This is a genomic window from Pseudomonas piscis, from assembly GCF_009380155.1.
Classification (GTDB): domain Bacteria; phylum Pseudomonadota; class Gammaproteobacteria; order Pseudomonadales; family Pseudomonadaceae; genus Aquipseudomonas; species Aquipseudomonas piscis.
In genome coordinates this window covers 230349-345440 of the sequence record NZ_WHUV01000004.1, presented here as the reverse complement: position 1 = coordinate 345440, position 115092 = coordinate 230349, and the positions used below count along the sequence as shown (strand labels likewise).

At 64.1% G+C, this 115092-nt stretch carries 104 protein-coding genes and 1 tRNA gene (2 of these 105 running past the window's edge); 52 read left to right on the top strand and 53 right to left on the bottom strand.

The annotated features are described in order from the left end of the window. Positions 1 to 797: the 5' portion of a type IV pilus assembly protein PilM gene (gene pilM, locus GDH07_RS23475; RefSeq protein WP_343038322.1), read on the bottom strand. Its footprint begins 262 nt before the window's first position; the window shows 797 of its 1059 coding nt (coding positions 1–797); the start codon lies at positions 795 to 797; its stop codon lies beyond the left edge, outside the window. A 217-nt stretch (positions 798 to 1014) separates the two neighbouring features. Between pilM and GDH07_RS23470 the strand changes: the two genes are divergently transcribed. Beyond that, entirely contained in the window at positions 1015 to 3447 is a 2433-nt protein-coding gene (locus GDH07_RS23470) for a penicillin-binding protein 1A (protein ID WP_425502150.1), read from the top strand. A gap of 113 nt (positions 3448 to 3560) precedes the next feature. On the opposite strand, the gene GDH07_RS23465 is transcribed toward GDH07_RS23470, so the two are convergent. From GDH07_RS23465 to rpmE, 3 genes are all read right to left on the bottom strand, one after another. Beyond that, the gene (locus GDH07_RS23465) at positions 3561 to 4829 is read right to left on the bottom strand and encodes a malic enzyme-like NAD(P)-binding protein (RefSeq protein ID WP_022639732.1); all 1269 of its coding nucleotides are present in this window, start codon (positions 4827 to 4829) and stop codon (positions 3561 to 3563) included. Positions 4830 to 5016: 187 nt separating this feature from the next. Beyond that, on the bottom strand, positions 5017 to 5802 hold the full coding sequence (locus GDH07_RS23460) for a thermonuclease family protein (RefSeq protein ID WP_152899052.1): 786 nt from the start codon (positions 5800 to 5802) through the stop codon (positions 5017 to 5019). A 41-nt stretch (positions 5803 to 5843) separates the two neighbouring features. Continuing rightward, complete coding sequence (gene rpmE / locus GDH07_RS23455) at positions 5844 to 6065, bottom strand: 50S ribosomal protein L31 (RefSeq protein ID WP_011058815.1); 222 nt, start codon at positions 6063 to 6065, stop codon at positions 5844 to 5846. Positions 6066 to 6329: 264 nt separating this feature from the next. On the opposite strand from rpmE, the gene GDH07_RS23450 reads away from it, so the two are divergent. The 10 genes from GDH07_RS23450 (at position 6330) to GDH07_RS23405 (ending at position 19210) form a co-directional block, all read left to right on the top strand. Beyond that, positions 6330 to 8549 (top strand): primosomal protein N', encoded by a 2220-nt coding sequence (locus tag GDH07_RS23450; protein ID WP_053132480.1) that lies wholly within the window; start codon positions 6330 to 6332, stop codon positions 8547 to 8549. Between the two features lie 162 nt (positions 8550 to 8711). Further along, positions 8712 to 10448 carry an arginine--tRNA ligase gene (gene argS / locus GDH07_RS23445; protein WP_152899051.1) on the top strand — a complete coding sequence of 579 codons (1737 nt, stop codon included), beginning with the start codon at positions 8712 to 8714 and terminating at the stop codon, positions 10446 to 10448. Position 10449: 1 nt separating this feature from the next. Continuing rightward, on the top strand, positions 10450 to 11157 hold the full coding sequence (locus GDH07_RS23440) for an SPOR domain-containing protein (protein ID WP_152899050.1): 708 nt from the start codon (positions 10450 to 10452) through the stop codon (positions 11155 to 11157). A 188-nt stretch (positions 11158 to 11345) separates the two neighbouring features. Then, positions 11346 to 11876 carry an ATP-dependent protease subunit HslV gene (hslV, locus tag GDH07_RS23435; RefSeq protein WP_007968352.1) on the top strand — a complete coding sequence of 177 codons (531 nt, stop codon included), beginning with the start codon at positions 11346 to 11348 and terminating at the stop codon, positions 11874 to 11876. An 82-nt stretch (positions 11877 to 11958) separates the two neighbouring features. Continuing rightward, positions 11959 to 13302 carry an ATP-dependent protease ATPase subunit HslU gene (gene hslU / locus GDH07_RS23430; protein ID WP_022639725.1) on the top strand — a complete coding sequence of 448 codons (1344 nt, stop codon included), beginning with the start codon at positions 11959 to 11961 and terminating at the stop codon, positions 13300 to 13302. 139 nt (positions 13303 to 13441) lie between these two features. After that, positions 13442 to 13819 (top strand): gamma-butyrobetaine hydroxylase family protein, encoded by a 378-nt coding sequence (locus GDH07_RS23425; protein ID WP_053132484.1) that lies wholly within the window; start codon positions 13442 to 13444, stop codon positions 13817 to 13819. Between the two features lie 255 nt (positions 13820 to 14074). Then, positions 14075 to 15754, top strand: a complete 1680-nt coding sequence (phaC, locus tag GDH07_RS23420; RefSeq protein WP_022639723.1) for a class II poly(R)-hydroxyalkanoic acid synthase — start codon at positions 14075 to 14077, stop codon at positions 15752 to 15754. Between the two features lie 124 nt (positions 15755 to 15878). Further along, complete coding sequence (gene phaZ / locus GDH07_RS23415; RefSeq protein ID WP_022639722.1) at positions 15879 to 16739, top strand: poly(3-hydroxyalkanoate) depolymerase; 861 nt, start codon at positions 15879 to 15881, stop codon at positions 16737 to 16739. A 108-nt stretch (positions 16740 to 16847) separates the two neighbouring features. Continuing rightward, complete coding sequence (gene phaC / locus GDH07_RS23410; protein WP_022639721.1) at positions 16848 to 18530, top strand: class II poly(R)-hydroxyalkanoic acid synthase; 1683 nt, start codon at positions 16848 to 16850, stop codon at positions 18528 to 18530. A gap of 59 nt (positions 18531 to 18589) precedes the next feature. After that, entirely contained in the window at positions 18590 to 19210 is a 621-nt protein-coding gene (locus tag GDH07_RS23405; protein ID WP_022639720.1) for a TetR/AcrR family transcriptional regulator, read from the top strand. A 70-nt stretch (positions 19211 to 19280) separates the two neighbouring features. On the opposite strand, the gene GDH07_RS23400 is transcribed toward GDH07_RS23405, so the two are convergent. The 3 genes from GDH07_RS23400 to GDH07_RS23390 all read right to left on the bottom strand — a co-directional run bounded on the left by GDH07_RS23400 (position 19281) and on the right by GDH07_RS23390 (position 21058). After that, a complete protein-coding gene (locus tag GDH07_RS23400; RefSeq protein ID WP_152899196.1) occupies positions 19281 to 20135 on the bottom strand; it encodes a phasin family protein in 855 nt (284 codons plus the stop codon). A 10-nt stretch (positions 20136 to 20145) separates the two neighbouring features. Then, a complete protein-coding gene (locus tag GDH07_RS23395) occupies positions 20146 to 20568 on the bottom strand; it encodes a phasin family protein (protein ID WP_083456918.1) in 423 nt (140 codons plus the stop codon). Positions 20569 to 20782: 214 nt separating this feature from the next. Further along, positions 20783 to 21058 (bottom strand): polyhydroxyalkanoic acid system family protein, encoded by a 276-nt coding sequence (locus GDH07_RS23390; protein WP_022639553.1) that lies wholly within the window; start codon positions 21056 to 21058, stop codon positions 20783 to 20785. A 155-nt stretch (positions 21059 to 21213) separates the two neighbouring features. On the opposite strand from GDH07_RS23390, the gene ubiE reads away from it, so the two are divergent. From ubiE to GDH07_RS23340, 10 genes are all read left to right on the top strand, one after another. Continuing rightward, positions 21214 to 21984 (top strand): bifunctional demethylmenaquinone methyltransferase/2-methoxy-6-polyprenyl-1,4-benzoquinol methylase UbiE, encoded by a 771-nt coding sequence (ubiE, locus tag GDH07_RS23385; protein ID WP_022639552.1) that lies wholly within the window; start codon positions 21214 to 21216, stop codon positions 21982 to 21984. Beyond that, positions 21984 to 22607: a ubiquinone biosynthesis accessory factor UbiJ gene (locus GDH07_RS23380; RefSeq protein WP_022639551.1), complete on the top strand. Its 624-nt coding sequence runs from the start codon at positions 21984 to 21986 to the stop codon at positions 22605 to 22607. The genes ubiE and GDH07_RS23380 overlap by 1 nt, the downstream gene beginning before the upstream one ends. Further along, complete coding sequence (gene ubiB, locus GDH07_RS23375) at positions 22604 to 24208, top strand: ubiquinone biosynthesis regulatory protein kinase UbiB (protein ID WP_053132493.1); 1605 nt, start codon at positions 22604 to 22606, stop codon at positions 24206 to 24208. Before GDH07_RS23380 ends, ubiB begins: the two co-directional genes overlap by 4 nt. 80 nt (positions 24209 to 24288) lie before the next feature. After that, the gene (gene hisI, locus GDH07_RS23370) at positions 24289 to 24681 is read left to right on the top strand and encodes a phosphoribosyl-AMP cyclohydrolase (protein WP_152899049.1); all 393 of its coding nucleotides are present in this window, start codon (positions 24289 to 24291) and stop codon (positions 24679 to 24681) included. Position 24682: 1 nt separating this feature from the next. Continuing rightward, a complete protein-coding gene (locus GDH07_RS23365) occupies positions 24683 to 25015 on the top strand; it encodes a phosphoribosyl-ATP diphosphatase (protein WP_022639549.1) in 333 nt (110 codons plus the stop codon). A gap of 25 nt (positions 25016 to 25040) precedes the next feature. Then, on the top strand, positions 25041 to 25322 hold the full coding sequence (locus GDH07_RS23360; RefSeq protein WP_022639548.1) for a twin-arginine translocase TatA/TatE family subunit: 282 nt from the start codon (positions 25041 to 25043) through the stop codon (positions 25320 to 25322). 10 nt (positions 25323 to 25332) lie between these two features. Next, complete coding sequence (gene tatB / locus GDH07_RS23355) at positions 25333 to 25764, top strand: Sec-independent protein translocase protein TatB (RefSeq protein ID WP_085065968.1); 432 nt, start codon at positions 25333 to 25335, stop codon at positions 25762 to 25764. Continuing rightward, a complete protein-coding gene (gene tatC, locus GDH07_RS23350) occupies positions 25761 to 26555 on the top strand; it encodes a twin-arginine translocase subunit TatC (RefSeq protein ID WP_152899048.1) in 795 nt (264 codons plus the stop codon). The genes tatB and tatC overlap by 4 nt, the downstream gene beginning before the upstream one ends. Beyond that, positions 26552 to 27259 (top strand): 16S rRNA (uracil(1498)-N(3))-methyltransferase, encoded by a 708-nt coding sequence (locus GDH07_RS23345; protein WP_053132497.1) that lies wholly within the window; start codon positions 26552 to 26554, stop codon positions 27257 to 27259. The genes tatC and GDH07_RS23345 overlap by 4 nt, the downstream gene beginning before the upstream one ends. 126 nt (positions 27260 to 27385) lie before the next feature. Continuing rightward, complete coding sequence (locus GDH07_RS23340) at positions 27386 to 29302, top strand: methyl-accepting chemotaxis protein (RefSeq protein WP_152899047.1); 1917 nt, start codon at positions 27386 to 27388, stop codon at positions 29300 to 29302. Positions 29303 to 29392: 90 nt separating this feature from the next. Here GDH07_RS23340 and GDH07_RS23335 read toward each other — a convergent pair whose 3' ends face one another. The 19 genes from GDH07_RS23335 to hutC form a co-directional block, all read right to left on the bottom strand. After that, positions 29393 to 30127 carry an amino acid ABC transporter ATP-binding protein gene (locus GDH07_RS23335; protein WP_053132503.1) on the bottom strand — a complete coding sequence of 245 codons (735 nt, stop codon included), beginning with the start codon at positions 30125 to 30127 and terminating at the stop codon, positions 29393 to 29395. Further along, positions 30120 to 31079 (bottom strand): amino acid ABC transporter permease, encoded by a 960-nt coding sequence (locus GDH07_RS23330; RefSeq protein ID WP_152899045.1) that lies wholly within the window; start codon positions 31077 to 31079, stop codon positions 30120 to 30122. Before GDH07_RS23330 ends, GDH07_RS23335 begins: the two co-directional genes overlap by 8 nt. A 137-nt stretch (positions 31080 to 31216) precedes the next feature. Then, positions 31217 to 32014 carry a transporter substrate-binding domain-containing protein gene (locus tag GDH07_RS23325; RefSeq protein WP_022639542.1) on the bottom strand — a complete coding sequence of 266 codons (798 nt, stop codon included), beginning with the start codon at positions 32012 to 32014 and terminating at the stop codon, positions 31217 to 31219. Positions 32015 to 32241: 227 nt separating this feature from the next. Further along, positions 32242 to 34812: a glucans biosynthesis glucosyltransferase MdoH gene (mdoH, locus tag GDH07_RS23320; protein ID WP_031320101.1), complete on the bottom strand. Its 2571-nt coding sequence runs from the start codon at positions 34810 to 34812 to the stop codon at positions 32242 to 32244. Then, positions 34805 to 36655, bottom strand: coding sequence for a glucan biosynthesis protein G (locus tag GDH07_RS23315; protein WP_343038320.1), 1851 nt, complete (start codon positions 36653 to 36655; stop codon positions 34805 to 34807). The genes mdoH and GDH07_RS23315 overlap by 8 nt, the downstream gene beginning before the upstream one ends. A gap of 276 nt (positions 36656 to 36931) precedes the next feature. Continuing rightward, complete coding sequence (gene dtd, locus GDH07_RS23310) at positions 36932 to 37369, bottom strand: D-aminoacyl-tRNA deacylase (protein WP_022639539.1); 438 nt, start codon at positions 37367 to 37369, stop codon at positions 36932 to 36934. Then, positions 37366 to 38337 carry a prolyl aminopeptidase gene (gene pip, locus GDH07_RS23305; RefSeq protein ID WP_022639538.1) on the bottom strand — a complete coding sequence of 324 codons (972 nt, stop codon included), beginning with the start codon at positions 38335 to 38337 and terminating at the stop codon, positions 37366 to 37368. The genes dtd and pip overlap by 4 nt, the downstream gene beginning before the upstream one ends. Before the next feature lie 171 nt (positions 38338 to 38508). Further along, positions 38509 to 39312 (bottom strand): N-formylglutamate deformylase, encoded by an 804-nt coding sequence (gene hutG, locus GDH07_RS23300; protein WP_022639537.1) that lies wholly within the window; start codon positions 39310 to 39312, stop codon positions 38509 to 38511. Positions 39313 to 39322: 10 nt separating this feature from the next. Then, a complete protein-coding gene (gene hutI, locus GDH07_RS23295) occupies positions 39323 to 40528 on the bottom strand; it encodes an imidazolonepropionase (protein ID WP_053132508.1) in 1206 nt (401 codons plus the stop codon). A gap of 12 nt (positions 40529 to 40540) precedes the next feature. Beyond that, positions 40541 to 41953, bottom strand: a complete 1413-nt coding sequence (locus tag GDH07_RS23290; protein ID WP_152899043.1) for an amino acid permease — start codon at positions 41951 to 41953, stop codon at positions 40541 to 40543. A 111-nt stretch (positions 41954 to 42064) separates the two neighbouring features. Further along, complete coding sequence (gene hutH / locus GDH07_RS23285; RefSeq protein WP_152899042.1) at positions 42065 to 43603, bottom strand: histidine ammonia-lyase; 1539 nt, start codon at positions 43601 to 43603, stop codon at positions 42065 to 42067. A gap of 116 nt (positions 43604 to 43719) precedes the next feature. Then, the gene (locus tag GDH07_RS23280; protein ID WP_053132514.1) at positions 43720 to 45243 is read right to left on the bottom strand and encodes an HAL/PAL/TAL family ammonia-lyase; all 1524 of its coding nucleotides are present in this window, start codon (positions 45241 to 45243) and stop codon (positions 43720 to 43722) included. Between the two features lie 48 nt (positions 45244 to 45291). Further along, positions 45292 to 46119: a quaternary amine ABC transporter ATP-binding protein gene (locus GDH07_RS23275; protein ID WP_053132517.1), complete on the bottom strand. Its 828-nt coding sequence runs from the start codon at positions 46117 to 46119 to the stop codon at positions 45292 to 45294. Further along, positions 46116 to 46967, bottom strand: coding sequence for an ABC transporter permease (locus GDH07_RS23270; RefSeq protein ID WP_022639532.1), 852 nt, complete (start codon positions 46965 to 46967; stop codon positions 46116 to 46118). The genes GDH07_RS23275 and GDH07_RS23270 overlap by 4 nt, the downstream gene beginning before the upstream one ends. Before the next feature lie 71 nt (positions 46968 to 47038). Further along, on the bottom strand, positions 47039 to 48004 hold the full coding sequence (locus GDH07_RS23265) for an ABC transporter substrate-binding protein (RefSeq protein WP_022639531.1): 966 nt from the start codon (positions 48002 to 48004) through the stop codon (positions 47039 to 47041). Positions 48005 to 48078: 74 nt separating this feature from the next. Continuing rightward, positions 48079 to 49542: a purine-cytosine permease family protein gene (locus tag GDH07_RS23260; protein WP_053132520.1), complete on the bottom strand. Its 1464-nt coding sequence runs from the start codon at positions 49540 to 49542 to the stop codon at positions 48079 to 48081. A gap of 117 nt (positions 49543 to 49659) precedes the next feature. After that, positions 49660 to 51342, bottom strand: coding sequence for a urocanate hydratase (gene hutU / locus GDH07_RS23255; RefSeq protein ID WP_343038319.1), 1683 nt, complete (start codon positions 51340 to 51342; stop codon positions 49660 to 49662). Between the two features lie 411 nt (positions 51343 to 51753). Continuing rightward, on the bottom strand, positions 51754 to 52326 hold the full coding sequence (locus GDH07_RS23250) for a HutD/Ves family protein (RefSeq protein WP_152899041.1): 573 nt from the start codon (positions 52324 to 52326) through the stop codon (positions 51754 to 51756). Beyond that, positions 52323 to 52991 (bottom strand): histidine utilization transcriptional repressor HutC, encoded by a 669-nt coding sequence (gene hutC / locus GDH07_RS23245; protein WP_235777293.1) that lies wholly within the window; start codon positions 52989 to 52991, stop codon positions 52323 to 52325. Before hutC ends, GDH07_RS23250 begins: the two co-directional genes overlap by 4 nt. 219 nt (positions 52992 to 53210) lie before the next feature. On the opposite strand from hutC, the gene GDH07_RS23240 reads away from it, so the two are divergent. Continuing rightward, positions 53211 to 54575, top strand: coding sequence for a formimidoylglutamate deiminase (locus GDH07_RS23240; protein ID WP_152899039.1), 1365 nt, complete (start codon positions 53211 to 53213; stop codon positions 54573 to 54575). A 121-nt stretch (positions 54576 to 54696) separates the two neighbouring features. Here the strand turns inward: GDH07_RS23240 and GDH07_RS23235 are convergent, their stop codons facing one another. Both GDH07_RS23235 and GDH07_RS23230 read right to left on the bottom strand, forming a co-directional pair. Then, the gene (locus GDH07_RS23235; protein WP_031320095.1) at positions 54697 to 55266 is read right to left on the bottom strand and encodes a lipocalin family protein; all 570 of its coding nucleotides are present in this window, start codon (positions 55264 to 55266) and stop codon (positions 54697 to 54699) included. Positions 55267 to 55299: 33 nt separating this feature from the next. Then, positions 55300 to 55554, bottom strand: a complete 255-nt coding sequence (locus GDH07_RS23230) for a hypothetical protein (protein WP_022639525.1) — start codon at positions 55552 to 55554, stop codon at positions 55300 to 55302. Positions 55555 to 55834: 280 nt separating this feature from the next. On the opposite strand from GDH07_RS23230, the gene GDH07_RS23225 reads away from it, so the two are divergent. Continuing rightward, positions 55835 to 57727: a methyl-accepting chemotaxis protein gene (locus GDH07_RS23225; protein ID WP_218584748.1), complete on the top strand. Its 1893-nt coding sequence runs from the start codon at positions 55835 to 55837 to the stop codon at positions 57725 to 57727. 148 nt (positions 57728 to 57875) lie between these two features. Here GDH07_RS23225 and GDH07_RS23220 read toward each other — a convergent pair whose 3' ends face one another. The 5 genes from GDH07_RS23220 to GDH07_RS23200 form a co-directional block, all read right to left on the bottom strand. After that, on the bottom strand, positions 57876 to 58478 hold the full coding sequence (locus GDH07_RS23220; RefSeq protein ID WP_022639523.1) for a DUF924 family protein: 603 nt from the start codon (positions 58476 to 58478) through the stop codon (positions 57876 to 57878). Positions 58479 to 58482: 4 nt separating this feature from the next. After that, the gene (locus GDH07_RS23215; RefSeq protein WP_022639522.1) at positions 58483 to 59493 is read right to left on the bottom strand and encodes a class 1 fructose-bisphosphatase; all 1011 of its coding nucleotides are present in this window, start codon (positions 59491 to 59493) and stop codon (positions 58483 to 58485) included. A gap of 173 nt (positions 59494 to 59666) precedes the next feature. Next, positions 59667 to 61046 carry a DUF3999 domain-containing protein gene (locus GDH07_RS23210; protein WP_053132533.1) on the bottom strand — a complete coding sequence of 460 codons (1380 nt, stop codon included), beginning with the start codon at positions 61044 to 61046 and terminating at the stop codon, positions 59667 to 59669. After that, entirely contained in the window at positions 61043 to 64693 is a 3651-nt protein-coding gene (locus tag GDH07_RS23205; RefSeq protein ID WP_152899037.1) for a DUF2339 domain-containing protein, read from the bottom strand. The genes GDH07_RS23210 and GDH07_RS23205 overlap by 4 nt, the downstream gene beginning before the upstream one ends. A 215-nt stretch (positions 64694 to 64908) precedes the next feature. Continuing rightward, on the bottom strand, positions 64909 to 67359 hold the full coding sequence (locus tag GDH07_RS23200; RefSeq protein WP_031320094.1) for a glycogen/starch/alpha-glucan phosphorylase: 2451 nt from the start codon (positions 67357 to 67359) through the stop codon (positions 64909 to 64911). Between the two features lie 266 nt (positions 67360 to 67625). Between GDH07_RS23200 and GDH07_RS23195 the strand changes: the two genes are divergently transcribed. Next, positions 67626 to 68069 (top strand): YkgJ family cysteine cluster protein, encoded by a 444-nt coding sequence (locus GDH07_RS23195; protein WP_031320092.1) that lies wholly within the window; start codon positions 67626 to 67628, stop codon positions 68067 to 68069. A gap of 149 nt (positions 68070 to 68218) precedes the next feature. On the opposite strand, the gene typA is transcribed toward GDH07_RS23195, so the two are convergent. Both typA and thiI read right to left on the bottom strand, forming a co-directional pair. Further along, entirely contained in the window at positions 68219 to 70042 is a 1824-nt protein-coding gene (typA, locus tag GDH07_RS23190) for a translational GTPase TypA (RefSeq protein ID WP_022639515.1), read from the bottom strand. Positions 70043 to 70181: 139 nt separating this feature from the next. Next, complete coding sequence (gene thiI, locus GDH07_RS23185; RefSeq protein WP_053132543.1) at positions 70182 to 71636, bottom strand: tRNA uracil 4-sulfurtransferase ThiI; 1455 nt, start codon at positions 71634 to 71636, stop codon at positions 70182 to 70184. A gap of 332 nt (positions 71637 to 71968) precedes the next feature. Here thiI and glnA point away from each other — a divergent pair, with 332 nt between their 5' ends. From glnA to GDH07_RS23165, 3 genes are all read left to right on the top strand, one after another. Then, complete coding sequence (gene glnA, locus GDH07_RS23175) at positions 71969 to 73375, top strand: glutamate--ammonia ligase (RefSeq protein ID WP_053132545.1); 1407 nt, start codon at positions 71969 to 71971, stop codon at positions 73373 to 73375. A gap of 151 nt (positions 73376 to 73526) precedes the next feature. Continuing rightward, positions 73527 to 74081, top strand: a complete 555-nt coding sequence (locus GDH07_RS23170; protein ID WP_152899035.1) for a chorismate mutase — start codon at positions 73527 to 73529, stop codon at positions 74079 to 74081. A 60-nt stretch (positions 74082 to 74141) separates the two neighbouring features. Then, complete coding sequence (locus GDH07_RS23165) at positions 74142 to 74591, top strand: DUF4124 domain-containing protein (protein WP_178124109.1); 450 nt, start codon at positions 74142 to 74144, stop codon at positions 74589 to 74591. On the opposite strand, the gene GDH07_RS23160 is transcribed toward GDH07_RS23165, so the two are convergent. Then, positions 74560 to 75693: a bifunctional transcriptional activator/DNA repair enzyme AdaA gene (locus tag GDH07_RS23160; RefSeq protein ID WP_152899034.1), complete on the bottom strand. Its 1134-nt coding sequence runs from the start codon at positions 75691 to 75693 to the stop codon at positions 74560 to 74562. The two genes, GDH07_RS23165 and GDH07_RS23160, sit on opposite strands and share 32 nt — an antisense overlap. Before the next feature lie 359 nt (positions 75694 to 76052). On the opposite strand from GDH07_RS23160, the gene glnL reads away from it, so the two are divergent. Both glnL and ntrC read left to right on the top strand, forming a co-directional pair. After that, a complete protein-coding gene (gene glnL, locus GDH07_RS23155) occupies positions 76053 to 77138 on the top strand; it encodes a nitrogen regulation protein NR(II) (RefSeq protein ID WP_152899033.1) in 1086 nt (361 codons plus the stop codon). Next, a complete protein-coding gene (gene ntrC / locus GDH07_RS23150) occupies positions 77135 to 78571 on the top strand; it encodes a nitrogen regulation protein NR(I) (RefSeq protein ID WP_022639254.1) in 1437 nt (478 codons plus the stop codon). The genes glnL and ntrC overlap by 4 nt, the downstream gene beginning before the upstream one ends. Positions 78572 to 79080: 509 nt before the next feature. Here ntrC and GDH07_RS23145 read toward each other — a convergent pair. Further along, positions 79081 to 79521 carry a hypothetical protein gene (locus GDH07_RS23145; protein ID WP_053132554.1) on the bottom strand — a complete coding sequence of 147 codons (441 nt, stop codon included), beginning with the start codon at positions 79519 to 79521 and terminating at the stop codon, positions 79081 to 79083. Between GDH07_RS23145 and GDH07_RS23140 the strand changes: the two genes are divergently transcribed. Continuing rightward, positions 79520 to 79975 (top strand): tRNA (cytidine(34)-2'-O)-methyltransferase, encoded by a 456-nt coding sequence (locus tag GDH07_RS23140; protein ID WP_022639252.1) that lies wholly within the window; start codon positions 79520 to 79522, stop codon positions 79973 to 79975. The two genes, GDH07_RS23145 and GDH07_RS23140, sit on opposite strands and share 2 nt — an antisense overlap. A 167-nt stretch (positions 79976 to 80142) precedes the next feature. Here the strand turns inward: GDH07_RS23140 and secB are convergent, their stop codons facing one another. The 3 genes from secB to GDH07_RS23125 are packed head-to-tail and all read right to left on the bottom strand — an operon-like array spanning position 80143 to position 81329. Continuing rightward, a complete protein-coding gene (secB, locus tag GDH07_RS23135; RefSeq protein WP_022639251.1) occupies positions 80143 to 80622 on the bottom strand; it encodes a protein-export chaperone SecB in 480 nt (159 codons plus the stop codon). A 39-nt stretch (positions 80623 to 80661) separates the two neighbouring features. Continuing rightward, on the bottom strand, positions 80662 to 80916 hold the full coding sequence (grxC, locus tag GDH07_RS23130) for a glutaredoxin 3 (protein WP_022639250.1): 255 nt from the start codon (positions 80914 to 80916) through the stop codon (positions 80662 to 80664). Next, complete coding sequence (locus GDH07_RS23125; RefSeq protein WP_022639249.1) at positions 80916 to 81329, bottom strand: rhodanese-like domain-containing protein; 414 nt, start codon at positions 81327 to 81329, stop codon at positions 80916 to 80918. Before GDH07_RS23125 ends, grxC begins: the two co-directional genes overlap by 1 nt. Before the next feature lie 150 nt (positions 81330 to 81479). On the opposite strand from GDH07_RS23125, the gene gpmI reads away from it, so the two are divergent. The 4 genes from gpmI to GDH07_RS23105 all read left to right on the top strand — a co-directional run bounded on the left by gpmI (position 81480) and on the right by GDH07_RS23105 (position 86681). Beyond that, positions 81480 to 83009, top strand: coding sequence for a 2,3-bisphosphoglycerate-independent phosphoglycerate mutase (gene gpmI, locus GDH07_RS23120; protein ID WP_031319998.1), 1530 nt, complete (start codon positions 81480 to 81482; stop codon positions 83007 to 83009). Positions 83010 to 83144: 135 nt separating this feature from the next. Next, entirely contained in the window at positions 83145 to 84431 is a 1287-nt protein-coding gene (locus GDH07_RS23115) for a murein hydrolase activator EnvC family protein (RefSeq protein WP_152899032.1), read from the top strand. A gap of 31 nt (positions 84432 to 84462) precedes the next feature. Continuing rightward, positions 84463 to 85773 carry a S41 family peptidase gene (locus GDH07_RS23110; RefSeq protein WP_022639247.1) on the top strand — a complete coding sequence of 437 codons (1311 nt, stop codon included), beginning with the start codon at positions 84463 to 84465 and terminating at the stop codon, positions 85771 to 85773. 98 nt (positions 85774 to 85871) lie between these two features. Then, positions 85872 to 86681: a divergent polysaccharide deacetylase family protein gene (locus GDH07_RS23105; RefSeq protein ID WP_085595714.1), complete on the top strand. Its 810-nt coding sequence runs from the start codon at positions 85872 to 85874 to the stop codon at positions 86679 to 86681. A gap of 77 nt (positions 86682 to 86758) precedes the next feature. Here the strand turns inward: GDH07_RS23105 and GDH07_RS23100 are convergent, their stop codons facing one another. The 7 genes from GDH07_RS23100 to GDH07_RS23070 form a co-directional block, all read right to left on the bottom strand. Next, positions 86759 to 87514, bottom strand: coding sequence for a substrate-binding periplasmic protein (locus GDH07_RS23100; protein ID WP_152899031.1), 756 nt, complete (start codon positions 87512 to 87514; stop codon positions 86759 to 86761). 63 nt (positions 87515 to 87577) lie between these two features. Next, positions 87578 to 88348 (bottom strand): imidazole glycerol phosphate synthase subunit HisF, encoded by a 771-nt coding sequence (hisF, locus tag GDH07_RS23095; RefSeq protein WP_022639244.1) that lies wholly within the window; start codon positions 88346 to 88348, stop codon positions 87578 to 87580. Positions 88349 to 88435: 87 nt separating this feature from the next. After that, positions 88436 to 89173, bottom strand: coding sequence for a 1-(5-phosphoribosyl)-5-[(5-phosphoribosylamino)methylideneamino]imidazole-4-carboxamide isomerase (gene hisA / locus GDH07_RS23090; RefSeq protein ID WP_085595719.1), 738 nt, complete (start codon positions 89171 to 89173; stop codon positions 88436 to 88438). Positions 89174 to 89276: 103 nt separating this feature from the next. Next, complete coding sequence (locus GDH07_RS23085) at positions 89277 to 89537, bottom strand: DUF2164 domain-containing protein (protein ID WP_022639242.1); 261 nt, start codon at positions 89535 to 89537, stop codon at positions 89277 to 89279. Continuing rightward, positions 89538 to 90176 (bottom strand): imidazole glycerol phosphate synthase subunit HisH, encoded by a 639-nt coding sequence (gene hisH, locus GDH07_RS23080; RefSeq protein ID WP_022639241.1) that lies wholly within the window; start codon positions 90174 to 90176, stop codon positions 89538 to 89540. After that, positions 90176 to 90769, bottom strand: coding sequence for an imidazoleglycerol-phosphate dehydratase HisB (gene hisB / locus GDH07_RS23075; RefSeq protein ID WP_010453482.1), 594 nt, complete (start codon positions 90767 to 90769; stop codon positions 90176 to 90178). Before hisB ends, hisH begins: the two co-directional genes overlap by 1 nt. Positions 90770 to 90951: 182 nt before the next feature. Beyond that, a complete protein-coding gene (locus GDH07_RS23070) occupies positions 90952 to 92613 on the bottom strand; it encodes an OFA family MFS transporter (protein ID WP_031319992.1) in 1662 nt (553 codons plus the stop codon). 241 nt (positions 92614 to 92854) lie between these two features. Between GDH07_RS23070 and GDH07_RS23065 the strand changes: the two genes are divergently transcribed. From GDH07_RS23065 to GDH07_RS23045, 5 genes are all read left to right on the top strand, one after another. Then, on the top strand, positions 92855 to 93253 hold the full coding sequence (locus GDH07_RS23065) for an acetyl-CoA sensor PanZ family protein (protein WP_152899030.1): 399 nt from the start codon (positions 92855 to 92857) through the stop codon (positions 93251 to 93253). A gap of 81 nt (positions 93254 to 93334) precedes the next feature. After that, positions 93335 to 95554 (top strand): AsmA family protein, encoded by a 2220-nt coding sequence (locus GDH07_RS23060; protein WP_152899029.1) that lies wholly within the window; start codon positions 93335 to 93337, stop codon positions 95552 to 95554. Beyond that, a complete protein-coding gene (gene mutY, locus GDH07_RS23055) occupies positions 95551 to 96618 on the top strand; it encodes an A/G-specific adenine glycosylase (RefSeq protein WP_152899028.1) in 1068 nt (355 codons plus the stop codon). The genes GDH07_RS23060 and mutY overlap by 4 nt, the downstream gene beginning before the upstream one ends. Continuing rightward, complete coding sequence (locus GDH07_RS23050; RefSeq protein ID WP_022639236.1) at positions 96615 to 96887, top strand: oxidative damage protection protein; 273 nt, start codon at positions 96615 to 96617, stop codon at positions 96885 to 96887. Before mutY ends, GDH07_RS23050 begins: the two co-directional genes overlap by 4 nt. Positions 96888 to 96993: 106 nt before the next feature. Next, positions 96994 to 97069: transfer RNA gene (locus tag GDH07_RS23045), tRNA-Phe, on the top strand. Between the two features lie 202 nt (positions 97070 to 97271). Here GDH07_RS23045 and GDH07_RS23040 read toward each other — a convergent pair. From GDH07_RS23040 to GDH07_RS23025, 4 genes are all read right to left on the bottom strand, one after another. Beyond that, the gene (locus GDH07_RS23040; protein WP_152899027.1) at positions 97272 to 97796 is read right to left on the bottom strand and encodes a P-loop nucleotide/nucleoside kinase family protein; all 525 of its coding nucleotides are present in this window, start codon (positions 97794 to 97796) and stop codon (positions 97272 to 97274) included. A 34-nt stretch (positions 97797 to 97830) separates the two neighbouring features. Continuing rightward, complete coding sequence (locus GDH07_RS23035) at positions 97831 to 98850, bottom strand: MerR family transcriptional regulator (RefSeq protein ID WP_152899026.1); 1020 nt, start codon at positions 98848 to 98850, stop codon at positions 97831 to 97833. Positions 98851 to 98936: 86 nt separating this feature from the next. Continuing rightward, the gene (locus tag GDH07_RS23030; protein ID WP_152899025.1) at positions 98937 to 99392 is read right to left on the bottom strand and encodes a carboxypeptidase regulatory-like domain-containing protein; all 456 of its coding nucleotides are present in this window, start codon (positions 99390 to 99392) and stop codon (positions 98937 to 98939) included. A 231-nt stretch (positions 99393 to 99623) separates the two neighbouring features. After that, the gene (locus GDH07_RS23025) at positions 99624 to 100214 is read right to left on the bottom strand and encodes a hypothetical protein (protein ID WP_152899024.1); all 591 of its coding nucleotides are present in this window, start codon (positions 100212 to 100214) and stop codon (positions 99624 to 99626) included. A 124-nt stretch (positions 100215 to 100338) separates the two neighbouring features. Between GDH07_RS23025 and GDH07_RS23020 the strand changes: the two genes are divergently transcribed. From GDH07_RS23020 to GDH07_RS23010, 3 genes are all read left to right on the top strand, one after another. Continuing rightward, positions 100339 to 100668: a hypothetical protein gene (locus GDH07_RS23020; RefSeq protein ID WP_022639231.1), complete on the top strand. Its 330-nt coding sequence runs from the start codon at positions 100339 to 100341 to the stop codon at positions 100666 to 100668. Between the two features lie 38 nt (positions 100669 to 100706). Then, complete coding sequence (locus tag GDH07_RS23015) at positions 100707 to 101681, top strand: alpha/beta hydrolase family protein (protein ID WP_152899023.1); 975 nt, start codon at positions 100707 to 100709, stop codon at positions 101679 to 101681. A 134-nt stretch (positions 101682 to 101815) separates the two neighbouring features. Then, complete coding sequence (locus GDH07_RS23010; RefSeq protein WP_022639228.1) at positions 101816 to 102226, top strand: hypothetical protein; 411 nt, start codon at positions 101816 to 101818, stop codon at positions 102224 to 102226. 74 nt (positions 102227 to 102300) lie between these two features. On the opposite strand, the gene GDH07_RS23005 is transcribed toward GDH07_RS23010, so the two are convergent. Continuing rightward, complete coding sequence (locus GDH07_RS23005; protein ID WP_022639227.1) at positions 102301 to 102621, bottom strand: hypothetical protein; 321 nt, start codon at positions 102619 to 102621, stop codon at positions 102301 to 102303. 1016 nt (positions 102622 to 103637) lie between these two features. Between GDH07_RS23005 and GDH07_RS23000 the strand changes: the two genes are divergently transcribed. From GDH07_RS23000 to GDH07_RS22980, 5 genes are all read left to right on the top strand, one after another. Next, complete coding sequence (locus GDH07_RS23000) at positions 103638 to 104411, top strand: ABC transporter ATP-binding protein (protein WP_022639226.1); 774 nt, start codon at positions 103638 to 103640, stop codon at positions 104409 to 104411. 13 nt (positions 104412 to 104424) lie between these two features. Beyond that, the gene (locus GDH07_RS22995; RefSeq protein WP_022639225.1) at positions 104425 to 105186 is read left to right on the top strand and encodes an ABC transporter substrate-binding protein; all 762 of its coding nucleotides are present in this window, start codon (positions 104425 to 104427) and stop codon (positions 105184 to 105186) included. 73 nt (positions 105187 to 105259) lie between these two features. Next, positions 105260 to 105955: an ABC transporter permease gene (locus GDH07_RS22990; RefSeq protein ID WP_022639224.1), complete on the top strand. Its 696-nt coding sequence runs from the start codon at positions 105260 to 105262 to the stop codon at positions 105953 to 105955. After that, complete coding sequence (locus GDH07_RS22985; protein ID WP_022639223.1) at positions 105952 to 106641, top strand: ABC transporter permease; 690 nt, start codon at positions 105952 to 105954, stop codon at positions 106639 to 106641. The genes GDH07_RS22990 and GDH07_RS22985 overlap by 4 nt, the downstream gene beginning before the upstream one ends. A gap of 46 nt (positions 106642 to 106687) precedes the next feature. Next, positions 106688 to 107896 carry a methyltransferase gene (locus GDH07_RS22980; protein ID WP_152899022.1) on the top strand — a complete coding sequence of 403 codons (1209 nt, stop codon included), beginning with the start codon at positions 106688 to 106690 and terminating at the stop codon, positions 107894 to 107896. A gap of 259 nt (positions 107897 to 108155) precedes the next feature. On the opposite strand, the gene GDH07_RS22975 is transcribed toward GDH07_RS22980, so the two are convergent. Next, positions 108156 to 109739, bottom strand: coding sequence for a zinc-binding metallopeptidase family protein (locus GDH07_RS22975; protein WP_152899021.1), 1584 nt, complete (start codon positions 109737 to 109739; stop codon positions 108156 to 108158). A 302-nt stretch (positions 109740 to 110041) separates the two neighbouring features. On the opposite strand from GDH07_RS22975, the gene GDH07_RS22970 reads away from it, so the two are divergent. The 5 genes from GDH07_RS22970 to GDH07_RS22950 all read left to right on the top strand — a co-directional run. Next, complete coding sequence (locus GDH07_RS22970; RefSeq protein ID WP_152899020.1) at positions 110042 to 110959, top strand: LysR substrate-binding domain-containing protein; 918 nt, start codon at positions 110042 to 110044, stop codon at positions 110957 to 110959. 171 nt (positions 110960 to 111130) lie between these two features. Beyond that, positions 111131 to 112222: an ABC transporter ATP-binding protein gene (locus GDH07_RS22965; protein ID WP_343038318.1), complete on the top strand. Its 1092-nt coding sequence runs from the start codon at positions 111131 to 111133 to the stop codon at positions 112220 to 112222. Positions 112223 to 112431: 209 nt separating this feature from the next. After that, entirely contained in the window at positions 112432 to 113544 is a 1113-nt protein-coding gene (locus GDH07_RS22960; RefSeq protein WP_022639218.1) for an ABC transporter substrate-binding protein, read from the top strand. Between the two features lie 10 nt (positions 113545 to 113554). Continuing rightward, positions 113555 to 114391, top strand: a complete 837-nt coding sequence (locus tag GDH07_RS22955; protein ID WP_022639217.1) for an ABC transporter permease — start codon at positions 113555 to 113557, stop codon at positions 114389 to 114391. Positions 114392 to 114398: 7 nt separating this feature from the next. Then, positions 114399 to 115092, top strand: partial view of an ABC transporter permease gene (locus GDH07_RS22950; protein WP_152899019.1) — the 5' portion only. The gene runs 122 nt beyond the window's last position; the window shows 694 of its 816 coding nt (coding positions 1–694); its start codon is at positions 114399 to 114401; its stop codon lies beyond the right edge, outside the window.

The window sequence follows — 115092 nt, the reverse complement described above, 5'->3', positions numbered from 1 at the left end:
AGCTCCCCCTCGAAAGCACGCAGCACCTCGCCAATGCAGTCTTGGGGCAAACGCTCCTGGCGTTGGGCCAGCAATGCCTCGTCCAGCGTCAACCCATGCCCTTGCAGGTCATCCAACAGTTGTCGGCTACCGAACGGCTGCTCGTGGCCATGGATGACTCGTTGCCCTTGCATCACCTTGAAGGTGCTGCGATCCAGGCCGATATCGAACAGGGCCAGGGTCGCTTGGGGTGCAAGGGGTTGGCTGCTGCCCAGCAGCGCCAGGCAACGTTCCAGGGCCAGGGGCTGGGTTTCCACCACCTGGACCCTGAGATCAGCCAGGGCCAGTGCCGAGACCAGGGATTCGACATGCTCGTTGTGGCATGCCACCAGCAGCACCTGGTTGCGCGGTGAGTTGCCAGGCACAGGCCCTTGCACCTCGAAATCGATGGCTACGTCTTCCAGCGGGTAGGGGATGTACTGCTCGGCCTCCAGGGCGACCTGGCTTTCCAGCTCCTGCTCCGATAGCCCGGCCGGCATCTCGATCAGCTTGCTGATCACCACTTCACCAGGTAGCGCCACCGCGACGTTGCGCATGTCGGTAGCACTTGTTAGCCAAACACGGGACAGGGTCTCGGCCAGGGCCTCGGGGTCGACGATCAAGGGTTCCTGCACCACCCCAGGCGGCAGGGGTTCCCGGGCATAGGCCTCGACCCGGTAGCCCGGGCCCTGGCGACTCAAGGCCAGGAGCGTCACCGCCGTCGACTGGATATCGATTCCCACCAGGGAACCCGGCTTTCTGCTGAATAGTCCAAGCACGACCAATTCCTTATGACTATCCGTAACTTACGGATTCCTTGGGCCGCAGTGCGCTCGATCGTCGCATCTTGACAGACGGTCAAATGACGCTCTGGGCGGAAAATGCTTATAATGCCCGCGTTTTTTTCCGCGGTTACCCGCTGCGTAGGTCGGTCCTGATGACCGTAGATACCCCGACGCCTAATTCATTCCTTTCTCTGGAAATCCAAAAGCCTTGATTCGTCTGCTGAAGTTTTTCGGGTGGTCCATCGTAGCGGTATTCTGCGGGCTACTCCTCGCCCTCTCCGGTGCGTTTCTCTATCTTAGTCCTGGCTTGCCTTCGGTAGAGGCCCTGAGAAGCATCCAGTTGCAGATTCCCCTGCGGGTGTACAGCAGCGACGGCAAGTTGATCGCGGAATTCGGCGAGATGCGCCGTACTCCTATCCGTTTCGCCGAAATTCCGCCCAACTTCATCAATGCGTTACTAAGTGCTGAAGACGACAACTTCGCTAACCATTACGGAGTTGATCCCAGCAGCCTGATGCGGGCCGCGACCCAATTGGTCAAGAGCGGACATATCCAGTCCGGCGGCAGCACCATCACCATGCAGGTAGCGAAGAACTTCTTCCTCACCAGCGAACGCAGCTTCTCGCGCAAGACCACGGAAATCCTCCTGGCCTTGCAGATCGAGCGACAGTTGACCAAGGACGAGATCCTCGAGCTCTACGTCAACAAGATCTACCTGGGCAACCGCGCCTACGGCATCGAGGCGGCAGCCCAGGTGTACTACGGCAAATCCATCCGGGAAGTGAGCCTGGCGCAGATGGCGATGATCGCCGGCCTGCCCAAGGCGCCTTCACGCTTCAACCCCCTGGCCAACCCGGCGCGCAGCAAGGAACGCCGTGACTGGATCCTGGGGCGCATGTACAAGCTGGGCAAGATCAGCGAAGCGGACTACACCGAGGCGGTCAACGAACCGCTCAACGCCAGCTATCACGTTCCGACTCCGGAGGTTAACGCCCCATACATCGCGGAAATGGCCCGGGCCGAAATGGTCGGACGCTATGGCAGCGACGCCTATACCGAGGGTTTCCGGGTCACCACCACGGTGCCCAGCGACCTGCAGGAAATGGCCAACACCGCCGTTCATGAAGGGTTGATGACCTACGACCAGCGCCACGGCTACCGCGGACCGGAATCGCGCCTGCCCGGCAAGACCCAGGCCGCCTGGGCCAACGAGCTGACCAAGCAGCGAACCATCAGCGGCCTGGAGCCGGCGATCGTTATCCAGGTCGAGAAGAACGGCATCCAGGTGCTGACGCGCAACGGCCAAGAACATGTGGCTTGGGACACCATGAAATGGGCCCGGCCGTTCCTCAACACCAATAGCATGGGCGCCGTTCCTCGCCAGCCGGCGGACGTAGCCCAGGTCGGCGACCTGGTACGGGTACAGCGCCAGGCGGACGACTCGCTGAAGTTCAGCCAGATCCCGGTCGCCCAGGGCGCCCTGGTGACCCTGGACCCGCAGAACGGGGCGATCCGCGCCCTGGTCGGCGGCTTCGCCTTCGAGCAGAGCAACTACAACCGTGCGATGCAGGCCAAGCGCCAGCCCGGCTCCAGCTTCAAGCCTTTCATCTACAGCGCTGCCCTGGACAATGGCTACACCCCCGCCAGCCTGGTGAACGACGCACCGATCGTGTTCGTCGACGAGTACCTGGACAAGGTCTGGCGGCCGAAGAACGACACCAATACCTTCCTCGGCCCGATCCGCATGCGTGAGGCGCTGTACAAATCGCGCAACCTGGTGTCGATCCGCCTGCTGCAAAGCATGGGCGTGGACCGCACTATCGACTACATCAGCAAGTTCGGCTTCAACAAGCAGGACCTGCCGCGCAACCTGTCCCTGGCCCTGGGCACCGCGACCCTGACGCCGATGGAGATCGCTACCGGCTGGAGCACCTTTGCCAACGGCGGCTACAAGATCGCGCCCTATATCATCGACAAGATCGAAAGCCGCAACGGCGAGTTGCTGTTCAGCGCCAACCCGCCCAGCGTCCCCAATGGCGACTCCGCCAGCAGCGGCATCGCCGCGCCGGAGCACAACTTCACGATCAATACCGTGGCCGGCGAGAATCCACAGCAACCGACAGTGCAAGCCCCGGCCGTGGCCGAACGGGTGATCGACGGACGCACCGCCTACATCCTCAACAGCATGCTCGAGGACGTGATCAAGCTGGGCACCGGCCGCCGCGCCCTGGCCCTGGGCCGTTCGGACCTGGCCGGCAAGACCGGTACCACCAACGAATCCAAGGATGCCTGGTTCTCCGGCTACAACGCCGACTACGTGACCACCGTCTGGACCGGCTTCGATCAACCCGAGAGCCTGGGACGTCGCGAGTACGGCGGCACCGTGGCCCTGCCGATCTGGATGAACTTCATGGGCGCGGCCCTCAAGGGCAAGCCGCCGCATACCCTGGCCGAGCCGGAAGGCATCCTCAGCCTGCGGGTCGACCCGGTCAGCGGCCGTGCAGCCGCTCCGGGCACGCCGAACGCCTACTTCGAGCTGTTCAAGAGCGAGGACACCCCGCCCTCGGTCAACGAACTGGGCAATGGCGTCGCTCCTGGCAGCCCGTTGCCTGCGGACGAGGCGGCACCGATCGACCTGTTCTAGAACAGCAGCGCAAGCTACGAGCCTCAAGCGACAAGGAACCCTTGCAGCTTGAGGCTTGAAACTTCCCCATAAAAAAACCCGGCTCGATGGCCGGGTTTTTTTATGGGCTGCAATTAGCCGTTGAACACGTCGTTCACGCTTTTCAGCGGGTAGTTCTTCGGATATGGCAGGGTAGCTACGCCAGTCTCGATGGCGGCCTTGGCCACAGCATCGGAGATCACGGTGATCAGGCGGGCATCCATAGGCTTCGGAATGATGTATTCACGGCCGTATTCCAGCTTGATGCCGCCGTAGGCGTCGCAGACTTCCTGTGGCACCGGCAGCTTGGCCAGTTCGCGCAGGGCGTTGGCGGCGGCGATCTTCATCTCTTCGTTGATGCGCTTGGCGCGAACGTCCAGGGCGCCACGGAAGATGAACGGGAAGCCCAGTACGTTGTTCACCTGGTTCGGGTAGTCCGAGCGGCCGGTAGCCATGATCACGTCGTCACGGGTGGCATGGGCCAGTTCCGGGGCGATCTCTGGATCAGGGTTGGAGCAGGCGAACACGATCGGGTTCGGCGCCATGGACTTCAGGCCTTCAGGGCTCAGCAGGTTCGGGCCGGACAGGCCCACGAACACGTCGGCACCTTGCAGGGCGTCAGTCAGGGTGCGCTTGTCGGTAGCGTGGGCGAACACCGCCTTGTACTGGTTCAGATCGTCACGACCGGAGTGGATCACGCCGGTACGGTCGACCATGAAGATGTTCTCGATCTGCGCGCCCATGCTTACCAGCAGTTTCATGCAGGAGATGGCGGCAGCGCCGGCGCCCAGGCAGACGATCTTGGCTTCGGCCAGGGTCTTGCCGGCGATTTCCAGGGCATTGATCATGCCGGCCGCGGTCACGATGGCGGTACCGTGCTGGTCATCATGGAATACCGGGATATCGCACTGTTCGATCAGGGCGCGCTCGATCTCGAAGCACTCCGGCGCCTTGATGTCTTCCAGGTTGATACCGCCGAAGGTGATGGAGATGCGCTTGACGGTGTCGATGAAGGCTTGCGGGCTTTCGGCATCGACTTCGATGTCGAACACGTCGATGCCGGCGAAACGCTTGAACAGCACGCCCTTGCCTTCCATCACCGGCTTGGAGGCCAGCGGGCCGAGGTTACCCAGGCCGAGAATAGCGGTGCCATCGGAAATGACGGCAACCAGGTTGCCTTTGCCGGTGTACTTGTAGGCCAGTTCCGGATCGCGAGCGATCTCACGTACCGGTTCGGCTACGCCAGGGCTGTAGGCCAGCGCCAGGTCGCGAGCGGTAGCAGTGGCCTTGGTGAGCTCGACACTCAGCTTCCCTGGGCGAGGATTGGCATGATATTCGAGAGCGGCAGTTTTCAAATCAGACATGTGGGCATTCCGCTTTTACTGTTGGACAGACGGACCGCCGAGGATACCCGTGTCGCATAGTCCCCACAAGACTGCCCAGTCACCCCTGTCAAGGCCCGCAGCCTACGACTTTGGGCCAAGAACCGCAGCCCACAAGGCTTTCGACTGTTCACAATTCAATTGAAAAATGTCTACAATTCTTTCAGTTTCAGGGAATCCTGAGCATCGAGGAGTCCTTCAGCGAGATCATCCAGCGCGCGCCGACAGACCGGGAAGCGCCCTGGCGGCGCCGCTCCACCACCCAGCCACGAGCCTCGACCCGCCGTCCTGCAAGGTGCTTGAGCCGCCCGGGGGCGAAGCCGTCCCGGATATTGGGGGCAATGCGCAATACAACCGAGCCGTGCAATGTGATCCAAACCCCACTGCGATTGTGCTCGACCTTGCTCACCCGCCCAGAGAGCAAGGCAAACCCCGGGGCACGGATCTGCTCCGCTTTCAGTACAGGTGATTGCCGCCATAACCCAAGCCGGGTCCGGCGCGCGTGGTCTTCGGCGGCCTGCTGGCAGGCGACCAGTGCGACATTCGGCGCCAGGGCAATGCGATAGGCGAGCCCCTCGGCGATCAACCGGGACTCGAAATTGAGGCCGCTGGCTCCATAGACGTGAGCCAGGGTCCGGCCATAGCGATCATGCCGCTCGCGCCCGAGGACCAGGCCGACCCGACCACCGCTCTGCGCCACCAGTTGCTCCAGGCGCCTGCGCGCCGCTATCGCCAGCGGCTCGGCCTTGCGTCCGCCCCTGGCCAGTTCCGGCGCGTTGAGACCGATCATGCGTACGCTGCGGCCGTCCTTGAGGCGCAAGGTGTCGCCATCCACCACCCGCAGCACGCTCGCAGGAACCACGGTCGCCGGCACGGGTGCCGGGCAGAATGCCTGGGCAGCTGTCAGCCAAATCGCAGGCACAAAAAAGGCGCCCACCAGGGACGCCTTTTTCATCAGCGAGGAAAGTCGGTATCGGCTTTCCAGAACGATCAGCCTCAGGCCTTTTTCGTTGCGCCGAAAGCACCGAAGCGCGACTTGAACTTGTCGACACGACCGCCAACGTCCAGAGTCTTCTGCTTACCGGTGTAGAACGGGTGGCACTCGTTGCACACGTCCAGGCTCAGAGGCTTGGCCAGGGTGGAGCGAGTTTCGATGACGTTACCGCAGCTGCAAGTAGCGGTAATGGCTTCGTATACTGGATGGATATCGGCTTTCATGATGAATTCCTCAGGCTAGCGTGCCGCCACCCAACACTATTGTTGAATACCGCACGAATTAGGGCGCGGATTCTACCAGACCCAAGCAATCGCGCAAGGGATCCGCATAACCCCCCATCAGAAAAAATCCTCGTGAGCTTGACAGGCCAGCCCTCGCCCTGGCTGGCCCTCCACGGCCCGCCCATACGCTTGTGCAGGACACTCCACCGCTCGTCTGTTAGGCTCCGACCCCTATCCATCGCCTGTCCTGTGAGACTCCCCCGCGTGCCCGACGCCATCCTGCGCCTCGCCCTGCCCTCGCCCCTGCGCCGCCTGTTCGACTATCGTGCCCCGGCCGGCGTGCTGCGCGCACAACTGCAGCCGGGCATGCGCCTGCGGGTGCCGTTCGGCCGTCGCGAGATGATCGGCATCCTGGTCCAGGTGGCCGATCACAGTGAGGTGCCGGCGGACAAGCTCAAGCCGGCCCTGGCCCTGCTCGACCCCACTCCGCCGCTGCCGGCGGCCTTGTTCAAGCTGTGCCTGTGGACCGCCCAGTACTACCAGCACAGCCTGGGGGATACCCTGAGCTGGGCGCTGCCGGTGCTGCTGCGCCAGGGCGAACCGGCCGAGGCCCGCCAGGAGCGCTTCTGGTCGATAGCCCCCGGGGCCCGCCTTGACGATCCGCGCATCGCCCGTGCCCCACGCCAGCGCGACGCCCTGACGACCCTGGCCCAGCACCCTCACGGCGTCCCCCACGGGTTGCTGAGCAAGTTGATGTTGAGCAAGGACAGCCTGGACCTGCTGCTGGCCAAGGAGCTGGTCCAGGTGGAAGTGCGCAGGCATGCCCCCGGGGCCCGCCACGAACACTGGCTGGCCCAGCCGGAACTGCCACTCAACAGCGAACAACGTGCCGCCTACGAGGCCATCCGCGCCGGATTCGACAGCTACCATGCCTTTCTTCTGGCAGGGGTCACCGGCAGCGGCAAGACCGAGGTCTATCTGCAGCTGATCCGCGAAACCCTCGAAGCTGGCAAGCAGGCCCTGGTGCTGATCCCGGAGATCAACCTCGGCCCCCAGACCCTGGCGCGCTTCGAACAGCGTTTCAACGCGCGCATCGCCCTGCTGCACTCGGCGGTCAACGACCGCGAACGCCTGGACGCCTGGCTGGCCGCCCGGGACGGCGAGGCCGACATCATCATCGGCACCCGTTCCGCGCTGTTCACGCCGATGAAGAATCCCGGCCTGATCATCATCGACGAGGAGCACGACGGCTCCTATAAACAGCAGGAGGGCCTGCGCTACCACGCCCGGGACCTGGCCCTGGTCCGCGCCCGCCAGGAAGACATCCCGATCGTCCTGGGTTCGGCCACCCCTTCCCTGGAAAGCCTGCACAACGCCTACACCGGCCGCTATGGCCTGCTGCGCATGAACGAACGGGCCGGCGGCGCCAAGCCGCCGCGCTTCCTGCGCCTGGACGTCAAGAGCCGGCCGCTGGACAGCGGCATCTCCGGCCCCATGCAGCAGGCTATCGGCCAGACCCTGGCCGCCGGGCAACAGGTCCTGGTGTTCCTCAATCGCCGCGGCTTCGCCCCGACCCTGCTGTGCCATGACTGCGGCTGGATGTCCGAATGCGAGCGCTGCGACGCCCGCATGACGGTACACCAACGCTCGGGCGAGCTGCGCTGCCACCATTGCGGCCATGTGGAGCGAGTGCCGCGGCATTGCCCGCAGTGCGGCAAGGTCGATCTGCGGCCGGTGGGCGCCGGCACCGAACGGGCGGAAGAACGCCTGGGCATCCTGTTCCCCGACTACCCGGTCCTGCGGGTGGACCGCGACAGCACCTCGCGCAAGGACGCGATGAACCAGCTGTTCGCCACCATCCAGAAGGGCCAGCCGTGCATCCTGGTGGGCACGCAGATGCTCGCCAAGGGGCATCACTTCCCCAGGGTGACCCTGGTGGCGATCCTGGATGCCGACGGCGGCCTGTTTTCCGGGGACTTTCGCGCCAGCGAACGCATGGCGCAATTGATCGTCCAGGTGGCCGGCCGCGCAGGCCGCGCCGAGGAACCGGGCAAGGTGATCATCCAGACGCACCTGGCCGATCATCCGCTGCTGGTGCAGCTGACCGAGCAAGGCTACTTCGCCTTCGCCGAGCAAGCCCTGAGCGAACGCCGCGCCGCCGGCCTGCCGCCCTTCGCCCACTTGGCGCTGCTGCGGGCCGAAGCCCACAAGCCGGGCCAGGCCGAGGCCTTCCTCGACGAAGCTTGCAGCGAGGCCGAGCGCCTGCTGGCCGAACAGCAGTCGGCAGGGATCGAATTGCTCGGACCGGTACCCGCGCCCATGGAGCGCCGGGCCGGACGCTATCGAGCGCAATTGCTGCTGCAGGCCAATGCCCGGGCACCGCTGCACCGCCTGCTCAGCAGCTGGCTGCTGGTGCTGGAGCAGATGCCCGGCGGCCGGCAGGTTCGCTGGTCGCTGGATGTGGACCCGGTCGACCTGTACTGAGCCGCCGCCCCAGTTGCTCCAAGCTGTAATAAGCAGCCTGCGACCGGCTCGCTTGCCGCTCACCCCCCAAAGGTTGGCAACCTGCCCTTGGCAACGGATAATGCCCAGTTTTTCCACCTGCGCACCGAAGCGCCGCCGCGCCAGCGGTCGAAAGAGAAGACCATGAAAGACACCATTCGCCAGCTCATCCAGCAAGCCATCACCCAACTCGTCGCCGAAGGTGTGTTGCCAGAAGGCCTGGCGCCGGCGATCCAGGTCGAGAACACCCGCGACAAGACCCATGGCGACTTCGCCAGCAACATCGCCATGATGCTGGCCAAGCCGGCCGGCATGAAACCGCGCGACCTGGCGGAAAAGATCATCGCCGCCCTGCCGGCCGACGAGAACCTGAGCAAGGCGGAAATCGCCGGCCCGGGCTTCATCAACTTCTTCCAGAACACCCAGGCCCTGGCCGCGCGCCTGGACGCAGCGCTCGACGACGCCCACCTGAACGTGCGCAAGGCCGGCCCGGCGCAACGCACCGTGATCGACATGTCGGCGCCCAACCTGGCCAAGGAAATGCACGTTGGCCACCTGCGCTCCACCATCATCGGCGACGGCGTGGCGCGGGTCCTGGAGTTCCTCGGCGACACCGTGATCCGCCAGAACCACGTGGGCGACTGGGGTACCCAGTTCGGCATGCTGATGGCCTACCTGGAAGAGAACCCCATCACCAGCGACGAGCTGTCGGACCTGGAGAATTTCTACCGCGCCGCCAAGCAACGCTTCGACGAGTCCGAAGCCTTCGCCGACCGCGCCCGGAGCCTGGTGGTCAAGCTGCAGGCCGGCGACCCGGACTGCCTGGCCCTGTGGACCAAGTTCAAGGACATCTCCCTGTCCCACTGCCAGAAGATCTACGAGCTGCTCAACGTCAAGCTGACCATGGCCGACGTGATGGGCGAGAGCGCCTACAACGATGACCTGATCAACGTGGTCAACGACCTCAAGGCCCAGGGCATGCTGGTGGAGAGCAATGGCGCCCAGTGCGTGTTCCTCGACGAGTTCAAGAACGCCGAGGGCGAGCCGCTGCCAGTGATCATCGTCAAGGCCGGCGGCGGCTACCTGTACGCCACCACCGACCTGGCCGCCGTGCGCTACCGCAGCGGCAAGCTCAAGGCCGACCGCGCCCTGTACTTCGTCGACCAGCGCCAGGCCCTGCACTTCCAGCAAGTGTTCGCAGTGGCCCACAAGGCCGGCTTCGTCACCCATCCGATGGACATGGAGCACATGGGCTTCGGCACCATGAACGGCGCCGACGGCCGTCCGTTCAAGACCCGTGACGGCGGCACCGTGAAGCTGATCGACCTGCTGACCGAAGCCGAGGAGCGGGCCTACGCCCTGGTGAAGGAAAAGAACCCGCAGCTGCCGGAAGCCGACCTGCGGCGCATCGCCAAGGTGGTGGGCATCGACTCGGTGAAGTACGCCGACCTGTCCAAGCACCGCACCAGCGACTACAGCTTCAACTTCGACCTGATGCTCAACTTCGAAGGCAATACCGCGCCCTACCTGCTGTACGCCTACACCCGCGCTGCCGGCGTGTTCCGCAAGCTGGGCAAGGACTTCAGCCAGGTCCAGGGCAAGATCGAGCTGCACGCCGCCCAGGAGCTGGAGCTGGCAGCGCGCCTGGCGCAGTTTGGCGAGATCCTCAACAACGTTGCCGAAAAAGGCACCCCACACGTGCTGTGCAGCTACCTGTACGATGTGGCCGGGCTGTTCTCCAGCTTCTACGAAAACTGCCCGATCCTGGCAGCCGAGACTCCCGAGCAGATGAATAGCCGCCTGCGCCTGACCGAGCTGACCCGGCGTACCCTCAAGCAAGGTCTGGAACTGCTGGGCCTCGAAGTCCTGGAGCAAATGTAAGTTGGCTGCCAAGAAAAAACCTGCACCCAAGCGTGGCGCCAGTCGTTACCAGCCCCCGGCCAAGAAGCCGATCCCGGGCTGGTTGTGGCTGGCCATCGGCCTGACCATCGGCGCCTTCATCGTGTTCCTGATGAAGCTCGAGCCAGGCAAGGGCGGCGACAGCGTCAAGCGCGAGAAGATCGAGCAGCAGAAGGCCAGCAAGATCGCCGAGGCCAACAAGACCCCACCCAGCCCGCAGCAGCCGGTGAAGCCCAAGTACGACTTCTACACCCTGCTGCCGGAATCGGAGGTCATTGTGCCGCCGGAAGCCGTGCCGGAAAAAACCCTGCCCACGCCACAGGTACCGCCGGTGCCGACCACTCCGGTGACACCAGCGGAAGCTGCGAAGATCGACACCGCCCGGGCCCAGGCGGCCCTGGCCGGCATCACCCCGCCACCTGCGCCACCGGTGGCCAAGGCCGCGCCGGTGACCAAGTTCTTCCTCCAGGCCGGATCGTTCCGCAAGGAAGCCGATGCCGACAAGGTCCGTGCGCAGATCATCCTGCTGGGCCAGCCGGTGTCGGTCGAATCCGGCACGGTGAAGGACGAGACCTGGTACCGGGTACTGGTCGGCCCGTTCAGCAATCGCGAGCAACTGACCGTGGCTCAGAAACAGCTGGCTGGCGCCGGCTTCAGCAACCTGCTGTTGCAACAACGCCAGAACCGCTGACGCCCTCGCCCTGTCCGGGCAATCCTGCCCTCTTTTGTGCGCTTATCGCGCCAAAAGAGGGCGCGCCCTCCCACCCGCCGTCACCAAGCCACTCGTCTCTCTGCCATCCCGGCAGTTGAAAAAGCTCTCGCCACCCCCATATGAGTTTCCATCTGGGCACTTTCGCCCCGCTGCGTGGAGACTTTCCCTTGACCACCATCGTTTCAGTCCGCCGCCACGGCAAAGTCGTCATGGGCGGCGACGGCCAGGTTTCCCTTGGCAACACCGTGATGAAAGGCAATGCGAAAAAAGTTCGCCGCCTGTACCACGGCCAGGTCATTGCCGGCTTCGCCGGGGCCACCGCCGACGCCTTCACCCTGTTCGAACGCTTCGAAGGCCAGCTGGAAAAACACCAGGGCCACCTGATCCGCGCCGCCGTCGAGCTGGCCAAGGAGTGGCGTACCGATCGTTCCCTGAGCCGCCTGGAGGCCATGCTGGCCGTGGCCAACAAGGATGCCTCGCTGATCATCACCGGCAACGGCGACGTGGTCGAACCCGAGGACGGCCTGATCGCCATGGGTTCCGGTGGCGCCTACGCCCAGGCCGCGGCCAGCGCATTGCTGAAGAAGACCGACCTGTCGGCTCGCGAGATCGTCGAGACCGCCCTGGGCATCGCCGGCGATATCTGTGTATTCACCAACCACACTCAAACCATCGAGGAGCAGGATCTCGCGGAATAAGCCTGTTCCGGCCCGGACCTGCCGCCAGGCGGCAGGCTCCCCTGCCACGGCATTCATTCCTGCTTGAGAACCGCCAATTACTATGTCCATGACCCCCCGCGAAATCGTCCACGAACTCAATCGCCATATCATCGGCCAGGACGACGCCAAGCGCGCCGTGGCCATCGCCCTGCGCAACCGCTGGCGGCGCATGCAGCTGCCGGCCGAGCTGCGCGCCGAGGTCACGCCCAAGAACATCCTGATGATCGGCCCTACCGGCGTGGGCAAGACCGAGATCGCCCGGCGCCTGGCCAAGCTGGCCAACGCACCCTTCATCAAGGTCGAAGCGACCAAGTTCACCGAAGTCGGTTATGTCGGCCGCGACGTCGAGTCGATCATCCGCGACCTGGCCGACGCCGCGCTGAAGATGCTCCGCGAGCAGGAGATCGTCCGCGTGCGCCACCGCGCCGAAGACGCCGCCGAGGACCGCATCCTCGACGCCCTGCTGCCCCAGGCTCGGGTCAGCAGCTTCGCCGAGGAAGCCGCGCAGACCAGCAGCGACTCCAACACTCGCCAGCTGTTCCGCAAGCGCCTGCGCGAAGGCCAGCTGGACGACAAGGAAATCGAGATCGAAGTCGCCGAGAACATGGGCGTCGAGATCGCCGCGCCACCCGGCATGGAAGAGATGACCAACCAGCTGCAAAGCCTGTTCGCCAACATGGGCAAGGGCAAGCGCAAGACCCGCAAGCTCAAGGTCAAGGAAGCGCTGAAGATGGTTCGCGATGAAGAAGCGAGCCGCCTGGTCAACGAGGAAGAGCTCAAGGCCAAGGCCCTGGAAGCGGTAGAGCAGCACGGCATCGTGTTCATCGACGAGATCGACAAGGTGGCCAAACGTGGCAACGTCGGCGGTGCCGATGTCTCCCGCGAGGGCGTGCAGCGCGACCTGCTGCCGCTGATCGAAGGCTGCACCGTCAACACCAAGCTGGGCATGGTCAAGACCGACCACATCCTGTTCATCGCTTCCGGCGCGTTCCACCTGAGCAAGCCAAGCGACCTGGTGCCCGAGCTGCAAGGCCGGCTGCCGATCCGGGTCGAACTCAAGGCCCTGACTCCGGAAGACTTCGAGCGCATCCTCAAGGAGCCCCATGCCTCGCTGACCGAACAGTACTGCGCGCTGCTCAAGACCGAAGGCCTGGGCATCGAGTTCGCCGACGAGGGCATCAAGCGCCTGGCAGAGATCGCCTACCAGGTCAACGAGAAGACCGAGAACATCGGTGCCCGCCGCCTGCACACCCTGCTCGAGCGCCTGCTCGAAGAGGTGTCGTTCAGCGCCGGCGACCTGGCCAGCGCCCACAGCGAAGAGCCGATCCGCATCGACGCGGCCTACGTCAACAGCCACCTGGGCGAACTGGCGCAGAACGAAGACCTGTCGCGCTACATCCTGTAAGCGCCAGGCTGCGAGCTGCAAGCGACAGACCGATTCGCGTCGCTTGCAGCAACCCTTCCCTGCTGTTTTATCCGCGATGGCTTGAATCTCCCTTCTTGTAGCTTGAAGCTTATGGCTTGAAGCTCAAGAGAGAACGTCCATGGCCCGCCTGCCCACCGGCATCAACCTGCACAAAGCCTCCAAGACCCTGACCCTGACCTACGGGCCGGACGAGGTCTACCACCTGCCCGCGGAGTTCCTGCGGGTCCACTCCCCCTCCGCCGAGGTCCAGGGCCACGGCAACCCCATCCTGCAGTTCGGCAAGCTCGGCGTCGGCCTGGACAAGATCGAGCCCGCCGGCCAGTACGCACTGAAATTGACCTTCGACGACGGCCATGACAGCGGCTTGTTCACCTGGGACTACCTGTACCAGTTGGCGCTGCGCCAGGAAGAGTTGTGGAGCGACTATCTGCAGCAACTCGAGGCCGCCGGCAAATCCCGCGATCCGAGCGAGTCCGTGGTCAAGCTGATGCTCTAGCTCAAGGCTCCGGCTGTTTAGAGGGCATTTTCTAATTTCATCTGTTTGAATGCAGGGCTGCATGGCCAATGAATGGCCTGCTTGCGAAAAAAAATAAACTCGGGTAACCAATGGATCTGGCAAGTTCCCTGCAGAGTTCTGCAAAGTAACCGCAGCAGTGGCAATCAACGGTCACCCGAGTAGTAGTGCCTGGCCTCGTGCTGTGTAACTACACAGCAGGTCCGGTACTCGTCTCAGGACAATGGAGCGTCGTAGATGAGTAACAAGAACAACGATGACCTGAAACGCCAAGCCTCGGAGAACACCCTGGGGCTCAATCCAGTCATCGGCTTGCGTAGAAAGGATCTGCTTACCTCTGCTCGAATGGTGCTCGCCCAGGCCATCAAACAACCCATCCACAGCGTCAAGCACGTCGCGCACTTCGGCCTCGAACTGAAGAACGTGCTGCTCGGCAAGTCGCCCTTGCAGCCCGACGGCGACGACCGTCGCTTCATCGACCCGGCCTGGAGCCAGAACCCGCTCTACCGGCGCTACCTGCAAACCTACCTGGCGTGGCGCAAGGAGCTCCACGACTGGATCGGCAGCAGCAGCCTGTCCGAACAGGACATCAGCCGCGGGCATTTCGTGATCAACCTCCTGACCGAGGCCATGGCCCCGACCAACAGCGCGGCCAACCCCGCTGCGGTCAAGCGCTTCTTCGAGACCGGCGGCAAGAGCCTGCTGGACGGCTTGTCACACTTGGCCAAGGACCTGGTGCACAACGGCGGCATGCCCAGCCAGGTCAACATGGATGCCTTCGAAGTGGGCAAGAACCTGGGCACCAGCGAAGGTGCCGTGGTGTTTCGCAACGATGTGCTGGAGCTGATCCAGTACCGACCGATCACCGAGCAGGTGCATGAGCGACCACTGCTGGTGGTACCGCCGCAGATCAACAAGTTCTACGTCTTCGACCTCAGCCCGGACAAGAGCCTGGCGCGCTTCTGCCTGCGCAACAACGTGCAGACCTTCATCGTCAGCTGGCGCAACCCCACCAAGGCCCAGCGCGAATGGGGCCTGTCCACCTACATCGAGGCCTTGAAGGAAGCGGTCGACGTGGTCACCGCCATCACCGGCAGCGACGACGTGAACATGCTCGGCGCCTGTTCCGGCGGCATTACCTGCACCGCGCTGCTGGGGCACTACGCGGCCTTGGGGCAGAAGAAGGTCAACGCCCTGACCCTGCTGGTCAGCGTGCTCGATACCACCGTGGATACCCAGGTGGCGCTGTTCGTCGACGAGCAGACCCTGGAGGCGGCCAAGCGCCACTCCTATCAGGCCGGTGTCCTCGAAGGCCGGGACATGGCCAAGGTCTTCGCCTGGATGCGCCCCAACGACCTGATCTGGAACTACTGGGTCAACAACTACCTGCTGGGCAACGAACCACCGGTATTCGACATCCTGTTCTGGAACAACGACACCACGCGCCTGCCCGCCGCCTTCCATGGCGACCTGATCGAAATGTTCAAGAACAACCCACTGACCCGGGCCAATGCCCTGGAAGTGTGCGGCACGCCGATCGACTTGAAGCAGGTGACCGCCGACATCTTCTCCCTCGCCGGCACCAACGACCACATCACGCCCTGGAAGTCCTGCTACAAGTCGGCGCAACTGTTCGGCGGCCATGTGGAGTTCGTGCTGTCCAGCAGCGGCCATATCCAGAGCATCCTCAACCCGCCGGGCAACCCCAAGGCGCGCTACATGACCAGCTCCGAGATCCCGGAGTGTCCCGACCAGTGGCAGGAGAACTCGGTCAAGCACACCGATTCCTGGTGGCTGTACTGGCAGGCCTGGCAAGCAGAGCGCTCGGGGGAACTGAAGCCGGCGCCAAGCGGGCTGGGCAGCAAGAAATACGTGGCCGGCGAGGCCTCGCCGGGCACCTATGTGCACGAACGCTAAACAGGCATCAACGGCGGCTACCCAAGGTGCCGCCACGCCCTATTCTTGATACGAGGCCTGGCCTCAGGAAATCCGGAGGTGGCCGGACCGGCGCCTCCAAAGGTTCAACACACAGGGCTACGGCATGCCACATTCCTTCATCTTCCGCACCGTCGACCTGGATGGCCAGACCATCCGCACCGCGGTTCGCCCCGGCAAGCCGCACTTGACGCCGCTGCTGATCTTCAACGGCATCGGCGCCAACCTGGAGCTGGTGTTCCCCTTCGTCCAGGCCCTGGACCCGGATTTGGAGGTCATCGCCTTCGATGTCCCGGGCGTGGGCGGCTCATCGACCCCGAGCCGGCCCTACCGCTTTCCGGGGCTGGCCAAGCTCACCGCGCGGATGCTCGACTACCTCGACTATGGCCAGGTCAACGCCGTGGGCGTGTCCTGGGGCGGGGCCCTGGCCCAGCAGTTCGCCTACGACTATCCCGAGCGCTGCAAGAAGCTGGTGCTGGCCGCGACGGCCGCCGGTGCCTTCATGGTCCCCGGCAAGCCCAAGGTGTTGTGGATGATGGCCAGCCCACGACGCTACGTGCAGCCGTCCCACGTCATGCGGATCGCCCCGCTGATCTACGGCGGCGCCTTTCGCCGCGACCCGAACCTGGCGGCCGAGCACGCGGCGAAAGTGCGCTCGGCGGGCAAGCTGGGTTACTACTGGCAGTTGTTCGCCGGAGTGGGCTGGACCAGCATCCACTGGCTGCACAAGATCCACCAGCCGACCCTGGTCCTGGCCGGCGACGACGACCCGCTGATCCCCCTGATCAACATGCGCATGCTGGCCTGGCGCATCCCCAACGCCCAGCTGCACATCATCGATGACGGCCACCTGTTCCTCATCACCCGGGCCGAAGCCGTCGCCCCGATCATCATGAAGTTCCTCCAGGAGGAGCGGCAACGCGCCGTGATGCACCCGCATCCGCTACCCGCGCAGCCCACCAAGTAAAACATCCCCGTCGACAGGACCGTCGCGCGCAAGAAGGGCCAGGACCGACTAAGGTATCTGTCTTGAATTGGTCTGCTTGTTAGTGGTTTGACGAAGGAGTGTTGACTCATGCAAGACAAGCCTGCGCAGGGCTCGCTGCCCGCCCCTGCGACCTACATCACAGCGCAGAGCGCGATCACTGGCCTGCGGGGGCGGGACTTGCTCTCCACCCTGCGCAGCCTGGCCGCCCACAGCCTGCGCAACCCGCTGCACAGCGTTCGCCACACCCTGGCCCTGGGCAACCAGTTGGGCCGGGTGCTGCTGGGCGAGACACTGCACAAGCCCAACCCCAAGGACAACCGCTTCGCCGACCCGGCCTGGAGCCTCAATCCCTTCTACAAGCGAGGCCTGCAGGCCTACCTGAGCTGGCAGAAGCAGGTGCGGGACTGGATCGACGACAGCGGCATGGAGGACGACGACCGGGCCCGCGCGCACTTCGCCTTCTCCCTGCTCAACGACGCGGTGTCGCCGTCCAACACCCTGCTCAATCCGCTGGCGGTCAAGGAGCTCTTCAACACCGGCGGCAACAGCGTGGTGCGTGGCATCGGCAACCTGGTGGACGACCTGCTGCACAACAACGGCCTGCCCAGCCAGGTCACCAAGCATGCCTTCGAGGTCGGCCGGAACCTGGCCGTCACCCCGGGCTCGGTGGTGTTTCGCAACGAGCAGCTGGAGCTGATCCAGTACAGCCCCATGAGCGAGAAGCAGTACGCCAAGCCCCTGCTGATCGTGCCGCCCCAGGTCAACAAGTACTACATCTTCGATCTCAGCCCGGCCAACAGCTTCGTCCAGTACTGCCTGAAGAACGGCCTCCAGGTGTTCATGGTCAGCTGGCGCAATCCGGATGTGCGCCATCGCGAATGGGGTCTGTCGAGCTATGTCGAGGCCGTCGAAGAGGCCATGAACGTCACTCGCTCCATCACCGGCAGTCGTGATGTGAACCTGATGGGCGCCTGCGCTGGCGGCCTGACCATCGCCGCCCTGCAAGGCCATCTGCAAGCCAAGCGACAACTGCGCCGGGTCTCCAGTGCCACCTACCTGGTGAGCCTGCTGGATAGCCAACTGGATAGCCCGGCCACCCTGTTCGCCGACGAAAAGACCCTGGAAGCGGCCAAGCGCCGTTCCTACCAGCAAGGCGTGCTGGATGGTCGCGACATGGCCAGGGTGTTCGCCTGGATGCGGCCCAACGACCTGATCTGGAACTACTGGGTCAACAACTATCTGCTGGGCAAGGAGCCGCCGGTCTTCGACATTCTCTACTGGAACAACGACAGCACCCGGCTACCGGCGGCCCTGCACGGCGACCTGCTGGACTTCTTCAAGCACAACCCCATGAGCCACGTCGGTGGCCTGGAGATATGCGGCACGCCAATCGACCTGCAGAAGGTCACGGTGGACAGCTTCAGCGTGGCCGGGATCAACGACCACATCACCCCGTGGGACGCGGTGTACCGCTCGACCCTGCTGCTGGGTGGCGAGCGCCGCTTCGTGTTGTCCAACAGCGGGCATGTCCAGAGCATCCTCAACCCGCCAGGCAACCCCAAGGCGAACTACGTGGAGAACCCCAAGCTCAGCAGCGACCCCCGGGCCTGGTACTACGATGCCAAGCATGTCGATGGCAGTTGGTGGAGCCAGTGGCTGGCCTGGATCCAGGAACGCTCGGGAGCGCAACGGGACACCCTGGCCGCCCTCGGCAGCCAGAACTATCCACCGATGGAGGCCGCGCCAGGCACCTATGTGCGCGTGCGCTGAATACCCCTTGCCCCGCGGCGCTCATCGCCGCGCCCTCAATGGACCGACAAGAAGTCAGGATGAAGACCCGCGACCGGATACTCGAATGTGCCCTGCAGTTGTTCAACCAGAAGGGCGAGCCCAATGTCTCCACCATGGAGGTGGCCAATGAAATGGGGATCAGCCCCGGCAACCTCTATTACCATTTCCATGGCAAGGAACCGTTGGTCCTCGGTCTTTTCGAGCGCTTCCAGAACGAATTGACGCCGCTTTTGGACCCGCCCTCCGATGCCCAGCTGGCACCGGAAGACTATTGGCTGTTCCTGCACCTGATCGTCGAGCGCCTGGCCCACTACCGCTTCCTGTTCCAGGACCTGTCCAACCTGGCCGGCCGCCTGCCGAAGCTGGCCAAGGGCATTCGCAACCTGCTCAACGCCCTCAAGCGCACGCTCGCGGCGCTGCTGGCGCGACTCAAGACCATGGGGCAACTGGTCAGCGGCACCCAGGCCCTGGGGCAATTGGTGGAACAGATCACCATGACCTTGCTGTTCTCCCTGGATTACCAGCGGATTCTCGATCGTGAAGGGGAAGTGCGCCTGGTGGTCTACCAGATCATGATGCTGGTGGCACCGCACTTGCTGCCGCCCGCCAAGCTGGCCACCGAACAAATGGCCCTGCGCTACCTGGACGAACATCCGTAGCAGGGCTGCCGGACGCCCATGAAAAACGCCCGGTCTTCACAGGCCGGGCGTTTTCGTCTGCCTGATGGAATCAGGACTGGCTGCTTGGCGCCGCCGGGGTCGAGGTGGCGGCCGGGCTGGAAGCCGGAGCCGGCGCTGCGACGGAGTTCGCAGAGCTGGCCGGGGCTGCCGGGGCTGCGGTTGCAGGCTTGGCCGCGACGGCAGGTTTGGCTGCTGGCTTGGCTGCGGGCTTCTTGGCTGCTGGCTTCTTCGCCACGGCCGGCTTCGCAGCAGGCTTGGCGGCTGGCTTGGCCGCTGCGGTTTTCGCCGCAGGCTTGGCGGCCGGCTTGGCCGCGGGTTTGGCCGCGACTGGCTTGGCTGCCGGTTTGGCCGCAGGCTTGGCAGCTGCAGTCTTGGCAGCGGGCTTGGCGGCCGGTTTCGCAGCGGCCTTGGCTGCCGGCTTGGCGGCTGGCTTGGCCAGGGGCTTGGCCGCAGGCTTGGCGGCAGCGGTCTTGGCCGCGACCGGCGCAACCTTGGCACCAGTGAGTTTCTCGATCTGCTTGGTCAGGGTATCGACCTTGTCGTGCAGCGCCTTCACTTCATTGCGGCTCGGTACGCCCAGGCGCGAAATGGCGCTGTTCAGGCGCTTGTCGAAAGCCCCTTCCAGCTCGTCCCACTTGCCCAGCGCGCGGTCCTTGACGTCGCTGATGCGCGACTTGGCCGAGTTCGCGGAGTCTTTGGCTGCGTCGACTTTCTTACCGACCACATTCTTGGTCAGCTTCTCGGCTTTTTCGCCATCCTTGACCAAGGATTCGAAAAGCTTGCTGCCGTCAGAGTCGATTTTCGAGTACACGCCTAAACCAGCAAGCCAAATTTTACGGGAGTACTCTTCGACTTTCCCGATCCACGAGCTGCCTTCTTTTTCAGTATTCTTTTTACCAGCCATCCCGTTCTCCTTAATGTTTACGCGCGACACGTTCGAGCAGTGCGGTCAGCTCATCGAGCTTAGCAGAGAGTGTCTCAACGTCATGTTTAGACGGAATGCCGATACGATTCAAGGCACTGGCGACGCGCGTATCAAAAGCCTTCTCGACTTTATCCAGTTGCACTTCGACCCGACCTTTAAGAGTAGTGACATCCCCCTTGACGCTATCGATCTGACTGTTGGCCGCCTCAAGTTGTTCAGTCACAACTTTTTTGCCTTTCTTTTCAACGGATTGACCAGCCTTGATCAACTCCTGGAAGTAGTCGCTACCTTCCTGGCCGACTTTGGCATAGGCGCCCAGGCCAGCTAACCAGATCTTGCGAGCATAGGATTTGACTTCGCTCAGAGCAGTCGATTGAGCATCAACTTTTTTCTTCAGGATTACTTTGGCCATGGTGCACCTCATGCGCAGAAGGTTTGAGGAACTGTCCTCGGAAAGAGGACTTGAGGCACAACCTAGAGAGAAAAATTAGAATCGGCACCCTAACGAATGCAATAAAACAATGATCGCCCAGTTATGGGCCGACTTGCCGGTGATCGCTCTCGAGCACCCTTGCAGTGCCCCGCGACTCACCGGCAAAGCACGCCAGGCGGCGTGCCGTCCGGGATCAGGCCAGGGCCTTGTCCAGGGCCTTCTCGATCTCGGCCTTGATGGTGCCGCTCATGGCCGACATCAGCATGCCCAGCTCCACGTCGATGCGGATCGACGACTCGCCCACATGCACCGCGCCTTTGACCCCGGAGCGCTTGAGATTCAGGGTATCCCCCGCCCAGCGTGGCTCGAGGCCATATTGATCGGCGAGTTTCTGCGCCAGTTTGTCGGCCTTTTCACGGGCTGCCTGCTTACCCAGGCCATGGGCACGTTCAACACTAATACGGGCCATTGAAGGACTCCTGCTATTTCGGGACTCGCCAGAAACGCCTTGACCCTGAGTGCGTCAAATCGTCCCGGCGGATCGCTATCTTACATTCAGCCTTGCCAAGACAAAGACGGTCACCGGCATTAGAATGTCCCGCATTCTCTTTTGGTGACAGCGATATGACTGACCAGCGCAAAGGCAGCGATGCCGAACCCACCACTCACTTCGGCTTCAAGAACGTTCCCGAGAGCCAGAAAGCGGAAAAAGTCGCTGAGGTGTTCCACTCGGTAGCGGCCAAGTACGACCTGATGAACGACGTGCTGTCCGGCGGCATGCACCGCCTGTGGAAGCGCTTCACGATCGAGTTGTCGGGCGTGCGTCCAGGCAACCGCGTACTGGACATCGCTGGCGGCACTGGCGACCTGACCAAGCGGTTTTCCCACCTGGTGGGCCCTACCGGCCAAGTCGTCCTGGCGGACATCAACGAATCCATGCTCAAGGTCGGCCGTGACCGCCTGCTGGACCTGGGTGTGGCCGGCAATGTCGAGTTCGTCCAGGCCGACGCGGAAAAGCTGCCCTTCCCGGACAACCATTTCGACTGTGTGACCATCGCCTTCGGCCTGCGCAACGTGACCCACAAGGAAGACGCCCTGCGCTCGATGCTGCGGGTACTCAAGCCCGGTGGCCGGCTGCTGGTGCTGGAGTTCTCCAAGCCGACCAACACGCTGATGTCCAAGGTCTACGACGCCTATTCGTTCGCCTTCATGCCCCTGGCCGGCAAGCTGATCACCAACGACTCGGAAAGCTATCGCTACCTGGCCGAGTCGATCCGCATGCACCCGAACCAGGAAACCCTGAAGTCGATGATGGTCGAGGCCGGCTTCGACCGGGTGACCTACCACAACATGACCGCAGGCATCGTTGCCCTGCACCGCGGCATCAAGCCCTGATGTTGCTCAGCGGCCTGCTCGCCAGCGTCGAGACCGGCATCAATCGGGTGCTGCGCCTGGACAGCACGGCGTTGCCGCGCCTGCAGCACCTGAGCGGCAAGGTGATTGCCGTGGACTGCCAGGCTCCGGCGCTGCGGCTGTTCATCCTGCCCAGCGACGAAGGCCTGATGCTGGCCTCCCAGTGGGCCGCCGATCCTGACTGTACCCTGCGCGCACCGGCAGCGAGCCTGGTGCGCCTGGCCCTGAGCAAGGACAAGACCGGCGTCCTGCATGGCCCGCAAGTGGAACTCGAAGGCGACAGCGGCGTGCTGCTGGACCTGGCGGCGGTCCTCCAGGACCTGGAGCTGGACTGGGAGTACGAACTCTCGCGCTGGCTCGGCCCGGTGGCCACCCAGTTGTTCAGCGGCCACGTACGCAGCCGCGCACGCTGGTACCAGCAGGGATTCGCCAGCCTCAACCAGAGCCTGGCCGAGTTCCTCGCCGAAGAATCGCGGGCCCTGGTGGGCCAGCATGAAGCCGAGGCGCGCTTTCGCGAACTGGACCAGGCCAAACTCGACCTGGAACGTCTAGAGGCGCGTGTCGAGCGCCTTTCCCGATCCCCTGACCCAAGCGATAACGCATGAAGCTGCTTGCCGTCCGCCGTCTGTTGCGCATCCAGCGCGTCGTGATCCGCTACCGCCTCGATGACCTGCTGTTCGCCCTGCCCTTGCCCTGGTTTCTCCTGGCCTTGCGCTTCGCCCTGCCCTGGCGCTGGTTTCCGCGCAAGCCGCTGGACCTGAGCCGTGGCGCACGCCTGCGCCTGGCGTTGCAGGACCTGGGACCGATCTTCATCAAGTTCGGGCAGATATTGTCCACCCGCCGTGACCTGCTGCCGGAAGACATCGCCGACGAACTGATGCTGCTGCAGGACCGGGTGCCGCCGTTCGATTCGAAAAAATCCGTGGCCCTGATCGAAGAGCAGCTGGGCAAGAAGATCAGCGATGTGTTCAGCCGCTTCGACATCGAGCCCCTGGCCTCGGCCTCGGTGGCCCAGGTGCATGCCGCCAAGCTCAAGACCGGCGAGGAAGTGGTGGTCAAGGTGATCCGCCCGGGGCTCAAGCCGGTCATCGCCCAGGACCTGGCCTGGCTGTTCATCCTCGCCCGCGCTGCGGAGAAGGTCTCCGCCGACGCTCGCCTGCTGCACCCGGTGGATGTGGTCAGCGACTACGAGAAGACCATCTACGACGAGCTCGACCTGCTGCGCGAGGCGGCCAACGCCAGCCAGCTCAAGCGCAACTTCGAAGGCTCGCCGCTGCTCTACGTCCCCCAGGTCTACTGGGACTGGTGCCGGCCGAAGGTGCTGGTGATGGAGCGCATCTACGGGATCCAGGTCACTGACCTCGCGACCCTGGCCGACCAGCGCACCGACATGAAGATGCTCGCCGAACGGGGTGTGGAGATCTTCTTCACCCAGGTGTTCCGCGACAGTTTCTTCCACGCCGACATGCATCCGGGCAACATCTTCGTCAGCACCGTGCAGCCCTGGAGCCCGCAGTACATCGCCATCGACTGCGGCATCGTCGGCAGCCTCACCCCGCAAGACCAGGACTACCTGGCGCGCAACCTGTTCGCCTTCTTCAAGCGTGACTATCGCCGTGTAGCCCAACTGCACATCGACTCGGGCTGGGTCCCGGCGGAAACCAAGCTCAATGAGTTCGAAGCGGCGATTCGTACGGTCTGCGAACCGATCTTCGAAAAACCGTTGAAGGACATTTCCTTCGGCCAAGTACTGATGCGCCTGTTCCAGACCGCCCGGCGCTTCAACATGGAAGTCCAGCCGCAACTGGTGCTGCTGCAGAAAACCCTGCTCAACATCGAGGGCCTGGGGCGCCAGCTGTATCCGGAGCTGGACCTGTGGAACACCGCGCAACCCTTCCTCGAACGCTGGATGCGCGAGCGGGTCAGCCCCAAGGCAGTGCTGGGCAACATCCACAGCCAGATCGAACAGTTGCCGCACCTGGCCAACATGACCCGCGACCTGCTCGAGCGCATGTCGCAACCCCATGCCGCCGACCCTCCGGCCCCCTGGCAGCGGCGCAAGGACGACTGGTTCCTGCGCCTGCTGGGCACCGCCCACCTGGGCGGCGGCGCGATCCTGGCCGCCGGCGGCCCGCTGCAGGAACTGGGGCACTGGCCCGCCGGCATCATGATCGCGGTGGGTCTGTATCTGATCGTGCGCCGATAGCCAGTGGCGCGGCCTGCTGGCAAACTGTCGAAATCGCCGAGGCGTCACCAGCGGGTCGAGCCCGGTTGTCGGAGTCGAAAATGAAAGATTGGCTGGACCAGATCAAATGGGATGAGCACGGCCTGGTGCCGGCCATCGCCCAGGATCACAAGACCGGGCGCGTACTGATGATGGCCTGGATGAACCGCGAAGCACTGAGCCTGACCGCCGCCGAGCAGCGTGCCATCTACTGGTCACGTTCGCGTGGCAAGCTATGGCGCAAGGGCGAAGAGTCCGGGCATGTGCAGAAGCTCCATGAAATGCGCCTGGACTGCGACGCCGACGTGATCATCCTGATGGTCGAGCAGATCGGCGACATTGCCTGCCATACCGGCCGCCACAGCTGTTTCTACCGCATCTATGAAGATGGCGAGTGGAAAACCGTCGAACCGGTCCTCAAGGACCCGCACGCGATTTATTCTGCAGGACACTGACATGAGCGATACCCTCACCCGCCTGGCCCAAGTGCTGGAGGAGCGCAAGAACGCCGCTGCCGACAGTTCCTACGTGGCCAGCCTGTATCACAAGGGCCTGAACAAGATCCTGGAGAAAGTCGGCGAAGAATCGGTGGAAACCATCATCGCCGCCAAGGACGCCGCCGCCAGCGGCGACTGCAGCGATGTGATCTACGAAACCGCGGACCTGTGGTTCCATACCCTGGTCATGCTCGCGCAGCTGGGGCAGCATCCCCAGGCCGTGCTCGATGAGCTGGACCGCCGTTTCGGCCTGTCCGGACACGCCGAGAAAGCCTCGCGTCCGTCCGCCTGAACAATTTTCTAAGAGGAAACGCAGCATGGGCATTTTTGACTGGAAACACTGGATCGTCATCCTGGTGGTCGTGGTACTGGTATTCGGCACCAAGAAGCTCAAGAACCTGGGCACCGATGTCGGCGAATCGATCAAGGGCTTTCGCAAGGCCATGAACGACGACGAGAAGCCAGCCGAACCCGTGGTACCTCCTACCGCACAAGCTGCCCAGCCGGCCCAGCCACAACAGGGCGCGCCGCTGAACCAGCCGCACACCATCGATGTGCAGGCGCAGAAAGTCGAAGAGCCGACCCGCAAAGACTCGTGAGCACTGACTAATGTTTGGTATCAGCTTCTCTGAACTGCTGCTGGTGGGCCTGGTGGCCCTGCTGGTGCTCGGCCCCGAGCGCCTGCCCGGCGCTGCGCGCACCGCCGGTCTCTGGGTCGGGCGCCTCAAGCGCAGCTTCAATGCGATAAAACAGGAAGTTGAACGTGAGATCGGCGCCGACGAGATCCGTCGGCAGCTGCACAACGAGCACATCCTGTCGCTGGAACAGGAAGCGCGGAAAATCCTCGCCCCGACCCAGCAACAGCCTGCGCCCGTGGAGCCGGTAGCCGAACAGGTCGCAGCGACGCCTGCCACCACTGCAGGTGAAGCCGCTGCGCCGGCCGAAGTACCTGCGACGCCGACCGCAGAGCCTGCAACCCCAGCGGTAACGCCCGCACCCGAGGCTCCCCAAGACCCTACTTTGCCGCCGCGAGCACCATGAGCGATATTCCAGAGAACGACCAACACATGCCGCTGGTATCGCACCTCACCGAGCTGCGGACCCGCCTGCTGCGCTGCGTAGCGGCGATCTTCATCATCTTCGCCGGGTTGTTCGCCTTCACCCAGCAGATCTACACCATCGTCTCAACGCCGCTGCGCCAGTACCTGCCGGCCGGCGCGACGATGATCGCCACCGACGTCGCCTCGCCGTTCCTCACGCCATTGAAGCTGACCATGATGGTTTCGCTGTTCCTGGCGATCCCGGTGATCCTGCACCAGATCTGGGGGTTCATCGCCCCGGGCCTGTACAAGCATGAGAAGCGCATCGCCGTGCCGCTGCTGGTATCGAGCATCCTGCTGTTCTACGTGGGCATGACGTTCGCCTATTTCCTGGTGTTCCCGCTGATCTTCAAGTTCTTCGCCGCCGCCACCCCGGCCGGCGTGGAAATGATGACCGACATCACCAGCTACCTCGACTTCGTCATGACCCTGTTCTTCGCCTTCGGCGTGGCCTTCGAGATCCCGGTGGCCGTGGTGCTGCTGGTGTGGATCGGCGTGGTCAACGTGGAGTACCTGAAGAAGATCCGTCCCTACGTGATCATCGGTTGCTTCGTGGTGGGCATGATCCTCACCCCGCCGGACATCTTCTCCCAGACCTTGCTGGCCGTGCCCATGTGGCTGCTGTTCGAGATCGGCGTCCTGTTCGGCGGGCTGATCAGCAAGCGCGGCGAGCATCCGGACGACACCCCGGCCGACGACCACAACGACCAGCCGCCAGCGACCCAAGCGTGAACCTGCTGCTGCTCGAGGAGGCCGACTTCATCGCGGCCGACCGTGTTGTGCTGCGCGACCGGCGCCTGGTCCACATGCAGGAGGTGCACCGTGTGGCAGTGGGCGACAGCCTGCGGGTGGGCCGTATCGGCGGCTTGATGGGCAGCGCCCGGGTGCTGCGCCTGGAAGCCGCCGAAGCCGAGCTGCAAGTGACCCTGGAGCAAGCGCCGCCGGCCAAGCTGCCGCTGACCCTGGTCCTGGCCCTGCCGCGGCCGAAGATGCTGCGCCGGGTACTGCAGACCGTGGCCGCCATGGGCGTGCCCCGGCTGGTGCTGGTCAACAGCTACCGGGTGGAAAAAAGCTTCTGGCAAACGCCCTTCCTCGACCCCGAGGCCATCCGCGAACAGCTGGTGCTGGGGCTGGAGCAGGCCCGCGACAGCATCCTGCCCGAGGTAGTCATCGAGAAGCGCTTCAAGCCCTTCGTCGAAGACCGCCTGCCGGCCCTGAGCGAAGGCACCCTGGGCCTGGTAGGCCACCCCGGCCCGTATCCGCCCTGCCCGCGCAACCTGGACCAGCCAGTGACCCTGGCCATCGGCCCGGAAGGCGGCTGGATCCCCTACGAGATCGACCTGTTGGGCAAGGCCAGCCTGCAACCGGTGCAGCTGGGCGAGCGCATCCTGCGGGTCGAGACGGCCGTCACCGCACTGTTGTCCCGCCTGTTCTGAACCGCCAGGGTCCGGCCAGCCGGACTTTGCGGTCGTAGTGGCAACCCGCCAGTCAGCTGTAGTAAAACCCTGCTCCCGCCGATAGCCTATGGTTAAGCCCAAACCGCTAAAGAGGGAGTTCGCAGCATGTACCGTTGGCTAGCCAGAAACTTGGGGAATGTGAGTGTCAGCCGCAAGCTTGGCATCGGCTTCGGCCTGGTGCTGTTGCTGACCCTGCTGATCACCGCCACCGGCTGGAACGGCCTGTCCCGGGTGATCGATCGCGGCGACAAGCTAGGCAATATCTCCTTGCTCAATGCCATGACCAAGGACCTGCGCATCGCCCGCCTCAGCTACGAGATGAACCATGGCGAGCAAGGTCCCGCCGCGGTCAGCGACATGCTCAAGCAACTCGACGAAGGCCTGCGCGCGGTCCGCGGCAAGCTGCAGCAACCTGGAAGCATCGCCCTGGTGGACCAGCAGGTGGATGCCGTGGCCGAGTACCAGAAGGCCTTCACCGACATGACCCGCGCCACCGCCAGCCGCGAGACCGCCCGCTCCCAGCTCGGTGCCACCGCGGACAACGCCGTGGCCCGGGTGGCCGAGGTCGAGAAATCGCTGCTGCAAGGCGATAGCGTGGCCCAGTTCAATAGCGTCATCGACCTGTCCAAGCTGATCCAGCAGGCACGCTTCCAGGTGCGTGGCTACACCTACAGCGGCAAGGCCGACGCCCGGCAACCCGCCCTGGATGCCATCGACAATGCCCTCGGCAACCTGGCCAGCCTGCCGTCCCGGCTGCCGGAGCAGCACATCGCCAACCTGCAGCAGGCCAGCGACTCGCTCAAGGCCTATCGTGCCGCCGTCAGCGCCTTCAGCGACGCCGAGCAGGCCAGTGCCGATGCCCTCAAGCGCATGGCCGCCCAGGGCGATCGCCTGATGGACCTGAGCAAGCAACTGACCGTCGAACAGACCCACAAGCGTGACGCCGATGCCAGCCAGGCCCGCAGCACGCTGTTGATCGCCACGGTGCTGGCCCTGGTCTTCGGCCTGATCGCCGCCTGGGCCATCACCCGGCAGATCAACCTGCCTTTGCAACAGACCCTCAAAGCCGCCGAGCGCGTGGCCGCTGGCGACCTGAGCCAGAACCTGGCAGTGGACCGGCGCGACGAGCTGGGCCAGTTGCAGAAGGCCATGCAGCGCATGACCCAGGGCCTGCGGGAGTTGATCGGCGGCATCAGCGACGGCGTGACCCAGATCGCCAGCGCCGCCGAACAGCTATCGGCGGTTACCGAACAGACCAGCGCCGGGGTCAACAGCCAGAAGGTCGAGACCGACCAGGTGGCCACGGCCATGAACGAGATGGCCGCCACCGTGCAAGAGGTGGCGCGCAACGCCGAGGAAGCCTCCGAAGCGGCCGTGGCCGCCGACCAGCAGGCCCGCGAGGGCGACCGGGTGGTCAACGAGGCCATCGCCCAGATCGAGCGCCTGGCCAGTGAGGTGAGTCACTCCACCGAAGCCATGGGCCAGCTCAAGCAAGAGAGCGACAAGATCGGCAGCGTCCTGGACGTGATCAAGTCAGTGGCCCAACAGACCAACCTGCTGGCCCTCAACGCCGCCATCGAGGCCGCCCGGGCCGGCGAGGCAGGACGGGGCTTCGCCGTGGTGGCCGACGAAGTGCGTAGCCTGGCCCAGCGTACCCAGCAATCGACCGAGGAGATCGCCGAGCTGATCGTCAGCCTGCAGAACGGCACGCAGCAGGTGGCCAGCACCCTGGACACCAGCCGCAATCTCACCGACAGCAGCGTCGAGCTGACGCGCCGGGCTGGCGGCTCGCTGGACAACATCACCCGCACCGTCTCGGCGATCCAGGCGATGAACCAGCAGATCGCCGCAGCGGCGGAGCAACAGAGCGCGGTGGCCGAAGAGATCAATCGCAGCGTCTTGAATGTACGCGACGTCTCCGAGCAGACGTCGTCGGCCAGCGAGGAGACCGCCTCTTCGAGCGCCGAACTGGCGCGCCTGGGGATTCACCTGCAAAGCCTGGTGGGACGCTTCAAGGTCTGACCCGCGTGGCTGCCGCAGGCTGTTAAGGAGCCTGCGGGGCGGATCGTCCGTTGGAAGGCCCTGTGGGCCTTCCAGCGATTACAAGGCCGGCTACAGGACCTGGCGCAGGAAGGCCTGGGCCCGGGGGTCCCGGGGGGCGCTGAAGAACACCTCGGGCGCGGCATCTTCCAGCAGCTTGCCGTGATCGAAGAACAGCACCCGATCCGCCACTTCCCGGGCAAAGCCCATTTCATGGGTCACGCAGACCATGGTCATGCCTTCCACGGCCAGGGTCTTCATTACATCCAGCACCTCGCCGACCATCTCCGGGTCCAGGGCCGAGGTCGGCTCGTCGAACAGCATCACCTTGGGCTCCATGGCCAGGGCCCGGGCGATTGCCACCCGCTGTTGCTGGCCGCCGGACAATCGCGAGGGGAACTCGTGGGCCTTCTGCGCAATGCCGACCTTCTCCAGCAAGGCCAGGGCCTTGGCCTCGCGTTCCTGCTTGCCGCGCTTGCGCACCACCTTCTGCGCCAGGCAGAGGTTGTCCAGCACGGTCATGTGCGGGAACAGGTTGAAGTGCTGGAACACCATGCCCACCTCGCGGCGATAGGCGTTCACATCGGTCTTGGGATCGGCCAGTTGCAGGCCATCGATGCTCACCGAACCGGAGTCGAAGGTCTCCAGGCCGTTGAGGCAACGCAGGAAGGTCGACTTGCCGGAGCCGGACGGCCCGATCACCACCAGCACTTCACCCTTGGCCACCTGGGTGGTGACGTTATCCACCGCGCGCACCACTTGGCCACGGGTATCGAAGACTTTTACCAGATCGCGAACTTCAATCACTTTGCGCGAGCCTCCGCTCAAGCCGGCTGGCCATCTTCGACAGCGGCAGGTTGATCAACAGGTACAGGGCCGCCACGCAGAACAGGATCTCGAACGGCGAAAACGAAGTGGTGATGACTTCCCGGCCGCTCTTGAGCAACTCGGTGATGGCGATCACCGACACCAGCGAAGTGTCCTTGACCAGGCTGATGAACTGCCCGGCCAGCGGCGGTAACACTCGCTTGAAGGCCTGGGGCAGCACCACATGGCGCATCGACTGGCCGGCGCTCAGGCCCAGGGAGCGAGCCGCCTCGTTCTGCCCACGGGCAATGGACTGCACCCCGGCACGGACGATTTCCGCCACATAGGCCCCTGTGAACAGTGACAGCGCGGCGATCCCGGCGAACTCCCGGGACAGGTTGAGCACCGTACCGATGAAGAAATAGAAGATGAATATCTGTACCAGCAGCGGCGTGCCGCGCACCAACTCGACATAGAGGGTCGCCAGGTCACGCAGGGTCGGGTTGCTGGACAGCCGGCACAGGCCGGTGGCCAGGCCGATCATCAAGCCCAGCACGCCGGACACCACCGACAGCCACAGAGTGGTCCACAAGCCCCACAACAACGGCCCCGCCGCCCAATGCCGGGTCACCCCGACCACATCGCACTCGGCCACGTCGTCGCCGCTGGCCACCTGCAGGCTGCTCTCGTCGACGCTCAGGTGCTGCTCATTGCCAGAGTCGCCCTTGAGGGTGACTTCAGCCTTGCCGCCCTTGCGCACCACCTCGGCGACGGTGGAGATCTCGGCCGCGCGCTGGGACTCCTCGGCCTGGTAGGCGAAGTACTGCGGAACGCGGTTCCAGCGCCATTCATAGGACATCAGCGAGGTGGCGTAGTACAGGGCGCCAGCCAGGCCGACCAGCACCAGCACGGTCAACACGTGCCAGGGCCATTGGGCTTTGTTCTGTTTCATTGGGTTTGCGGATTCCGAATGCTGGGTCGCCAGGGACACCGCCTTCGCCGGCAAGCCTCGCTCCTACATGGATTGCGCAAACCTGTAGAAACGAGGCTTGCCCGCAAGCGGGGCAGCCCGGTCTGGGTGAGCGAGTGTTATTCCATGTCCTTGAGCCACTCGGAACTCTTGAACCACTTGTCGTGGATCCGATCGTAGGTCCCGTCTTCGTGGATCTGGTGCAGGAAGTTGTTGATGAAGTTGATGCTGTCGTAGTCGCCCTTCTTCAGGCCGAAGGCCAGCGGCTCGTAGGTGAACGGCTTGTCGAGGAATACCAGCTTGCCGTTGCCGACCTTGTTGACCGCCACCACGTTGTACGGGGCGTCATAGATGAAGGCGTCGGCCTTGCCATTGACCACGTCCAGCACCGCTTCCTGCTCGTTGTCGTAACCGTGGTACTTGGCCTTGGCGATCAGCTTCTTGGCGACCATTTCCCCGGTGGTGCCCAGCTTGGAGGTGATGCGGTAGTCGGCGCTGTTCAGGTCCTTGTAGGACTTGATGGTGCCTTCCAGGTCCTTGCGGATCAGCAGGGTCTGGCCGACCACGATGAAGGGCTCACTGAAGTTCAGGCGCAGGTTGCGCTCCTGGGTCAGGGTCATGCCGCTGCCGATCATGTCGAACTTGTCGGTGAGCAGGGCCGGGATGATGCCGTCGTAGCCGGTGGAGACCATCTCCAGCTTGACCCCCATGGACTTGGCCATGGCCTTGAGCAGATCGACTTCGAAACCGATGATCTCGCCGCGCTTGTTGGTCATCTGGAACGGCATGTAGGTCGGGTCCATGCCCACCTTCAGCGATCCACGCTTGACCGCGTCGTCGATGGCGCCGGCCTGGGCCGTGCTGACCGCCAGCATGGCTGCGGCCCCCGCCAGCAGCAGCGAAAAATACTTCTTCATCTCAAGTCCCCTGAAAGCCATTTTATTGTGGTGTCTGCGCGTCGCAGTCCATTGTTGGCGAACCTTCGGATACCAGGTCGTGGTCGATCACGCACAGAAATTTGCGGGTGCGATGCTAACGCACTCGGGTATTTGCACAAGGTTTTTATTGTCGGACGAAAGCGCCGGGGATGAGCGGGGGTGCAGAAAGCAAAACGCCCCCGGGCATGAACCCGGGGGCGTTGGCATCACGCCGGTTGTGGCGTCGCGGCTAGCGGCTGCAACGGCAACAGCGGGGCATGGGGATCGGCGCTCACCGACTCGCGCCAGGCACCCAGCCATTGGCTGTGGCCTTCGCTCCAGACCAGCTGGTGCAGGCGACCCAGGGCCACCGGATCGCTCAACAGCGCCAGGCGCTCGCTGTTGTTCAGGGCCGCAGGACCGACCTTGAGGGCATGGCGTACGCGCTCCTGGCGCAGCCACTCGATCGGCTCGGCCTGGGCATGGCGGGAAGTGGCCAGGGCACAAGCCAGGGCGTTCTGCTGCGGATCCACCACGGCCCGGATGAAGCCGTCGTTGAGCGCGTGCCAGCGGTTCTCGTGGGTGTACTGGTCCGTGGCCAGCAACGCCTGGGGCGGTGCATATTCCTCGGGGATCAGGAACAGGTTCTCGTCACGGGACTTCAGGCCCAGGCCGACGCGGCTGGAGATCACCGACACCGGGATCGACAGCATCAGCGAACCGACGATCGGCACCAGCCACCAGAGGAAGCTGGGGTTCAGCCAGATCACCAGCAGCGCCCAGCAGAAGCCCAGCAGGGTCTGCGGGCCATGGCGGCGCACCGCCTCGCTCCAGGGGGTGGAGTCGTCGTCACGCTGTGGCGAGTTCCAGGTCGCCGCCCAGCCGAGGAACGCGGCCAGCACGAAGCGGGTGTGGAAGATCATCCGCACCGGCGCCAGCAGCATGGAGAACAGCATCTCCAGGAGCATCGACAGGGTCACCTTGAACTTGCCACCGAACTCCTTGGCGCCCTTGGCCCAGATCAAAATGATGCTGAGCAGCTTGGGCAGGAACAACAGCACGATGGTGGTGGAGAACAGCGCGATGGCCTTGTCCGGATGCCACTGCGGCCACAGCGGATACAGCTGCCGCGGCTCGAGGAAGTACTGCGGCTCCATCAGCGTGTTGACCGCCAGCAGGGCCGTGGACAGCACCAGGAAGAAGAACCACAACGGCGCCGACAGGTACGACATCACCCCGGTGAGGAACACCGCGCGGTGCACCGGGTGCATGCCCTTGACCAGGAACAGGCGGAAGTTCATCAGGTTGCCGTGGCACCAGCGGCGGTCGCGCTTGAGCTCATCCAGCAGGTTCGGCGGCAGCTCTTCATAGCTGCCCGGCAGGTCGTAGGCGATCCACACGCCCCAGCCGGCACGGCGCATCAACGCGGCTTCGACGAAGTCGTGGGAGAGGATCGCACCGGCGAACGCGCCCTTGCCCGGCAACGGCGCCAGGGCGCAGTGCTCGATGAACGGCTTCATGCGGATGATCGCGTTATGGCCCCAGTAGTGGGACTCACCCAACTGCCAGAAGTGCAGGCCGGCGGTGAACAGCGGACCATAGACGCGGGTGGCGAACTGCTGCATGCGCGCATACAGGGTGTCCATCCCCGAGGCCTTGGGCGCGGTCTGGATGATCCCCGCGTCCGGCGTGGCTTCCATCAGGCGTACCAGGCTGGTCAGGCATTCGCCGCTCATCACGCTGTCGGCGTCCAGTACCACCATGTACTTGTAGTCGCCGCCCCAGCGACGGCAGAAGTCGTCGAGGTTGCCGCTCTTGCGCTTCACACGGCGGCGACGGCGACGGTAGAAGATCTTGCCGAAACCCTTGGTCTCGCGGCAGACATCCAGCCAGGCTTGTTGCTCGGCCACGCAGATATCGCTGTCGTTGCTGTCGCTGAGGACGAAGAAGTCGAAACGATCCAGGTCACCGGTGGCCGCCACCGACTCGAAGGTGGCGCGCAGGCCGGCGAATACCCGGGGCACGTCTTCGTTGCAGATCGGCATCACCAGTGCGGTGCGCGCATTCTCGGCGATCGGCTCGTTGCCGGCGCTGGCGCCGGAGATCCGGTACTTGTCGCGACCGGTCAGCAGTTCCAGGAAGCCCATCAGCGCGGTCCAGAAACCTGCCGAGACCCAGCAGAACAGGATGCCGAACAGAATCAGGATGCTGGTCTGCAGTGCGTAGGGCAGGACCTGCTGCGCGGTCTGCATCAGCGGCTGGTGCGCCACTTCTTCCAGGTCGACGAAGGCCCAGCCCTGGTACGGCATGATGCCTTTCATGTACCAGCCGGCGACGATGGTCTGGCCAAGCATCAGCACCAGCAGGATGTAGCGGCGGATCGAACCGACGGTGCGCCAGCGGGCAGCCGGCAGCACTCGCTCGTCCTTCGGCGGTGCCGGTGGGTTGGTGCGCCCGGTCAGGCGCCGCCAGCCACGCACCAGGATATTGGTGCGCCATGGCTCGGGCACTACCCGGGTGCGGCGGATCGGCGGCGCGGCCTTGAGGCAGATACGCCCCTCGGCGTCGACGGCGAGCATTTCGGCATCGTTCAGCTCGGCCGCGGTGCTGAGGGTCAGGCGCTCGCCCACCGAGGCCTGGGCGGCATCGGCGGACTCATCGAAGGCCTTGGACGACAGGCGCTGGTGCAGCTCGCTGAAGGACTGGCAGCTCGCGAGTTCCGCGCGCTGCTGGTCCGACATGGGCAGGTGGGCCAGGTACTCGGCAAGCGACTCTGGCTGTAGTTGAGAGTTACTCATCGGCAGGCAACTGGTAGCTCCAGGTCTCGGTCAGGACTTGCTCGGTCTTGGCCGGTTCCGGTGTGGCAGGGGCCGCTTCGGCAGCAGGCTGCTTGGCGTCTTTAGGATCCTTGTCCTTGGCGTCCTTGTCCTTGGCATGCTTGGCGTCCTTGGCCGGCTTGGCTTCAGGCTGCTTGGCTTCAGCTTGTTTGGCCGCCGCGGCAGCGGCTTCCTTCTCTTTCTTCTCCTGTTGCTTGGCGGCGACCTTGTCGGCCTTGGCCACGGAGGAGCTGGAGTTCGGAGTCGAGGCCTTGGCCGGCTCGGCTGCCGGGATGTCGCGCACCAGGGCGGCACGCAGCTCGGTGGCCTTGCTCGGGTCCTTGACCTTCAAGCGCAGGGTCAGGCGCCAGCCTTTGGTTTCCGGGTTGTAGCGAACGTTGTTTTCCACCAGCTCGGCGTTGTCGCCGACGCTGACCTGGCTACGCACTTCGGCGCTCCCAGGCAGGGCCGCCAGGGACGGACCTTCGAAATCCACCAGGTAGGCAACGCTGCCATCGGGCTGGCGAATCAGGTTGGACTGCTTGACGTCACCAGTGGAACGCAGGGTCTGCTCGACCCAGGCGCTGTCAGGAGAATGCAGGGACGCTTCGTCCATGGTCCAGTGCAGGCGGTAGGCGAAATCCAGCGGCTGGCCAGGCTCTGGCTGCTTCTCCGGGTTCCAGAACGCCACGATGTTGTCGTTGGTTTCGTCCGCAGTCGGAATTTCCACCAAGTCGACGGTGCCCTTGCCCCAGTCGCCCTTCGGCTCGATCCAGGCGCTTGGGCGCTTGTCGTAGCGGTCGTCGAGGTCTTCGTAGTGGCTGAAGTCGCGGCCACGCTGCAGCAGGCCGAAACCGCGCGGGTTCTCAACCGAGAAGTTGCTCACGGCCAGGTGCTTCGGGTTGTTCAGCGGACGCCAGATCCACTCGCCGTTGCCGGCATGGATCGACAGGCCGCTGGAGTCGTGCAGCTCGCGACGATAGTTGAGGACCTTCGACGGCTGGTTGGCGCCGAACAGGTACATGCTGGTCAGCGGAGCCAGGCCCAGCTTGCCCACCTTGTCACGCAGGAACACCCGGGCCTTGACGTCGACGATGGTGTCGGCGCCCGGCCGCAGGGTCAGGCGATAAGCGCCGGTGGCCCGCGGCGAATCCAGCAGGGCGTAGATCACCAGGTGCTTGTCGGTAGGCTTGGGTTGCTGGATCCAGAACTCGCTGAAGCGCGGGAATTCTTCACCGGACGGCAAGGCGGTATCGATCGCCAGGCCACGGGCGGACAGGCCATAGACGTGGCCCTTGCCGACGACGCGGAAATAGCTCGCGCCCAGCATGGTCATGATCTCGTCTTGCTTGTCGGCCTTGTTGATCGGGTACAGCACGCGGAAACCGGCATAACCCAGCTTCTCGGTGGCTTTTGGATCGAACGTCACGTCACCGAAGTCGAAACGGCTGGGATCGTACTTGATCTCGGAAACGCTGTTGGCGCTGATCTCGTTGATCTTCACCGGCGTGTCGAAGTGCATGCCCTGGTGGTAGAACGACAGCTTGAACGGGGTCTTCTGGTCGGCCCATTCGGCTTTTTCGGTGAGAAAGCGGATTTTCTGATAGTCCGCGAACTTCATGTCGCGGAACTCGGCTGGCAGGTTACTGCGCGGAGCCTCGTACTTCTGCCCGGCCAGGTCCTTGGCTTTGGTCGATACGTCATCCAGGTTGAATGCCATGAGTGGACCGGCGCCAAGCAGGCAGACCAGCGCAGAGCCCGTCACCAGTACGTTTCGTAACCTTTTGGCAAACAAGTTTGGTGCATTACAGGGACTAACAATCACGAGCAACCCTCGCCGAAAACAGATCAAAAAACCAACGGCCAGCTATCTACATGCCAGGTTGGCGAGCATTGTTCCGACTCCGATGGGGCTAAATGATTCCCCAAACGGCCGTGGACAAGTCTCTACTTAAGTCAAAATGGACCAACGAACGCTGATCCCCGTAGCGCGCGATTATCTAGTAGGCCGCGTTACAACGCATCAGGGGTAACAAAGTATTTATCGTGAAAAACAGCAGTTTCCGGCCGAAAACGGTAGAAAAAGATGTTTCGGACACCTTCAGGTGTGTAACAGGAAGGTCACTGGCCCATCGTTGACCAGATGTACCTGCATATCCGCACCAAAGCGTCCTGATGCCACTTTGCCATGCAACTGTTGCGCCTTCACTAACAAGTAGTCGAAAAGCTCCTCGCCAAGGGCCGGAGGCGCCGCCGTGGAAAAGCTCGGGCGCAACCCACTCTTGGTGTCCGCCGCCAGGGTGAACTGCGAGACTAGCAGCAGGCCGCCCTGCACATCGGCCAGGGACAGGTTCATCTTGCCCTCGGCATCACTGAACACCCGATAGTTAAGCAGCTTATGCAGGAGTTTGTCGGCGTTGGCCCGGGTATCCCCAGGCTCTACCGCCACCAGCACCAGCAGGCCCTGGTCTACCGCACCGACGATTTCACCGGCCACTTCCACGCGCGCGCCGGCCACGCGCTGCAACAGCCCCTTCATGCTTCTTCGGGCGGCAGGTCGAGCAAGCGCCGGGCCAGCTGGTCGGTGGCCCGCACCAGGGCGTCGGTGATACCCGGCTCGGAAGCGGCATGGCCGGCATCGCGAATCACCTGCAGCTCGCTGTTGGGCCAGGCCTGGTGCAGTTCCCAGGCGTTGTCCAGCGGGCAGATCACATCGTAGCGCCCATGGATGATGATCCCCGGCAGATGGGCGATCTTGCCCATGTCGCGAATCAGCTGGTCAGGTTCGAGGAAGGCGTTGTTGATGAAGTAGTGGCACTCGATCCGGGCAATCGACAAGGCGCGCTGCGGTTCGGAGAAGCGATCCACCACCAGCGGGTTGGGACGCAGGGTCGCGGTGCGCCCTTCCCAGCCGGACCAGGCCTTGGCCGCGTGCATCTGGGCGATCTGGTCGTTGCCGGTCAGGCGCTTGTGGAAGGCGCTGACCAGGTCGTGCCGCTCCTCCAGGGGAATTGGCGCCACGTAGTCTTGCCAGTAGTCGGGGAACAGGCGGCTGGCACCGCACTGGTAGTACCACTGGATCTCCTGGGGACGGGCCAGGAAGATCCCCCGCACGACCAGGCCAAGCACCCGATCGGGATGGGTCTGGGCATAGGCCAGGGCCAGGGTCGAGCCCCATGAGCCACCGAACAGTACCCACTTGTCGATGCCCAGGTGCTCGCGGATGCGCTCCAGGTCGGCCACCAGGTCCCAGGTGGTGTTGTTCTCCAGGCTGGCATGGGGACTGGAGCGTCCGCAGCCGCGCTGGTCGAAGGTGACGATGCGATACAGGGTCGGATCGAAGTAGCAGCGGCTCGCGCCGTCGCAGCCGGCCCCCGGGCCACCATGAAGGAACACCACCGGTAAGCCTTCCGGCGAACCGCTTTCGTCGACATACAGCACATGGGGTTCGTCGACGGCCAGATCGTGCCGGGCATAGGGTTTGATCTGTGGGTACAAAGTCTTCATTACGCGCTCCGTGGAGGTCGGGGTCATCCCTGAAGGGACTTCATTCATGCTGCCGTCCGGCATCATAAACCCGAATTACGCAATGAGCATGTCCTTGAGAAAAATGGGGTTGTTGGCCTCATCCACAGCTCGAGCCCGGCGCTTGGCCGGGCTCGCTTCTGCCCTGGCAGCTCAGCGACCGTAGCGCTCGCGGCCCCAGGCCAGCAGGCCTTGCAGCAGTTCCTTGAGCACCACCTGGGTCGGCGCCGCCAGGTCCTCGCGGTAACGGAAGGGTTCGAACTCTTCCATATAGGTGCTTTGCGCCAGCTCCAGCTGTACCGCATGCACATGCTCCGCCGGATCGCCGTAGTGACGGGTGATGTGCCCGCCCTTGAAGCGCCCGTTGAGCACATGGGTGTAGTCGCCATGGCCAGCGCAGATGCCCTCCAGGCGCCCGGCCAGTTGCGGATCGCAGCTGGCGCCGTTGAAGGTACCGAGGTTGAAGTCCGGCAGCTTGCCCTCGAACAGGTGCGGGATCAGCGAACGGATCGAGTGGGCATCGAACAGCATGGCATAGCCGAATTCGGCCTTGAGCCGCGCCAGCTCGTCTTGCAGGGTCCGATGGTATGGCCCCCAGATCTGCTCCAGGTACTCATCGCGCTCCGCCTTCGATGGAGCCTGGCCTTCGACGAACAGCGGCTCGCCGTCGAACAGGGTCGCCGGGTACAGGCCCGTGGTGGCGCCGACATACAGCGGCTTGTCGTCGGACGGCCGGTTCAGGTCGATGACAAAACGCGAGTACTCGGCCGCCAGGACGCTGGCCCCCAACTCCTGGGCGAACTCGTACAACCGCGGAATATGCCAGTCGGTGTCCGGCAGGCTCTGCGCCTGGGGTACCAGCCCGGCGGCCACCGCCGGGGTCAGGCGCGTACCGGCATGGGGCATGCTGATCAACAGTGGCACCCGACCTTGTTTGAAGCTCAGAACCTTTTCCACAAGCCTTCTCCTACACAGTCACTTCGACGCCGTGGCGCACCACGCGCTTTTCCAGGTCGCCGCCCAGCCAGTAGGCCAGGTCGGCGGGACGATCTATTTGCCAGGCGACGAAATCCGCCACCTTGCCCACCTCCAGCGAACCGTGGGTCTTGTCCATTCCCAGGGCCTTGGCCGCGTGCAGGGTGACTCCGGCCAGGGCTTCCTCGGGCGTCATGCGAAAACAGGTGCAGGCCATGTTCAGCATCAGGCGTACCGACAGCGCCGGCGAGGTCCCTGGGTTGAGGTCGCTAGCCAGGGCGATCTTCACCCCGTGCTTGCGCAGTGCTTCCATCGGTGGCAACTGGGTCTCGCGCAGGAAGTAGAACGCCCCCGGCAACAACACCGCCACGGTGCCCGAGGCGGCCATGGCGATGGCATCGTCCTCGGTCATGAACTCCAGGTGATCGGCGGACAGGGCCTGGTAGCGCGCCGCCAGGCTCGAACCATGCAGCGAGGACAATTGCTCGGCATGCAGCTTGACCGGCAGGCCGAGTTTTTGCGCGGCGATGAACACCCGCTCCACCTGGGCCGGGGAGAACGCCAGGTATTCGCAGAAGGCATCCACGGCGTCCACCAGCCCCTCGGCTGCCAGGGCCGGAAGCATCTCGCTGCAGATGTGCTCGATATAGTCGTCGGCACGCTCGGCGTATTCCGGCGGCAGGGCATGGGCCGCCAGGCAGGTGCTGCGCACGCTGACCGGCAGTTCCTCGCCGAGCCGGCGGATCACCCGCAGGATCTTGCGTTCGCTGGAAAGGTCCAGGCCATAACCGGACTTGATCTCGATGCTGGTGACGCCATCGCGCATCAGGCTCAGCAAGCGCTTGCGGGCACTGGCGAACAATTCGTCCTCGCTGGCCGCCCGGGTCGCGCGCACGGTGCTGGCGATCCCGCCACCGGCGGCGGCGATCTCGGCATAGCTCACCCCTTGCAGGCGCTGCTCGAACTCGCCGCTGCGATTGCCACCGAACACCGTATGGGTGTGGCAATCGATCAAGCCCGGGGTCACCCAGGCGCCCGCCAGGTCGTGGACCTGCTGGTAATCGCTGGCCGGCAGCTGTTCGCGCCGGCCGATCCACTCGATGTGCGCCCCTGACGTCACGATGGCCGCATCCTCGATGATCGAGTAGCTACCCAGGGCCATGCTGGCGACGTTGCAGTGTTGCCAAAGAGTCTTCATCCAAGGCCTCCGTCAATGATCAATAGTTAAAGAAGAGTGGCCGTCGCTGGAACGCGCCTGGCCAGCTACCGGCTTGACCCAGAGCTTGTAGGCCAGCACCAGCAGCACGATCCACACCACGCCCACCAGCAGCGCCGCCTGGGTCTTGGGGAAGTAGCCCAGGACAGCGAAGATGAACAGCATGAAGGCAATGGCCGCCGCCGGCGCCCAGGGCCAGAACGGTACCTTGAATTGCAGCCCCGCCACCTGCTCGGCGGTCATGGAGCGGCGCATGGCCACATGGGTCAGCAGGATCATCAGCCATACCCAGACCGTGGCGAAAGTGGCCAGGGAAGCGATCAAGAGGAAGATGTTCTCCGGAATCAGGTAGTTGAGCACCACGCCGATCAGCAGGGTCGCCGCCATCACCACCACGGTCATCCACGGCACCCCGTGCCTGGAGACCCGGGCAAAACCCTTGGGCGCCTGCCCCTGCTGGGCCAGGCCATACATCATGCGGCCGGCACCGAAGATATCGCTGTTGATGGCCGACACCGCCGCGGAGATCACCACGATATTGAGAATGGTCGCCGCCGAGCTGATCCCCAGGCTATCGAAGATCTGCACGAAAGGGCTGCCCTGGGTACCGATCTGCGGCCAGGGGAAGATCGCCATCAGCACCAGCAGCGTCAGCACGTAAAACAGCAGGATGCGTATGGGCACGGCATTGATGGCCTTGGGAATGACGCGCTGCGGGTCCTTGGCCTCGCCAGCGGTGACCCCGATGATCTCGATGCCGCCGAAGGCGAACATCACCACCGCGAAGGAGGCAATCACCCCGCTGATGCCATTGGGCATGAACCCGCCATGGCTCCAGAGGTTGCTGAGCCCTGTGGCCTGCTCCTGGCTCGCGCTGTCGATCCCGAACAGCATGATGCCGACGCCGCCGAGGATCATCGCCACGATGGCCCCGACCTTGAGCAACGACAGCCAGAACTCCATCTCACCGAAGACCTTGACGTTGCACAGGTTCAGCGCGCCGATGAACAGCACGATGGACAGCACCCAGATCCAGCGCTCCACCTCGGGAAACCAGAAGCCCATGTAGATGCCGAAGGCAGTCACGTCCGCCAGGCAGACGATCAGCATCTCGAAGGCATAGGTCCAGCCCAGGATGAACCCCGGCAATGGCCCCAGGTACTGGCTGGCGTAGTGGCCGAACGAGCCGGACACCGGGTTGTGCACCGCCATCTCTCCCAGGGCGCGCATCACCATGAATACCGCCGCGCCACCGATCAGGTAGGCGAGCAACACAGCCGGCCCGGCCATCTGGATGGCCGAGGCGGAACCGTAGAACAACCCGGTGCCGATGGCCGACCCCAAGGCCATGAAACGTATGTGGCGCGCCGTCAGACCGCGCCGTAATCCTGTTTCTTGCGATTGCATGTCTTCGTCCCTTTTATTGTTATTGGACAACCACCGCGCACGCCGGTGCACGGTGGCTGAAGCAGACGTTCCGCGTCTGGCTGGACAGCGGCCCAGGGCCGCTGGCCGAGGTTACAGGCTCGGCAGCAGGCCGGCCGGCAGCAAGCCGGTCAGGCAGCGTGAGGCCAGCAAGTCACTGGCGGCATTGATATCCGGCGCGAAGAAGCGGTCCTTCTCGTAGTAGGCCACCTGCTCGCGCAGGGTGGCGCGGGCCTGCTCCAGGGCCGGTGAGGACTTCAGGCCTTCGCGCAGGTCCAGGCCCTGGCAGGCCGCCAGCCATTCCACGGCGAGGATGCCGCGGGTGTTCTCGGCCATTTCCCACAGGCGCTTGCCCGCAGCCGGAGCCATGGACACGTGGTCTTCCTGGTTCGCCGAGGTCGGCAGGCTGTCCACCGAATGCGGGTGGGCCAGGGCCTTGTTCTCGCTGGCCAGGGCCGCGGCGGTGACCTGGGCGATCATGAAGCCGGAGTTGACCCCGCCATTGGCCACCAGGAACGGCGGCAACTGCGACATGTGCTTGTCCATCATCAGCGAGATGCGACGCTCGCTCAGGGACCCGATCTCGCTGATGGCCAGGGCCATGTTGTCGGCAGCCATCGCCACCGGCTCGGCGTGGAAGTTGCCACCGGAGATCACGTCGCCTTCGGCAGCGAACACCAACGGGTTGTCGGATACGGCGTTGGCTTCCACCACCAGCACCTCGGCGGCCTGGCGCAACTGGGTCAGGCAGGCGCCCATCACCTGGGGCTGGCAGCGCAGGGAATAAGGATCCTGGACCTTGTCGCAGTTCTGGTGCGAAGCGGATACCTCGCTGCGCTCGCCCAGCAACGCGCGATAGGCCGCAGCGCTATCGATCTGCCCACGCTGGCCCCGGGCGGCATGGATCCGTGCATCGAACGGCGAACGCGAACCCAGCACCGCTTCCACGGTCAGGCCACCGCAAACCAGGGCCCCGGCAAACAGGTCCTCGGCTTCGAACAGGCCACGCAGGGCGAAGGCGGTGGATACCTGGGTGCCGTTGAGCAACGCCAGGCCCTCCTTGGCCGCCAGGGTCAACGGTGCCAGGCCGGCGACTTTCAAGGCCGCCGGGGCGTCCAGCCACTCACCCTTGTAGCGGGCCTTGCCTTCGCCCAGCAGCACCAGGGACATGTGCGCCAACGGCGCCAGGTCGCCGGATGCGCCCACCGAACCCTTGAGCGGGATATGCGGGTAGACCTCGGCATTGATCAGCGCGATCAGGGCATCGATCACCTGGCGGCGGATGCCGGAAAAACCACGGCTCAGGCTGTTGACCTTGAGCACCATGATCAGGCGCACCAGATCGTCGCTGATGGGCCCGCCGACACCCGCGGCATGGGACAGCACCAGGGAACGCTGGAGGTTCTCCAGGTCGGCGCTGGCGATACGGGTCGACGCCAAGAGGCCAAAACCGGTGTTGATCCCATAGGCGGTGCGTTTCTCGGCGAGTATCTGCTCGACACAAGCCACGCTGGCGTCGATCTGCGCCGAGGCGCTGTCGTCCAGGGTCAGGCTCAGCGGCTGCTGGTAGACAGCCCGCAGTTGGGCCAGGCTCAGTTGACCGGGAATCAGGTTTAGCGCAGTCACATTCATGCTCCTTTTGAGAGTTTTGTAATAACTACCAGTCGCTCCGGAAACATCCGTTATCCGTCGTCACCCACCAAGTCGGGCAGGTGGCGCCTTGGCACGCTGGCTATGGGAAGAACCTTTTATTGCAACTTCGGAAAATGCCTGCCCAGCAGCGCCGGCTCCTTGAGCAGCGCCGCCGCACTGGCGATGTCGGGGGCCAGCCAGCGGTCCTGGTGATAGGCCGGGATCCGTTCGCGCAGCAGGCTCCAGGCAAGCCCGGTGCCGGCGCCGAAACGCTGTTCCTTGAGAAATTCGAAAGCCTGGGCCGCCAGCAGGTACTCGATGGCGAGGATCCGAGTGCAGTTCTCCAGTACCTGGTGCAGCTTCAGCGCGGCATTGGTGCCCAGGCTCAGGTGGTCTTCCTGCAGGCCTGAAGTCACGTAGTTGTCGAGCACCGCCGGCTGGGCCAACTGGCGGTTCTGCGCGCACAGCGAAGCGGCGACGTACTGCACGATCATCATTCCGGAATTGACCCCGGGCTCGCTCACCAGGAACGCCGGCAGGCCGCTGACATGGGGATTGATCAAGCGGTCCAGGCGCCGTTCGGCGATGGAGCCGATCTCGGCCATGGCGATGGCCAGCACGTCGGCCGCCATGGCCACCGACTGGCCATGGGGATTGGCCTGGGAGACCACCCGATAGTGTTCGGGAGTCCCCAGCAGCAGCGGGTTGTCGGTGGCCGATTCGAGTTCGGTCTGCACCTGCTTCGCGGCATGGGCCCACTGGTCCCGGGCAGCGCCATGGACCTGGGGAATGGAGCGGATGCTCAGGGCATCCTGGGTGCGCAGGCCCTTGCTGGCGGCGATCACCTCGCTGCGCTCGAGCAAGGCCAGCAGGTTGCCACCCACCCGCTGCATGCCGGGATGGGCCTTGAGGGCGATGATTTCCGGGTCGAAAGCGGCGATCTGGCCACGCTGGGCCTCGAAGCTCATGGCGCCGATCACGTCGGCCCATTGCAGCAAGCGCTCGGCATCGGCCAGGGCCAGGCAGGCAAGGCCGGTCATGCAGGGCGTGCCATTGACCAGGCACAGCCCGTCCTTGGCGCCCAGTTGCACCGGCTGCAGCCCCTCTTCGGCCAGGGCCTGCGCCGCGGCCATGATGCGCCCGCGATAGCTGACCAGGCCGACCCCGAGCAGGGCGATGCCGATATGAGCCATGTGCGTCAGGTAACCCACCGAGCCCTGGGACGGCACCTGCGGGGTGATGCCGCGGTTGAGCAGCGCCAGCAGGGCCTCGACCACCTGCCGGTGGATGCCGGACTTGCCATGGCTGTAGTTGATCACCGCCGCGCAGAGGATGGCCCGGGCCTGCTCGTCTGGCAGCGCCGGCCCCACGCCACAGGCGTGGCTGAGCAGGGTATTGCGCGACAACTGGCTGAGCTGTTCGCCGGCCAGCAGTACGTTGCACAGCGCCCCCAGGCCGGTACTGATGCCATAGGCCCGCTCACCGTTCTCCACCACCTGGCGAACGATGGCCTGGGCGTTGTCGATTCGCGCCCAGGCCTGGGGCGATAGCTCCAGCCGCGCCCCGTGGCGGGCGACAGCCACCACATCCTGCCAACCCACCGGGGCGTCGGCGACAACGATAGTTTCAGCCTGGGACATGTCCAACCTCGTACTGGGTGATCCCGTGGTGTATTGCGAGGCGGCCCGTCATGCGGTCGCCGCCCGGCGCTGGACGAAGCGGTCGACGTAGTCGTCGGCCGGCGCATGCAGGATCTCCTTCGGCGTTCCCACCTGGATCAGCCGGCCATCCTTGAGAATGGCGATGCGATTGCCGATGCGTACCGCCTCGTCCAGGTCATGGGTGATGAAGACGATGGTCTTGTGCAGGGTCTTTTGCAGCTCCAGCAACTGGTCCTGCATTTCGGCGCGGATCAACGGGTCGAGGGCGCTGAAGGCCTCGTCCATGAGGATGATGTCGGTGTCCGCGGCCAGCGCCCGGGCCAGGCCGACCCGCTGGCGCATGCCGCCGGACAGCTGGTGCGGGTATTTCTTCTCGTAGCCCTTGAGGCCCACGGTGTTGATCCAGTGCTGGGCCCGTTCGACGCACAGCTGCTTGCCCTCACCACGAACCTTCAGGCCATAGGCGACGTTGTCCAGCACATTGCGATGGGGCAACAGGCCGAAGCTCTGGAACACCATGCTGATCTTGCGCCGGCGGAAGTCGCGCAGGGCATCCATGTCGTACTGCAGGATGTCTTCGCCGTCCACCAGGATCTGCCCGCTGGTCGGGTCGATCAGGCGGTTGAAATGGCGCACCAGGGTCGACTTGCCAGAGCCGGACAAACCCATGATGACGAAGATCTCGCCGCTGCCGATGGACAGCGACAGGTCGTTGACCCCCACCACGCAGCCGGTCTCGGCCAGCACCTGCTCCTTGCTGCGTTGCTGCTGGATCAACCGCAGGGCGTCCTCGGCGCGGTTGCCGAAGATCTTGAAGACATTCTTCACCTCGATCTTGCTGACCTGCGCGCTCATTTGCTCACCTCATGCCGTGGCCGGCCGTAGGCCTGGGTAATGCGGTCGATCACCACCGCGAGAATCACGATCGCCAGACCCGCTTCCAGGCCACGGCCGACGTTGAGGGTCTGGATCCCCACCAGCACGTCCTCGCCCAGGCCACGGGCGCCGATCATCGAGGCGATCACCACCATCGACAGGGCCATCATGGTGGTCTGGTTGATCCCGGCCATGATGCTCGGCAGGGCCAGCGGCAGCTGCACGCCGAACAGTTGCTGCCAGCGGTTGGCGCCAAAGGCGTTGATCGCCTCCATCACCTCGCCGTCGACCTGGCGGATCCCCAAGTCGGTGAGACGGATCAGCGGCGGCGCGGCGTAGATCACCGTGGCGAAGATCGCCGGCACCTTGCCCAGGCCGAACAGCATCAGCACCGGGATCAGGTACACGAAGCTGGGCATGGTCTGCATGATGTCCAGCAACGGCATCAGCACCGAGCGCAGGCGGTCGCTGCGAGCCGAGAGGATCCCCAGGGGAATGCCGATCAGCACCGAGATCAGCGTGGCCACCAGCATCAGGGCCAGGGTCTGCATCAGCTTGTCCCACAGGCCGACGGCCCCCACCAGGAACAGCAGGCCGACGATCACCAGGGTGGTCAGCCACTTGCGGGTCGAATGCCAGGCCACGACGCCGACGATGCCCAGCATCAGCCACCAGGGCGCCATGCGCAGCAGGCCTTCGAGGTTGACGATGGCCCATAGCAGGGTATCGGAGATGTGCCGGAACACGTCGCCATAGTTGGTCACCAGCGAATCGACCCAGCCGTTGACCCAGTCGGCGATGGAAAACGTGAAGCTTTCTGGAAACATAGGAAACTCTCGATCAAAGGAGGTTGTAGTCCAGCTTCCGGCGACCTCCAGGGCCGCCGCAGAGGCCCGACCTACAGGGCCGCGTCGACCTTCCTGGCGGCCTCTTCGCTCACCCAGGCGTGCCAGACCTCAGGATGTTCCTTGAGAAAGGTTTTCGCCAGTTTCGGCGACTCGATGCGCTCCTTGGTCATGCGCGCCAGGTTCTGGTTGAGCAGGTCGATCGGCAGGTTGACCTTGGCCAGTACCTCCACCAGCTCCGGGGCTTCGTCGTGAAAGGTCCTGGACAGGCCGACCTTGATGCTCACGCTCTTGTCGACGCCGGGTTTCTCCTCCAGCTTGACCACGTCCACCTGGCCCATGAGCGGGGTTGGCGTCCAGTAGTAGAACAGGATCGGCTCGCCGCGCTTGTAGCTCGACAGCACTGCGGCATCCAGGGCCGGGCCGGTGCCGGGGCGGAAGTTGGTGTAGCTGTTTTCCAGGCCGTAGCCCTTGAGCATCTCGCTGTTGTCCAGCTCGCAGGTCCAGCCGGCCGGGCAGTTGTAGAAGCGGCCCTTGGCCGGCTCTTCCGGGTCCTTGAAGACACTGGCGTACTTGGCCAGGTCGGCGACGTTCTTCAGGTCCGGGGCCTTGGCCTCGAGCTTGCGCTTGGCATCGCCCTCGATCACATAGCGCGGCACGTACCAACCTTCGACGGCGCCCACCACCGGCGCGCCGACGCCGACCACCTTGCCGGCCTTCTCGGCCTTGTTCCAAACCTCGCTGCGCCCTACCCATTCTTCGGCGAAGACCTGGATGTCGTTGCTGCCCAGGGCGTTCTCCATGGTGATGGAGTTGCCCGGCAGGCTATCGGTCTTGCAGCCGTAGCCCTTCTCCAGGACGAACTGCAGGACATCGGTGAGCAGCATGCCGCTTTCCCAGTTCAAGCCAGCGAACTTCACCGGCTTGCCCGACTCGCACCAGCCAGCCGCCTGGGCGCCGGACGCAGCCAGAAGGCCCATGGACAACAACGTGGTCAGCAGGGTCTTGTGTTTTTTCATTATGTGGCGCTCCTAAACATGGGTTGGCTTACGGCAGTCAAGAGGCATCCAGCCCTGTCCACGTCCAATCGGACTCACACCGCAGCGGCGCGGCGGGTCCCAGCGACTTCTTGTTCATTGGCGGCGTCCTGCTCGGGCGGCAGGATCAGTTTTTCGGGCACCGCACCATGCCATTTCCTGGCACAGACGTAGTACAGCGCCGCCGGCACCACCAGGCCGATGATCCAGGAGATATCCACGCCACCCAGTACCTCCACCAGCGGCCCGGTATAGAACTTGGTGCTGATGAACGGCAGCTGTACCAGCACGCCGATCACATAGACGCTGATGCCCAGCATGTTCCACCGGCCATAGCGGCCATTGGGATCGGCCAGCGCCGGCACGTCGTAGTTCTCGCGGGTGATGCAGTAGTAGTCCACCAGGTTCACCGCGCTCCAGGGGGTGAAGAAAGCCAGCAGGAACAGGATGAAGGACTTGAATGCTCCCAGGAACGAATGCTGGCCGAGCAAGGCGATCAGGGTCGCGGCGCCGACGATGACCAGCACGAACACCAGGCGCTGCAGGCGCGTCACCTCCAGGTGGCCACGGAAACCGCTGATGATGGTGGCGATGCACATGAAGCTGCCGTAGGAGTTCAGCGTCGAGATGGTGATCTTGCCGAAGGCGATGCTGAAGTACAGCAGCGCTGCGGTGGCGCCACTGCCACTGAGGCCGACGATGTAGGCCACTTCACGCCCGGCGAACTGCCCGTTGGCCATGGCCGCGGCGAACACACCGAGGATCATCGCTACCTGGGCGCCGATCACCGAGCCGGCGCCCACGGCGAGGAAGGTCTTCACCGAGGACGTCTTGCTCGGCAGGTAGCGCGAATAGTCGGCCACGTAGGGGCCGAAGGCGATCTGCCAGGAAGCGGCGAGGGATACCGCCAGCAGGAAGCTTGCCCAGCTGAAGTGACGGATCTCCAGGAGCGCGCCGACATCGGTCTGGCCCATGAGGCGGCTGAACAGGTAGACGAAGGCAATGACGCCGATGACGCTGGCGACCCGGCCGATGAAATGGATGACCCGGTAGCCGAGCACGGTGACCAGGACGATGACGCTGGCGAAGATCAGGATGCCGAGGCTGTCGCTGACGCCGAACAGCTGGCCCAGGGCCTGGCCGGACAGCACCGTGCCGGTGGCGGTGAAGCCCAGGTACATCAGGCATACCAGCACGATCGGGATCGCCGCGCCGTAGACGCCGAACTGCACCCGGCTGGAGATCATCTGCGGCAGGCCGAGCTTGGGTCCTTGCGCGGCATGCAGGGCCATGACGCCGCCGCCCAGCAACTGGCCGACGAACAGGCCGATCAACGACCAGAACACGTCGCCGCCCAGCACCACGGCCAGGGCGCCGGTGACGATGGCGGTGATCTGCAGGTTGGCGCCCAGCCACAGGGTGAACTGGCTGTAGAGCTTGCCGTGGCGTTCGGCTTCGGGAATGTAGTTGATCGACCGCCGCTCGATCAGGGGTTTGGAGCTATCACTGGCCGTGGACATCGTTATTGTTCTCCCGGGGGATTCTTGTCATGTCAAAGCTCTGCTACATGGACCGAACCGCCGCACTGCGAGGTGCGGCGGCTCCTTCCCTGGTCCTGGCGGCGAACCGCCGGAGTGTCACTTGCCGGTGATCATCGGCAGGTTCAGGCCCTGCTCCCTGGCGCAGTCGATGGCGATCTGGTAACCGGCATCGGCATGGCGCATCACGCCGGTGCCCGGATCGTTGGTCAGGACGCGAGCGATACGCTCGGCGGCTTCATCGCTGCCGTCGCAGACGATGACCATGCCCGAGTGCTGGGAGAAGCCCATGCCGACGCCGCCGCCGTGATGCAGGGAAACCCAGGTCGCGCCACTGGCGGTATTGAGCAGGGCGTTGAGCAGCGGCCAGTCGGACACGGCATCGGAACCGTCCTGCATCGATTCGGTTTCACGGTTCGGGCTGGACACCGAACCGGAGTCCAGGTGGTCGCGGCCGATGACGATCGGTGCCGACAGCTCACCGCGCCGGACCATTTCGTTGAATGCCAGGCCCAGCTTGGCGCGCTGGCCCAGGCCGACCCAGCAGATACGCGCCGGCAGGCCCTGGAAGCTGATGCGCTCGCGAGCCATGTCCAGCCAGTTGTGCAGGTGGGCGTCGTCCGGGATCAGTTCCTTGACCTTGGCGTCGGTCTTGTAGATGTCCTGCGGATCGCCGGACAGCGCCGCCCAGCGGAACGGGCCGATGCCACGGCAGAACAGCGGGCGGATGTAGGCCGGGACGAAGCCCGGGAAGTCGAAGGCGTTGGCCACGCCCTCTTCCTTGGCCATCTGGCGGATGTTGTTGCCATAGTCGAAGGTCGGGATGCCCTGCTTCTGGAAGTCGAGCATGGCTTGCACGTGCACGGCCATCGATTGCTTGGCGGCTTTCACCACGGCAGCCGGTTCGGTCTGTGCGCGATCGCGGTACTGCTCCCAGCTCCAGCCAGCCGGCAGGTAACCGTTGAGCGGGTCGTGGGCGCTGGTCTGGTCGGTGACCATGTCCGGGCGCACGCCCCGCTTGACCAGTTCAGGCAGGATTTCGGCGGCGTTGCCCAGCAGGGCGATGGAGATCGCCTTGCCTTCGGCGGTGTACTTGGCGATACGCGCCAGGGCGTCGTCCAGGTCCTTGGCTTGCTCGTCGACATAACGGCTGCTCAGGCGGAAGTCGATGCGGCTCTGCTGGCATTCGATGTTCAACGAGCAGGCGCCGGCCAGGGTCGCGGCCAGTGGCTGGGCGCCACCCATGCCGCCCAGGCCCGCAGTCAGTACCCAGCGCCCCTTGAGGCTGCCGCCGTAGTGCTGGCGACCGGCTTCGACGAAGGTTTCGTAGGTGCCCTGGACGATGCCCTGGCTGCCGATGTAGATCCAGCTGCCGGCGGTCATCTGGCCGTACATGGCCAGGCCCTTGGCATCCAGTTCGTTGAAGTGTTCCCAGTTGGCCCAATGCGGCACCAGGTTGGAGTTGGCGATCAGCACGCGTGGGGCGTTGGCGTGGGTCTTGAACACGCCGACCGGCTTGCCGGACTGCACCAGCAGGGTCTCGTCGTCATTCAGGTGGGTGAGGCTCTCGACGATCCTGTCGTAGCACTCCCAGTTGCGCGCCGCGCGCCCAATGCCGCCGTAGACCACCAGCTCCTTGGGGTTCTCGGCGACTTCCGGATCGAGGTTGTTCATCAGCATGCGCAGCGGCGCTTCGGTCAGCCAGCTCTTGGCGGTCAGCTTGTTGCCACGCGGGGCACGGATTTCTACGTTCCGGTATTTGGTGAATTTGTTGTCAGCCACGGAAAACCTCCTCGACGATGAGCCCAAGGTGCGAAGAGGATGGCATCGACTCTTACGCACACATATTTACTTGTACATACAAGCATATGCAATCAAGCGGCCAACTCTGTCCAAGCCACCTGGAACAATCACCGAAAAAAGCCTGGAAACCTTCTAGATCGGGCTCCTCGGCCTTGAATGAATTTTCCCTCGGGTATCAATCGACGCTCCCGCTGGTTGTTACCAGAGGCAGGTTTTGCCCGCTGCTGGGGCATTCGGTAACAGATTGGTGCGCCGTCAGGAACAGGGACCGCCCCCGGGAACGGACAAGGGCCAGCCGCCTCGAGCAGGAGGCCGAAGCACGGATAGAAGAGTGATGGAGACCAGAAGGGAAGCTGGCAGGCCACGCCCTGGCCCGCCAGCAAGGATGACTCAGATACTGGTGAGCTCGATCACGCAGCAGCGCCCGTCGAGGGCGATTTCCAGCAGGCCGGCATTGTCGTCCAGGCGCAGGCAATCGTAGCGGCCCAGGGCCTGGACCGCAGCGCCGGCCACATCGACCCAGGCCTGTTCGGCGGCACTGAACACCAGCACCGTATGGGCCTGGCTGAAGAAGCGCTGCTGGCCATCGAACCACTGCAGCCGCGCCACATAGCGCTCGGGGCTGTAGATCAGGTTGAAGTCCCGGATGGCGCCGTCCAGCAGGGTGCAGTTGACCTGGCTGGCGCCACTGAAGGCAAAGGGGTCCAGGGGCAGCAACGGGCGCACATCCTGGCCATCCACGCAAAGCTGCATGCCAGCGCCCTGCAGCACGGTGATGACCCGCTGGTAGCCGGCGAAGCTGGAGAAACCGCCGGATTCACCGATGTCGGCGATCGACAGGCGCCAGCCGAAGCCTTCCAGGCCAGCCCCGCTGTCCCGGGTGATTTCCTCGGTACTGCCGCCGCCGCTCTTCCAGGGCATGCGTGGATAGTCGGCGGCGCGTAGCAGGCTAGACCGGATCATTTGTGAAAGCGTCCTTCGAGGCGATGACGGGAACCGGGGTGGATCAGCCGCGCGGCGGTCACCGGCTGGCGCCCGGACCAGGTGCGGCGGCGGATCAGCAGGCAGGGTTCGCCACGCTCGATCTGCAGCAACTTGCATTCTTCAGGTTCGGCGAGGATCGCCTCCACCACATGCTCGCCCTCGGTCAGGGGCGCGACCTGGGACAGGTAGGCATAGGGCGTTTGCAGGGTGAAGTCTTGCTTGAGGTATTCCGGCGCCACCAGGGCGTTGACGAAGCGATCCTCGATCTGCACCGGGATGTCGTTCTCGAAATGCACGATCAGCGAATGGAAGACCTTCTGCCCTTCGCGCATGTCCAGGGCCAGGGCCCGCTCGGAACCGGCGGCCTCCTCGCCCAGGGTGATGACCTGGCAGGTGTGGCGATGACCGCGGGAGGCGATCTCGTCGGCGATGTTGTGCACCTCGAACAATGCCGACTGGGTCTTGGGCTCGGCGACGAAGGTACCCACGCCCTGCATGCGCACCAGCATGCCTTCGGCGGTCATCTCGCGCAGCGCACGGTTGATGGTCATGCGGCTGAAGCCCAGCTGGCTGACCAGTTCGCTTTCCGAGGGCACGCGATAGTGCGGCGGCCAGTTTCCGCTCTCGATCTGCTGGGTGATCATCTGTTTGACGCGGGCATACAAGGGCGCCGGACTATCGCTCAGGTGGGCGGCCAGCGGCGAGTTGGCAGTCGGGGTCGGCACGGGAAATCCTTGAGGGTCGGTGAAAGTGGTCAGGGTCGGTCGACGCCTGGCGACGAAAGCCTAGCTTGCCGGAGTTTACCGGGCAGGCAAACGTCTGTATATGTATATACAAATAACACACAATGGGGTACTCGAACCATGTCCGCCTTCTTTGCCGAACGCGCGCTGCTGCCTGACGGATGGGCCAATGATGTACGTCTTGAAGTCGATGCCGACGGCCAGCTGAGCCACATCCAGGCCAACGCTGGCGCAGAGGGTGCGGAACGACTCAAGGGCCCACTGTTGCCGGGGATGCCCAACCTGCACTCCCATGCCTTCCAGCGGGCCATGGCCGGCCTGGCGGAAGTGGCCGGCAACCCCAATGACAGCTTCTGGACCTGGCGCGACCTGATGTACCGCCTGGTGGGCAGGATCAGCCCCGAGCAACTGGAAGTCATCGCCCGCCAGCTGTACATCGAAATGCTCAAGGCCGGCTACACCTCGGTGGCCGAATTCCACTACGTGCACCACGACACCGACGGCCAGGCCTACGCCGACCCTGCAGAGCTGTCGCGCCGGATCAGCCAGGCCGCCACCGACACCGGCATCGGCCTGACCCTGCTACCGGTGCTGTACAGCCATTCGGGCTTCGGTGGCCAGGCGCCCAACGACGGCCAGCGCCGCTTCATCAACAGCACCGAGCACTACCTCAAGCTGCAACAGCAGCTACGTCCCCTGCTGGCCGGACAAGCCAACCAGCACCTGGGCCTGTGCTTCCACTCGCTGCGCGCAGTCACGCCACAGCAGATCAGCGAAGTGCTGGCCGCCAGCGACCCGGACTGCCCGGTGCATATCCACATTGCCGAGCAACAGAAGGAAGTCGATGACTGCCTGGCCTGGAGTGGCCGCCGGCCCTTGCAGTGGCTATATGAAAACGTCGCGGTGGACCAGCGCTGGTGCCTGGTCCACGCCACCCATGCCAACCCCGAGGAAGTCAGCCTCATGGCCAGGAGCCGGGCCATCGCCGGCCTGTGCCTGACCACCGAGGCCAACCTGGGCGACGGTATCTTCCCCGCAGTGGATTTCCTGGCCCAGGGCGGCCGCCTGGGCATCGGTTCCGACAGCCATGTCTCGTTGAGCGTGGTGGAGGAATTGCGCTGGCTGGAATATGGCCAGCGCCTGCGGGATCAGCGCCGCAATCGCCTGTACCGGGCAGGCCAGCCCATGGTCGGCCGCACCCTCTACGACGCGGCCCTGGATGGTGGCGCCCAGGCCCTGGGGCAAGCGATCGGCACGCTGGCGGTGGGCAACCGCGCCGACTGGCTGGTGCTCGACGGCAACGACCCTTACCTGGCCACCGCCAATGCCGACGGGATTCTCAACCGCTGGTTGTTCGCCGGTGGCGATCGCCAGGTACGGGATGTGATGGTTGGCGGGCGCTGGGTGGTGCGCGACGGTCGACATGCCGCAGAGGAAACCAGCAGCCGGGCCTTCGCCCAGGTCCTGCGCGACTTGCTGGGCTGAGTCCCGGCGGCCCGGCCAACCACCAGGCCCGCCTTGCGGGCCATGAGCCAGGTTCCTGATCAGCACGGCATCTCGCCAACGGTGCTCTTGCCACAGCGGGCCCCGCCTCGATGAAACCGGACTACTTGGAAGTCTTGGCCATGGCCGAGTCCGAGACCCGCCAGATCAAGCGCGTGGTGTCGTAGCCCTGCTGGCGTGCCTTGCTCAGCAACTCCTCGCGTACCGTCTCGTTGACTTCCTTGGTCCGCGACAGCAGCCACAGGTAGCGCCGGTTAGGGTTGCCGACGATCGCCGTCTTGTAGTCATCGCTGACGTAAAGCACCCAGTACTCACCCTTGGCCACTCCCGGCAGCAAGCGCGTGAACCAGTTGTCGAAGCGCACCCAGAGCTTGTCGGTCTGGCCCGGCACCTGGGGCGTGGCGGTGCCTCGGGCTTCTTCCCACTTCCATTCCGGGGTCAGGCAGCGGTTGAGCACCGCCATCGTCGCATCCGGCAACAGGGTGTAGCGGGCTTCGGATTGCGCGCAATTGCGCTGGAAGTACATCGGCAGGCGCGCCAACTCGTACCAGGTCCCCTGGTAGCGCTTGAGTTCGACATGGCTAGCAGTCTTGGGCGCCAACGAATCGTCCCGGGACGTGGCGCAGCCGACCAAGAGCAGGCCGGCTAGAAGAGTGACAACGAAACGCATCATTATTTTTCTCCCGTGGGCCCCAGGCCCCGGTCTTTACTTCAGGCCTTGCCCGGAAAACATCAGGACCTTGTCACCGGCATACTGCACGCTGATAAAGCTGTTCTTGTCGCCCCAGGTGCAACTGGACATGCCCAGTGCGCCCGAGCAGTCGGTCGGCTTGCCCAGGAGCTGTTCGACATCGGCTTTGGGCATGCCCGTCGAGAGCTTGGAATAGTTTTCCTGATTGACCTTGCTGCATGCGGCCAACAGCACGCAGAACGACAACAGAGCGATGGAACGCAGGGACATGGTGAACTCCTGGACGAAAGGGGGAAGGCCTGTCAGCCAACCAGAAGCTTAGAAGAGAAAACCCCCTTCTGGTTCCCCGCCAGGCCGGGTATTTCTTGCCGATGAGCCAGGCATTTCCCACGCAAATCAACCACCTTCGATCAGCGCCTGGCTGTTCGTCGGTTTTGTGCCGGTCGGGCTCATTTTCACTGATGGCCAGTCGACATAACTGCAGCGCAAACACCACCACTGTGGCAAATTGACGCCCCTCGTTGACCACCCCCTCGCGGTAGTTCACTTAATGACCAGTAATATGAAGTTCAGCCACAAGATCCTGCTTGCCGCCGCCCTTGTGGTCGCCGTCGCGTTCGCCTGTTTCATTCTGTTCAACGACTACCGCCAGCGCGAAGCCTTGCGCAGCAGTACCGAATCCTCGATGCAGGAACTGGGCAGCCTGAGCACCAGCAACATCCAGACCTGGCTGGAAAGCCGCATCCAGCTCCTGCAGTCCCTGGCGCAGCAGATCGCCGTGGACGGCAGCGGCGCCGATAGCCTCAAGCGCAGCGTCGGCCTGCCCGCCTACACCGGCAACTTCCAGCTCACCTACTTCGGCGGCCAGGACGGCATGATGTTCTCGATCCCGGCCGGTAACCGCGCGGCCGACTACGACCCCCGCAGCCGTGGCTGGTACAAGGCGGCCAACACGGCGCAGCAGACCATCGTCACCGAGCCCTACGTCGCCGCCTCGTCGGGCAAGCTAGTGATCACCGTCGCCACTCCCGTGCAGCACCAGGGCCGGATGATCGGCGTCGCCGGTGCCGACATCGACCTGTCGAGCATCAGCGCCATCATCAACTCGCTGAACTTCGGCGGTCATGGCCACGCCTTCATCGTCGGCGCCGATGGCAAGATCCTGATCCACCCCGACAACAAGCTGGTGCTCAAGAACCTGGCCGAGGCCTATCCGGACGGCGCACCGCGGGTGAGCCCCGGGCTGCAGGAAGTACAGCTGAACGGCAAGACCCAGTTCATCTCCTTCACTCGCGTCAACGGCGTGAACTCGGCCAACTGGTACGTGGCCCTGGTCCTGGACCAGGACGCGGCCTTCGCCATGCTCGGTGAGTTCCGCACCTCGGCGCTGATCGCCATGGCGATCGCCGTGGTAATCATCATCGGCCTGCTGGGCATGCTGATCCGCTTGCTGCTGCAACCCCTGCACCTGATGGGCCGGGCCATGCACGATATCGCCGAAGGCGAAGGCGACCTGACACGGCGTCTGGAGATCCACAACCATGACGAATTCGGCACCCTGGGCGTTGCCTTCAACCGTTTCGTCGAACGCATCCACAGCTCCATCCGCGAAGTTTCCTCGGCCACCGGCCAGGTCAACGAAGTGGCCCTGCGTGTAGTCGCCGCCTCCAACTCGTCGATGCTCAACTCCGACCAGCAAGCCTCGCGCACCAACAGCGTGGCCGCAGCCATCAACCAGCTGGGCGCGGCCGCCCAGGAAATCGCCCAGAACGCCGCCCTGGCGTCGCAGCATTCCAGCGAGGCGCGCAACCTGGCACAAGATGGCCAGCAAGTAGTGGACCGGACCATCGACGCCATGCACCAGCTGTCGGCCAAGATCAGCAACTCCTGCGAGCACATCGAGACCCTCAACAGCAACACGGTGAACATCGGCCAGATCCTCGAAGTGATCACCGGTATCTCCCAGCAGACCAACCTGCTGGCGCTCAACGCTGCCATCGAAGCCGCCCGCGCCGGTGAGGCCGGACGTGGCTTCGCCGTGGTCGCCGACGAGGTGCGCAACCTCGCCCACCGCACCCAGGACTCGGCGCAGCAAGTGCAGAAGATGATCGAGGAGCTGCAAGTAGGCGCCCGCCAGGCAGTCGGGACAATGACCGAAAGCCAGCACGAGAGCGAAAGCAGCGTCGGCATCGCCAACCAGGCCGGCGAGCGCCTGGGCAGCGTGACCCAGCGCATCGGCGAGATCGATGGCATGAACCAGTCGGTGGCGACCGCGACGGAAGAACAGACCGCCGTGGTGGAGTCGATCAATGTCGACATCAACGAGATCAACACCCTCAACCAGGAAGGCGTGGAAAACCTGCAAGCCACCCTGCGCGCCTGCGCCGACCTGGAACAGCAGGCCCAGCGCCTGCAACACCTGGTGGGCAGCTTCCGGATCTGACGTCGGGCAACAGGGATAGCCTCGTGCATCCGCTACTAGAGGCGGTACACGGCCCGCAAGGACGCGGGAGTCGCATCGGCAAAAGCGCCGCAAGCCCTGGGGGCCTTGGCGCAGCCTCGCCCGCTCGGCAGCGGTTACAGGAAAAGGATTAGAAGCTTGAGCCAGGCTGGCTCAGGAAGGCCAGTTCCTCGGCGCTGGATTCACGTCCGAGAATGGCGTTGCGGTGGGGAAAGCGCCCGAAGCGAGCGATGATCTTCTGGTGCCGTTCGGCATAGTCCAATTGGCTGGCGAAGACCGGGCGGTCTTGCTCCGGCTGCTCGTCATGCAAGGCAGCCAAGCGCGATACGGCTTCATTCTGCACCGCCAGGTGTTCGCAATGCTCGAACACCAGGTAGATGAAGCAACGCTGCATGGGCGTCAGGCGCCGATCGAAGTCTGCGGCAATACCCTGGGCCACCAGGGCCTGAGCCCGGGCGTCGCCGGAGAATGCCCCGGGGGTATCGCGGTGGATCATGCGCGGCAGCTGGTCCAGCAACAGCACCAGGGCCAGCCAGCCTTGGGGACTTTGCGTCCACTCGACCAGGCCGCCGGCCAGGGCCTGCTCCACCAGGTCACCGAAACGCTCTTGCGCCTGGCGATCCTGGCTGTCGCGCTTGCCGAACCACAAGCCACCCTTGGCAGCGACGATCTGTGCCGGCGTCTCGGCGTCGCCGAACCACCAGTCGAGCAGGGGCTGCCAGGGTGCGCTCATGAACTTACTCCTGGTGGTAGGCGGTAACCCGGGCCACTTCTTCCTTCGAGCCGAGGAACACCGCTACGCGCTGGTGCAGGCCTTCAGGCTGGATGTCGAGGATGCGCTGGTGGCCGTTGGTCGACGCGCCGCCCGCCTGTTCCACCAGGAACGACATCGGGTTGGCTTCGTACATCAGGCGCAGCTTGCCGGGTTTTTCCGGCTCGCGGCTGTCGCGTGGGTACATGAACAGGCCACCACGGGTCAGGATGCGGTGCACGTCGGCCACCATCGCGGCGACCCAGCGCATGTTGTAGTTCTTCTGCAGCGGACCGGTATCGCCGGCCAGCAGCTCGTCCACGTAGCGCTTGACCGGTGCTTCCCAGTGACGCTCGTTGGACATGTTGATGGCGAATTCCTGGGTGCTTTCAGGAATGGTGATGTTCTCGTGGGTCAGGACGAAGCTGCCCATCTCGCGGTCCAGGGTGAAGCCCTTGACGCCGTCGCCCAGGGTCAGCACCAGCATGGTCTGCGGGCCGTAGATCGCATAGCCGGCGGCCACTTGCTTGGAACCAGGCTGCAGGAAGGCCTTTTCATTCAGCGCTTCGTTCTGGCTCAGGTACTCGTTGGGGCAACGCTGTACCGAGAAGATGGTGCCGACCGGGGCGTTGATGTCGATGTTCGACGAGCCATCCAGCGGGTCGAATACCAGCAGGTAGGCACCCTTGGGGTATTTGCCGGGGATCTGGTAGGCGTTGTCCATTTCTTCGGACGCCATGCCGGCCAGGTGGCCGCCCCACTCGTTGGCCTCGAGCAGGATCTCGTTGGAGATCACGTCGAGTTTCTTCTGCACTTCGCCCTGCACGTTTTCCGTGCCCATGCTGCCCAGCACGCCGCCCAGGGCGCCCTTGGAAACGGCATGGCTGATTTCCTTGCAAGCACGCGCCACCACTTCGATCAGGAAGCGCAGATCGGCAGGAGTGTTGTTGCTGCGGGTCTGCTCAATCAAATAGCGACTCAGGGTAACGCGGGACATGGAAGGCTCCGGAAGGATGGGGGGCTTGAAAAACCCGCGCAGTTTAACGCGAGTCGAGGCGCATTTCCTCCTCTGAGACAGGGAACGGACAGATAGAGTTCAGGCGCCGGGTTCAGCGTAGTCGCAAAACCACGGGCACGGGTGGCGAGGGAGCGAACCCCCTCGCGCCGGGCTCAAGCCTTGGCTTGAGGCTTGCGCAGGAGACTGAAGGCCATCGCGCCCAGGGCCAGCACGCCCAGCAGCAGTACCGCCCACAGGCCGATCTTCTTCCAGTCCGGCCCGGGGGCTGCGGGCGCCGCGGCATCGCCAGGAGCGGATGCGCTCAGTTGTACATCACCCTCGATCCGGGCCTGGCCCAACTGCTTGAGGCGCTGCGGGCTGTAGTCGGGAATCAGGGTGGACAACGGCAGGTTGGCCGCGCTCACCCCGGGGTTGCCCAGCGCCAGGGTGTAAGGCCCATCCCCACGCGCCAGGAACACCAGCTGCGCGCCACGCACGGCGAACTCCAGGGCCGGCGCAGCCGCTCCCAGGCCACCGCCACGCTCATCCACCACCAGCTTGAGTTGCTGTACGGTCTGTCCGGGCAATTGCAGTTCGTTCTGCTGCACGTCCTGGCCGTTCTGGGTCAGGCGATACAACAGGCCGTTGCCCAGCGGCTGCCAGGGCAGGCTGCTGTCGCGGCGCCCGTAGAGCCGGGCCGGGGCCAGGCTGTTGGCCTGCTTGAGTTCGACCCGTACCCGCTCGACGTTCAGGCCCATGGGCAATTGCCAGCTGTACTCGCCCGCCTTGGCCGCAGTGCCGGCCAGCGGCTGCGACCACACCAATGGCGATGGCTGGTTGCTGGTGGTGCTGCTCTGCAACTGCGCGGCAGTCAGCGCCGGCGCCACCTGCGCAGATTTCCACAACAAGCGCAGGTAACGCGCCGACTGCCCGGGCAACGCCACTTCATGCTGCTCGACCCGCTCGTCGGCGAACGACAAACGCGCGACCTGCCCTTCGCCCCAGGCCTGCCAGTGCCGCAGGTCGTCGCTGGCCTCGATGCTGAAACGCTGGAAACCGTCATGCTCGCTGCTCCAATCCAGGACCAGCTGCTGAAGCGGTGCCTTGATCGCGCTGGCATCGAGCAACCAGCCGCGCAGTACCTGCTGCTCCGCTTGCGCCCGCGCCTCGGGTTGCACCTCCACCAGGGTGCCGTTGGTGCCCGACTGCACCCGCACGCTGGCCGGGCTGTCGCCGGCCTGGGCGGAGCTGTACAGCGGGAACCACTTCACCGCGCTGAGGCTGCGTTGCTCGCTGGCCTGGGCCTGTTGGCGGGCCAGGGCATAAGCCTGGGGCTCGCCGGCGGCATTGAATACCCGGATGTCGCGCAGGTCGGTCTGGCTGGCGCGCATCTGCACCGCCAGGGGCAGCTCCAGGCGGTACCAGGGACCCTCGCCGCTCAGGCTCAACGGCACCCGGGACTTGAAGTCCCCCGGTTGTTCCTGGGCCACGGCGGACAGCGCCACACACAGGCCCATGGCCCCCCACCAGCGCAGGTTCAGCTTCTGACTCAAGGCGACACTCCTTCATTCAACGACTTGCCGGCCTCAGGCTCGGCCTCCTCCCGCTTGGGCGGCAATGGGGCGAAATAACCCACCACCAGCAGCAACGCCCCGACCCCGATGAACGAGACGATCCGCGCCAGGCCGCCACGGTTGCTCAGCTCCACCAGGAACAGCTTGGCCACCACCACCGCGATCAACGCCGCGCCGATCAGCCAGATCTCGCGGCGATGGCGCAGGTGACCGCCGATCATCAGGCCCAGGGCGATCAAGGTCCAGACGATGGACAGCCCGGCCTGGACCATCATCGAGGCCAGCAGGGCATCGGGATGGAACGGCACCCCGCTCCAGTGATGGGCAGCGCGCATCACCATTACGGTGAAGAAGGCGAACAGCGAGACCCCGGCCACCAACTGCGTGCCACGCTCGGCGTAGCCACTGCGAATCGCCAGCTCCAGCGCCGCGCTACGGGCCCAGACATAGACCCCGAACAGGGCGAACAGCAGCCCCAGCTCCAGCGGGTTGAGCAACGGCAGGTAGGGCAGCGGATCGGCGCGTCCGTCGCTGAACAGGTTGGCCAGCCAGAACCAGCCAAGCATCAGCGCCGCCAGGGGTAGCGCGGCATACAGGCGATACTCCCGGGAGTGGCCGGCCACCGGCCACGGCCAGTTGCGCGGCGCGGCCATCGCCACCAGGTACAGGCTCGGCAGGATCGCCCAACCCAGCCAGCGCCAAGCGTTGTACTGCTCGGACAACAGCAGCAGGCCATAACGCAACTGCAGCGCCAACACGCCAATCAACAACCAGCAACCCAGCACATGGGCGACGCTTGCCACCCGCGCCGGCAGCAGCGCAGCCAGGCGCCGCAGGCTGAAGAAATGCACGGCGAACAGCCCCGTCCAGGCCAGCCAGCCGAAATCTGCCGCCGGGTTGTAGCGGCTGGTCCAGCAAGCCATCAGCACCAGCCCGCCAGCCGGGATCAACAGGCTGCCCAGCAAGCCCAGGGACTTCCATTGCAAACGTACCGCCAGCAGTGTGGCGAGCAACACGCTGGCCGTAGCCAGCGCCAACAGCAGCGCCGGCTGCCAATGCACGGGAGCGAAACGCAATACTTCCTTGATCCAGGTGAACGCCCACCAACAGGCACCCCAGGCCAGCAGCAGATCGGCCAGGCGGCCCAGGGCCAGGGCGTCGAACGCCGAGCCATGGTTGCCCCGCTGCAGGCGCCAGGCCCCCACCAACGCCGCCAGGGCCAGCACCATCGGCGTCCAGAAGTCGCCATTGGCCAGGGGCCGCACGCCCTCGGCCAGCGCCGCGTAGAACCAGTCCGAACCGACCAGCAGGAAGGCGCTGCCGCCGATCACCTGCAACGCCAGGCCGAAGAAGAAACTCACCCGCTGCTGCAGGTACAGGCTCAACCAGATGATCAACAAGCCACTGGCAGCCCAGACGCCGCTGGCGGTGCGCCACGGCAGGACGAACAGCACCGCCAGGTTGATCAGCACCAACCCCGCCAGCAGCACCACCGACAGGCCACGCAGCAAACGCGGATCGTCGCGCACCATGGCATCGCGCGAGGCCACCAGCATGCCGCCGATCAGCGCCAGGCCGATCAGCGAGGCGCTCATCAACCCGCTCCAGCCACTGCTCAAGACCCCACCGGCATCGCCGTCCGCGCCCTTCAGGTGCAGCAGGAACAACGCGCCCCCGAGCAACTGGATGGCGAACGCACTGAACAGGAACGTCCGCGATTGCAGGCGCAAGCCGACGAACAGTGTCGCCAACCCTGCCAGGGCCCAGCTGATGGCCGTGCCCTGGGCGGCGAAGAACAGCGGCGCCAGCAGATACAGGAAGCCCAGGCCAGCCACCGCCAACAGTGGGCGGATGCCTTCTTTCAGCCAGTTCGGCAGTTGCTCCTGCGGCGTGCGCCGCAACTGGTCGAAGCTGAACAGCAGGGCGCCACCGAGCAGCAACGCCCCCAGGGGCGCACCGGACAGCAGGCTGGTACTGGCAAAGCGCAGTTCATTGAGGAAGGCCGCGGCAGAACCTGCCTGCAGCAGCAGGGCGAAGGCCTGGGCCAACGAGCGCCGCTGGCGCATGCCGAGCCAGAAGATCCCGGCGCCCTCCACCGCCCAGGCGGCGGTGGTCCAGCGTGCATCCAGACCCAGGGGAATGGCCAGGCTGGCGAAGATCACGCCCAGGGCCAGGCAGGTCTCGCCCAGCAGCAGGGCCCGGCCACCCATCAACAAGCGGGCCAGCAGCATGTACACCAGGCCCAGGGCCAGGGCGCTGAAGGACGCGGCCAGCTCCAGGTGCTGGACCAGCGCCAGTTGCAGGCCGAAGCCCACCAGCGGCGGACCGAAGAGCATGCTGCCGTCGACGTAGTCGCCCTTGCGCGCCGACCATTGCAACAGCGCCTGGCGGTCACCATCGGCGGGGGCATCGTTCAGGTCCAGCAGCTTGCGCCGGGTGAACAGCAGGCCGATGGCCAGGTACATGAGGAAGAACAGGACCAGGAACGGTTCGGTGCTCCACAACAGTTCAGGGGTGTAGGAACGCATGCCCCAGGCGAAACCGATGCCGAAGGTACCGACGAAACCGATCAGGTTGAGCAGGCGCCAGGCCTTGAACCAGGCAATGGCGAGGATGCCGGCGTTGAGCAGGGCGAAGTAGCTGAACAACGCCACGTGGCTGCCTGCGCCGGTGGAGGTGAGGATCGGCGCCGCGAACCCGCCTAGTGCCGCCGCGGCGGCCAGGCCCAGGGCATCCTGGGTGATGGCCAGGATCGCCGAGAACAGCGTCACCGCCACCAGCAGGCCCAGGGCCGCGGAAGGATCGAGCAGCGGGTGCAGACGCATGGCTGCGAACACGGTCAGGTACAGCACCGCGATCCCCGTGCCCTGGAGCATCAGCGCATAGGCACCGTTACGTCGGCGCAACCACCAGCCCAGGCCCAGCAGGCCCAGGGAACAGGCCGCGACCCCGGCATAGCGCAACTCGATGGGCACCACCACGCCTTCGGTGGCGTAGCGCAGGAGGAATGCCAAGCCGAGGAACAACAGCACCACCCCGACCCGCAGCACGGTGTTGCCACCGAACAGCCAATTGCGCGCACCGCTGATGGCGCGCTCGATCAGGTTCGGCTCGTACTCCACGGGTGCTGCCGGCGAAGGTGCCGGCTGCGGTTCGGCTTGCCGCTGCGGCTGCGAACGCCAGGCCGAGTCCGGCAGCGGCTCGCTGACGGCAGCCGGGGTGGCGGCGGGAGGCAGTTCCCAGACCAGGTCCGCGGTGGTGGGCGCCGGCTGCACGGGGAGGATCTCGTCGAGGACGAACTGCGGCGGTGCGGCCGGCTCGGGAACCGGAGCACTGGCGACCTGGACCTCGGGAGCCGGGGCGCTGCTGGCCTCGGGCTGGGCCACAGGTTCGGCCGACGAGCCGCTGCCGGCTTCCAGCAGTTCCAGACGCTGGCCCAGCCGGGACAAGTCCTGCCTGGCTTGCTGCAGCTCAAGCTGCTGGCCAGCCACCTGCTTGTGCAACAGGCCAAGACGAAAGGCCAGGCCAACCGCCAGGCCGAGGAAAGCGCCAATCAGTGCATCGCCCAAAGACTCATCGACGATCCACCCCAGCACCGCGCCCAGCAGCATGAACATCCATTGCATGTGTCGACATCCCTAAACAGTCCGGTAACGGACAGGTCCAGCTGTTGTTGTTTTACCGCTTCGGCCGCGGCCCTGCCTGTGCGGGGCCGCCATTGCCATTGGAAGCCGGGCACGAGCAACGAGGCACGGGCCGAGACAAAAACGCTGCCCAGTATATCGACAAGGCCCGGCGAACGCCGGGCCTTGCTCACAGTTCCAGCGCTTGGCCGGCGGGCTTACTCCAGGGCCTTCCAAATCTCCGTGGCGTACTCGCGAATGGTCCGGTCCGAAGAGAACCAGCCCATTCGCGCACTGTTGAGCACCGCCGAGCGCCACCATTCCTTGGAATCGTGCCAGCGCTCCTCGACCCGGGCCTGGGCATTCCAGTAGGCATCGAAGTCGGCGCAGACCAGGAACCGGTCATGGTCCACCAGCGAATCCACCAGGCCGGTGTAGCGCGACGGATCGTCCGGGGAGAACACCCCGCCACGGATCGCCTGCAGGACATCGTTGAGCCGGTGGGACGCGGCGATATCCGGCGCCGCGCTGAACTCGCCGTTGCGCTTGCGTGCCTCCACCTGCTGGGCGGTGAGGCCGAAGATGAACATGTGCTCGGCCCCGACCCGCTCGCACATCTCGACGTTGGCGCCGTCCAGGGTGCCGATGGTCAAGGCGCCGTTGAGGCCGAACTTCATGTTGCTGGTGCCCGAGGCCTCGAAACCGGCGGTGGAGATCTGCTCCGACAGGTCGGCGGCGGGAATGATGCTTTCCGCCAGGCTGACGTTGTAGTTGGGCAGGAACACCACCTTGAGCAAGCCACGCACCGTAGGGTCGTTGTTCACCGTGCGGGCGATATCGTTGGCCAGCTTGATGATCAGCTTGGCCTGGTGATAGCTGGCGGCGGCCTTGCCGGCGAAGATCTTCACCCGGGGCACCCAGTCGGTTTCCGGCTCGGCGCGGATCGCCTGGTAGAGCGCCACGGTATGCAGCAGGTTGAGCAACTGGCGCTTGTACTCGTGGATACGCTTGACCTGCACATCGAACATCGCCGCCGGGTTGACCGCGATCCCCAGGCGCTCATGGATGATTGCCGCCAGGGCCCGCTTGCTGTGCAGGCGCTGCTCGGCGAACTGCTTGCGAAACGCCGGCTTGTCGGCCAGGGGCTCGAGCGCCAGCAGCCGGTCCTCGGGGCTGTCGAGCAGCTCGGGGCCCAGGGCGTCCACCAGCATCTGGGTCAGTTGCGGGTTGGCCTGGTACAGCCAGCGGCGGAAGGTGATGCCGTTGGTCTTGTTGTTGATCCTTTCGGGGTACAGCTTGTGCAGTTCGGAGAACACCGTGCTGCGCATCAGCTGGGTATGCAGGCCGGAAACGCCATTGACGCTGTGGGAGCCGAGGAACGCCAGGTTGCCCATGCGTACCCGGCGGCCGTTGTCCTCTTCGATCAGCGATACCGCCCGCAGCACGTCGAAATCATGCAGGCCCTTGGCCCTGAGCGAATCGATGTGCTGGGCGTTGATCAGGTAGATGATCTGCATGTGCCGTGGCAGCAGGCGCTCCATCAGGCCCACCGGCCAGGTCTCCAGGGCCTCTGGCAGCAAGGTGTGGTTGGTGTAGGCCAGGGTTTCCACGGTGACCTGCCAGGCCGCATCCCAGGCGATGCCATGCAGGTCCACCAGTTGGCGCATCAGCTCGGCCACGGCGATCGACGGGTGGGTATCGTTGAGCTGGATGGCCGCATGCTCGCCGAGGCTGAGCACCGAATCGTGCATGTTCTTGTGCCGGCGCAGCAGATCCTGCAGGGACGCCGAGACGAAGAAGTATTCCTGGCGCAGGCGCAGCTCCTGGCCAGCCTCGGTGCTGTCGGCCGGGTACAGCACCCGCGAGATGCTCTCGGCCCGCGCCACTTCGGCCACGGCGCCCAAGTGGTCGCCGGCGTTGAAGCGCTCCAGGTGCAACTCCTCCATGGCCCGTGCCCGCCACAGCCGCAGGGTGTTGACGCTGGCACCGCGCCAACCCACCACCGGGGTGTCGTAGGCCACCGCCCGCACGGTTTCCGCCGGCCACCAGACCTGGCGGGTCGCGCCGCTCTCGTCGACCACGGTCTCGACACCGCCGCCGAAACCTATGGAGTAGATCACCTCGGGACGCTCGAACTCCCAGGGGTTGCCGAAGTCCAGCCAGTGCTCGGTCTGCTCCTGCTGCCAGCCGTCGACTATGGCCTGGCGGAACAACCCGTGTTCATAACGGATGCCATAGCCATGGCCGGCAATCCCCAGGGTCGACATGCTTTCCATGAAACAGGCCGCCAGGCGCCCGAGGCCGCCATTGCCCAGGGCTGCGTCGGGCTCCAGCAGGCGAATGCGCTCCAGGTCCACGCCCAGGTCCGACAGGGCTTCGCGAGCCACGTCCAGCAGCCCGAGGTTGCTCAGGCTGTCGATCAGCAAGCGGCCGATCAGGAACTCCAGGGACAGGTAGTACACCCGCTTCTGGCCCCGGCGATAGATCTGCCGGGTGTGATCCATCCAGTGATCGACCATGTGGTCCCGGGCCGCCAGGGCGATGGCTTCGAACCAGTCATGGTCGAAGGCGTGGTCCGGGTCCTTGCCGACCGCATAGGTGAGTTTGGTCAAGACGGCTTCACGAAAAGCCGCTACCTCCGTGTCGCGAACAGGGGATTCCTGAGTCATCGTTAAGACCTCTGACGAGATACACAGTGAGCATGGAATTGACTGAGCCTAGTCGGTCTGACACGAGGTGAAGGCTCTGGTTCGGCCTTGATTCAAATGACCGGGCAAAAAGCGCCGTCCCCAGCTCCAGCGGTGAAAAAGCAAGCAGAGGTCGTACCAGCACGAAATAACTGGCACATCAGTGCGAAAAATCCGACGCAAAGTTGTTCAAAAATCCAGCAGTCCCGGTATGATCGCGCGCCCCCGAAAACATGCCGGAACCCACCTTGATGAACTCCAACCTGATTGCCGCCGCGGAAATCGATCGCCTCGATACCTGGGCCAAGTACTCCGCGCCCATGTGCGGTTCCTGCATGTCCAGTTGCTGCACACTGCCAGTGGAAGTGAAGATCAAGGACCTGATCCGCATCGGCATCGTCGACGAGTTCGAGCGGGGCGAGCCGGCGAAGAACATCGCCAAGCGCCTGCAGAAGGAAGGCATCGTCGAGCGCTACAACCAGAAGTCGGAAATCTTCACCTTGCAGCGCATGAGCAACAACGACTGCCTGTATCTGGACCGCAAGAGCCGCCTGTGCACCATTTACGACAAGCGCCCCGATACCTGCCGCAACCACCCCAAGATCGGCCCGCGCCCAGGCTACTGCGCCTACAAGCCCAAGCCCCTGGAACGCCCGAGCAACACCAGCCGACGGACCCTGGAACGCTTCTGATCCCCGCCCGCCCTCTACAACTCTGCCGCCGCTGTCGTTGTAGGTACCGTCTTGGCCGGTAACGGGCAAGACGGTCCCTACTGGTTTTCTCCAGGCATAAAAAAACGCCCCCGGCCTTGCGACCGGGGGCGTTTTTCATTCAGCCAGTCTTAGTTGGACTTGGCTTTCTTGGCAGCGCGGGTACGCTCGCCTTCGTCGAGGATCTTCTTGCGCAGACGGATCGACTTAGGAGTCACTTCGCACAGCTCGTCGTCCTGGATGAATTCCAGGGCCTGCTCGAGGGTGTGGCGAACTGGTGGTACCAGGGCGATGGTCTCGTCCTTGCCGGAAGCACGCATGTTGTCGAGCTTCTTGCCTTTGGTCGGGTTCACGCCTAGGTCGTTGTCACGGCTGTTCAGGCCGATGATCTGACCGTTGTAGATCTCCTGGCCGTGCTCGACGAACAGCTTGCCGCGCGCCTGCAGGGTTTCCAGGGAGTAGGTCAGGGCCTTGCCGGTTTCAACCGATACCAGAACACCGTTCAGGCGGCCGGACATGTGGCCGGACTTCATGGTGTCGTAGCGATCGAAAATCGAGGTCAGGATGCCTGCACCGTTGGTCAGGGTCAGGAACTGGTTACGGAAACCGATCAGACCACGGGCTGGAATGTTGTATTCCAGGCGTACACGGCCCTTGCCATCCGGCGCCATGTTGGTCAGGTCGGCTTTACGCAGGCCCATCTCTTCCATGACCTTGCCCTGGGATTCTTCAGGGATGTCGATGGTCACGTTCTCGAACGGTTCCTGCTTGGTGCCGTTCACTTCGCGGATGATCACTTCCGGACGGCCTACAGCCATCTCGAAGCCTTCGCGACGCATGGTTTCGATCAGAACCGACAGGTGCAGCTCACCACGGCCGGAAACCTTGAACTTGTCGGCCGAGTCGCCTTCTTCAACGCGCAGGGCAACGTTGTACAGCAGTTCCTTGTCCAGACGCTCCTTGATGTTACGGGAGGTCACGAACTTGCCTTCTTTACCGCAGAACGGCGAATCGTTTACCTGGAAGGTCATGGAAACGGTCGGCTCGTCGACGGTCAGCGGCTTCATCGCTTCGACGTTGTTCATGTCGCACAGGGTGTCGGAGATGAACAGCTCCTCGAAACCGCTGATGCAGACGATGTCGCCGGCAGCGGCTTCTTCAACGTCCACGCGGTGCAGGCCGTGGTGACCCATCAGCTTGAGGATACGGCCGTTGCGCTTCTTGCCTTCGGTGTCGATGGCGACAACCGGGGTGTTCGGCTTGACGCGACCACGGGCGATACGGCCAACACCGATCACACCCAGGAAGCTGTTGTAGTCCAGGGCAGAGATCTGCATCTGGAACGGACCGTCACGGTCGACGCTTGGCGCAGGTACGTTGTCGACGATCGACTGGTACAGCGGGGTCATGTCTTCGGCCATGTCGGTGTGGTCCAGACCGGCGATGCCGTTCAGGGCCGAGGCGTAGACCACTTTGAAGTCCAGCTGTTCTTCGGTAGCGCCCAGGTTGTCGAACAGGTCGAAGATCTGGTCCAGAACCCAGTCAGGACGAGCGCCCGGACGGTCGACCTTGTTGATCACCACGATCGGACGCAGGCCGGCTTCGAAAGCCTTCTTGGTCACGAAACGGGTTTGCGGCATAGGGCCGTCTTGAGCGTCGACCAGCAGCAGCACGGAGTCGACCATGGACATTACGCGTTCAACTTCGCCGCCGAAGTCGGCGTGGCCGGGGGTGTCCACGATGTTGATGTGGTAGCCGTTCCAGTTGATGGCGGTGTTTTTGGCCAGGATGGTAATGCCGCGCTCTTTTTCCTGGTCGTTGGAGTCCATCACGCGCTCGTCGTTGAGCTCGTTGCGCTCCAGGGTGCCGGACTGGCGCAGGAGTTTGTCTACCAGGGTGGTCTTACCATGGTCAACGTGGGCGATGATGGCGATGTTGCGTAGATTTTCGATCACTTGTGTATCTCGATCAGAGGATTCGGTGTGCTGACCAGTGCGGGCAGCGATGGACAGTAGATTCAGGCCTTGCCGTTACAGCTTGACGGCGGCGTCGGGGGGCCGGTGACGCAAGCCACAGGCGAACAGCCCCGGGCATTTAGCTCGGTCTATAAACGCGCACATTGGCATGTCCCTCGCTGAGCAGATGGTGAGCATGCAGGCGACTCATGACGCCTTTGTCGCAATACAGCAGGTACTGGCGGTTGGGGTCCAGCTCCTTGAAACGAGCGTTCACCGCATAGAACGGCAGCGCTTGCACTTCGATCCCCGGCAGTTCCAGCGGATCGTCTTCCTGGGCATCCGGATGGCGGATGTCGATGACGATCTGGCCGGCCAGGGCTTCGTCGACTTCCTCGACCTTGAGGTCCTGGCCCAGCTCGTCGATCACGCGATCGATCGGCACCAGCTTGGCCCGCTCGATCGCTCGCTCGAGCACGGCCATGTCGAATTCTTTCTCTTCATGCTCGACGCGATGGCGCTTGGCATTGGTCTTGGGGTTCACCGAGATGACCCCGCAGTATTCCGGCATGTGCCTGGCGAAATCGGCGGTGCCGATCTGGTTGGCCAGGTCGATGATGTCCTGCTTGTGGCTGGCGATCAGCGGCCGCAGCACCAGCTTGTCGGTCACGCAGTCGATCACCGACAGGTTCGGCAGGGTCTGGCTGGAAACCTGGGAGATCGCCTCGCCGGTGACCAGCGCGTCGATGTGCAGGCGCTCGGCGATGCTCGAGGCGGCACGCAACATCATACGCTTCAAGATGACGCCCATATGACTGTCGTCGACCTTGCCGAGGATCTCGCCGAGCACTTCCTCGAACGGCACGCTGACGAACAGCACGCGCTGGGAGCTGCCGTACTTCTTCCAAATATAGTGCGCGACTTCCATCACGCCCAATTCGTGGGCACGACCGCCCAGGTTGAAGAAGCAGAAATGCCCCATCAGGCCGCGGCGCATGATCTGGTAGGCCGCCACGGTGGAGTCGAAGCCGCCGGACATCAGCACCAGGGTCTGTTCCAGGGCGCCCAGCGGGTAGCCACCGATGCCGTTGTGCTGGCTGTGGATCACGAACAACCGTTGGTCGCGAATTTCCATCCGCACTTCGATTTGCGGCTCTTTCAGGGAAATTCCCGCCGCACCGCACTGCCGGCGCAACTGGCTGCCGACGTACTTTTCCACATCCATGGAGCTGAATTCATGCTTGCCGGCACGCTTGCAGCGCACGGCGAAGATCTTCCCTTCCAGGGCGTGGCCGAAGTGCTGCTTGCACTTGGCGACGATGTCGTCGAAATCCCCCAGGGGGTATTCATCGACCTGCAGGAAATGCGCGATGCCAGGCATGCAGCGCAGGCGTTCGGTCATCTCCTTCAGGGCCTTGGGCTCGCTGACGGCGGTTTCCAGCTCGAGGTTGTCCCACACACCATTGACCACCACGGCCGGGTCCAGGTCGCGGAGCACGGCACGGATGTTCTTGGCCAGCTGACGGATGAAACGCGTCCGTACCGGGCGGCTCTTGATGGTGATTTCCGGGAAAACTTTAACGATTAGTTTCATGAAAACAGCGCGCGCTGGGCCAGCCGAAAAAGGGGGGCGCGGATTATAGCGGAAATTGCTCAAGGTTTAACCAGTTAATGTGCAGAAGGTTTTCAATGCACCAAAACGGGTCATTCGTTCGAATAAGCGCTACATTGCAGTGCGCAAAAAGCCGGCGTTCGTTGCCATGGGTCGCACAAAGCGTGGTTTTGGAGCACAAAACCCATCCCAGGGCACTGGCATGCAATTTGCTCCCTTGTGAGGCAGGTTGCCATGGCAGAGTATTCGCGCCGGCATCACCCACATTCTAAGGGCACTCCAACATCAAGCCCGAAGCCACCCCGGAGGACACTATGTCGAAGTCGGTTCAACTCATCAAAGATCATGACGTCAAGTGGATTGATCTGCGCTTCACGGACACCAAGGGCACTCAACATCACGTGACCATGCCGGCTCGTGATGCGCTGGATGAGGACTTCTTCGAAGCGGGCAAGATGTTCGATGGTTCCTCCATCGCTGGCTGGAAAGGCATCGAAGCCTCCGACATGATCCTGATGCCGGACGACGAGACCGCCGTGCTCGACCCGTTCACCGAAGAGCCGACCCTGATCCTGGTGTGCGACATCATCGAGCCTTCGAGCATGCAGGGCTACGACCGTGACCCACGGGCGATCGCCAAGCGCGCCGAAGAGCACCTGAAGGCCACCGGTATCGGCGACACCGTATTCGCAGGTCCAGAGCCTGAGTTCTTCATCTTCGACCAGGTGAAGTTCAAGTCCGACATCTCCGGCTCGATGTTCAAGATCTACTCCGAACAAGGCTCGTGGATGTCCGACCAGGACGTGGAAGGCGGCAACAAGGGCCACCGTCCAGGCATCAAGGGCGGCTACTTCCCCGTGCCACCGTTCGACCATGACCACGAAATCCGTACCTCCATGTGCAACGCACTGGAAGAAATGGGCCTGACCGTCGAAGTCCACCACCACGAAGTGGCGACTGCCGGCCAGAACGAAATCGGCGTCAAGTTCAACACCCTGGTGAAGAAGGCCGACGAAACCCAGACCCTGAAGTACGTGGTGCACAACGTGGCCGACGCCTATGGCCGCACCGCCACCTTCATGCCAAAACCGCTGTACGGCGACAACGGCTCGGGCATGCACGTACACATGTCGATCTGGAAAGACGGCAAGAACACCTTCGCTGGTGAAGGTTATGCCGGCCTGTCCGATACCGCCCTGTACTTCATCGGCGGCATCATCAAGCACGGCAAGGCCCTGAACGGCTTCACCAACCCGGCCACCAACTCCTACAAGCGCCTGGTGCCAGGCTTCGAAGCTCCAGTGATGCTGGCCTACTCGGCCCGTAACCGCTCCGCTTCGATCCGCATCCCTTACGTGTCGAGCCCCAAGGCCCGCCGTATCGAAGCACGCTTCCCGGACCCGGCTGCCAACCCGTACCTGTGCTTCGCCGCACTGCTGATGGCCGGCCTGGACGGTATCCAGAACAAGATCCACCCAGGCGATGCCGCGGACAAGAACCTGTACGACCTGCCGCCTGAAGAGGCCAAAGAGATCCCGCAAGTTTGCGGCAGCCTGAAGGAAGCCCTGGAAGAGCTGGACAAGGGCCGTGCGTTCCTGACCAAAGGCGGCGTTTTCAGCGACGACTTCATCGACGCCTACATCGCCCTGAAAAGCGAAGAAGAGATCAAGGTCCGCACCTTCGTGCACCCACTGGAATACGAGCTGTACTACAGCTGCTGATCCGGTAGCGCTCGCGCAAGCGGCGTGATCGAAAGGCCTCCTTCGGGAGGCCTTTTTCATTCCCGGCACAAACGCCCCGGGGATTTTCCGTGGGCGTCCCGCCAGCTTGCAGGCATCATGGCCAACCCATTACCCACCCGGAAGCCCGCCGATGAAATCTTCCCTGAGCCTGTTTCTCGCCCTGGCCTGCGCCCTGTCCGCCAGCCTGGCCCGGGCCGATGACAGCCCGGCCAGCCTCGCCCCACTACTGGGCAGCATCGCTGAACGCCTGACGCTCGCCGAGCAGGTGGCCTTGAGCAAATGGGACAGCCACAAGGCCGTGGAAGACCGGCCCCGGGAGCAACAGGTGATCGCCGCAGCCACGGCCCAGGCTGCCAGCCATGGCCTGGATGAAGCCATGGTGGAGCAGTTCTTCGCCGCGCAGATCGAGGCCAACAAGCTGGTGCAATACGCCAGGCTCTCGGCCTGGAACCTGCAAGGCCGGGCTCCGGACACTCCCCGCCAGGACCTGGCCGGACAGATCCGCCCGCAACTGGACCAGCTGCAAAAGCGACTGCTGCAACAACTGGCCAGCTTCGCTCCCCAGCGCAGCGACTCGCACTGCCCGCAGTGGCTGGCCCAGGCCAACCAGGCCAGCGCCGGCGAACCGCTGCGCCAGCTAGCGATGATCCGGGCCACCGCCGAATTATGTGTATTCAAAGGTTAACCACGCCCGCCCCTGCCCGGTGCGCCCCTATGCTGAGGGCTCACCAGGAGGATCCGGACCATGCGTATCGCTGCTTTATGGCTGCTGTGGATAACCCTGCTGCCGGCTGATGCGGCCCTCTATCACCCCACCGCCGGCCATTGCACCGGCAGCGACCGAGGACCCAGCGACTGGCCGCCTTCGAACAGGGCACCGGCCGCCTGCCAGACCAGCCAAAGGCAGGCCTACCGCCGCCTGCAGCTCAACGGAGTGCAGGAGCAGGGCGCGCTGCGGGCCAACAACGGCAGCTTCAGCGTCCAGGTAGACCTGCACCCGCCGCTACAGCCGTCCCATCGCCTGCGCCTGCTGCTGGATGGCGAGCCTCACGGCGCCCCTGGCCGTGGCCCGCAGTTGCATTTGTCGAACCTCGACCGCGGCCTTCATCGCCTGGCGGTGCAAGTCCTTGAGGGCGAACAAGTCCTGCAGCAAAGCGCGGAAATCAGTTTCTTCCTGCTGCGCGCCCACCGCTGAACGACTCCTGGGCCTGCACCGGTTGTTCCCGTCCGGCCAGGTGCATGCGTCGCTCATGCTCCAACAGCCAGCGTTTGCGCCATAGGCCACCGCCATAACCGGTGAGCGAGCCATCGGCGCCGATCACCCGATGGCAGGCGATGACGATGGCGATCTGGTTGGCGCCATTGGCCCGGGCCACGGCGCGCACCGCCGTCGGCGAGCCGATATCCCGCGCCAACCCGGCGTAACTGCAGGTGCTGCCCAGGGGAATGGCCCGCAGCGCCTGCCATACCGTACGGGTGAAGGCCGAGGCCTGCATCGCCAACGGTGTCTGGAAAGACACCGGCTCACCGACGAAATAACGGCGCAGTTCGGCCTCGATCTGGTCGATGGGGGCAAAACGCCCGAAGCCGATGATCGAACCACTGCTGTCCTGCAACTTGCGCAGCTCCCCCGCCAGGGCCGGGCGGTCGAAGAACTCCAGCAGATGCAGGACCTGGGCATCGGCCACGGCCAGCATCACGCCGATGGGGGTCTGCAACCAATCCACCTTGAGCAGCTCGCGCCCCCGCAAGTTCGAGGGTGGCTGGCCGACCAGCCGGCCGAAGGCCTTGCGAAAGCCGCTGTCGGAGTCGAAGCCGGCACTGATCTGGGCCTCGATCACCGGCTCACCCGATGCCAGTTGCTGCATGCCCCGGCCCATGCGCCGCAAGCGGACCATCTCCAGGAAGGTCACGCCGAAGTAGCGCTTGAAGGCACGCCGCACGGTGGACGGGTCCAAACCCAGGCGCACCAGGTCATCCTCGTACCAGCGGCGCTCGGCATCCGCGTGCAGTTGCTCGAGCAAGACCTTGACCCAGGGCTCCTGGACTCCCGCCTCGGCCAGTGGGCGGCAACGCAGGCAGGGGCGAAAACCCGCTTCGACACACCCCTTGATCGAGCCGAAGAACACCGTGTTATGGCGCTTGGGCTTGCGGGCGGCACAGGTCAGGCGGCAGAACACTCCGGTGCTTTTCACCCCGACATAGGCAAAACCTTCATAGGCCGGATCGCGATCCAGCAGTGCCTGGTACAGGGTGTCGTCGTCGGGGAGGCGAAACAGCAGGGGGGCGTGGTCCATGGTGCATCCTGGATCTTCGAGCATCGGGTCCGGCACTCTAAACCCGCGCCCGGATGGTTGCCGCTGAAAAACGGGCGTCGATTCACCATCCAGCCGAAGGATCATGCACGGACACAGATCATGCACTATATTGGTGCACAACCTTGCACCCATGGCTCATCGACCACCCATTTTGGGTCGAAAACCTTCGCCAGGGCTGGCAGCCCGCCAGGCAAGCGTCGTTCAAACGCCTGTTTCAGGGGCTCGGACGCTTCTTTTCGGAGCCTTGGTTTGGTTTTTGCATTTTCCCCATGACAGTGCTTCAACCCGTGCACGATCCGCGACCGGCCGCAGATCGCCCTGCTCCAAAAGAGGTCCGAATGACCATCAGCGACCCACTGCATCGCCTGTTACTGGACAACCTGACCACCGCCACCATCCTGCTCAACGCCGACCTGCGCCTTGAGTACATGAACCCGGCGGCGGAAATGCTCCTGGCCATCAGCGGCCAGCGCAGCCATGGGCAGTTCATCAGCGAGCTGTTCACCGAGTCGGCCGAAGCCTTGAGCTCCCTGCGCCAGGCGGTGGAGCAGGCCCACCCCTTCACCAAGCGCGAGGCGATGCTCACCGCCCTGACCGGCCAGACCCTGACCGTGGACTATGCAGTGACGCCGATCCTCAGCAACGGCGACACCTTGCTGCTGCTGGAAGTCCATCCCCGGGATCGCTTGCTGCGCATCACCAAGGAAGAGGCCCAGCTGTCCAAACAGGAAACCAGCAAGATGCTGGTGCGCGGCCTGGCCCACGAAATCAAGAATCCCCTGGGGGGAATCCGTGGCGCGGCCCAGTTGCTGGCGCGCCAGCTGCCTGAAGAAGGCCTCAGGGACTACACCAACGTCATCATCGAAGAGGCCGATCGCCTGCGGAACCTGGTGGACCGCATGCTCGGCTCGAACAAGCTGCCGGTCCTGGCGCCGACCAATATCCACGAGGTGCTGGAGCGGGTCTGCAGCCTGGTGGAGGCCGAGAGCCAGGGCTGCATCACCCTGGTCCGGGACTACGACCCGAGCATTCCCGACGTGCTGGTCGACCGCGAGCAGATGATCCAGGCAGTCCTGAACATCGTGCGCAACGCCATGCAGGCCATCAGCACCCAGAACGAATTGCGCCTGGGCCGCATCACCTTGCGCAGCCGCACCATGCGCCAGTTCACCATCGGCCACGTACGCCACCGCCTGGTGACCAAGATCGAGATCATCGACAACGGCCCGGGGATTCCCACCGAACTGCAGGACACCCTCTTCTTCCCCATGGTCAGCGGTCGTCCGGATGGTACCGGGCTGGGCCTGGCCATCACCCAGAACATCATCAGCCAGCACCAGGGCTTGATCGAGTGCGACAGCCACCCAGGCCACACCACGTTCTCGATCTTTCTGCCACTGGAACAAGGAGCCCCATCGACATGAGCCGAAGTGAAACCGTGTGGATCGTCGATGACGACCGTTCAATCCGCTGGGTCCTGGAAAAAGCCTTGCAGCAGGAAGGGATGACCACCCAGAGCTTCGACAGCGCCGACGGGGTGATGAGCCGCCTGGCACGCCAGACCCCGGACGTGATCATCTCCGACATCCGCATGCCCGGGGCCAGCGGCCTCGACCTGCTGGCACGGATTCGCGAGCAGCACCCGCGCCTGCCGGTGATCATCATGACCGCCCACTCCGACCTGGACAGCGCCGTCGCCTCCTACCAGGGCGGCGCCTTCGAGTACCTGCCCAAGCCATTCGACGTCGACGAGGCGGTGTCCCTGGTCAAGCGTGCCAACCAGCACGCCCAGGAACAGCAAGGCCTGGAAGTGGCCCCGAGCCTGGCCCGCACCCCGGAGATCATCGGCGAGGCGCCGGCGATGCAGGAGGTATTCCGCGCCATCGGCCGGCTGAGCCACTCCAACATCACCGTGCTGATCAATGGCGAATCCGGCACCGGCAAGGAACTGGTGGCCCATGCCCTGCATCGCCACAGCCCCCGGGCGAGTTCGCCGTTCATCGCCTTGAACATGGCGGCCATCCCCAAGGACCTGATGGAGTCCGAGCTGTTCGGCCATGAAAAAGGCGCGTTCACCGGCGCGGCCAACCTGCGGCGCGGGCGCTTCGAGCAGGCCGACGGCGGCACCCTGTTCCTGGACGAGATCGGCGACATGCCGGCCGACACCCAGACCCGGCTGCTGCGGGTGCTGGCCGACGGCGAGTTCTACCGGGTCGGAGGCCATACCCCGGTCAAGGTCGACGTGCGGATCATCGCCGCCACCCACCAGAACCTGGAAACCCTGGTCCATGCCGGCAAGTTTCGCGAAGACCTGTTCCACCGCCTCAACGTGATCCGCATCCACATTCCCCGCCTGTCGGATCGTCGCGAGGACATCCCGACCCTGGCCAGGCACTTCCTTGGCCGCGCGGCCCAGGAGCTGGCGGTGGAGCCCAAGCTGCTCAAGCACGAGACCGAGGAATACCTGAAGAACCTGCCCTGGCCGGGCAACGTGCGCCAGCTGGAGAACACCTGCCGCTGGATCACCGTGATGGCTTCCGGGCGCGAGGTGCATATCGGCGACCTGCCACCGGAACTGCTGAGCCTGCCCCAGGACTCGGCGCCGGTGACCAACTGGGAGCAGGCATTGCGCCAGTGGGCCGACCAGGCCCTGGCCCGCGGCCAGTCCAACCTGCTGGACAGCGCGGTACCGAGCTTCGAGCGGATCATGATCGAGACCGCCCTCAAGCACACCGCGGGCCGGCGCCGCGACGCCGCAGTCCTGCTGGGCTGGGGGCGCAATACCCTGACCCGCAAGATCAAGGAACTGGGTATGAAGGTCGACGGTGGCGACGAGGAGGACAGCGACGAGGCTTGAGCTGCTGTTCTGTAACCCCTATCGCGGGCAAGCCTCGCCCCTACGGATCTTGTTTCGTAGGAGCGAGGCTTGCCCGCGATGCTTTTCGTGCACCGAAATGGTGAGCCTGCACCAGCAAAAGGCTCAGCCAGACGCAGGATCCGCTTGCGAACGGCCGCACCAGGCCGGGCAAGAAAAACTCAACAAAACGGCGAAAGCCCCGAGAAACGGGGCCCTCAGCTTGAGCCTGCAATTAACTGAACCGTTTAATCCCGAATTGGCACGCCCCCTGCAATAACAAGATCACGAGCGCCACCGCTCACCCGTTTCGGGGACCTTGGTACAGGCAGGCCAGGACTCCCCTCTTTAACACCCGGTCCGCCCGCGCCAAGCGAGCAGGCCAGAGTTTTGGGGACCCTGGTACAGGCAGGCCGGGAATCCCCTTCTTTACACCAGGGCTCGTCGCCGACAAAACGACCAGCCCTTCCCTTTTGGGGGCCTTGGTACAGGCAGGCCGGGGTTTCCCTCTTTTATTGCTCGCGTAGGCGGACTTCCAGGCGCCAACGCCCGTCCACCTCGCTTGCGCTCCATTCGCCCCGCAGCGGGCGAGCAGCCACCAGGTTCAGCAACAAGCCCTGGTCCGCCAGGCGTATCCGCCAGTTCGCGGTCCGCTGGTTGACCTGCAATTGACCCTGTTGTGCCTGGCCCGTGGCATCGAACAGCAGCGCCACCGCCCCCTCGATATGCTCGCCATGGACCTTGGGCTCACGGTCGAACCACACCACCAGGCCCTCGGCCACGCCTTCGACCTTGAGCAACTGCACCGGCTCGGTCTGGGTCAGGCGCCCGATCATCAAGCCAACCATCAACCCAACTATGGCCAGGGAGCCGAACACCCGCAGCATTAGCTTCGGCCGCGGGTCTTCTTCAGGCGTAGAATGCTGCCTGTCTTTCTCTTCGGAGCCGTGCATGTTTCACGTCATCCTCTTCCAACCAGAAATTCCGCCGAATACCGGCAACGTTATCAGGCTATGCGCCAACAGCGGCTGCCACCTGCACTTGATCGAGCCGCTGGGTTTCGAAATGGACGACAAGCGCCTGCGTCGCGCCGGCCTCGACTATCACGAATACGCCACCCTGCAACGCCACCCCGACCTCGCCAGCTGCCTGCAGAGCCTCGGCCACCCGCGCCTGTTCGCCTTCACCACCAAGGGCTCGCGGCCTTTCCACGACGCCAGCTTCCAGGAAGGCGACGCCTTCTTGTTCGGCCCGGAAAGCCGTGGCTTGCCGGCCGAAGTGCTGGACGCCCTGCCCGGCGAACAGCGCCTGCGCCTGCCCATGCGCGAAGGCTGCCGCAGCCTGAACCTGTCCAACACCGTGGCGGTGGCGGTCTATGAAGGCTGGCGCCAACTGGGCTTCAAATAAGCGCCTGCTCGTGCCGGAGCCAAGCATGCCCGCGATGAACGGTAACGCGGTGCTCAGGCATTTCGCGTCGCCCTTGTCGCGGACAAGCCTCGCTCCTACCTGGAGGTTTCGCCAAGCCATGAAAAAAGCGCCGTCAAAGGCGCTTTTTTCATGGCTTGGCGAAGCTCTTATTGAACGGTGTTCTCGCCAGCCTGTATGCGTTGCAGCTCTTGGGCATACAGCGCGTCGAAGTTCACCGGAGCCAGCATCAGGGCCGGGAACGAACCACGGGTCACCAGGCTGTCCAGCGCTTCGCGAGCGTACGGGAACAGGATGTTCGGGCAGAAGGCACCCAGGGTGTGGCTCATGGAAGCCTCGTCCAGGTTCTTGATCAGGAAGATACCGGCCTGTTGCACTTCAGCGATGAAGGCCACTTCGTCGCCGTTCTTCACGGTCACGGACAAGGTCAGCACCACTTCGTGGAAGTCGGTTTCCAGGGCTTTCTGGCGAGTGTTCAGGTCCAGGGAGACGCTGGGTTCCCACTGCTGACGGAAGATCGCCGGGCTTTTCGGCGCTTCGAAGGACAAGTCACGCACGTAGATGCGCTGCAGGGAGAATTGCGGTGCGCTTTCGTCTTCGGCAGCAGCAGTGTTCTGTTGGTCAGTCATCTCAGATCCTTCTTGATCTCGGGGTCTATAAGGGAAGTTTCAGGCTGCCAGCAGCGCGTCGAGCTTGCCGGCGCGCTCCAGGGCAAACAAATCATCACAACCACCTACGTGGGTGGCACCGATCCAGATCTGCGGCACGGACGTACGCCCGGCCTTCTGGGTCATTTCGGCGCGCACCTGCGGCTTGCCATCGACCTTGATCTCTTCGAAGGCTACGCCTTTGCTTGCGAGCAGATGCTTGGCCCGCGAGCAATAAGGGCAGTAATCACTGGAGTAGACGATGACCTGGGACATTACTTCACCAATGGCAGGTTATCGGCCTTCCAGCTGGCGACACCGCCGGACAGCTTGGCCGCGGTGAAGCCGGACTTCATCAGCTCGCGGGCGTGGGTGCCGGCGTGCTGGCCCTGGGCATCCACCAGGATGATGGTCTTGGCCTTGTGCTTCTCCAGCTCGCCGATGCGAGCGGTGAGCTTGTCCTGGGGAATGTTCAGCGCGCCGACGATATGGCCCGCGGCGTATTCCTTGGATGGACGGATATCGATCACCACGCCCTGCTCGCTATTGACCAGCGCAGTCAGCTCACCGGTGCTGAGGCTGCGACCACCGCGGCTCAGTTCGTGAGCGATCAGCAGGGCCAGGAGAATGACGAAGGCGCCGACGAGCAAGTAGTGTTCAGTAGCGAATTGAATCAGGTGAGCAACCATCTAAGGAGGTTCCAGGGCGTGAAAATGCCGGCCAGTATACACAGCCCTCAAGGCCGGCCAAACCCCGCCCGGCGGTGACGCCGATGGAACTTGCCTTTAAACTGCCACTCCCTTTTTCAACACCTCCTTTTCCAGCCACGAGTGGACGCCATGACTACCACGCCTAAACCTTTGGTCCTGATGATTCTGGATGGCTTCGGTCACAGCGAGAGCCACGAATCCAACGCCGTCTATGCCGCCAACAAGCCTGTCCTGGATCGCCTGTGCGCCAGCGTGCCCAACGGCCTGATCTCGGGTTCGGGCATGGATGTCGGCCTGCCGGACGGCCAGATGGGCAACTCCGAGGTCGGCCACATGAACCTCGGGGCCGGCCGCGTGGTGTACCAGGACTTCACCCGGGTGACCAAGGCCATCCGCGACGGCGAATTCTTCGAGAATCCGACCATCTGCGCCGCCGTGGACAAGGCCGTGGCTGCCGGCAAGGCGGTCCATATCCTCGGCCTGCTGTCGGACGGCGGCGTGCACAGCCACCAGGACCACCTGGTGGCCATGGCCGAGCTGGCCTTCAAGCGTGGCGCCGAGAAAATCTACCTGCACGCCTTCCTCGACGGTCGCGACACCCCGCCCAAGAGCGCCCAGTCGTCCATCGAACTGCTGGACGAAACCTTCAAGACCCTGGGCAAGGGCCGTATCGCCAGCCTGATCGGCCGCTACTTCGCCATGGACCGCGACAACCGCTGGGACCGCGTGGCCCAGGCCTACAACCTGATCGTCGAGGGCCAGGGCCAGTTCAGCGCCGCCAGCGCCCAGGAAGGCCTGCAAGCGGCCTACGCGCGCGATGAGAGCGACGAATTCGTCAAGGCCACCACCATCGGCGAGCCGGTCAAGGTCGAGGACGGCGATGCCGTGGTGTTCATGAACTTCCGCGCCGACCGGGCCCGCGAGCTGAGCCGGGTCTTCGTCGAGGACGACTTCCAGGAGTTCGAGCGTGCGCGCCAGCCGAAACTGGCCGGTTTCGTCATGCTCACCCAATACGCGGCGAGCATCCCGGCCCCGGCGGCCTTCGCCCCCAGCAGCCTGGAAAACGTGCTGGGCGACTACCTGGCCAAGAACGGCAAGACCCAGCTGCGCATCGCCGAGACCGAGAAGTACGCCCACGTGACCTTCTTCTTCTCCGGCGGCCGCGAAGAGCCGTTCCCGGGTGAAGAACGCATCCTGATCCCGTCGCCGAAGGTCGCCACCTACGACCTGCAGCCGGAAATGAGCGCCCCGGAAGTCACCGACAAGATCGTCGACGCCATCGAGCACCAGCGCTATGACGTGATCATCGTCAACTACGCCAACGGCGACATGGTCGGCCATAGCGGTGTGTTCGACGCCGCAGTGAAAGCCGTCGAGTGCCTGGACCTGTGCGTCGGGCGCATCGTCGACGCCCTGGAGAAGGTCGGTGGCGAAGCGCTGATCACCGCCGACCACGGCAATGTCGAGCAGATGTCCGACGAAACCACCGGCCAGGCCCACACCGCCCACACCACCGAGCCGGTGCCCTTCATCTATGTCGGCAAGCGGCCGCTGAAGGTCCGTGAAGGCGGCGTCCTGGCGGATGTGGCGCCAACCATGCTCAAGCTGCTGGGCCTGCCGCAACCTGCGGAAATGACCGGTAAATCGATCCTGGTCTGATAGCAAATGGCCCAATAATTGGCCGCAAACGGCCTTTTATGACGAACGCCTCAAAGCAGTTGGCTTTGAGGCGTTTTTTTTGCGGCGATGGGCGGGCATACTAGGCCGTCCCTTTCCCTGGTGTCGCCCGCCTCTATGCTTCGCGCCTTGATTGCCCTTGCCCTGACCTGCCTGCTCCAACCGGCTTTCGCCGATGAGCGCGCGCAAACCCAACAACAGTTGGACGCCACGCGTCAGGACATTGCCGAGCTGAAGAAACTGCTGGGCAAGCTGCAGGAAGAAAAGTCCGGAGTACAGAAGGAGCTGCGCGGTACCGAGACCGAGATGGGCAAGCTGGAGAAGCAGGTCGAGGCCCTGCAGAAAGAGCTGAAGAAAAGCGAATCCGAGCTGCAGCGACTCGATGAGGAGAAAAAAAAACTCCAGAGCGCGCGCACTGAACAGCAGCGACTGATCGCCATCCAGGCCCGCGCGGCCTACCAGAACGGGCGCCAGGAATACCTCAAGCTGCTGCTGAACCAGCAGAATCCGGAAAAATTCGCCCGTACCCTCACCTATTACGACTACCTGAGCCAGGCCCGCCTGGAGCAGTTGAAGAACTTCAACGAGACCCTGCGCCAGCTGGCCAACGTGGAAAAGGAAATTTCCCTGCAGCAGGCCCAGTTGCTGGTGCAGAAAAGCAGCCTCGACACCCAGCGCGAAGAACTGGCCAAGGTCCGCAAGGAGCGCCAGCTGGCCCTGGCCAAGCTCAACGACGACGTCAAGGCCCGGGACCAGAAGCTGCAGCAGCGCGAACAGGACCAGGCCGACCTGGGCAAGGTTCTCAAGACCATCGAGGAAACCCTGGCACGCCAGGCTCGCGAGGCGGAAGAGGCGCGCCAGAAAGCGCTGATCGCCCAGCAGGAAGCCGAAAAAAAGCGCTTGCGTGAAGCCCAGGCCGACACCAGCGATGCGCCGCGCAAGCCGATCCACTCCACCCCTGGGGCACTGGTTTCCAGCGGTGGGCCGTCCTATGGCGGAGCATTCGCTTCGGCACGGGGCAAACTTCCATGGCCAGTCGATGGTCGATTGCTGGCACGCTTTGGTGAAACTCGTGGCGACGATGCCCGCTCCAAGTGGGACGGGGTGATGATCAGCGCTGCCGCCGGCAGCCAGGTCCATGCCGTGCATGGGGGCCGGGTGGTATTCGCCGACTGGCTGCGCGGTGCCGGGCTGCTGGTGATCCTCGACCATGGCAACGGCTACCTGAGCCTCTACGGACACAACCAGACGCTGCTCAAGGAAGCTGGCGACGTGGTCAAGGCCGGAGAGTCCATCTCCACAGTGGGTAATAGTGGCGGACAGGACACTCCTGCGCTGTACTTTGCAATTCGTCAGCAGGGCCGCCCCAGCGACCCGGCACAGTGGTGCCACGCGCAAGGATAAGCGCTGCATCTAAATTAGGAGTTCGTTCGACATGCTGCATTTGTCCCGCCTTACCTCGCTGGCCCTGACGATCGCCCTGGTGATCGGCGCGCCCCTGGCGTTCGCCGCCGAAACCGCCCAGGCGACCAGCGCCGCGACCACCAAGGCGCCCTTGCCGCTGGAAGAACTGCGCACCTTCGCCGAGGTGATGGACCGCATCAAGGCCGCGTATGTCGAACCTGTCGATGACAAGACCCTGCTGGAAAACGCCATCAAGGGCATGCTCAGCAACCTCGACCCGCACTCGTCCTACCTGGGGCCGGAAGACTTCGCCGAACTGCAGGAAAGCACCAGCGGCGAATTCGGCGGCCTGGGCATCGAGGTCGGCGCCGAAGACGGCTTCATCAAGGTGGTGTCGCCGATCGACGATACCCCGGCCTCCAAGGCCGGAATCCAGGCCGGTGACCTGATCGTCAAGATCAACGGCCAGCCGACCCGCGGCCAGACCATGACCGAGGCCGTGGACAAGATGCGCGGCAAGATCGGCCAGAAGATCACCCTGACCCTGGTCCGCGACGGTGGCACGCCATTCGACGTGACCCTGGCCCGCGCCACCATCCAGGTCAAGAGCGTGAAGAGCCAGTTGCTGGAGTCCGGCTATGGCTACATCCGCATCACCCAGTTCCAGGTCAAGACCGGCGAGGAAGTCTCCAAGGCCCTGGCCAAGCTGCGCAAGGACAACGGCAAGAAGCTCAACGGCATCATCCTCGACCTGCGCAACAACCCGGGCGGCGTGCTGCAGGCGGCGGTGGAAGTGGTCGACCACTTCATCACCAAGGGCCTGATCGTCTACACCAAGGGCCGGATCGCCAATTCCGAGCTGCGCTTCTCCGCCACCGGCAAGGACGAGAGCGAAGCCGTGCCCATGGTGGTACTGATCAACGGCGGCAGCGCCTCGGCCTCGGAGATCGTCGCCGGCGCCCTGCAGGACCAGAAGCGCGCCGTGCTGATGGGCACCACCAGCTTCGGCAAGGGTTCGGTACAGACCGTGCTGCCGCTGAACAACGATCGCGCCCTGAAGATCACCACCGCGCTGTACTTCACCCCCAATGGCCGCTCGATCCAGGCCCAGGGCATCGTCCCGGACATCGAGGTGCGCCGCGCCAAGATCACCAGCGAGTCCCAGGACGGCGAGTACTTCAAGGAAGCCGACCTCCAGGGCCACCTGGGCAACGGCAACGGCGGCGCCGACAAGCCAAGCGGCTCGAGCGGCAAGGCCAAGCCGATGCCGCAGGACGACGATTACCAGCTGGCCCAGGCCCTGAGCCTGCTCAAGGGCTTGAGCATCACCCGCGGAAAATGATTGAACCCTCGCCGGCCGGCCGACTCCCAAGCAGGGAGCCGGCTAGCCGGCGAAGCGTCCGCCAGGGCGTCCCACTGCCAAGGCCATTGCTGATTCCCATGCTGCACTTTCCTTCGACGCACAGCCGCCAGCCGCTCTCCAGGCTGCTCGGCGGTCTGCTGCTGGCCCTGCTCTGCTGCCTCCCGGCCCAGGCCGCCGCCCCACAGGCGCCCAAGGCCTACCTGAGCCTGATCATCGACGACCTGGGCCAGAACCTGCCCCGCGATCGCCGCGTGCTGGGACTACCCGGCCCGGTGACCACGGCGATCATGCCCGATACGCCCCACGCTGCCGAATTCGCCCGGGAAGCCCACCGCGCGGGCAAGATCGTCATCCTGCACATGCCCATGGACCCGGCCACAGGGCCCTTCGCCTGGCACCCGGAGCTGCCGCAGGAAGAACTGCAGAAGCGCCTGGAAGCGGCGTTCCAGGCCGTGCCCTACACCAGTGGTATCAACAACCACATGGGCAGCCGCATGACGTCCCAGCGACCGGCCATGGCCTGGCTCATGGGCGAGCTGCAACGGCGCAACAAGTTCTTCGTCGACAGCCGCACCAGCGCCCAGACCGTGGCCGCCGCCGAGGCGCAGAAGATCGGCCTGGCCAGCGTTTCCCGGGATGTGTTCCTCGACGATGAACGTACCGAGCCGGCGATTGCCCAGCAGTTGCAGACGGCAATCAAGCTGGCACACAAGCAGGGCTCGGCGGTGATGATCGGCCACCCGTATCCGCAGACCCTGGCGGTGCTGGAGCGCGAACTGCCCAAGCTCAAGGCCCAGGGCATCGAGTGGATCGATATCAAGTCGATGATCAGCCTGCGCAGCAACCAGGCCATGAGCGGGCATGGCAAGAACGGCAAGTACAGATAGGGCAGCGCTAAGCGGCAAGCCTCAAGCTACAAGCCAAAGCGCCACCGATCTGCTGTTACCTGTAGCCTGCCGCTGATCTAGAGGTAACGGCCCATGATCTCTTCCACCAGGCCTTCCTTGCGCATCTCGTCCAGGGCCGCCTGGAGCTTGGCTACCACCTCGTCGGATACGTCCTTGTTCAAGGCCAGGTACAGCTCGGCGCTGTTGAAGCGCAGCACCGTCTTGAGGCCGGTGATGCCTTCCTGCTTGGCCAGGTAGCGCCCGGCGGGATCACCGGTGGCCCAGAGATCGATCTGCCCCGCCACCAGCTTCCTGGCGTTGTCCTGGTCACGCAGTACCACTTGCGGGGCCAGGCCCTGCTTGGCCAGGGTCTCGGCGATGGCATCGCCCTTGTAGGCGCCGATCTTGTACTTGCGCGCCTGCTCCAGGGATTCGAGGGTGATCTTGCTGCCGGCCTTGGCCAACATGATCCAGTCGTCCGGGCCGATGGGGCCGACCCACTTGAACAACGGCTCGCGGTCCGGCAGCCGGGCCATGACGAACACGCCATAACCCGGCTGTTCCAGGGCCATCTTGTAGATGCGTTCCCAGGGAAAGCGCAGGGTCAGGCTGTAGTTGATGCCGGCGCGCCTGCACATCTCACGGACGATATCCACGGCGATACCGTTGATATTCTCGCCCTGGGCGAAGTTCTTGCCGTTGATGGCCATGTTGTAGGGAGGGAAGTTTTCCGTCAGCAACACCAGGGAGGTGTCGGCGGGTTCGGCGGCGCGGGCGAGGCCACCGAGCAGAAAACCGGCGCTGGCGACAACCACAAGAAGACGTTTGAGCATGACGGGTTACCGGGAACCATGGCGAACTCAAGAGTGCCGCGAGCCCGCCATGCTGTCCAGTGGCTATCGCACCACGATCCCGCGCTGGGCCATGTAGGCCTTGGCCTCGGGAACGGTGTACTCGCCGAAGTGGAAGATGCTGGCCGCCAGCACGGCGCTGGCGTGGCCCTCGATGATGCCATCGGCCAAATGCTGCAGGTTGCCGACACCGCCGGAGGCGATCACCGGGATACCCAGGGCATCGCTGATGGCTCGGGTGACGCCCAGGTCGAAGCCGTTCTTCATGCCGTCCTGGTCCATGCTGGTCAGCAGGATCTCGCCGGCCCCCAGGCCTTCCATCTTCTTCGCCCACTCCACCGCGTCCAGCCCGGTGGGTTTGCGCCCGCCATGGGTGAAGATTTCCCAGCGCGGCTCTTCGCCCGGGCCGGAAACCTTCTTGGCATCGATGGCGACCACGATGCACTGGGAACCGAAGTGCTGTGCAGCCTCGCCCACGAACTCCGGGTTGAACACCGCGGCGGTGTTGATCGAGACCTTGTCCGCACCGGCATTGAGCAGGTTGCGGATGTCTTGCACGGTACGCACGCCACCGCCCACGGTCAGCGGGATGAACACCTGGCTGGCCATGCGCTCGACGGTATGCAAGGTGGTATCACGGCCATCGACGCTGGCGGTGATGTCCAGGAAAGTGATCTCGTCGGCACCCTGTTCATCGTAGCGCCGGGCGATCTCCACCGGATCGCCGGCATCGCGGATGTTCTCGAACTTGACGCCCTTCACTACCCGGCCGTTGTCCACGTCCAGGCAAGGGATGATGCGCTTGGCTAGCGCCATAGACTTAATCTCCGATTAAGAAGCTTCAAGCTTCAAGCTGCAAGTAAGAGCAGGCCGAGGCCGCGCTTTTAACTTGCAGCTTGCAGCTTACGGCTTGTAGCTGTCGCAGAACGCCTGAGCCTCTGCCACATCCAGCGTGCCCTCGTAGATCGCCCGGCCCGTGATGGCACCGATGATTCCTGGCGCCTTGGCGTCCAGCAGGGCCTGGATGTCGCCCAGGTTGTGGATGCCGCCGGAGGCGATCACCGGGATCGAGGTGGCTTCGGCCAGGGCCTTGGTGAAGGGCACGTTGCAGCCCTGCATCATGCCGTCCTTGGCGATGTCGGTGTAGACGATCGCCGAGACGCCATCGGCCTCGAAACGCTTGGCCAGGTCGATGACCTGTACCGAGCTGACTTCGGCCCAGCCGTCGGTGGCGACGAAACCGTCCTTGGCGTCCAGGCCGACGATGACCTTGCCCGGGAAGGCGCGGCAGGCCTCGGCGACGAACTCCGGCTCCTTCACCGCCTTGGTGCCGATGATCACGTAGCTGACGCCAGCCTTGACGTAGTGCTCGATGGTTTCCAGCGAACGGATGCCACCGCCGATCTGGATCGGCAGGTTCGGGTAGCGCTTGGCGATGGCGGTAACCACCTCACCGTTGACCGGCTGGCCCTCGAAGGCACCGTTGAGGTCAACCAGGTGCAGGCGGCGGCAGCCACCCTCGACCCATTTGGCAGCCATGCTCACCGGGTCGTCGGAGAATACGGTGGAGTCTTCCATGCGACCCTGGCGCAGGCGCACGCAGGCGCCGTCTTTGAGGTCGATTGCGGGAATGATCAGCATGCTTTTTCCTTCGTCAAAAGAGCTGCAAGCTGCAAGCTGTTAGCTGCAAGCAGGCACGCATTGGTATTTCTTGCAGCTTGCAGCCTGGAAGCTGGCCGCTGCCTTAATTCTTCTCGAGCGCCCACAGGTCGCTTTCGATGCTCTCGAACCGCTCCTTGAGGTGCAGCTGAACATCGGCAATCGCCCTGTTGTAGTAGTGGGGGGCAATTTCCTTGCTGAACAACTCGAGGACCTCGGCCACCTCGAACGACCCCAGCTGCAGGTCGAAGCGGTCTTCGAGCAAGCGCTTGAGCTTGTCGAGCGCCTCGCGCTCCTGCTCGGGGGGCAGCGTCAGTATCGGCGCCTTGGTCCGCGACCTGTTCATTTACCAGCGACCGTCCCAGGCCGCGAAGTTCTGCAGCAGCTGCAGGCCATGGGTATGGCTCTTCTCCGGGTGGAACTGCACGGCAAAGCGCGAGCCCTCGGCCAGCGCCGCGGCGAAGTCCACGCCGTAGTGGCCGCTGCCCACCACCTGTCGGGCATTGCCGGCGGTGATGTAGTAGCTGTGCACGAAGTAGAAGCGGGCCAGGTCCGGGATGCTGTGCCACAGCGGATGGTCCACCGCCTGCTTCACTTCGTTCCAGCCCATGTGCGGCACCTTGAGGTGCTCGCCCTCTTCCACCAGGCCCTTGCCGAAGAATTTCACCTGGCCGGGAAACAGCCCGATGCAGTCCACGCCGTCGTTCTCTTCGCTGCGCTCCAGCAGGGCTTGCATGCCCACGCAGATCCCCAGGAACGGACGGTCCTGGCTGACTTCACGCACCAGGGTGTCGAAGCCCAGGCGGCGGATCTCGGCCATGCAGTCGCGGATTGCGCCCACACCGGGAAACACCACCCGATCGGCTTCGCGGATCACGCTGGCGTCGCTGGTGATCAGCACCTTGCCGGCGCCCACGTGCTCCAGGGCCTTGGCCACGGAGTGCAGGTTGCCCATGCCGTAGTCGATGACGGCTACCGTCTGCATTACAGCACGCCCTTGGTGGAAGGCATCTGCCCGGCCATGCGCTCGTCCAGCTCCACCGCCATGCGCAGCGCACGGCCGAAGGCCTTGAACACGGTCTCGATCTGGTGGTGGGTGTTGTGGCCGCGCAGGGTGTCGATGTGCAGGGTCACGTTGGCGTGGTTGACGAAGCCCTGGAAGAATTCCTGGAACAGGTCGACATCGAAGCCGCCGACGGTGGCACGGGTGAAGGGCACGTGCATCTGCAGGCCGGGACGGCCGGAGAAATCGATCACCACGCGGGACAGGGCTTCATCCAGCGGCACATAGGCATGGCCATAGCGGCGGATGCCTTTCTTGTCGCCGATGGCCTTGCTGAACGCCTGGCCCAGGGTAATGCCGACGTCTTCCACGGTGTGGTGGTCGTCGATATGCAGGTCGCCCTTGCTTTCGATATCCAGGTCGATCAGCCCATGCCGGGCGATCTGGTCCAGCATGTGCTCGAGGAAAGGTACGCCGATATCGAATCGGGCCTTTCCGGTGCCATCCAGGTTGATCGAGGCTTTGATCTGGGTTTCCAGAGTGTCGCGCTCGACAGATGCCTTACGTTCGGCCATCACCAGCTCCGCAAAATCATTGGGCGAAAAAGGCGAGCAGTATAGGCCCGGGGAGGGCCAAACAGGAACACGTCGAACGACATCCTGACGGGCGCGAACCAATGGCTGCGGGGTTGTACCTGTCATGACAAGCAACCCCGGGCGCGAAAGCGAGCGACCTCGCTCCCGCGCCAGGCAGGATTCTAGTGGAACAGCACTGCGGTCTTCTGCAGGGTTATCCACACGCCCCATGCCAGGGGAATGCCCACCACCAGCCAGGCGGCGATCACCAGCGGCTTGCTGCCAGGCGAAGCCTTCCACTCCAGGACGACGCTGCTGTCGGCGCCCTTGTCATGGCCCAGGGCCTGCTCGGCCGCCAGTTGCTCGTCGGTCATGAAGTACTTGTCGGCCACCGGGCGCACCATCAGGTTGCACAGGAAGCCCAGCACCAGCAGGCCCGCGAGGATGTACAGGGTGATGTCATAGGCCGCGGCGCGCTCGACGCCGATGCTCAGCTGGTATTCGCGCAGGTAGTTCACCAGCACCGGGCCCAGCACGCCGGCGGCCGCCCAGGCCGTCAGCAAGCGGCCGTGGATCGCGCCCACCATCTGGGTGCCGAACAGGTCCGCCAGGTAGGCCGGGACCGTGGCGAAACCGCCGCCGTACATCGACAGGATGATGCAGAACGCCGCCACGAACAGGGCGATGTTGCCCAGGTGGCCGAGGTTCGGGATCAGCGCATACAGGGCAAACCCGAGGGCGAAGAACACGAAGTAGGTGTTCTTGCGGCCCAGGTAGTCGGAGAACGACGCCCAGAAGAACCGGCCACCGATGTTGAACAGGCTCAGCAGGCCGGTGAAGCCGGCGGCGATGGCGGCGATCTGCGCCAGTTGCCCGGCGTCCAGCTGGCTGAAGCTCAGGCCGTTGCCCAGCAGTTTGCCGGCGAACACTTCCTGCAGCAGTGGCGAGGCCATGCCGAGGATGCCGATACCGGCCGACACGTTAAGGCACAGCACCAGCCACACCAGGCGGAACTGCGGGGTCTTCCAGGCCACGTTCACATGCACGTGGCGGTGGGTGATCATCGCGTTACCGGCTTTTTTCGCCGGCGCGTTCCAGCCCTCGGGCTTCCAACCGGTGGGCGGTACGCGATACGCCAGGGCGCCGCCGATCATGAACACGAAGTAGATCGCGGCCATCACCAGGAAGCTCTGCCAGACGCCGACGCTGGTGGGGGTAGCGAAGTGGCTCATCAACGCGGCCGCCAGGGGCGCACCGACCATCGCACCGCCGCCGAAGCCCATGATCGCCATGCCGGTGGCCATGCCGCGCTTGTCCGGGAACCACTTGATCAGGGTCGACACCGGGGAGATGTAGCCCAGGCCCAGGCCGATCCCGCCGATCACCCCGGAGCCGATCCACATCAGCCAGATCTGGTGGGTATAGACCCCCAGGGCGGAAATCAGCAGGCCGCCGCACCAGCACAGGGCGGAGACCACCCCAGCCTTGCGCGGACCGGCGTGCTCCAGCCAGCCGCCCCAGATCGCCGCCGAGCAGCCCAGGAAGATGAAGAACAGGGTGTAGATCCAGCCGAGCATGGAGATCGGCCAGTCACACTGGGACGAGAAGACCTGGGCGATGAAGCCCATGCCCGGCTCGCAAGCCACCGGCGCGCTGATACCCAGCGCCTTGGACAGCGGCAGCCAGAACACCGAGAAGCCATAGGCCATGCCGATGCACAGGTGGATGGCCAGGGCGGCCGGTGGTACCAGCCAGCGGTTGAAACCGGGCTTGGCGATGATGCGTTCTTTGGACAAGAACGCCGGCTGGGCGGGCACGCTGGCCGCCACGTTGCTAGAGCTCATGGATGTTCCCCCAATTATTAGAATTGTTCATCGGCCACTCCCCTGCGACGACCTTGGCACGAGGGCACGGTCGTTCTGATTGAGTAAAGCTTCCTTTGGGCAGGCGCGACATTAAGTCGCAGAAGGACGGACGAACCGCCAGAGGTTACCATTTGCAAAACATTAAGAAAGCAAACTGCTATCTCCTTTTTTACCGCGACTGCTCTGGTGGTCGCCGCCCACCCTCGCTCCAGGAACCCCAATGCCCATCGTTGTCCAAGCGCTGCACGACGCCAGCCCCCAGGACCAGCAGGACCTGCGCAAGATCTACCAGGACGCCCCGGACTGGCTGTTCGCCCCCCATGCCGATGCCCCGCAACTGATCGCCCATGCCTTGGGGGAGGCCAGCCTGCTGGTGGCGCGCTTCAACGACCGCCTGCTGGGAGCCGGATATCTGCAACGGCACTCGGAAGGCTGGTCCCTGTCCCACCTTTGTGTGCGCAAGATCACCCGGCGCCGCGGCGTGGCCGAACGCCTGGTGAGCCAGGCCCGGGAAATGGCCCGGACCGAGGGGGCGAACCTCTGCCTGCTGGCACCGGCCGGGCATCTCGAGGTCCAGGCCCTGGCGGCCAAGCTGCGACTGGAGCTCAAGTACCCGTAGACGGTTTGGGTCAACAGTCGCCAGGTCCGGGGCGTTATACTGCCCCGCTAAATTTTGAATTCGACATACAAGGACTCGCCCATGAAAGCGCTCGGCAAAATCCTGGGTCTGGTAATTCTCGGGCTGTTACTGATCATCGTGGCTCTGGGCTTCGCCCTGACCCACCTGTTCGACCCCAACGACTACAAAGACGAAATCCGCCAGATCGCCCGGGACAAGGCCCACATCGAGCTGACCCTCAATGGCGACATCGGCTGGAGCCTGTTCCCCTGGCTCGGCCTGGAACTGCACGACGCCGGGGTGGCTACCCTGGCCAACCCCACCCAGCCTTTCGCCGACCTGCAGATGCTGGGCCTGTCGGTTCGCGTGCTGCCATTGCTGCGCCGCGAAGTACAGATGAGCGACGTCCGGGTCGAGGGCCTGAACCTGCGCCTGAACCGCGACAAGGACGGTCACGGCAACTGGCAGGACATCGGCAAGGCTGCGCCGGCCGACCGCCAGGCCGAGACGCCTGCCACCAGCACCGGCGAAACCGGCGAGGCTGCGGCCAGCGCGGAAAAACCCGCGCAGCCGATCCGCCTGGATATCGACAGCCTGACGGTGAACAACGCCCGGGTCGAATACAACGACGAACAGACCGGCAAGCAGTTCACCGCCGAGAGCATCCAGCTCAGCACCGGGCCGATCCACGAAGCCACCAACACTCCGGTCAAGCTCACCGCCTTCCTGGCCAGCAGCCAACCGGCAGTGCGCGTGCGCACCGAGCTCAACGGCGAACTGCGCTTCGACCGCGCCCTGCAGCGCTACCAGTTCGAGGACATGCGCTTGTCCGGCGAGGCGGCCGGCGACCCGTTGCAAGGCAAGACCCTGACCTTCTCCGCCCAGGGCCAGCTGCTGCTGGACAAGGCCGCCAACGTCGGCCAGTGGACCGGGCTGAAGCTCTCCCTCAACCAGCTGCGGGCCCTGGGCGAACTCAAGGTCAATGACCTGGACAAGACGCCACAGATCAGCGGCGGGATCTCCATCGCCCAGTTCGACCTGGCGAAGTTCGTCGACAGCATCGGCCAGACCCTGCCGGCCATGGCCGAGGGCAGCCTGAGCAAGGTCGAGCTGGCCAGTCGCCTGCAAGGCACTCCCACCAGCCTGGCCCTGGAAGATCTCAATCTGAAGCTCGACGACAGCAGCTTCAGCGGCCGCCTGGCCATCGAGGACTTCGCCAAGCAAGCCCTGCGCGCCCAGCTCAAGGCCGACACCTTCAATGTCGACCGCTACCTGCCGCCCAAATCCGCAACAGCCAACAGCGCCGCCGCGGCCCGCAAGGCCGAAGTACAGGGTAGCGAGGCGGCTGCCGCGGGCGGCACCACGCCGCTGCCCGACGCACCGACCAAGGGCGCCTGGAGCACCGACCGCCTGTTGCCGGTGGAGCGCCTGGCCCAGCTCGATGTCGACGCCGACCTGAACTTCGGCCAACTGACCCTGGACAAGCTGCCGATCCAGAATGCCGCGCTCAAGGCCTCCGGCCAGGGCGGCCTGCTGAAACTCGCCGACCTGCGCGGCGAGCTGTTCAACGGCAGCTTCGAGGCCAACGGCACCCTGGACGTACGCCAGAACACCCCGAAACTGAACCTGCAGACCCGGATCAACCGGGTGCCGGTGGAACGCATCCTGGAAAACCAGGGCCAGAACCCTCCGGTCAAGGGCCTGGTCACCCTGAGCAGCAACCTCACTGGCAATGGCAACAGCCAGAAGGCGCTGATCGACAGCCTCAACGGCACCGCCAGCTTCGCCATCAACAACGGTGTACTGCTCAACGCCAGCATCGAGCAACAGCTGTGCCAGGGTATCGCCGTGCTCAACCGCAAGAACCTGACCAGTACCCCGCGCGGCAAGGACACCCCGTTCCAGGAGCTCAAGGGCAACCTGACCTTGCGTAATGGCGTGGCCAGCAACCCGGACCTGAAGGTGCGCATCCCCGGCATGACCGTCAACGGCAACGGCGACATCGACCTGCGCGTGCTGGGCCTGGATTATCGCGTGGGCATCATCGTCGAAGGCGACCTGAGCGATAACCCGGATCCGGCCTGCCAGGTGGGCGAGCGCTTCCGTGGCATCGAGCTGCCGCTGCGTTGCCGTGGCCCGCTGGAGCTGGGCGCCAAGGCCTGCCGCCTGGACAAGGACGGCCTGGGCCAAGTCGCAGCCAAGCTGGCCGGCGACCGACTCAAGGAAAAGATCGACGAGAAGCTCGGCGACAAGGTCAGCCCGGAACTGAAGAACGCGATCAAGGGGCTGTTCAAGCGATGAGAGCCGAGGCTTTTTCCAGCGCGGTGCTGGATTGGTATGACCGTCACGGGCGCCACGACCTGCCCTGGCAACAGGACATCAACCCGTATCGGGTCTGGGTCTCGGAGATCATGCTGCAGCAGACCCAGGTCAGTACCGTGCTCAACTACTTCGACCGCTTCATGGCCTCCCTGCCCACGGTGCAGGCCCTGGCCGAGGCACCGGAAGACGAAGTGCTGCACCTGTGGACCGGCCTGGGCTACTACACCCGCGCACGCAACCTGCAGAAGACCGCGAAGATCGTGATGGCCGAGCATGGCGGCGAGTTTCCCCGCGACGTGGAAAAACTCACCGAGCTGCCGGGTATCGGGCTCTCGACCGCCGGGGCCATCGCCAGCATCAGCATGGGCCTGCGGGCGCCGATCCTGGATGGCAACGTCAAGCGGGTCCTGGCGCGCTTCACCGCCCAGGAGGGCTACCCGGGGGAATCCAAGGTGGCCAAGCAGCTATGGGCGGCCGCCGAACGCTTCACGCCCCACTCGCGGGTCAACCACTACACCCAGGCGATGATGGACCTGGGGGCGACCCTGTGCACCCGTAGCAAGCCCAGCTGCCTGCTATGCCCCCTGGAGCGGCACTGCGAGGCGCACATGCTCGGCCTTGAGACCCGCTACCCGGTGCCCAAGCCACGCAAGGAGGTGCCACAGAAGCGCACCCTGATGCCCATGCTGGCCAACCGCGAAGGCGCCATCCTGCTTTACCGACGCCCCTCCAGCGGGCTCTGGGGCGGGCTCTGGAGCCTGCCGGAGCTCGATGGACTGGACGACATCCAGCACCTGGCCATGCAGCACTCCCTGGAGCTGGGTCAACAACAGCAGATGCCTGCTCTGGTACACACCTTCAGCCACTTCCAGCTGGCCATAGAGCCCTGGCTGATCCGGGTCGAAGAGTCGGCCCTGCACGTCGCCGAGGCCGACTGGCTCTGGTATAACCTCGCCACCCCGCCGCGCCTGGGCCTTGCCGCCCCGGTGAAGACACTGCTCAAACGCGCGGCTGAAGTATTGAATGCAGGAGAGTCGTCATGACCCGCACCGTAATGTGCCGCAAGTACCAAGAAGAACTGCCAGGCCTGGACCGTCCGCCGTACCCGGGCGCCAAGGGCCAGGATATCTACGAGCACGTCTCGGCCAAGGCCTGGGGCGACTGGCAGAAGCACCAGACCCTGCTGATCAACGAAAAGCGCCTGAACATGATGAACGCCGAGGATCGCAAGTTCATCCAGGCGGAAATGGACAAGTACTTCTCTGGCGAGGAATACGCCAAGGCCGAAGGTTACGTGCCGCCAGCGGAGTGAAACCGCTGCAAATCCGGGGGGCAGATCGTAAGCGGCGGTAATAATTAAACTTTTTTTCAAAACTTGCTTGACGCCCCCCTGAAAAACCCGTTTAATGCGCCCCGTTGCCCAGATAGCTCAGTCGGTAGAGCAGGGGATTGAAAATCCCCGTGTCGGCGGTTCGATTCCGTCTCTGGGCACCACCTTCAGTTTTCAGGTGGTGCCAAGCACACCTGAAGACACACAGAAAGCCCGCCTAGTGCGGGCTTTTTGCTTTCTACGGTTTACCAACCCTTCCCCGCCGATTCGGCCCGGAGCCCCGCCCGCAGCACGGTAGCGATGCCGTGATCAGCCAGCGCATCGCTCCATAGCCAGCCTCAGTGGATAACGCGCTACAACCTGCGCCTATTCACGATCGGTGAATACCATCCGCGCACCTGCCAGCTCCTCCGACTGCGGGGCTTCGAATACGCTTTCAGCGAAATCGAACATCTGCGGGGTGACCTCCATGGCGTACGTTTGCCCCCGCTGCTCATTGCGGCGCGCTACCCGATTGCGCCGAGCTTCCGCTTCCGCGGTGACGTAGTGGAGTACGGTCGGGCTGCCGTGCCGGGCGGCAAAGGCGTACGCCGTGTCGCGTCGCTGGCGACGAAGAAAGCCCAGGTCGAGGATGACGGAGCCGCCACAGCGCAACACTTCGGCAGCCATCGAGTAGATGACTGCCTCGCAACGATCCACCCGCTCGGCGAACCATGCCGGGTTCATTGTCTGGACAGTGGTGCCCGATGCGATGTCAGGCGCAAACAACTTGGCCATCCAGGCATCCATGGAGAAAACCACGGCGCTACCGCCGCTCGAGAGTTCATGGGCATAAGTGGACTTGCCCGCTCCCACGGGCCCGCAAACCAGGTGGACAGCGCTGTGTTCCATGATCGATTCCTTATTGAAAGTTCAGCGGCACGATTTAGATCAGCGCCAGGGCGCGGTTGATGAAATGCACCAGCGAGTCGTTCAGGCCGGTGTATGCACTCAAGCCAGGTTCTTGTGCGTAGGCATGGCGCACCTTGCGCTCAAGCTCCGGGTCGTCACCGTAATGGGAGGCACGAAACAACCCCTGCCACTGCCGAGCCAGCTCCTGCATACCAGGGGATGCGGCTTCGAGGCCGTTGCGCTGATGCTCGCGGGCCTTCGCGATCAAGGGCTGCCACTGCCAAAGATGCTCGAGTTGGCGCTGCGTCAGGTCTTGCTGCTCGGCGGGGGTCAGGTAGTTGACCATTAGCGCTGCTCGAGCATGGACGAATGCCACCATGACCCAATCCAGCATGGCGTCATGAATCCCGTTGAGCTGCTGCGCTCGCCGGGAGTTTCGCTGGAGCGCCGTCAGCTTGAAGGCCAGCTCGGCATCCTCGGCGACGGTCAAATGCACCAGACGCATCCAGCGCCAGGCCAATGCTTGTGCGTGCGGACTGTGCCCTGGCGTCTGCGCCGCGATGGCTGACTGGACGTCGGCCACCAGCAGTTCCCAGTCCCGCTCGACATCATCCAGCCGCTCTTCGACGGCCAGCAAGGCCGCGATATCGCTTGCGGACAAGACTTCCTCTTGCAGGGCCAGCATCTCCAGCATGTCGATCCAGTCAATGCCGAGAAGCACGGTGCCCTTGCCTATCTTCTGGTTCAGCCTCAGCAGGCGCACACGCAGCTTCTCGATATGGCGTTGCTGCGCAGCCAGGGATTCAAGTTGCCGGGAAATGAGCTCTGTGGGAGACAGGCTGTCCGCTCGCAGCATCTGCTTGATCTGCTCCAGCGAATGCCCGCCCTGCTTGAGCACCTGGATACGCCCCAAACGAGCGGCGTCGGCCTCTGAATACAGCCGATTGCCGCCATTGGAGCGTGTGGAGGGAGAAAGCAGTCCCAGCCCATCGTAATGATGCAAGGTGCGCACTGTAACGCCAGCCCTGAGAGCCAGTTCACCGATCTTCAACATTCCTCATCTGCCTCCCTACGCCGAGCAATGGTTGAAGACAGGATAAATCCTCACGCTACGTCAGGTTCAAGCCCCCAGGGCTGCGCTCAAAAGTTATCCCAATGGACGTTGAGATCGCGCCGGGCGCTAGCGGCGACATCGATAGTGCTACGCCGCTCCAGGCCCTTGCGGGTAGTCACGACCTGGAACTTGCCGGGGGGCAGTTGCACATAGACGATCGGCCCCACCCCGGCCAGGCTCAACAGGGAATGCCCCTGGGCATTCTCGATCGCCACGTCCACATCCGAGGTGTACTGGTTCTGCGGGCCGACGGAAAACGTCAGGTGCAGGTTGTAGCCCGTTACCTGCTGGATGGCCCGCGACTCATCCAGGCCGATCCCGCCGCTGAGGTAGGCGATTCCGTTTTGCTGCTGCGGCACTAACTGGACGCCGGCCGGATCGATCGGCTCATTGCTGGCGACGGCGCCCAGTACGCTGGGTGATGCCAGCGCAAGCAGCAGCACGGCGAGCGCCGACATGACACTGATGGAAGAGCATTTCATGATGACCACTCCCGGGTTCGTTTCGAACCCCTGCAATGGGGCGCCACCATCAAGCCTCCAGCCCCAGGATCGGTAGCGCCCGGGCCTCCCCTATTGCATCGCGAATGGCCAAGCCACGGCAGCCCTGCACAACTGGCCCGCCTCAAGCTCCCAAGCTTCAGTGTACGCCTCGATACCGGCGGTTTTAGACCGATTCGGCACCAGGGCTTGAGCGAAGGCGCCTAAGGCGCCTCAGTCCGCGCCGGCCTCCATCAGCCCCTCGAGCGCGGCGTCGGCCTCGGCCCGCTGCGCCGGGGTCGGCCCGGTGGCGAACCGGCTACGCCCCTGGTCCAGGGCCAGGTAGGCATTGTCGCCATCGCCCCAGATGTAGGAGTAGATGAACAGGAAGCTGTCGGAGTCGGGCTGGCAGAAGGCGGCGACACCGCGCAAGGGCGCCAGCAACTGGATCATCTCGCCGTAGTTGTCGGTGAACTCCAGCAAGGCGAGCTGCCAGCGACCAGCCTTGGGGTCATAACGTGAATACGCACCGGGGCCCATCCAGATCTCCACCGTTTCCTGCAGGCTGCGCGCCCCGGAATCGCGCAACGACTCGGCGTCCACCAGGCCCGGGCCGTACATCTGCTTGCTGTTGAACCATTGCTGCCAGTCGCCATAGGCCAGTGCCGGGCGCGGCGTCGCCGCCATGGCCTTGGCATAGTCTTCCGGCGTCATGTTGCAGCGCAGATAGACCGAAGACGGCTCGTTCGCCCGCACCTGTCCGCCAGCGGCCATGAGCACCGCCAGCACCAGCCCCTTCCATGAGCACCACCGCATCATCGTCATTCCCTATCCTTGCAAAAAAAGAGCGCCAGCATACCTTTGCGCCGCCAATGACAGGCCACGGCGTTATCACCAAGGGTCTCTCGCAGAGTAAAGTGACCATCGCCTCGCAAAGGAACGGCCCGCAGTGAACCAGAAACGAACCCGCATCCCCCTGCCCCACCCCAAGCCCGTCGACAACCGTAGCGGCGCCTGGCTGCTGCTGGTGGTCGGGACCGTGCTGCTGTTGCTCAGCGGGCTACTGGCCTGGACCCTGGCCGGCGCGCTGGTCGACGGGCAGATCGTCACCGGCAACCGCGCCGGCCCCAGGCACCTCTACAGCCTGGCGCTGCAGCCCACCCAGTTCTATGGCGAGCTGTTGTGGCAGGGCCTCACTACCCTGCTCCTGGGCGCACTGGCCGCTGCCGCCCTGTGGATCGGACGGTCATTGATGGTCGCCGATAGACCCCGCCGCTGAGCCAGGGCCCCACTTCAGCCATTCAGGAACACGTTCCCATGTCCCTGTTATCCCCTCCCGAACAGCCAGCCACCCGCCACGCCACCGTCGAACCGGCCAGTGGCCCCAGCGAAAGCTTCAAGGAGCCCGCGGCCGACGGCGTCATGCTCGGCGGCTTTGCCTGGCGCCATGCCCAGCCGGATCCACAACGCCCGGTGGTGATCATCAGCGCCGCCACCTCGGTGCGCTGCCGCTACTACTTTCGCTTCGCCGACTACCTGTTCGCCCACGGCTTGGATGTCATGACCTACGACTACCGTGGCATCGGCGAATCGCGGCCGGCATCCCTCAAGGGCTTCAAGGCCTCCTGGTCGGATTGGGGCGCCCTGGATTTCGAAGCGATGCTGCAACGCGCCCAGCGCGAATTCCCCGGCCAGCCGATCGACGTCGTCGGCCACAGCTTCGGCGGTTGCGCGGCAGGCCTGGGCAACTCGGCGGGGTTGATCCGGCGCATGGCGACCATGGGCGCGCAATTCGCCTACTGGCGTGACTACGCCCCGGCAGAACGCTGGCGGATGCTGGGCAAATGGCACCTGGCGATGCCCCTGCTGACCCGCCTCTATGGTTATTTCCCCGGCAAGCGCCTGGGATGGATGGAAGACACCCCGGCTGGGGTGGTCCGCGACTGGAGCACCCCGCACCCGCGCTACGAAGGGCGCCCCAGTGGCCGCAAGATCGCCACCGAGCGCAATGGCCAGCCTTTCGCCCATGTCACGGCACCGATCCTGGCCATCAGCCTCAGCGACGATCCGTTCGGCACCGTGGCCGCCATCGAACGCCTGCTGGGCTATTTCCACAACAGCCCGCGCACCCATTTGCGCATCCGTCCGCAGGACATCGGCGAGACCGCCGTCGGCCACTTCGCGTTCTTCCACAGCCGTTTCGAGACCCGGCTGTGGCCGATCATCCTCGGCTGGCTGCGCCACGGCGAACTGGATAGCCGCAGCCCGGGGCGCCTGATCCCCAGGAACTGAGCCGCGACCGACACCACCTCCCGGCCGAAGGCAGGTGCCCCACCATCGATTTACTGGCATCCTTGCCCGCCTCACCGGCCGCCCCTGCACGGCGGCCCATGCGATACATCTTCAGGCAACCAGGTAACACGCCCATGGCATCTGCGAACAAGCAACACAAAAGGGCCCAGCGGGCGAAAACCAAGGCCAAGCAAAACCGCGTCAAGCGCACTGCACCGACCTCGGAACTGGACCTGGACCCCAACGACAGCCGTATCGATTTCGAATCGGTGGACCTGACCGAGCTGTTCGTGAAAATGCGCGACGCCGAGAAAACCAGCCAGCAGGCCATGTGCGCGACGTTCCTGGCGGACCCGTTGCTGGAACTGGTGTATGAGCAGGAGGGCGAACAAGGCGCCACCGACTTCATCCTCGCGGCACTGATCGAATACCGTAACTGGTCCACCGAGGCCGACGAAGCCACGGCGCTGGCCTGGATCGAATCCGAGGCCTTCCAGGCCGACTACCTCGCCGCCTCCCAGGCCCTGTTCAGCACCGAAGGCTGAACGAGCGGCAAGAAAAAAGGGCGCATCCTGTGGATGCGCCCTTTTGCATTTCAGCTACTAGAGCCGCCCGATACTCAGGCCGCTTCCAGCCGCGGGATTTCCATGCCGATGCGCGAGCTGGCGAAGCTCAGGTCGCCGCTGGCGATGGACTGGGCCTTGAAGCCGGCGCCGATCAGGTCACGGACGAACAGCTTGTTGTAGATGAACATGAACACCAGGTTGCTCAGGCCGAAAGTGAACATGGACAGCAGGAACATGATGGCTGCCCATTTCCAGTCGGCGCGGAACAGAGCCGGGATGAAACCGAAGAAGAACACGGTCCAGGAGAAACCGACTGGCGCTTCCTTGATGGCCCCGGTGTTCGGGTTTTTGAAGATGATTTTGGTGAACGCCATGTGCGTCTCCTTGCCGCCCCGTTATGAGGAACCAATGACCGGGCGATCACCATTGGAACCAGTGCTAGGTTCTTCGGGCAGGGACCATCGACCACGCCTAGGGCGAGTGCAAACCGGTCAAGAGCTGGAAAGGCGAGGCGTTTCAAGGGAAAGCGGCGGATCCGCAGGTTCCGACAAGCGTTCAATCCCTTGTACAACAGCGCTATTCCATAGCTCCTCTCACGCTGGCACGCAAGAGCTCTTATCGAAGAGCGCGCAGGCTACTATTTCGCCTGCACGCTGTCCACGAAACCTCATGTAACAAGTCACAAATCCAATAAAAACGCCCTCTGTCTATGTCGGCAACGGTCTTTTTGAATTCCAGGCGATCAATTGATCCGCCCCACTCCCACACGCAAGCTCGACCGACATGTCCCCGGATACCGCCACAGCGGCGCCGGCAGCCCCACGCCGGATCAGAAGCTGGACACCCATGGCCTGCCGGAACAAAAAAAGACTAACTCCACCCGGCCCGGGTTCGTTCTCGCAAAAGGGCAGTCTCGCAGCACGCCTTGATCACCCAGGCCATGAAGGCAAGTACAGAGCCGCGTCCCGGGATTGCCGAACCTTTTTGATAAAGATCGGCAACTCATTGAACTCGATGGCTTTTTTCCAGGTCATTGCTCGGCATCGCCGCCATCAGACGACCTCGTCCGGCAAAAACACGGTCAAAAAGCGTGGGATACCCAATTAACCGACAGATCCATGACCTTTGGCCCGTTAACCCTTCCAACACCCGGCCAAAGCTGGCACCATCGCGCCTTTTTTTACGCGACACCCGCCGGATCCAGGGTTCAAACGGGCGTTCGGTTGTTGATGGGGCGACAGTCAGCTGTGCCGATGCGACAACCTGCCACACGTCGCTCGTTTACCTCCGGCAGCGCTGTTGGCTGCGATTCGAACCCTATGCTAGCTTGGCGCCTCGCCAGGAAGGCAGCCCAACAGCAGGAGCACATTGAACTCTATGAGGACCGCACATGGCTGAGGCCACGCCCGCGCTTGAAATCCGCAACTTGCACAAACGCTACGGCTCCCAGGAGGTACTCAAGGGTATCTCGCTGACCGCTCGCGACGGTGACGTGATATCGATCCTGGGTTCCTCCGGTTCAGGCAAGTCCACTTTCCTACGCTGCATCAACCTGCTGGAAAACCCGCACCAGGGCCAGATCCTGGTAGCCGGCGAAGAGCTCAAGCTCAAGGCCGCGAAGAACGGCGAGCTGATTGCCGCCGACAGCAAGCAGATCAACCGCCTGCGCAGCGAAATCGGTTTCGTATTCCAGAACTTCAATCTCTGGCCGCACATGAGCGTGCTCGACAACATCATCGAGGCACCGCGTCGCGTGCTGGGCCAGAGCAAGGCCGAGGCCATCGAGGTGGCCGAGGCCCTGCTGGCCAAGGTCGGCATCGCCGACAAGCGCCACGCCTACCCGGCCCAGCTCTCCGGCGGCCAGCAACAACGCGCCGCCATCGCCCGGACCCTGGCGATGCAACCCAAGGTCATCCTGTTCGACGAGCCGACCTCGGCCCTGGACCCGGAAATGGTCCAGGAAGTCCTCAACGTGATCCGCGCCCTGGCCGAAGAAGGCCGCACCATGTTGCTGGTCACCCATGAAATGAGTTTTGCCCGCCAGGTCTCCAGCGAAGTGGTGTTCCTGCACCAGGGTCTGGTAGAAGAGCAAGGTTCGCCCGAGCAGGTCTTCGAGAACCCGCTTTCGGCACGCTGCAAACAATTCATGTCCAGCAACCGCTAACGGAGCTAAACGCATGCAGAGCTATAAGAAAATCCTCCTGGCCGCTGCCGTCACCCTGGCCTTCAGTGCCAGCGCCGCCGCCGAGACCCTGAAGATGGGCATCGAGGCAGCCTACCCTCCCTTCAACAACAAGGACGCCAGTGGCCAGGTCGTCGGTTTCGACAAGGACATCGGCGACGCCCTGTGCGCCAAGCTGAAGGTCGAGAAGTGCGAAGTGGTCACCTCCGACTGGGACGGCATCATCCCGGCCCTGAACGCCAAGAAGTTCGACTTCCTGGTGTCCTCGCTGTCGATCACCGACGAGCGCAAGCAGGCAGTGGATTTCACCGATCCGTACTACTCCAACAAGCTGCAGTTCATCGCACCGAAGAAAGTCGATTTCAAGGTCGAGAAGTCCTACCTCAAGGGCAAGGTGATCGGTGCCCAGCGCGCGACCCTGGCCGGTACCTGGCTGGACGACCGCAACATGGAAGACGACTACGGCGTCAGCATCAAGCTCTACGACACCCAGGAAAACGCCTACCTGGACCTGCTCTCCGGTCGCCTGGACGGCATCCTGGCCGACAAGTACGTGCAGTACGAATGGCTCAAGAGCAAGGACGGCCAGAACTTCGAGTTCAAGGGCGAGCCCGTGGTCGAAAGCGACAAGATCGGCATCGCCGTGCGCAAGGGCGATCCGCTGCGTGAGCGCCTGAACAAGGCCCTGGCCGAGATCAAGGCCGACGGTACTTACAAGAAGATCAACGACAAGTACTTCCCTTTCAGCATCGAATGATCCTGCATTGCCCGGCCGGCGCACTCCCTTGAGTGCGCCGCTCTCCTGCAACGCCTTGCGATATGACTAGACCATGAATTTCGACCTATACGGATTCGGCCCGGCGCTCGCCGCCGGTGCGCTGATGACCGTCAAACTGGCCCTGGCCGCCCTATGCCTGGGGCTGGTGCTCGGCCTGGCCGGCGCACTGGCCAAGACTTCGCCCTACAAGCCCCTGCAATGGCTGGGCGGTGCCTATTCGACCGTGGTGCGCGGCGTTCCGGAATTGCTCTGGGTCCTGCTGATCTATTTCGGCACGGTGAACGGGATGCGTGCCCTGGGCGAGTTCCTCGGTTACCCCGAACTCGAACTCAACGCCTTCGCCGCCGGGGTCATCGCCCTTGGCCTGTGCTTCGGCGCCTATGCCACCGAAGTGTTCCGAGGAGCGCTGCTGGCGATTCCCAAGGGCCATCGTGAAGCCGGCATGGCCCTGGGCCTGTCCAAGCGGCGCATCTTCACCCGGCTGATCATGCCGCAGATGTGGCGCATCGCCCTGCCGGGCCTGGGCAACCTGTTCATGATCCTGATGAAGGACACCGCGCTGGTCTCGGTGATCGGCCTGGAAGAGATCATGCGTCACGCGCAGATCGGCGTGACCGTCACCAAGCAGCCCTTCACCTTCTTCATGGTCGCGGCCTTCATGTACCTGGGCCTGACCATCATTGCCATGACCGCCATGCACTTCCTGGAAAAACGCGCCGCTCGCGGCTTTGCGAGGAGCACGCAATGAACTGGGAAGTGATCATCAAATGGCTGCCGAAACTGGCCCAGGGCGCCACCCTGACCCTGGAACTGGTAGCCATCGCCGTCATCGCCGGCCTGCTGCTGGCCATCCCCCTGGGCATCGCCCGCTCGTCCCGCCTGTGGTACGTGCGCCTGCTGCCCTACTGCTACATCTTCTTCTTCCGCGGTACTCCGCTGCTGGTGCAGCTGTTCCTGGTCTACTACGGCCTGGCGCAGTTCGACAGCGTGCGTGAAAGCGCCCTGTGGCCCTACCTGCGCGATCCGTTCTGGTGCGCCACCGCCACCATGACCCTGCACACCGCGGCCTATATCGCCGAGATCCTGCGGGGCGCGATACAGGCCGTGCCGCCCGGTGAAATCGAAGCGGCGCGGGCCCTGGGCATGTCCAAGCCCAAGGCGCTGTTCTACATCATCCTGCCGCGCGCCGCGCGCATCGGCCTGCCGGCCTATAGCAACGAAGTGATCCTGATGCTCAAGGCCAGCGCCCTGGCCAGCACCGTGACCTTGCTGGAGCTGACAGGCATGGCCCGGACCATCATTGCCCGGACCTACCTGCCGGTGGAGATCTTCTTCGCCGCGGGGCTGTTCTACCTGCTGATGGCCTACATCCTGGTGCGCGGCTTCAAGCTGCTGGAGCGCTGGTTGCGGGTCGAGGCCTGCCAGGGCCGTTGAGCCCTCCCGCTCCCGCCAGGGAGCGGGCCAGCCGGACGCCACGCCCATGTCTTCGATCCTCCAAGGCCCTGCACTACTGAACCGCTTCCAGGCCTTGGATGCCTTTCTCCTGGAGCACCAGGGGCTCTGGCGCCCACGCCCGTTCCAGCATCTGCAACTGCCCTGGGAAGCCCGTTACCCCGAACTCGCCCAGTGGCTGCGCCAGCGCTCCCTGGCAGACGCCGAAACCGCCCACAATCACCCGGAACAACTGGACGCGCCCGCCCCCTTCGCCCAGTTGGCGGCCCAGTCGCGGGCCCTGGCCGAGCTGGCAGAACTGCCCGCCAATGACCTGCCGGCCATGCGAGCGCGGTTGAATGTCGATGTGCCCGGACGCAAATGGCAGCAGATCGAAGCCTTCGCCGCCCGCCTGCAATTCGACCAGGCTCCCGCCCACTGGCTCGACTGGTGTTCCGGCAAGGGCCACCTGGGACGGCGCCTGTTGCAACCGGGGCAATGCCTGACCTGCCTCGAATACGACCCGGCGCTGGTGGCCAGCGGCGAACAACTGAGCCGCCACCATGGCCTGGCCGCCAGCCATGTGCAGCAGGATGTACTGGCCGATACGGTCGCCGCGCAGCTGGCTGCCGGACACAGCCCGGTGGCGCTGCATGCCTGCGGCGACTTGCACGTGCGCCTGATGCAGCTCGCCAGCCAGGCCGGCTGCCGCCAGCTGGCCATCGCCCCGTGCTGCTACAACCGCACCAGCGCCAGCCAGTACCAGGGTTTATCCACAGCCGGCCAGGCATCCGTCCTGCAGCTGTCCCTGGACGACCTGGGCCTGCCCATGAGCGAGACCGTGACCGCCGGGGCCCGGGTCCGGCGCCAGCGCGACCAGTCCATGGCCTGGCGCCTGGGCTTCGACCTGCTGCAACGCCAGTTGCGAGGCGTCGACGACTACCTGCCCACGCCGTCGCTGCCCAGTCACTGGCTGGACAAGCCGTTCGCCGAATACTGCCGCGACCTGGCCGCCCTCAAGGAGCTACCCACAATCGGCGTGCAAGACTGGCCGGCACTGGAAGCCGCCGGCTGGCAACGCCTGGCCCAGGTGCGCAACCTGGAACTGCTGCGCGGTCTGTTCCGCCGGCCATTGGAACTGTGGCTGGTGCTGGACCGGGCATTGTTTCTGCAACAGCAGGGCTATCAGGTACGCCTGGGGACCTTCTGCCCTGCGCACCTGACCCCGCGCAATCTGCTGCTCCTGGCCCAGCGCTGAAGCCCTGCGACAGCCCGTCGCGACCTGTGGATAAGTCTGTTGATCAAATCCTGGCAAGTCCCGTGAAAACGGGGTATGGAGCCGCCACACGCAACTGGTCATTTTTTATTCACAAAAATAAACCATCGAAAAAACAGCCAGTTGCAAAAAGATGAGAATGGCTCCACAGATTCGTCATCTGCCCGGTCGAAAAACCCATCCATTGTGCATAAGCGCCTGAGCGAAGCGGTATAACGCCCCCTCGCCCAGGCTGCGGCGGCTACTCGTCGGCCCGCGCCGGAATCCACCATTCCTCGCCCCGCACCGTGCTGATGTATTCCGGCCAGCGGAAGTCGTGGGGCACCTGGAAGTCCTTGGGCAGCAGCGGTGCCTGCCAGTGACTGCCACCGATCCCGCCACCCGTGCGCTCGACGAACTCGGCCTTGGCCGCCGCCAGCAATGCCTCGTCGGTGAGCAAGTCCACCAGGGTCGCGGCGATAGTCTTGGCCGCCACCTCGATCATCGGGTCGATGGTCTGGCGAATCCCGCCCAGGGCGTTGGAGACCCAATCCGGATAGACCACTCCCGGTGGCGCGCTGAGCATCGGCCGGGCCACCAGCAAGCGTACGGTCGGGCAGTGCCAGGTGTATTCCGGGTAGTCGTCGGAGGTCAGGTAGTTCTGCCAGGCCGGCATTTGCAGGCGCAGCTGGCGCTCGCATTCCTGGGGTTCGATCAGCGCCTCGGTGGCCGGCAGGAAGGGCCGTTCCATGGCCTCAAGGCCCAGATTGCGCTGGATCTGGCGGGCGATCTCCCGGGCTTCTTCGTCCCACTGCGGGGCGCCCACCGCCGCCAGGTTGGCGTAGGTGGCCTGGGCCATGACATGGTTGGGCAGGCCACCGCGAGACTTGCACACCCAGGTCTTCTTCCAGCGACAGCCGGTGACCATGGCCGCCGCGGCGGCGTTGTTGTCCATCACCTGGGAAATGGTCTCGGCCTGCTCGATGGAATCGCAGCGCAGCAGGTACTGGATCTGCGACAAATGCGGCGGCAGGTTGTCGGCCGTGGCTTGGCCTGCAGTGAGGATCGCCTCGTTGTAGCTCCACAACCCGGTGAACGGCAGGGTCGAGCGGCGCAGGCTTTCGTTCAAGGTATAGAAATGCACCAGGGCATCGTTGGCCCCCGGGGCCCGGGCCGCCAGGTGGTTCTGCGGGATCGGGCTGTAGCGATCGGCGGCGATCCAGTTCTCCGGGTCTTCGCAGGTGAAGCTGTAGATGTAGGCGTAGGCGATGCCGCAGTGGGTATCCCAGGTGGTGGTGTTGTTCAGTGGCAGCATGTAGGTGGGGTGGAAGCTGATGGCCGCATCCAGGTCGTCGTAGTAACCCTTGGCCGCGTGTACCGGCTTGGAGGCGCGGAGTTTTTCCGCCGGCTCGCCGAAGAAGCGGATGCTGCCCTGCAAGCCGAATTCCTGCATGGTCGCCTTGGCCGCCAGGGCCCCGCCCAGGGCACTGATGCCCAGGGCCGAGTGTGGATCGGTATGCCCCGGGGCGAAGCGCGACAGGCCATCGCGGGGCTGCTTGCAGGTGGTGGCGGCCTGGCAGTTGCCCGGTACCGCATCGTACTCGCCATAGGTGGCCAGCAACGGCCCCTGACCCTGGCTGAAAGTGGCACAGAAGGCGGTGGGCATGCCGCCGCTGCCGCGCTCGACGGTGAAGCCTTCGGCCTCCAGCAACTCCATGTACCAGGCACTGGACTTGTACTCGCGAAACGCCGGCTCGGCGTAGTGCCAGATCAGCTGGTGCCAGTCCGACAATTGCTGGCGGTGGCGTTCGACCCAATCCAGCGCGAATTCTTTGTAGCGCGACATCCTCGGCACTCCTGGTTATCCAGGTCCCGGCCAGTCACGAACTGGGCACATCGGCATCCACCCGGGTCGGCCGGACCTGTTGTTGTTATGGGAATGGTCCGGTTGGCTCAGCCCGGATCGAGGGCCAGTATTGGTGAAGCGCTGGCTACATCAATCAAATTATTTCGCCAGCAATGGGCAAAAAAACTAACCAATTCCACGCTGCCGCGACCCATACTTCGGCGCGACCTGCTGCGTCGCAAGTTCCTGGACGCACCAGGCCGGACGCATTCGAAAACCCGTTCCCCCGACCCGGAGGTTGTATGCGTTTTCCCACGATCAGCGCCTTGCGCGCCCTCGACGCGGTCGCCCGGCTGGGCAGCGTGACCGCCGCCGCCCAGCAGTTGAGCCTGACCCGCAGCGCCATCAGCCACCAGATCATCAGCCTGGAACAGAGCCTGGGGTTCGCCCTGACCGAACGGGTCGGGCGCGGCATCGGCCTGACTCACCAGGGCCAGTGCTATGCCCGCGAGGTACGGCGCATCCTCGCCGATATCCAGGACGCCGGCCGGCTGTTCGATGGGCCGACGGTATCCGGCAAGTTGCGCATCAGTTGCAACCCGGGGTTCACCAGCTTCTGGCTGTGCAACCACATCAACAGCTTCCAGCGCCAATACCCCGAGGTACGGCTGCATGTGGTCAACCCGCGCTCCTGGGACGATACCAGCGATCCCGAGGCCGACCTGTTCATTACCTACGGCATCGGCGACTGGCCCGGGCTCCTGGTGGAGCCGATCTTCACCCTGCATTTCTCGCCGGTGTGCAGCCCGCGTCTGGTCAACGCCATCGGCGGCTTGAAAACGCCACAGGACCTGGCCGGCCTGCCCCTGATCCACATGAACGACACCAGCGACTGGCGCGCCTGGCTGGCCGCTGCCGGGGTCGACCAGGTCGATGCGGACAGTGGCATCACCTTCTCCGACGCCCACTGCGCGCAGTCGGCGTGCATCGCCGCCCAGGGCGTGGCCATCGGCGACAGCCTGCTCAGCGGCAACGCCCTGGCCCGGGGACTGCTGGTGCGGCCGTTCAATATCGCCATCAGCGCCCGGCGCGGCTACTTCCTGGCGATCGATCCGGCCAAGGCCGAGCGGCCGGCGGTGCGGGCCTTCTCGACGTGGCTGAAATACCAGCTGCAAAACACCACCCAAGGCATTACCGACAGCTTGCTGATCAAGCCTTGAACCTGGGCGAAGGCGGCAACGGCCCCTGGCCAATGGATAATTTCACTCACCAATGAGGCAAAAATTATTCCATTGATGTGCCGTTGCTTTTGCCAATAATGAGCCAACCGCCTGCTGTTCCAACAATAAAAACTCCACAGCGCAGGTCGGTTTCCGCAGGAGAACTCTGTAGTGTCCAGCAGTCCTTCGACCCAGCTCAGCGCCCAGGGAATCAGCCAGTATTACGGCAACTTCACAGCCCTGGACGGCATTGACCTCGACGTTCGCCAAGGCGAATTCCTCACCCTCCTGGGCCCCTCCGGCTCAGGCAAGACCACCCTGCTGATGATCCTCGCAGGCTTCCTATCCCCCAGCGCCGGCAAGCTCATGGAGCGTGGTGTCGACATCAGCCGGCGCCCGGCGGAAAAACGCAACTACGGCATGGTGTTCCAGGGCTACGCGCTGTTCCCGCACATGAGCGTGGCCGACAACGTCGCCTACCCATTGCGCATCCGCGGGGTCAAGGCCGAGGAGCGCCAGCGCCGGGTCAAGCACATCCTCGAAGTGGTGGGCCTGGGTGCACACCTGCACAAGAAGCCTTCCGAGTTGTCCGGTGGCCAGCAGCAGCGGGTGGCCATCGCCCGGGCCCTGGTGTTCGAGCCGGACATGCTGCTGCTCGACGAACCGCTCTCGGCCCTGGACAAGAACCTGCGCGAACAACTGCAAGCCGAGCTGCAGCGCATCCATCGTCAGGTGGGCACCAGCTTCGTGTTCGTCACCCACGACCAGGGCGAAGCCCTGGCCCTGTCGACCCGCATCGCCATCTTCAACCAGGGACGCCTGGCGCAGATCGACTCGCCCCAGGACATCTACGACCGCCCCAGCAACCGCTTCGTCGCCGAGTTCCTGGGCAAGATGAACCTGTTCCCGCTGCGCGACATTGCCCGCAATGGCGGCCACGCCAGTGGCCGCTGTGGCGACGTCGCCCTGCATGCCGCGCTCCCCGGTGAGCTAAGCAGCCAGCCACAGTTGCTGGCGGTACGCCCCGAGCACATGACGCTGCACACCGAGCGCCCGCAACCGGGCGAGCACAACGTGCTGCCGGCGCACCTGGGCGAACGGGTGTACCAGGGCTCCAGCACCCACCTGGCGCTGAACATCGCCCCGGAGCTGGCACCGGTGAACCTCTCGGTACCCGGCGATCATCCCGGCGCCCGATTGCCCAGCGGCACCCCGGTGTGGCTCAGCTGGCCGGTACGCCACAGCTTCCTGCTGGAAGCCTGAGCCCCGCGATCAGTCAGGCAATTGCAGGAGCGAGGCTTGCCCGCGATGGACTGCAGAGCGCTGCGTTGACCCCGTAACGTTCACGACCATCGCGAGCACTCGAGCGTCGACCGGCTGCTCCTGCAGAGGACCACCACCCCGGTTTTCGTACAGAACAACAACAATCAACGGCTGGCGCCTAGGGCACCGGCCTGGCGAGGACTTGCCCCATGAGCCAGCACCACCAGCGCGACTGCATCGAAATCCTCATCGAAAAAGCCCGTGGCGGGCAGATCAGCCGCCGCACCTTCGTCCAGGCCATGGGCCTGCTGGCCGCCGTGCCCCTGGCTCTGCGCAGCGGGATCAGCTGGTCGGCGGGCAAACCCCTGGTGCTGGTCAACTGGGGCGGCGATGCATTGAACGCCTTTCGCGCGGCCTGGACCGACAGCTTCACCAAGAGCACCGGCATCCCGGTGCGCATAGACGGCGCCGGCCCCACCGAAGGCGCGGTACGCTCGCAACTGGCCAGCGGCCAGCCCAGCTGGGACGTGGTGGACATGGAAGGCTACAGCGCCCTGAACCTGGGCCGCGAGAAGATCCTGCAACCCCTGGACTACAGCGTGGTGCAGCGCGACCAGGTAGCCCCGGGGATGAGCCATGACTACGGGATCGCCGGCTACATGCTCAGCTATGTGCTGGCCTGGGACAGCGAGAAGTACGGCGACAACGGCCCCAGGGACTGGGCGGATTTCTGGAACGTGGAGAAATTCCCCGGCAAGCGCACCCTCTACAAATGGATGAACGGCATGCTCGAGGCCGCCCTGCTGGCCGACGGCGTAAGCGTCGACAAGTTGTATCCACTGGACGTGCCACGGGCCCTGCGCAAGATCGACGAACTCAAGCCCCACGTCCTGTCGTTCTGGGGCTCGGGCGCGGAAAGCCAGCAACTGATGATCGAAGGCGAAGCCTCCATGGGCGTGCTCTGGCACACCCGCGCCACCTTGCTGCGCGAGGACAGCGGGGGCCGGATCAAATGGGGCTACGACAACGCCTTCCTCACCAACAGCAGCTGGGCCGTGCTCAGCAACAACCCGGCGGGTACCGCCCCGGCCATGCAGTTCATCCAGCATGCCCTGCAGCCGGAAGGCCAGCTCAAGCTGTTCGAGATCCTCGGCAACGGTCCATCCAACCCTGCTACCCAGAAGCTGATGAGCCCCGAGCAGCTGGAGCTCAGCTGTGCGTCCGAGGCCAACATGAAGAAGCAGATCCTGCTGGATACCCAGTGGTACGCCGATCACTACTCCAGCACCCTGGAGCAGTACCTGACCCACCTGTCCAAGTGAGACGCCGACCATGAGTGCGACCCAAACCGCGCGCCTGGAACGCAGCCTGCTGCTGGTACCGCTGCCGCTGTTGCTGGTGCTGTTCTACCTGCTGCCCTTCATCGGCGTGGTGAGCTGGAGCTTCACCCTGCCCGAACCCGGCATCGAGCAGTACCAGCGTATCGCCAGCGACCCGGCGATCCACGACATGCTGCTGCGTACCCTGCGCCTGTGCCTGACCGTGAGCCTGCTGGCCCTGGTCATCGGCTATCTGCTGGCCTACTGCTGGGTCTTCAGCCCGCCGTTCTGGCAGCGCATGGTGGAGATCTGCGTGTTCATCCCGTTCTGGATCTCGGTGCTGGTGCGGGCCTTCGGCTGGCTGATCGCCCTGCGCAGCAATGGCGTGATCAACGACAGCCTGCTGTCCCTGGGCTGGATCGAGCATCCACTGCAACTGACCCGCAACGAACTGGGGGTGGTGATCGGCATGCTCCACTTCATGATCCCCTATGCCTTGTTCCCGCTGCTGTCGAGCATGCGCCAGCTGGACCAGCGGGTCCTCTTGGCCTCGCGCGGGCTGGGCGCCGGGGCCTTGCGGACGTTCTGGCAAGTGCTGTTGCCGCAGACCCTGCCGGGGCTGCTGGGGGCCTTCATCATGGTCTTCGTGTTCTGCCTGGGCTTCTTCATCACCCCGGTGCTGCTGGGTGGCGGGCAAACCGTGATGATCGCCGAGTACGTATTCCTGCAGATGTTCCAGACCAGCAACTGGGGGCTGGGCGCGGCCCTGAGCCTGGTGCTGCTGGCCCTGGTCAGCGCGCTGATCTGGCTGCTGATGCGCATCACCCGTGTCAATCGACTGGTGGGTTGAGGTCACTATGAATACACATCGCACTGCCCTGAGCACCCGGCTGATCGCCGTGGTCGCCATGGCCTTCATGCTGTTCCCGTTGCTGACGGTGATCCCGGTGTCCTTCACCGCCAAGCGCTACCTGTCGATGCCCGAGGGCAACTGGTCGCTGCGCCACTACGAAGCCTTGCTGAGCAATCCCGACTGGCTGTCGAGCATCGGCCAGAGCCTGGTCATCGCCACGGCCACCAGCCTGATCGCCACCTTGCTGGCGGTGAGCTTCAGCCTGGGCATCTGGTACCTGCGCTCGCGCCTGGCGACCCTGCTGATCGGCCTGGTGCTGCTGCCCATGGCGATCCCGCCGGTGATCTCGGCCCTGGTCCTGTACTTCATGGAAACCAAGCTGGGCAGCATCGCCCCGGGGTGGGGCTACGACAGCCTGCCCGGGGTGGTGATCGCCCACGTGGTGATGGTGGTGCCCTACGGCGTGGTGACCATGCTGGTGGCGCTGAGCCAGGTGGACCGGCGCATCGAGCTGGCCTCGCGCAACCTGGGGGCCAGCCTGATGCAGACCACCTTCCTGGTGATCCTGCCGAACCTGAAGCTGGGGATCTTCTCCACCGCGCTGCTGAGCTTCGCCCTGTCCTGGGAAGAAGTGGCAATGACCCTGTTCATCACCAGCGTCGACGTCAACACCCTGCCCCGGCGGATCTGGAGCGGCT

Bases quoted from the DNA above. Each gene is read 5' to 3' on its own strand.
- GDH07_RS23260 (WP_053132520.1), bottom strand. From the start codon at position 49,542: ATGTCCACGGCCAGTGATAGCTCCAAACCCCTGATCGAGCGGCGGTCG.
- mutY (WP_152899028.1), top strand. From the start codon at position 95,551: ATGAGAGCCGAGGCTTTTTCCAGCGCGGTGCTGGATTGGTATGACCGT.
- hutC (WP_235777293.1), bottom strand. From the start codon at position 52,991: ATGATCACCCAGCAGATCGAGAGCGGAAACTGGCCGCCGCACTATCGC.
- hisH (WP_022639241.1), bottom strand. From the start codon at position 90,176: ATGCAGACGGTAGCCGTCATCGACTACGGCATGGGCAACCTGCACTCC.
- GDH07_RS23160 (WP_152899034.1), bottom strand. From the start codon at position 75,693: ATGGACCACGCCCCCCTGCTGTTTCGCCTCCCCGACGACGACACCCTG.
- GDH07_RS23390 (WP_022639553.1), bottom strand. From the start codon at position 21,058: ATGGCCCGTATTAGTGTTGAACGTGCCCATGGCCTGGGTAAGCAGGCA.
- GDH07_RS23125 (WP_022639249.1), bottom strand. From the start codon at position 81,329: ATGGTTGCTCACCTGATTCAATTCGCTACTGAACACTACTTGCTCGTC.
- rpmE (WP_011058815.1), bottom strand. From the start codon at position 6,065: ATGAAAGCCGATATCCATCCAGTATACGAAGCCATTACCGCTACTTGC.
- GDH07_RS23465 (WP_022639732.1), bottom strand. From the start codon at position 4,829: ATGTCTGATTTGAAAACTGCCGCTCTCGAATATCATGCCAATCCTCGC.
- GDH07_RS22995 (WP_022639225.1), top strand. From the start codon at position 104,425: ATGCAGAGCTATAAGAAAATCCTCCTGGCCGCTGCCGTCACCCTGGCC.
- pip (WP_022639538.1), bottom strand. From the start codon at position 38,337: ATGAAGACTTTGTACCCACAGATCAAACCCTATGCCCGGCACGATCTG.
- GDH07_RS23270 (WP_022639532.1), bottom strand. From the start codon at position 46,967: ATGTTTCCAGAAAGCTTCACGTTTTCCATCGCCGACTGGGTCAACGGC.
- GDH07_RS23235 (WP_031320095.1), bottom strand. From the start codon at position 55,266: ATGATGCGTTTCGTTGTCACTCTTCTAGCCGGCCTGCTCTTGGTCGGC.
- GDH07_RS23025 (WP_152899024.1), bottom strand. From the start codon at position 100,214: ATGACGATGATGCGGTGGTGCTCATGGAAGGGGCTGGTGCTGGCGGTG.
- GDH07_RS22990 (WP_022639224.1), top strand. From the start codon at position 105,260: ATGAATTTCGACCTATACGGATTCGGCCCGGCGCTCGCCGCCGGTGCG.
- GDH07_RS23360 (WP_022639548.1), top strand. From the start codon at position 25,041: ATGGGCATTTTTGACTGGAAACACTGGATCGTCATCCTGGTGGTCGTG.
- GDH07_RS23425 (WP_053132484.1), top strand. From the start codon at position 13,442: ATGGCCCGCCTGCCCACCGGCATCAACCTGCACAAAGCCTCCAAGACC.
- dtd (WP_022639539.1), bottom strand. From the start codon at position 37,369: ATGAAGGGGCTGTTGCAGCGCGTGGCCGGCGCGCGCGTGGAAGTGGCC.
- hisF (WP_022639244.1), bottom strand. From the start codon at position 88,348: ATGGCGCTAGCCAAGCGCATCATCCCTTGCCTGGACGTGGACAACGGC.
- ubiB (WP_053132493.1), top strand. From the start codon at position 22,604: ATGAAGCTGCTTGCCGTCCGCCGTCTGTTGCGCATCCAGCGCGTCGTG.
- GDH07_RS23005 (WP_022639227.1), bottom strand. From the start codon at position 102,621: ATGGCGTTCACCAAAATCATCTTCAAAAACCCGAACACCGGGGCCATC.
- GDH07_RS23145 (WP_053132554.1), bottom strand. From the start codon at position 79,521: ATGCACGGCTCCGAAGAGAAAGACAGGCAGCATTCTACGCCTGAAGAA.
- GDH07_RS23325 (WP_022639542.1), bottom strand. From the start codon at position 32,014: ATGAAGAAGTATTTTTCGCTGCTGCTGGCGGGGGCCGCAGCCATGCTG.
- GDH07_RS23070 (WP_031319992.1), bottom strand. From the start codon at position 92,613: ATGAGCTCTAGCAACGTGGCGGCCAGCGTGCCCGCCCAGCCGGCGTTC.
- thiI (WP_053132543.1), bottom strand. From the start codon at position 71,636: ATGAAACTAATCGTTAAAGTTTTCCCGGAAATCACCATCAAGAGCCGC.
- GDH07_RS23240 (WP_152899039.1), top strand. From the start codon at position 53,211: ATGTCCGCCTTCTTTGCCGAACGCGCGCTGCTGCCTGACGGATGGGCC.
- GDH07_RS23265 (WP_022639531.1), bottom strand. From the start codon at position 48,004: ATGAAAAAACACAAGACCCTGCTGACCACGTTGTTGTCCATGGGCCTT.
- GDH07_RS23280 (WP_053132514.1), bottom strand. From the start codon at position 45,243: ATGTCCCAGGCTGAAACTATCGTTGTCGCCGACGCCCCGGTGGGTTGG.
- ntrC (WP_022639254.1), top strand. From the start codon at position 77,135: ATGAGCCGAAGTGAAACCGTGTGGATCGTCGATGACGACCGTTCAATC.
- GDH07_RS23330 (WP_152899045.1), bottom strand. From the start codon at position 31,079: ATGAAACAGAACAAAGCCCAATGGCCCTGGCACGTGTTGACCGTGCTG.
- GDH07_RS22960 (WP_022639218.1), top strand. From the start codon at position 112,432: ATGAGCCAGCACCACCAGCGCGACTGCATCGAAATCCTCATCGAAAAA.
- gpmI (WP_031319998.1), top strand. From the start codon at position 81,480: ATGACTACCACGCCTAAACCTTTGGTCCTGATGATTCTGGATGGCTTC.
- GDH07_RS23040 (WP_152899027.1), bottom strand. From the start codon at position 97,796: ATGGAACACAGCGCTGTCCACCTGGTTTGCGGGCCCGTGGGAGCGGGC.
- GDH07_RS23340 (WP_152899047.1), top strand. From the start codon at position 27,386: ATGTACCGTTGGCTAGCCAGAAACTTGGGGAATGTGAGTGTCAGCCGC.
- GDH07_RS23050 (WP_022639236.1), top strand. From the start codon at position 96,615: ATGACCCGCACCGTAATGTGCCGCAAGTACCAAGAAGAACTGCCAGGC.
- GDH07_RS23010 (WP_022639228.1), top strand. From the start codon at position 101,816: ATGGCATCTGCGAACAAGCAACACAAAAGGGCCCAGCGGGCGAAAACC.
- GDH07_RS23170 (WP_152899035.1), top strand. From the start codon at position 73,527: ATGAAATCTTCCCTGAGCCTGTTTCTCGCCCTGGCCTGCGCCCTGTCC.
- hslU (WP_022639725.1), top strand. From the start codon at position 11,959: ATGTCCATGACCCCCCGCGAAATCGTCCACGAACTCAATCGCCATATC.
- tatC (WP_152899048.1), top strand. From the start codon at position 25,761: ATGAGCGATATTCCAGAGAACGACCAACACATGCCGCTGGTATCGCAC.
- GDH07_RS23140 (WP_022639252.1), top strand. From the start codon at position 79,520: ATGTTTCACGTCATCCTCTTCCAACCAGAAATTCCGCCGAATACCGGC.
- glnL (WP_152899033.1), top strand. From the start codon at position 76,053: ATGACCATCAGCGACCCACTGCATCGCCTGTTACTGGACAACCTGACC.
- GDH07_RS23200 (WP_031320094.1), bottom strand. From the start codon at position 67,359: ATGACTCAGGAATCCCCTGTTCGCGACACGGAGGTAGCGGCTTTTCGT.
- grxC (WP_022639250.1), bottom strand. From the start codon at position 80,916: ATGTCCCAGGTCATCGTCTACTCCAGTGATTACTGCCCTTATTGCTCG.
- GDH07_RS22975 (WP_152899021.1), bottom strand. From the start codon at position 109,739: ATGTCGCGCTACAAAGAATTCGCGCTGGATTGGGTCGAACGCCACCGC.
- phaC (WP_022639723.1), top strand. From the start codon at position 14,075: ATGAGTAACAAGAACAACGATGACCTGAAACGCCAAGCCTCGGAGAAC.
- GDH07_RS23205 (WP_152899037.1), bottom strand. From the start codon at position 64,693: ATGCAATGGATGTTCATGCTGCTGGGCGCGGTGCTGGGGTGGATCGTC.
- GDH07_RS23225 (WP_218584748.1), top strand. From the start codon at position 55,835: ATGACCAGTAATATGAAGTTCAGCCACAAGATCCTGCTTGCCGCCGCC.
- GDH07_RS23030 (WP_152899025.1), bottom strand. From the start codon at position 99,392: ATGAAATGCTCTTCCATCAGTGTCATGTCGGCGCTCGCCGTGCTGCTG.
- GDH07_RS23165 (WP_178124109.1), top strand. From the start codon at position 74,142: ATGCGTATCGCTGCTTTATGGCTGCTGTGGATAACCCTGCTGCCGGCT.
- GDH07_RS23035 (WP_152899026.1), bottom strand. From the start codon at position 98,850: ATGTTGAAGATCGGTGAACTGGCTCTCAGGGCTGGCGTTACAGTGCGC.
- GDH07_RS23220 (WP_022639523.1), bottom strand. From the start codon at position 58,478: ATGAGCGCACCCTGGCAGCCCCTGCTCGACTGGTGGTTCGGCGACGCC.
- secB (WP_022639251.1), bottom strand. From the start codon at position 80,622: ATGACTGACCAACAGAACACTGCTGCTGCCGAAGACGAAAGCGCACCG.
- phaZ (WP_022639722.1), top strand. From the start codon at position 15,879: ATGCCACATTCCTTCATCTTCCGCACCGTCGACCTGGATGGCCAGACC.
- hutH (WP_152899042.1), bottom strand. From the start codon at position 43,603: ATGAATGTGACTGCGCTAAACCTGATTCCCGGTCAACTGAGCCTGGCC.
- phaC (WP_022639721.1), top strand. From the start codon at position 16,848: ATGCAAGACAAGCCTGCGCAGGGCTCGCTGCCCGCCCCTGCGACCTAC.
- GDH07_RS23085 (WP_022639242.1), bottom strand. From the start codon at position 89,537: ATGAACAGGTCGCGGACCAAGGCGCCGATACTGACGCTGCCCCCCGAG.
- GDH07_RS23060 (WP_152899029.1), top strand. From the start codon at position 93,335: ATGAAAGCGCTCGGCAAAATCCTGGGTCTGGTAATTCTCGGGCTGTTA.
- GDH07_RS22955 (WP_022639217.1), top strand. From the start codon at position 113,555: ATGAGTGCGACCCAAACCGCGCGCCTGGAACGCAGCCTGCTGCTGGTA.
- GDH07_RS23395 (WP_083456918.1), bottom strand. From the start codon at position 20,568: ATGGCCAAAGTAATCCTGAAGAAAAAAGTTGATGCTCAATCGACTGCT.
- GDH07_RS23460 (WP_152899052.1), bottom strand. From the start codon at position 5,802: ATGAAAAAGGCGTCCCTGGTGGGCGCCTTTTTTGTGCCTGCGATTTGG.
- GDH07_RS23400 (WP_152899196.1), bottom strand. From the start codon at position 20,135: ATGGCTGGTAAAAAGAATACTGAAAAAGAAGGCAGCTCGTGGATCGGG.
- GDH07_RS23115 (WP_152899032.1), top strand. From the start codon at position 83,145: ATGCTTCGCGCCTTGATTGCCCTTGCCCTGACCTGCCTGCTCCAACCG.
- GDH07_RS23405 (WP_022639720.1), top strand. From the start codon at position 18,590: ATGAAGACCCGCGACCGGATACTCGAATGTGCCCTGCAGTTGTTCAAC.
- GDH07_RS23000 (WP_022639226.1), top strand. From the start codon at position 103,638: ATGGCTGAGGCCACGCCCGCGCTTGAAATCCGCAACTTGCACAAACGC.
- hisB (WP_010453482.1), bottom strand. From the start codon at position 90,769: ATGGCCGAACGTAAGGCATCTGTCGAGCGCGACACTCTGGAAACCCAG.
- GDH07_RS23290 (WP_152899043.1), bottom strand. From the start codon at position 41,953: ATGCAATCGCAAGAAACAGGATTACGGCGCGGTCTGACGGCGCGCCAC.
- GDH07_RS23100 (WP_152899031.1), bottom strand. From the start codon at position 87,514: ATGCTCAAACGTCTTCTTGTGGTTGTCGCCAGCGCCGGTTTTCTGCTC.
- glnA (WP_053132545.1), top strand. From the start codon at position 71,969: ATGTCGAAGTCGGTTCAACTCATCAAAGATCATGACGTCAAGTGGATT.
- GDH07_RS23365 (WP_022639549.1), top strand. From the start codon at position 24,683: ATGAGCGATACCCTCACCCGCCTGGCCCAAGTGCTGGAGGAGCGCAAG.
- GDH07_RS23230 (WP_022639525.1), bottom strand. From the start codon at position 55,554: ATGTCCCTGCGTTCCATCGCTCTGTTGTCGTTCTGCGTGCTGTTGGCC.
- argS (WP_152899051.1), top strand. From the start codon at position 8,712: ATGAAAGACACCATTCGCCAGCTCATCCAGCAAGCCATCACCCAACTC.
- GDH07_RS22980 (WP_152899022.1), top strand. From the start codon at position 106,688: ATGTCTTCGATCCTCCAAGGCCCTGCACTACTGAACCGCTTCCAGGCC.
- mdoH (WP_031320101.1), bottom strand. From the start codon at position 34,812: ATGAGTAACTCTCAACTACAGCCAGAGTCGCTTGCCGAGTACCTGGCC.
- hisA (WP_085595719.1), bottom strand. From the start codon at position 89,173: ATGCTGATCATTCCCGCAATCGACCTCAAAGACGGCGCCTGCGTGCGC.
- GDH07_RS23110 (WP_022639247.1), top strand. From the start codon at position 84,463: ATGCTGCATTTGTCCCGCCTTACCTCGCTGGCCCTGACGATCGCCCTG.
- GDH07_RS23250 (WP_152899041.1), bottom strand. From the start codon at position 52,326: ATGATCCGGTCTAGCCTGCTACGCGCCGCCGACTATCCACGCATGCCC.
- GDH07_RS23215 (WP_022639522.1), bottom strand. From the start codon at position 59,493: ATGTCCCGCGTTACCCTGAGTCGCTATTTGATTGAGCAGACCCGCAGC.
- GDH07_RS23065 (WP_152899030.1), top strand. From the start codon at position 92,855: ATGCCCATCGTTGTCCAAGCGCTGCACGACGCCAGCCCCCAGGACCAG.
- ubiE (WP_022639552.1), top strand. From the start codon at position 21,214: ATGACTGACCAGCGCAAAGGCAGCGATGCCGAACCCACCACTCACTTC.
- hisI (WP_152899049.1), top strand. From the start codon at position 24,289: ATGAAAGATTGGCTGGACCAGATCAAATGGGATGAGCACGGCCTGGTG.
- GDH07_RS23105 (WP_085595714.1), top strand. From the start codon at position 85,872: ATGCTGCACTTTCCTTCGACGCACAGCCGCCAGCCGCTCTCCAGGCTG.
- tatB (WP_085065968.1), top strand. From the start codon at position 25,333: ATGTTTGGTATCAGCTTCTCTGAACTGCTGCTGGTGGGCCTGGTGGCC.
- GDH07_RS23275 (WP_053132517.1), bottom strand. From the start codon at position 46,119: ATGAGCGCGCAGGTCAGCAAGATCGAGGTGAAGAATGTCTTCAAGATC.
- GDH07_RS23015 (WP_152899023.1), top strand. From the start codon at position 100,707: ATGTCCCTGTTATCCCCTCCCGAACAGCCAGCCACCCGCCACGCCACC.
- hutI (WP_053132508.1), bottom strand. From the start codon at position 40,528: ATGAAGACTCTTTGGCAACACTGCAACGTCGCCAGCATGGCCCTGGGT.
- GDH07_RS22970 (WP_152899020.1), top strand. From the start codon at position 110,042: ATGCGTTTTCCCACGATCAGCGCCTTGCGCGCCCTCGACGCGGTCGCC.
- GDH07_RS22985 (WP_022639223.1), top strand. From the start codon at position 105,952: ATGAACTGGGAAGTGATCATCAAATGGCTGCCGAAACTGGCCCAGGGC.
- GDH07_RS23380 (WP_022639551.1), top strand. From the start codon at position 21,984: ATGTTGCTCAGCGGCCTGCTCGCCAGCGTCGAGACCGGCATCAATCGG.